Source organism: Providencia sp. PROV080, assembly GCF_033688105.1.
Classification (GTDB): Bacteria; Pseudomonadota; Gammaproteobacteria; order Enterobacterales; family Enterobacteriaceae; genus Providencia; species Providencia zhejiangensis.
Window position 1 is genome coordinate 1 of the sequence record NZ_CP096346.1, and the last position, 115,343, is coordinate 115,343.

General features: G+C 41.9%; 90 protein-coding genes, 2 tRNA genes, 3 rRNA genes and 1 pseudogene. 46 read left to right on the forward strand and 50 right to left on the reverse strand.

The features are described 5' to 3' along the window. Positions 1-347: 347 nt before the first annotated feature. The 5 genes from dnaA (at position 348) to M1F03_RS00025 (ending at position 8,195) form a co-directional block, all read left to right on the forward strand. Complete coding sequence (dnaA, locus tag M1F03_RS00005) at positions 348-1,739, forward strand: chromosomal replication initiator protein DnaA (RefSeq protein ID WP_163860443.1); 1,392 nt, start codon at positions 348-350, stop codon at positions 1,737-1,739. Between the two features lie 5 nt (positions 1,740-1,744). Next, on the forward strand, positions 1,745-2,845 hold the full coding sequence (dnaN, locus tag M1F03_RS00010) for a DNA polymerase III subunit beta (protein WP_154623501.1): 1,101 nt from the start codon (positions 1,745-1,747) through the stop codon (positions 2,843-2,845). 8 nt (positions 2,846-2,853) lie between these two features. Then, positions 2,854-3,948 carry a DNA replication/repair protein RecF gene (gene recF, locus M1F03_RS00015; protein ID WP_251464817.1) on the forward strand — a complete coding sequence of 365 codons (1,095 nt, stop codon included), beginning with the start codon at positions 2,854-2,856 and terminating at the stop codon, positions 3,946-3,948. An 18-nt stretch (positions 3,949-3,966) separates the two neighbouring features. Then, positions 3,967-6,381 (forward strand): DNA topoisomerase (ATP-hydrolyzing) subunit B, encoded by a 2,415-nt coding sequence (gyrB, locus tag M1F03_RS00020; protein WP_154623499.1) that lies wholly within the window; start codon positions 3,967-3,969, stop codon positions 6,379-6,381. 224 nt (positions 6,382-6,605) lie between these two features. Next, positions 6,606-8,195, forward strand: a complete 1,590-nt coding sequence (locus tag M1F03_RS00025; RefSeq protein ID WP_251464818.1) for a phosphoethanolamine transferase — start codon at positions 6,606-6,608, stop codon at positions 8,193-8,195. A gap of 42 nt (positions 8,196-8,237) precedes the next feature. On the opposite strand, the gene M1F03_RS00030 is transcribed toward M1F03_RS00025, so the two are convergent. Next, positions 8,238-8,693, reverse strand: coding sequence for a MarR family winged helix-turn-helix transcriptional regulator (locus M1F03_RS00030; RefSeq protein WP_154623497.1), 456 nt, complete (start codon positions 8,691-8,693; stop codon positions 8,238-8,240). A gap of 117 nt (positions 8,694-8,810) precedes the next feature. Between M1F03_RS00030 and M1F03_RS00035 the strand changes: the two genes are divergently transcribed. Further along, on the forward strand, positions 8,811-10,628 hold the full coding sequence (locus M1F03_RS00035) for an FUSC family protein (RefSeq protein WP_247047432.1): 1,818 nt from the start codon (positions 8,811-8,813) through the stop codon (positions 10,626-10,628). Positions 10,629-10,675: 47 nt separating this feature from the next. Here M1F03_RS00035 and asd read toward each other — a convergent pair whose 3' ends face one another. Then, positions 10,676-11,782, reverse strand: a complete 1,107-nt coding sequence (asd, locus tag M1F03_RS00040) for an aspartate-semialdehyde dehydrogenase (RefSeq protein ID WP_154623495.1) — start codon at positions 11,780-11,782, stop codon at positions 10,676-10,678. 420 nt (positions 11,783-12,202) lie between these two features. Between asd and M1F03_RS00045 the strand changes: the two genes are divergently transcribed. Further along, positions 12,203-13,393, forward strand: a complete 1,191-nt coding sequence (locus tag M1F03_RS00045) for an MdtL family multidrug efflux MFS transporter (protein ID WP_251464819.1) — start codon at positions 12,203-12,205, stop codon at positions 13,391-13,393. 193 nt (positions 13,394-13,586) lie between these two features. Here M1F03_RS00045 and ykgO read toward each other — a convergent pair whose 3' ends face one another. Together ykgO and M1F03_RS00055 are read right to left on the reverse strand one after the other, a co-directional pair. Beyond that, on the reverse strand, positions 13,587-13,727 hold the full coding sequence (gene ykgO / locus M1F03_RS00050) for a type B 50S ribosomal protein L36 (RefSeq protein ID WP_154623493.1): 141 nt from the start codon (positions 13,725-13,727) through the stop codon (positions 13,587-13,589). Between the two features lie 2 nt (positions 13,728-13,729). Then, positions 13,730-13,990: a type B 50S ribosomal protein L31 gene (locus tag M1F03_RS00055; RefSeq protein ID WP_154623492.1), complete on the reverse strand. Its 261-nt coding sequence runs from the start codon at positions 13,988-13,990 to the stop codon at positions 13,730-13,732. Positions 13,991-14,536: 546 nt separating this feature from the next. On the opposite strand from M1F03_RS00055, the gene nagK reads away from it, so the two are divergent. From nagK to M1F03_RS00095, 8 genes are all read left to right on the forward strand, one after another. Continuing rightward, on the forward strand, positions 14,537-15,448 hold the full coding sequence (gene nagK, locus M1F03_RS00060; protein ID WP_154623491.1) for an N-acetylglucosamine kinase: 912 nt from the start codon (positions 14,537-14,539) through the stop codon (positions 15,446-15,448). 1,048 nt (positions 15,449-16,496) lie between these two features. Next, complete coding sequence (locus tag M1F03_RS00065) at positions 16,497-17,570, forward strand: HBL/NHE enterotoxin family protein (RefSeq protein WP_230085790.1); 1,074 nt, start codon at positions 16,497-16,499, stop codon at positions 17,568-17,570. Positions 17,571-17,642: 72 nt separating this feature from the next. Continuing rightward, entirely contained in the window at positions 17,643-18,245 is a 603-nt protein-coding gene (locus M1F03_RS00070; protein ID WP_251464820.1) for a hypothetical protein, read from the forward strand. An 845-nt stretch (positions 18,246-19,090) separates the two neighbouring features. Continuing rightward, positions 19,091-19,729, forward strand: coding sequence for an OB-fold-containig protein (locus M1F03_RS00075; protein WP_251464821.1), 639 nt, complete (start codon positions 19,091-19,093; stop codon positions 19,727-19,729). A 59-nt stretch (positions 19,730-19,788) separates the two neighbouring features. Beyond that, complete coding sequence (locus tag M1F03_RS00080) at positions 19,789-21,987, forward strand: hypothetical protein (protein ID WP_154622058.1); 2,199 nt, start codon at positions 19,789-19,791, stop codon at positions 21,985-21,987. 201 nt (positions 21,988-22,188) lie between these two features. Then, entirely contained in the window at positions 22,189-27,126 is a 4,938-nt protein-coding gene (locus M1F03_RS00085; RefSeq protein ID WP_318840046.1) for a DNA repair ATPase, read from the forward strand. Between the two features lie 2 nt (positions 27,127-27,128). Beyond that, on the forward strand, positions 27,129-27,704 hold the full coding sequence (locus M1F03_RS00090) for a rhomboid family intramembrane serine protease (RefSeq protein ID WP_154622060.1): 576 nt from the start codon (positions 27,129-27,131) through the stop codon (positions 27,702-27,704). 166 nt (positions 27,705-27,870) lie between these two features. Then, a complete protein-coding gene (locus M1F03_RS00095; protein ID WP_375097481.1) occupies positions 27,871-30,387 on the forward strand; it encodes a penicillin acylase family protein in 2,517 nt (838 codons plus the stop codon). Between the two features lie 34 nt (positions 30,388-30,421). On the opposite strand, the gene M1F03_RS00100 is transcribed toward M1F03_RS00095, so the two are convergent. Then, complete coding sequence (locus M1F03_RS00100; RefSeq protein WP_154623586.1) at positions 30,422-31,084, reverse strand: helix-turn-helix transcriptional regulator; 663 nt, start codon at positions 31,082-31,084, stop codon at positions 30,422-30,424. A 74-nt stretch (positions 31,085-31,158) separates the two neighbouring features. On the opposite strand from M1F03_RS00100, the gene M1F03_RS00105 reads away from it, so the two are divergent. Then, positions 31,159-32,568, forward strand: a complete 1,410-nt coding sequence (locus M1F03_RS00105) for an MFS transporter (protein WP_163860452.1) — start codon at positions 31,159-31,161, stop codon at positions 32,566-32,568. Positions 32,569-32,674: 106 nt separating this feature from the next. Here M1F03_RS00105 and M1F03_RS00110 read toward each other — a convergent pair whose 3' ends face one another. Further along, positions 32,675-34,156 carry an MFS transporter gene (locus M1F03_RS00110; RefSeq protein WP_154623588.1) on the reverse strand — a complete coding sequence of 494 codons (1,482 nt, stop codon included), beginning with the start codon at positions 34,154-34,156 and terminating at the stop codon, positions 32,675-32,677. Positions 34,157-34,251: 95 nt separating this feature from the next. Between M1F03_RS00110 and M1F03_RS00115 the strand changes: the two genes are divergently transcribed. Then, a complete protein-coding gene (locus M1F03_RS00115) occupies positions 34,252-34,788 on the forward strand; it encodes a TetR/AcrR family transcriptional regulator (protein WP_154623589.1) in 537 nt (178 codons plus the stop codon). Between the two features lie 175 nt (positions 34,789-34,963). Here M1F03_RS00115 and glmS read toward each other — a convergent pair whose 3' ends face one another. The 15 genes from glmS to asnC all read right to left on the reverse strand — a co-directional run bounded on the left by glmS (position 34,964) and on the right by asnC (position 49,881). Next, positions 34,964-36,796, reverse strand: coding sequence for a glutamine--fructose-6-phosphate transaminase (isomerizing) (gene glmS / locus M1F03_RS00120; RefSeq protein ID WP_154623590.1), 1,833 nt, complete (start codon positions 36,794-36,796; stop codon positions 34,964-34,966). A 171-nt stretch (positions 36,797-36,967) separates the two neighbouring features. Continuing rightward, positions 36,968-38,338: a bifunctional UDP-N-acetylglucosamine diphosphorylase/glucosamine-1-phosphate N-acetyltransferase GlmU gene (gene glmU, locus M1F03_RS00125; RefSeq protein WP_154623591.1), complete on the reverse strand. Its 1,371-nt coding sequence runs from the start codon at positions 38,336-38,338 to the stop codon at positions 36,968-36,970. A gap of 126 nt (positions 38,339-38,464) precedes the next feature. Continuing rightward, positions 38,465-38,890: a F0F1 ATP synthase subunit epsilon gene (locus M1F03_RS00130; protein WP_154623592.1), complete on the reverse strand. Its 426-nt coding sequence runs from the start codon at positions 38,888-38,890 to the stop codon at positions 38,465-38,467. A 21-nt stretch (positions 38,891-38,911) separates the two neighbouring features. Further along, entirely contained in the window at positions 38,912-40,294 is a 1,383-nt protein-coding gene (atpD, locus tag M1F03_RS00135) for a F0F1 ATP synthase subunit beta (protein ID WP_154623593.1), read from the reverse strand. A gap of 34 nt (positions 40,295-40,328) precedes the next feature. Beyond that, positions 40,329-41,192: a F0F1 ATP synthase subunit gamma gene (atpG, locus tag M1F03_RS00140; protein WP_154623594.1), complete on the reverse strand. Its 864-nt coding sequence runs from the start codon at positions 41,190-41,192 to the stop codon at positions 40,329-40,331. 55 nt (positions 41,193-41,247) lie between these two features. After that, positions 41,248-42,789, reverse strand: a complete 1,542-nt coding sequence (gene atpA / locus M1F03_RS00145; RefSeq protein WP_154623595.1) for a F0F1 ATP synthase subunit alpha — start codon at positions 42,787-42,789, stop codon at positions 41,248-41,250. Positions 42,790-42,803: 14 nt separating this feature from the next. Next, positions 42,804-43,337, reverse strand: a complete 534-nt coding sequence (gene atpH, locus M1F03_RS00150) for a F0F1 ATP synthase subunit delta (protein ID WP_154623596.1) — start codon at positions 43,335-43,337, stop codon at positions 42,804-42,806. Between the two features lie 12 nt (positions 43,338-43,349). Next, positions 43,350-43,820, reverse strand: coding sequence for a F0F1 ATP synthase subunit B (gene atpF, locus M1F03_RS00155; RefSeq protein WP_163860454.1), 471 nt, complete (start codon positions 43,818-43,820; stop codon positions 43,350-43,352). A gap of 56 nt (positions 43,821-43,876) precedes the next feature. Beyond that, positions 43,877-44,116, reverse strand: coding sequence for a F0F1 ATP synthase subunit C (atpE, locus tag M1F03_RS00160; RefSeq protein WP_004393045.1), 240 nt, complete (start codon positions 44,114-44,116; stop codon positions 43,877-43,879). 45 nt (positions 44,117-44,161) lie between these two features. Beyond that, positions 44,162-44,980 carry a F0F1 ATP synthase subunit A gene (atpB, locus tag M1F03_RS00165; protein WP_163860455.1) on the reverse strand — a complete coding sequence of 273 codons (819 nt, stop codon included), beginning with the start codon at positions 44,978-44,980 and terminating at the stop codon, positions 44,162-44,164. Positions 44,981-45,013: 33 nt separating this feature from the next. After that, complete coding sequence (atpI, locus tag M1F03_RS00170) at positions 45,014-45,391, reverse strand: F0F1 ATP synthase subunit I (RefSeq protein WP_154623599.1); 378 nt, start codon at positions 45,389-45,391, stop codon at positions 45,014-45,016. A gap of 602 nt (positions 45,392-45,993) precedes the next feature. After that, positions 45,994-46,617 (reverse strand): 16S rRNA (guanine(527)-N(7))-methyltransferase RsmG, encoded by a 624-nt coding sequence (rsmG, locus tag M1F03_RS00175; RefSeq protein WP_251464823.1) that lies wholly within the window; start codon positions 46,615-46,617, stop codon positions 45,994-45,996. Between the two features lie 2 nt (positions 46,618-46,619). Beyond that, complete coding sequence (mnmG, locus tag M1F03_RS00180) at positions 46,620-48,509, reverse strand: tRNA uridine-5-carboxymethylaminomethyl(34) synthesis enzyme MnmG (RefSeq protein WP_154625031.1); 1,890 nt, start codon at positions 48,507-48,509, stop codon at positions 46,620-46,622. Between the two features lie 378 nt (positions 48,510-48,887). Continuing rightward, a complete protein-coding gene (mioC, locus tag M1F03_RS00185) occupies positions 48,888-49,328 on the reverse strand; it encodes an FMN-binding protein MioC (RefSeq protein ID WP_154625032.1) in 441 nt (146 codons plus the stop codon). Between the two features lie 91 nt (positions 49,329-49,419). Continuing rightward, positions 49,420-49,881, reverse strand: coding sequence for a transcriptional regulator AsnC (gene asnC / locus M1F03_RS00190; protein WP_154625033.1), 462 nt, complete (start codon positions 49,879-49,881; stop codon positions 49,420-49,422). A gap of 161 nt (positions 49,882-50,042) precedes the next feature. Here asnC and asnA point away from each other — a divergent pair, with 161 nt between their 5' ends. After that, positions 50,043-51,035, forward strand: a complete 993-nt coding sequence (gene asnA / locus M1F03_RS00195) for an aspartate--ammonia ligase (protein ID WP_154625034.1) — start codon at positions 50,043-50,045, stop codon at positions 51,033-51,035. On the opposite strand, the gene viaA is transcribed toward asnA, so the two are convergent. Both viaA and ravA read right to left on the reverse strand, forming a co-directional pair. After that, complete coding sequence (viaA, locus tag M1F03_RS00200; RefSeq protein WP_251464824.1) at positions 51,036-52,493, reverse strand: ATPase RavA stimulator ViaA; 1,458 nt, start codon at positions 52,491-52,493, stop codon at positions 51,036-51,038. A gap of 2 nt (positions 52,494-52,495) precedes the next feature. Next, complete coding sequence (gene ravA, locus M1F03_RS00205; RefSeq protein WP_251464825.1) at positions 52,496-54,010, reverse strand: ATPase RavA; 1,515 nt, start codon at positions 54,008-54,010, stop codon at positions 52,496-52,498. Between the two features lie 386 nt (positions 54,011-54,396). Between ravA and rbsD the strand changes: the two genes are divergently transcribed. The 6 genes from rbsD (at position 54,397) to rbsR (ending at position 60,231) form a co-directional block, all read left to right on the forward strand. Further along, the gene (rbsD, locus tag M1F03_RS00210; protein ID WP_154625037.1) at positions 54,397-54,816 is read left to right on the forward strand and encodes a D-ribose pyranase; all 420 of its coding nucleotides are present in this window, start codon (positions 54,397-54,399) and stop codon (positions 54,814-54,816) included. Positions 54,817-54,823: 7 nt separating this feature from the next. Continuing rightward, positions 54,824-56,338, forward strand: a complete 1,515-nt coding sequence (gene rbsA / locus M1F03_RS00215; RefSeq protein ID WP_196714145.1) for a ribose ABC transporter ATP-binding protein RbsA — start codon at positions 54,824-54,826, stop codon at positions 56,336-56,338. After that, on the forward strand, positions 56,335-57,297 hold the full coding sequence (rbsC, locus tag M1F03_RS00220; protein ID WP_154625039.1) for a ribose ABC transporter permease: 963 nt from the start codon (positions 56,335-56,337) through the stop codon (positions 57,295-57,297). Before rbsA ends, rbsC begins: the two co-directional genes overlap by 4 nt. A 24-nt stretch (positions 57,298-57,321) precedes the next feature. Next, positions 57,322-58,212, forward strand: a complete 891-nt coding sequence (gene rbsB, locus M1F03_RS00225; protein WP_154625043.1) for a ribose ABC transporter substrate-binding protein RbsB — start codon at positions 57,322-57,324, stop codon at positions 58,210-58,212. An 84-nt stretch (positions 58,213-58,296) separates the two neighbouring features. After that, positions 58,297-59,226, forward strand: a complete 930-nt coding sequence (gene rbsK / locus M1F03_RS00230) for a ribokinase (protein WP_154625040.1) — start codon at positions 58,297-58,299, stop codon at positions 59,224-59,226. A 3-nt stretch (positions 59,227-59,229) separates the two neighbouring features. Then, positions 59,230-60,231, forward strand: coding sequence for a ribose operon transcriptional repressor RbsR (gene rbsR / locus M1F03_RS00235; protein ID WP_167520906.1), 1,002 nt, complete (start codon positions 59,230-59,232; stop codon positions 60,229-60,231). Here rbsR and mdtD read toward each other — a convergent pair. Next, positions 60,228-61,634: a multidrug transporter subunit MdtD gene (gene mdtD, locus M1F03_RS00240; protein ID WP_154625041.1), complete on the reverse strand. Its 1,407-nt coding sequence runs from the start codon at positions 61,632-61,634 to the stop codon at positions 60,228-60,230. The two genes, rbsR and mdtD, sit on opposite strands and share 4 nt — an antisense overlap. A gap of 51 nt (positions 61,635-61,685) precedes the next feature. Further along, positions 61,686-62,384 (reverse strand): FadR/GntR family transcriptional regulator, encoded by a 699-nt coding sequence (locus M1F03_RS00245; protein WP_154625042.1) that lies wholly within the window; start codon positions 62,382-62,384, stop codon positions 61,686-61,688. Between the two features lie 512 nt (positions 62,385-62,896). On the opposite strand from M1F03_RS00245, the gene M1F03_RS00250 reads away from it, so the two are divergent. The 5 genes from M1F03_RS00250 (at position 62,897) to rrf (ending at position 68,432) form a co-directional block, all read left to right on the forward strand. Then, positions 62,897-64,436: ribosomal RNA gene (locus M1F03_RS00250) — 16S ribosomal RNA — on the forward strand. 66 nt (positions 64,437-64,502) lie between these two features. Further along, a tRNA-Ile gene (locus M1F03_RS00255) sits at positions 64,503-64,579 on the forward strand. Between the two features lie 132 nt (positions 64,580-64,711). Beyond that, positions 64,712-64,787: transfer RNA gene (locus M1F03_RS00260), tRNA-Ala, on the forward strand. Between the two features lie 324 nt (positions 64,788-65,111). Continuing rightward, positions 65,112-68,197: ribosomal RNA gene (locus tag M1F03_RS00265) — 23S ribosomal RNA — on the forward strand. Between the two features lie 119 nt (positions 68,198-68,316). Continuing rightward, positions 68,317-68,432 (forward strand): 5S ribosomal RNA (rrf, locus tag M1F03_RS00270). Together the 16S, 23S and 5S rRNA genes with 2 tRNA genes alongside form the textbook arrangement of a ribosomal RNA operon. 6 nt (positions 68,433-68,438) lie before the next feature. Here the strand turns inward: rrf and M1F03_RS00275 are convergent. Further along, positions 68,439-68,636 carry a hypothetical protein gene (locus M1F03_RS00275; RefSeq protein ID WP_251464826.1) on the reverse strand — a complete coding sequence of 66 codons (198 nt, stop codon included), beginning with the start codon at positions 68,634-68,636 and terminating at the stop codon, positions 68,439-68,441. A 657-nt stretch (positions 68,637-69,293) separates the two neighbouring features. Here M1F03_RS00275 and M1F03_RS00280 point away from each other — a divergent pair. Next, positions 69,294-69,722 carry a hypothetical protein gene (locus tag M1F03_RS00280; RefSeq protein WP_154635690.1) on the forward strand — a complete coding sequence of 143 codons (429 nt, stop codon included), beginning with the start codon at positions 69,294-69,296 and terminating at the stop codon, positions 69,720-69,722. A 120-nt stretch (positions 69,723-69,842) separates the two neighbouring features. Here the strand turns inward: M1F03_RS00280 and actP are convergent, their stop codons facing one another. The 3 genes from actP to acs form a co-directional block, all read right to left on the reverse strand. Then, a complete protein-coding gene (actP, locus tag M1F03_RS00285; protein WP_154621866.1) occupies positions 69,843-71,492 on the reverse strand; it encodes a cation/acetate symporter ActP in 1,650 nt (549 codons plus the stop codon). Beyond that, complete coding sequence (locus tag M1F03_RS00290) at positions 71,489-71,800, reverse strand: DUF485 domain-containing protein (protein ID WP_154621865.1); 312 nt, start codon at positions 71,798-71,800, stop codon at positions 71,489-71,491. The genes actP and M1F03_RS00290 overlap by 4 nt, the downstream gene beginning before the upstream one ends. A gap of 67 nt (positions 71,801-71,867) precedes the next feature. Continuing rightward, a complete protein-coding gene (acs, locus tag M1F03_RS00295; protein WP_154621864.1) occupies positions 71,868-73,823 on the reverse strand; it encodes an acetate--CoA ligase in 1,956 nt (651 codons plus the stop codon). Between the two features lie 423 nt (positions 73,824-74,246). On the opposite strand from acs, the gene sodA reads away from it, so the two are divergent. The 4 genes from sodA (at position 74,247) to yiiM (ending at position 79,023) form a co-directional block, all read left to right on the forward strand. Continuing rightward, the gene (sodA, locus tag M1F03_RS00300; RefSeq protein ID WP_154621863.1) at positions 74,247-74,873 is read left to right on the forward strand and encodes a superoxide dismutase [Mn]; all 627 of its coding nucleotides are present in this window, start codon (positions 74,247-74,249) and stop codon (positions 74,871-74,873) included. A gap of 235 nt (positions 74,874-75,108) precedes the next feature. After that, on the forward strand, positions 75,109-76,806 hold the full coding sequence (locus tag M1F03_RS00305) for an Hsp70 family protein (RefSeq protein ID WP_154621867.1): 1,698 nt from the start codon (positions 75,109-75,111) through the stop codon (positions 76,804-76,806). Further along, the gene (locus M1F03_RS00310; protein ID WP_251464827.1) at positions 76,806-78,275 is read left to right on the forward strand and encodes a DnaJ domain-containing protein; all 1,470 of its coding nucleotides are present in this window, start codon (positions 76,806-76,808) and stop codon (positions 78,273-78,275) included. Before M1F03_RS00305 ends, M1F03_RS00310 begins: the two co-directional genes overlap by 1 nt. A 67-nt stretch (positions 78,276-78,342) precedes the next feature. Continuing rightward, positions 78,343-79,023, forward strand: coding sequence for a 6-hydroxyaminopurine reductase (gene yiiM / locus M1F03_RS00315; protein WP_154621861.1), 681 nt, complete (start codon positions 78,343-78,345; stop codon positions 79,021-79,023). A gap of 5 nt (positions 79,024-79,028) precedes the next feature. On the opposite strand, the gene M1F03_RS00320 is transcribed toward yiiM, so the two are convergent. Both M1F03_RS00320 and M1F03_RS00325 read right to left on the reverse strand, forming a co-directional pair. Continuing rightward, positions 79,029-80,660 carry an ATP-binding cassette domain-containing protein gene (locus tag M1F03_RS00320; RefSeq protein ID WP_251464828.1) on the reverse strand — a complete coding sequence of 544 codons (1,632 nt, stop codon included), beginning with the start codon at positions 80,658-80,660 and terminating at the stop codon, positions 79,029-79,031. Continuing rightward, positions 80,657-82,339: an ABC transporter ATP-binding protein gene (locus M1F03_RS00325; RefSeq protein WP_251464829.1), complete on the reverse strand. Its 1,683-nt coding sequence runs from the start codon at positions 82,337-82,339 to the stop codon at positions 80,657-80,659. Before M1F03_RS00325 ends, M1F03_RS00320 begins: the two co-directional genes overlap by 4 nt. A gap of 186 nt (positions 82,340-82,525) precedes the next feature. Between M1F03_RS00325 and M1F03_RS00330 the strand changes: the two genes are divergently transcribed. Beyond that, positions 82,526-83,437 (forward strand): LysR substrate-binding domain-containing protein, encoded by a 912-nt coding sequence (locus M1F03_RS00330; RefSeq protein ID WP_196713946.1) that lies wholly within the window; start codon positions 82,526-82,528, stop codon positions 83,435-83,437. Positions 83,438-83,493: 56 nt separating this feature from the next. On the opposite strand, the gene M1F03_RS00335 is transcribed toward M1F03_RS00330, so the two are convergent. Beyond that, a complete protein-coding gene (locus M1F03_RS00335) occupies positions 83,494-84,363 on the reverse strand; it encodes a pirin family protein (protein ID WP_154621857.1) in 870 nt (289 codons plus the stop codon). A 266-nt stretch (positions 84,364-84,629) separates the two neighbouring features. Here M1F03_RS00335 and M1F03_RS00340 point away from each other — a divergent pair, with 266 nt between their 5' ends. The 3 genes from M1F03_RS00340 to M1F03_RS00350 all read left to right on the forward strand — a co-directional run bounded on the left by M1F03_RS00340 (position 84,630) and on the right by M1F03_RS00350 (position 87,200). Then, positions 84,630-85,307: a hydrolase gene (locus M1F03_RS00340; protein WP_004916074.1), complete on the forward strand. Its 678-nt coding sequence runs from the start codon at positions 84,630-84,632 to the stop codon at positions 85,305-85,307. A gap of 96 nt (positions 85,308-85,403) precedes the next feature. Next, on the forward strand, positions 85,404-85,970 hold the full coding sequence (locus M1F03_RS00345) for a YceI family protein (RefSeq protein WP_154621856.1): 567 nt from the start codon (positions 85,404-85,406) through the stop codon (positions 85,968-85,970). Between the two features lie 48 nt (positions 85,971-86,018). Beyond that, the gene (locus M1F03_RS00350; RefSeq protein WP_375097489.1) at positions 86,019-87,200 is read left to right on the forward strand and encodes a lactate oxidase; all 1,182 of its coding nucleotides are present in this window, start codon (positions 86,019-86,021) and stop codon (positions 87,198-87,200) included. Positions 87,201-87,257: 57 nt separating this feature from the next. Here the strand turns inward: M1F03_RS00350 and M1F03_RS00355 are convergent, their stop codons facing one another. The 12 genes from M1F03_RS00355 to pilM form a co-directional block, all read right to left on the reverse strand. Then, the gene (locus M1F03_RS00355) at positions 87,258-87,995 is read right to left on the reverse strand and encodes a 3-oxoacyl-ACP reductase family protein (RefSeq protein WP_318840047.1); all 738 of its coding nucleotides are present in this window, start codon (positions 87,993-87,995) and stop codon (positions 87,258-87,260) included. Positions 87,996-88,185: 190 nt separating this feature from the next. Beyond that, the gene (gene trpS / locus M1F03_RS00360) at positions 88,186-89,229 is read right to left on the reverse strand and encodes a tryptophan--tRNA ligase (RefSeq protein WP_196713943.1); all 1,044 of its coding nucleotides are present in this window, start codon (positions 89,227-89,229) and stop codon (positions 88,186-88,188) included. Between the two features lie 19 nt (positions 89,230-89,248). Continuing rightward, entirely contained in the window at positions 89,249-89,941 is a 693-nt protein-coding gene (locus M1F03_RS00365; protein ID WP_251464831.1) for a phosphoglycolate phosphatase, read from the reverse strand. Further along, entirely contained in the window at positions 89,938-90,612 is a 675-nt protein-coding gene (gene rpe / locus M1F03_RS00370) for a ribulose-phosphate 3-epimerase (RefSeq protein ID WP_154621851.1), read from the reverse strand. The genes M1F03_RS00365 and rpe overlap by 4 nt, the downstream gene beginning before the upstream one ends. A 34-nt stretch (positions 90,613-90,646) precedes the next feature. Then, entirely contained in the window at positions 90,647-91,531 is an 885-nt protein-coding gene (dam, locus tag M1F03_RS00375; protein WP_154621850.1) for an adenine-specific DNA-methyltransferase, read from the reverse strand. Positions 91,532-91,611: 80 nt separating this feature from the next. Continuing rightward, on the reverse strand, positions 91,612-92,520 hold the full coding sequence (locus M1F03_RS00380; protein WP_251464832.1) for an SPOR domain-containing protein: 909 nt from the start codon (positions 92,518-92,520) through the stop codon (positions 91,612-91,614). 327 nt (positions 92,521-92,847) lie between these two features. Beyond that, a complete protein-coding gene (aroB, locus tag M1F03_RS00385) occupies positions 92,848-93,936 on the reverse strand; it encodes a 3-dehydroquinate synthase (RefSeq protein ID WP_251464833.1) in 1,089 nt (362 codons plus the stop codon). A gap of 34 nt (positions 93,937-93,970) precedes the next feature. Further along, positions 93,971-94,492, reverse strand: a complete 522-nt coding sequence (gene aroK / locus M1F03_RS00390) for a shikimate kinase AroK (RefSeq protein WP_154621847.1) — start codon at positions 94,490-94,492, stop codon at positions 93,971-93,973. A gap of 503 nt (positions 94,493-94,995) precedes the next feature. After that, positions 94,996-96,036, reverse strand: coding sequence for a secretin N-terminal domain-containing protein (locus M1F03_RS00395; RefSeq protein ID WP_154621846.1), 1,041 nt, complete (start codon positions 96,034-96,036; stop codon positions 94,996-94,998). Further along, the gene (locus M1F03_RS00400) at positions 96,029-96,577 is read right to left on the reverse strand and encodes a hypothetical protein (protein ID WP_154621845.1); all 549 of its coding nucleotides are present in this window, start codon (positions 96,575-96,577) and stop codon (positions 96,029-96,031) included. The genes M1F03_RS00395 and M1F03_RS00400 overlap by 8 nt, the downstream gene beginning before the upstream one ends. Further along, on the reverse strand, positions 96,570-97,109 hold the full coding sequence (locus M1F03_RS00405) for a PilN domain-containing protein (RefSeq protein ID WP_251464834.1): 540 nt from the start codon (positions 97,107-97,109) through the stop codon (positions 96,570-96,572). The genes M1F03_RS00400 and M1F03_RS00405 overlap by 8 nt, the downstream gene beginning before the upstream one ends. Continuing rightward, a complete protein-coding gene (gene pilM / locus M1F03_RS00410; protein ID WP_163860472.1) occupies positions 97,096-97,938 on the reverse strand; it encodes a pilus assembly protein PilM in 843 nt (280 codons plus the stop codon). The genes M1F03_RS00405 and pilM overlap by 14 nt, the downstream gene beginning before the upstream one ends. A gap of 116 nt (positions 97,939-98,054) precedes the next feature. Between pilM and mrcA the strand changes: the two genes are divergently transcribed. After that, the gene (gene mrcA, locus M1F03_RS00415; protein WP_163860473.1) at positions 98,055-100,586 is read left to right on the forward strand and encodes a peptidoglycan glycosyltransferase/peptidoglycan DD-transpeptidase MrcA; all 2,532 of its coding nucleotides are present in this window, start codon (positions 98,055-98,057) and stop codon (positions 100,584-100,586) included. Positions 100,587-100,705: 119 nt separating this feature from the next. Here mrcA and nudE read toward each other — a convergent pair whose 3' ends face one another. Then, positions 100,706-101,257 carry an ADP compounds hydrolase NudE gene (gene nudE, locus M1F03_RS00420; RefSeq protein WP_154621841.1) on the reverse strand — a complete coding sequence of 184 codons (552 nt, stop codon included), beginning with the start codon at positions 101,255-101,257 and terminating at the stop codon, positions 100,706-100,708. 430 nt (positions 101,258-101,687) lie between these two features. On the opposite strand from nudE, the gene M1F03_RS00425 reads away from it, so the two are divergent. The 4 genes from M1F03_RS00425 to pckA all read left to right on the forward strand — a co-directional run bounded on the left by M1F03_RS00425 (position 101,688) and on the right by pckA (position 107,052). After that, positions 101,688-103,781, forward strand: a complete 2,094-nt coding sequence (locus tag M1F03_RS00425) for an IgaA/UmoB family intracellular growth attenuator (RefSeq protein WP_196713938.1) — start codon at positions 101,688-101,690, stop codon at positions 103,779-103,781. Between the two features lie 51 nt (positions 103,782-103,832). Further along, positions 103,833-104,243, forward strand: coding sequence for a ribosome-associated heat shock protein Hsp15 (hslR, locus tag M1F03_RS00430; protein WP_154622047.1), 411 nt, complete (start codon positions 103,833-103,835; stop codon positions 104,241-104,243). A gap of 112 nt (positions 104,244-104,355) precedes the next feature. After that, complete coding sequence (hslO, locus tag M1F03_RS00435) at positions 104,356-105,228, forward strand: Hsp33 family molecular chaperone HslO (RefSeq protein ID WP_163860476.1); 873 nt, start codon at positions 104,356-104,358, stop codon at positions 105,226-105,228. Positions 105,229-105,432: 204 nt separating this feature from the next. Next, positions 105,433-107,052: a phosphoenolpyruvate carboxykinase (ATP) gene (gene pckA, locus M1F03_RS00440; RefSeq protein ID WP_154622045.1), complete on the forward strand. Its 1,620-nt coding sequence runs from the start codon at positions 105,433-105,435 to the stop codon at positions 107,050-107,052. Between the two features lie 60 nt (positions 107,053-107,112). Here pckA and M1F03_RS00445 read toward each other — a convergent pair whose 3' ends face one another. Together M1F03_RS00445 and M1F03_RS00450 are read right to left on the reverse strand one after the other, a co-directional pair. After that, complete coding sequence (locus M1F03_RS00445) at positions 107,113-107,811, reverse strand: pirin family protein (RefSeq protein ID WP_154622044.1); 699 nt, start codon at positions 107,809-107,811, stop codon at positions 107,113-107,115. A 511-nt stretch (positions 107,812-108,322) separates the two neighbouring features. After that, entirely contained in the window at positions 108,323-109,522 is a 1,200-nt protein-coding gene (locus M1F03_RS00450) for an NAD(P)/FAD-dependent oxidoreductase (RefSeq protein WP_196713936.1), read from the reverse strand. 474 nt (positions 109,523-109,996) lie between these two features. On the opposite strand from M1F03_RS00450, the gene pitA reads away from it, so the two are divergent. Then, the gene (gene pitA / locus M1F03_RS00455; protein WP_154623235.1) at positions 109,997-111,484 is read left to right on the forward strand and encodes an inorganic phosphate transporter PitA; all 1,488 of its coding nucleotides are present in this window, start codon (positions 109,997-109,999) and stop codon (positions 111,482-111,484) included. A 127-nt stretch (positions 111,485-111,611) separates the two neighbouring features. Here pitA and uspB read toward each other — a convergent pair whose 3' ends face one another. Further along, positions 111,612-111,950: a universal stress protein UspB gene (gene uspB / locus M1F03_RS00460; protein ID WP_154623236.1), complete on the reverse strand. Its 339-nt coding sequence runs from the start codon at positions 111,948-111,950 to the stop codon at positions 111,612-111,614. 473 nt (positions 111,951-112,423) lie between these two features. Between uspB and uspA the strand changes: the two genes are divergently transcribed. Both uspA and gdhA read left to right on the forward strand, forming a co-directional pair. Next, complete coding sequence (uspA, locus tag M1F03_RS00465) at positions 112,424-112,858, forward strand: universal stress protein UspA (protein WP_047756456.1); 435 nt, start codon at positions 112,424-112,426, stop codon at positions 112,856-112,858. Between the two features lie 264 nt (positions 112,859-113,122). Next, a complete protein-coding gene (gdhA, locus tag M1F03_RS00470; protein ID WP_154624239.1) occupies positions 113,123-114,454 on the forward strand; it encodes an NADP-specific glutamate dehydrogenase in 1,332 nt (443 codons plus the stop codon). A 59-nt stretch (positions 114,455-114,513) separates the two neighbouring features. On the opposite strand, the pseudogene M1F03_RS00475 reads toward gdhA, so the two are convergent. After that, positions 114,514-114,657: pseudogene (locus M1F03_RS00475) on the reverse strand (class I SAM-dependent methyltransferase); the annotation flags it as partial. 24 nt (positions 114,658-114,681) lie between these two features. Next, positions 114,682-115,212, reverse strand: coding sequence for a serine hydrolase (locus M1F03_RS00480; RefSeq protein ID WP_251464835.1), 531 nt, complete (start codon positions 115,210-115,212; stop codon positions 114,682-114,684). Between the last annotated feature and the right edge of the window lie 131 nt (positions 115,213-115,343).

The window sequence follows — 115,343 nt, forward strand, 5'->3', positions numbered from 1 at the left end:
TTTTTGATCCTTAGAGAATATTTTCCATAAATCGTCTAAAGTTATCCCCAGCTTTGTGGAAAAAATGTCGCGGATCGAGATCAAAGTGCGCGTTACTCCTATAACCGCATTGTCTTACCACATTTACCTGTGGATAAAAAGCATAAAAACTGTGTAAAAGAATGAAGATCTCTTGCCAATTTTACGGTATGATCTCCGGTCACATTTCCGATCTGAGGATCGGGAAAATACGTTGAGTAAAAATGAATCACATGAGCTTCGCTGGGACTTGTATAAAGCGCCAGTAAAAATTCTTTGCTTAATCTGTACTTCTTTTGTTTCATTGATCTTGTTTAGGGGAGTCCACCGTGTCACTTTCGCTTTGGCAGCAATGTCTTGCCCGATTGCAGGATGAACTACCTGCCACAGAATTCAGTATGTGGATACGCCCTCTTCAAGCTGAATTAAACGATAATACACTGGCACTTTATGCCCCGAATCGTTTTGTCCTTGATTGGGTAAGAGATAAGTACATCAATAATATCAATGAATTATTGAATGACTTTTGTGGTACTGATGCACCAGTACTACGTTTTGAAGTGGGGAGCAAACCAATAACGACTCCTCCAGCGAGTACGCAATCTCGCCATGCTCATGAAGTGCCTGCGATTGCCATTCCATCGGCACCTGTGAAACCAAGTTGGGACAACTCAACCAAAGCACAGCCTGATGTCGCCTATCGCTCAAATGTGAATCCAAAACACACATTTGATAACTTTGTTGAGGGTAAATCAAACCAACTCGCTCGCGCTGCTGCGAGGCAAGTAGCTGAAAATCCCGGCGGAGCCTATAACCCTTTATTTCTTTATGGGGGAACGGGTTTAGGTAAAACGCACTTATTACACGCCGTTGGTAATAGCATCATGCAACACAAAGCAAATGCGCGCGTGGTGTATATGCATTCTGAACGTTTTGTTCAAGATATGGTCAAAGCTTTACAAAACAATGCGATTGAAGAGTTCAAACGCTATTACCGTTCTGTCGATGCATTGCTTATCGATGACATCCAATTTTTTGCGAACAAAGAGCGTTCTCAGGAAGAATTTTTCCATACCTTCAACGCATTACTAGAAGGTAATCAACAAATTATTTTAACTTCCGATCGCTACCCTAAAGAAATCAACGGGGTCGAAGATCGTTTAAAATCGCGTTTTGGCTGGGGGCTAACTGTCGCCATTGAGCCACCAGAGCTAGAAACTCGAGTCGCGATTTTGATGAAAAAAGCCGATGAGAATGAGATCCAACTTCCAGGAGAAGTGGCCTTTTTTATCGCTAAACGCTTACGTTCCAACGTTCGTGAGTTGGAAGGGGCGCTAAACCGTGTTATTGCAAATGCAAACTTTACAGGCCGCGCCATCACCATCGATTTTGTACGTGAAGCGCTGCGAGATTTACTAGCACTACAAGAAAAACTGGTAACTATTGATAACATTCAGAAAACTGTCGCTGAATATTACAAAATAAAGGTTGCAGATTTACTTTCTAAACGCCGTTCCCGTTCTGTCGCTCGCCCGCGTCAGATGGCAATGGCACTGGCGAAAGAACTGACGAATCATAGTTTGCCTGAAATCGGGGATGCCTTTGGTGGCCGTGATCATACAACGGTATTGCATGCTTGCCGTAAAATTGAACAATTACGGGAAGAAAGCCATGACATCAAAGAGGATTTTTCTAATTTAATCAGAACTTTATCATCTTAATTGCTATGAAATTTACTATTGAACGCGAGCAGTTATTAAAACCGTTACAACAGGTTAGTGGTCCATTAGGCGGGCGTCCAACGCTACCTATTTTGGGCAACCTTCTCTTACAAGTTAAAGAAGGTGCTTTGCTATTGACGGGAACCGACTTAGAAATGGAGATGATGGCCAATGTTCCTTTAACACAGGAACATGACGTTGGAGCAACAACCGTTCCAGCACGCAAGTTTTTTGATATCTGGCGTGGGCTACCTGAAGGTTCTGAAATTCGAGTCGAACTTGATGACGACAGATTGCTCGTTCGCTCTGGACGTAGCCGTTTTTCACTGTCAACCTTACCGGCGACCGATTTCCCAAATTTAGATGATTGGCAAAGTGAAGTTGAGTTTTCACTTCCACAGTCAATCCTTAAGCGCTTAATTGAAGCAACCCAGTTTTCAATGGCACACCAAGACGTTCGTTATTACCTCAACGGCATGCTATTTGAAACAGAAGGTCAACTTTTAAGAACCGTTTCTACCGATGGTCACCGCCTTGCTGTCTGTGCCATGGATATCGGACAAGACTTACCTTCTCATTCAGTCATTGTGCCGCGTAAAGGGGTGATTGAATTAATGCGCCTGTTAGATGGCGGTGATTCTCCGGTACAATTACAGATTGGTAGCAATAATATTCGCGCGCATGTCGGTGACTTTATTTTCACGTCAAAACTCGTTGATGGCCGGTTCCCTGATTATCGCCGTGTACTGCCGAAAAACCCAGACAAAACATTAGAAGCTCGCTGTGATTTACTCAAACAAGCGTTCTCACGTGCAGCGATTCTATCCAATGAAAAGTTCCGTGGTGTTCGCTTGTATTTCAGTGAAAATCAACTTCGCATTACCGCGAACAACCCTGAGCAGGAAGAAGCGGAAGAGATTGTTGATGTGAGCTATCAAGGCACAGAAATGGAAATCGGTTTTAACGTGAGCTACATCTTAGATGTTCTCAATGCGCTGAAAAGTGAAAATGTCACTCTGTTTTTAACCGATGCCGTGTCGAGTGTTCAAATTGAAGACTCCGCCAGCAACGCAGCGGTTTATGTCGTCATGCCAATGCGCTTGTAATTATTTTTATGATACTTTCGCGTTTATTGATCCGCGATTTTCGTAATATTGAAGATGCCGATCTCACTTTAGCTAATGGATTCAATTTTTTAATCGGTCCTAATGGCAGCGGTAAAACCAGTGTACTGGAAGCGATATACACGTTAGGCCATGGTCGTGCATTTCGCAGTATTCAAGCGAACCGCGTCATTCGTCATGAACAAGCGCAATTTATCCTACATGGGAAATTAGGCCATCTTGATGAATCACGCAAAGAGCTGTCACTCGGTTTAAGTAAAAATCGTGAAGGTGACAGCAAAGTCAGAATTGACGGGACAGATGGTCATAAAATTGCAGAGCTGGCAAAACTGCTGCCAATGCAATTAATTACCCCTGAAGGGTTTACGTTGCTAAATGGTGGACCTAAGTATCGGCGAGCCTTTATCGATTGGGGGTGTTTTCATAATGAACCCTTGTTTTTTTCCGTTTGGTCAGACTTAAAACGATTATTAAAACAACGTAATGCCGCTTTACGGCAAGTTAGCCATTATGAACAAATACGCCATTGGGATAAGCAGTTAGCTCCCCTTGCAGAGCAAATTAGCCGATGGCGGGATGAATATATTGCAGGTATTGCGGAGAATATTGAGCAAACTTGCCAACAGTTTTTGCCTGAATTTGTTTTATCGGTCTCTTTTCAACGCGGTTGGGATAAAGAAACCGATTATTCAGAGCTATTAGAGCGCCAATTTGAGCGCGATAAAGCGTTAACCTATACCGCGTCAGGGCCACATAAAGCAGATTTACGGATCAGGGCAAATGGAACCCCTGTGGAAGATATGCTTTCACGCGGTCAGATAAAACTTTTAATGTGCGCATTAAGGTTAGCGCAGGGTGAGTTTTTCACCCGACAGAACGGGCAAAGATGCCTGTATCTACTGGATGATTTTGCCTCGGAACTTGATTCGGGCCGTCGTCAATTATTAGCGGCTCGACTCAAGGCTACGCAAGCTCAGGTATTTGTTAGCGCAATAACACCTGAGCAAGTTAAAGACATGATTGATGTAAATAGCAAGATGTTTAGCGTAGAACGTGGCAAAATAGAAGTTAAACCACAGGAATAAATATAGCGGGAAACGTTGATGTCGAATACATATGACTCCTCAAGTATCAAGGTATTAAAAGGGCTGGATGCCGTGCGTAAGCGCCCAGGCATGTATATCGGTGATACCGACGATGGTACAGGTCTTCATCACATGGTCTTCGAGGTTGTCGACAACGCTATCGACGAAGCCCTCGCCGGCTTTTGTGACGACATCGTGATCACAATCCATGCTGATAACTCTGTCTCTGTTCAAGATGATGGTCGTGGTATTCCAACAGGTATCCATGAGGAAGAGGGAGTATCAGCAGCAGAAGTTATCATGACAGTTCTGCATGCAGGCGGGAAATTTGACGATAACTCCTATAAAGTCTCCGGCGGTCTGCACGGGGTTGGGGTTTCTGTTGTTAACGCCTTATCCGAAAAATTAGAGCTGACTATCCGCCGTGATGGTAAAGTTCACGAACAAACCTATAGCCATGGTGAGCCACAAGGCCCATTAACCGTGGTTGGTGAAACGGAGCAAACCGGAACACGTGTCCGTTTCTGGCCAAGTATGGATACCTTTAAAGGTGTCACTGAATTTGAATACGATGTTTTAGCGAAACGTCTGCGTGAGCTATCATTCTTAAACTCAGGTGTATCAATCAAACTCATTGATAAACGTGATGGCAAAGAAGATCATTTCCACTATGAAGGCGGTATCAAAGCTTTTGTTGAATATTTAAGCCGCAACAAAACCCCTATTCACCCATCCGTATTTTATTTCTCGACTGAAAAAGACGGCATTGGTGTTGAAATTGCCATGCAGTGGAATGATGGTTTCCAAGAGAATGTTTATTGCTACACCAACAACATTCCTCAGCGTGATGGTGGTACTCACCTTGCAGGCTTCCGTGCTTCAATGACACGTACGCTGAACAACTATATGGATAAAGAAGGCTATCAGAAAAAAGCCAAAGTCAGTGCAACGGGTGATGATGCTCGTGAAGGCTTGATCGCGGTTATCTCTGTAAAAGTGCCTGATCCTAAGTTCTCATCACAAACAAAAGAAAAACTCGTCTCTTCAGAAGTTAAAACCGCTGTTGAAACGATGATGAACGAACGTTTTGTCGAATATCTTTTGGAAAATCCAAATGATGCCAAAATCGTTGTGGGTAAAATCATTGATGCGGCCCGTGCTCGCGAAGCTGCTCGTAAAGCACGTGAAATGACTCGCCGTAAAGGCGCATTAGATTTAGCGGGTTTACCGGGTAAATTGGCAGACTGCCAAGAACGTGACCCTGCACTTTCTGAACTTTACCTTGTGGAAGGGGACTCAGCGGGCGGCTCTGCAAAACAAGGCCGTAACCGTAAGAACCAAGCGATTTTACCTCTGAAAGGTAAAATTCTGAACGTCGAAAAAGCGCGTTTTGATAAGATGTTGTCTTCACAAGAAGTGGCTACGCTAATCACTGCATTAGGTTGTGGTATTGGTCGTGACGAATACAACCCAGATAAACTACGCTATCACAGCATCATCATTATGACGGATGCTGACGTTGATGGTTCACACATACGTACCCTGTTATTAACCTTCTTCTATCGTCAAATGCCTGAGATTGTTGAACGCGGTCATGTTTATATCGCTCAGCCACCACTGTATAAAGTGAAGAAAGGCAAACAAGAGCAGTATATCAAAGACGATGAAGCGATGGATGAGTACCTGATTTCGATTGCGCTTGATGGTGCTGCTCTACATTTAAGTGCTGATGCACCGGCAATGAAGGGTGAAGAGCTAGAAAAACTGGTGGTTGAATACAATGCCGCGCATAAAATTATCCGCCGCCTTGAACGCCTCTATCCACAAGCTCTGCTGAATAGTTTGGTATATCACTCAACATTGACAGAAGATGCGCTGAAAAACAAAGAACAAGTTGAAGAGTGGGCGAAAACATTAGTTCAACGTTTAGAAGAAAATGAACAGCTTGGTAGTACTTATAGCTATTTCATTAAAGAAAATCGTGAACGCCAGTTGTTTGAACCGACTATTCGTATTCGCACCCACGGTGTCGATACCGACTATAATCTGGACTTTGACTTTGTTCATGGCAGTGAGTACCGTCGTATCACGCATTTAGGTGATATGATCGCCGATTTAGTAGAAGAAGGCGCTTACATCGAGCGTGGCGAACGTCGTCAGAATATCAACAACTTTGAAGAAGCATTAGCATGGTTGAGTCGTGAATCTCGCCGTGGACTTTCTGTACAGCGCTATAAAGGTCTTGGTGAGATGAACCCAGAGCAACTGTGGGAAACAACCATGGATCCAAATACACGCCGTATGATGCGTGTGACCGTAAAAGATGCGATTGCCACTGACTTGCTGTTTACCACATTAATGGGCGATGCTGTTGAGCCACGCCGTGCCTTTATCGAAGAGAATGCTCTGAAAGCGGCGAATATTGATATTTAATTACCGCCGATAAAAAATGTTATAAAACAGAAAACCTCGTGTAAAAACATGGGGTTTTCTTTTTTTATGACTTAACATAACGCTAGTTTACAGTTTTTTACCCCCTCAATATTAATTACACACGCATTTTTTATGTTATAAACGCTTAACACATACCTAATTAACTAAAAGTAATACCTATTGGAATTTTTATTAAGCAAGGTATCTAGAACACTATTATTATTATGCGTTTATTTATCATTTTAGTTTATTTTTTACTGATCTCCGCTATCCCTGCATTATTGAGTGGTGATATTAGTTTACTTTCCAAGCTAGCTATTACGGTAACTGGCACCCTAATTATGTTACTGTGCGCAGGGAACTATAAAACGCTAGTGGGTAAAATTGCCACCGTGTTTGTTGCCTTTTTATGGGCGCTCAATCTCTCGGTTTCTTTTTTCTTTTACCAAAAACATGACATCCGCTTTTCCTCATCAATAGCCGAAACCTTTATCAATACAAATAGCAGTGAAACAGTCGGTATGCTTTCCTACAATAAATACTACGTACTGTTTTATCTTGTTGTGTTTACTGTTTATTTTCTCAGTATTCATAAGTGTGCTAAATACCTTAATCGTAAGGTCACTTTAGCTAGTTTTGGCCTATTCTGCGTCTATCTTGCGGCAGTTCCCGCCTATTATTCTGCATTATTCGCAAAACAAGATAGCTACCTACTGTTAGGGGAGCAATACCTCTCCCATACGCCTTTTTATAACGCCTCGGCACTGATTAGGAATCTCTATGAAAATCGAGGTATTAGAAAAATATCTAGCCATGTCGTTAAATATCAATATGATAAAAAACAACCTGATGCCGATATTTATGTGCTCATCATTGGTGAATCAGTACGTCGTGACCACCTTAGCCTTTATGGTTATGAATACGACACCACGCCGAACCTCAATCGACGTAAACAACAAATGTTAGTGTTTCAACAAGCCTACTCCCCTGCACCAGTCACCATCTTATCGGTTCCTGTATCGCTTTCTAATATCAGTTTTTCGCAAATGCAAGATAAGCAACATTATGCAGATAACATTATTGCCTTAGCTAACCATGCTGGTTTTGAAACCTATTGGATTAGTAATCAAGGTAAGACAAATAAAAAAACCAGTGTCATTTCTTCCATTGCCAGTATGGCCAAACACAAAAAATGGAATGAATTCGTCGGTTACGATGAAGAAATTTTGGATTATGTTGAGCACGCGATAAACACTGAGCTGGATGATTCTAAAAAGAAAAAACTGATAGTACTACACACCTATGGTAGCCATGAGCCATCCTGTAACCGCTTCCCTGAAGAAGAATATCAGGCATTCAGTGAGCAAGAGGATGATAATTGTTATGACAGCTCTATCGCCTATACCGATAAATTTATCGATAAAATTCTACAGCAGCTGGAAGGAAAATCGGCTTCGGTGATGTATTTTTCTGACCACGCTTTACAACGGTTAGATAGCGATAATCAAATACACTATCACCATGGCGTCAATAGCCCGCGCAGAGAAGCTTATGAAATTCCGCTATTTATATGGTACAGCCCCAATGCCACTAGGCCTGAATTAAATGAGCAGGTTCTACATCAACCATACTCAACAGCGAATAATTATTGGCTAATGAGTGATTGGTTAGGCATACAACAAAAAGCGGCGAAAGCCTGTTTATCCCCCTTACGCCAATGCTACCAACCACAAAAAGAGATCAATATGATCGATGGAAATCGTAATCTATTGAATTTGAAAACATTACCATCTGAGTTATCCTCTCCACAATAAACATAAATCACTCCCTGTGATGTCATGGGGGAGTGATTGTGCTTAATCTTCACCGAATCGTTCGGGAAAATCTTTAACTGTCATTTCTACGGCATTCTTCGCTAGGCTGTCTAAAAAGCCAAATAACTGTTGTGCATTTTGCTCGGTTAAATCAGCCGCCAAGTAATCATTCCATTTGTTTAATTTGTGATTTAACTCATCGACCACTTTGTTTCCCAAAAGGGTCAACGAAATATGATACGCACGTTTATCAACATCACTATTTTTCTTTTCCACCCACTTTTGTTCGAGAAACTTGCTGATCCCTCGCGTGGTGACTGACTTATCAATCACCATCGCTCGCGATATTTGCTCAAGCGTAGATTCATCATATTGTTGAATATGAAGTAACATCAAACACTCGATGGCATTAAGCCCATAAGGCTCCCCCATCCATTTCATATAACGGTGAGCCGCACGACTGATGATCCCAAAAACACGAGCTTGGTCTGTACGCATAAACACCTCATTAGTTGATTTTGTCAACTATTTAGTTGATAATTCGCTATCCATTTAGTTGATATTATCAACTAATCTTATTGTTCACACGCAGATATTACTCATATTCAATACTTTATGTCACATAATAATGCCTTATTGCAGCGTTTAGGGTTTAGCCCAGATCGTTTACGTTTTGCCACAATTACGGCTTGTGCCTCCATTATTGCGCTATTTATCGCACAATATTTTCAGCTCGTTCATCCGCAGTGGGCGGCAATGACAGTATGGGCATCGGCGCAACCTTGGCGTGAAAACCTACTCGAAAAGAGTTGGTGGCGTTTTGCTGGCACCGTCAGTGGTGTACTCGCGGGCGTATTGCTTATTTATCTGCATATGCTTCATCCCCTCTTGTTTATCCTTGGCCTTGCCGTCTGGTTAGGCGTATGTAGTGGCATTGGCCAATTACAAAAAGGATTCGTTGCCTATGGTACGCTACTTGCAGGCTATTCAGCCGTCATGGTGAGTATGCTTAGCGTACATGATACCAATAATATTTTTATGGTCGCATGGGATAGATTTTGGACAATCCTGGTCGGTGTGCTATCTGCCGTTATTTTTAATTACCTGTTTACCCCTAAGCGAGATCAAGCACCAGCAACCGTGCTAAAAAATCAAATTGACCAACGATTTTATGCCGTTTTGCATCATGCATTAAATAAAAAAGAGTCGGTTAAACAAGAGGATATTGACACGTTATGGCAACAAATTGCCAGTTATGATGAGTTGCTTGAAGCAAATCGTATTGGTTGGCGTTACCATCGAAAACAGGTGGTTCAGGCTCGACAACGATTAATAGCACAAAGCCAAATATTACTTCATCTCGCCCAATTTAGATCCATTGCAGCATTCCCTTTTCCTGAACATGAGCCTTCAGAAAAAGAATGGAAACATTTACTGTTCCTTTGCCCTAACGGTCCATTAAAAAGTCTTTTAATCACGCTTTATTACGCCATTAAAGGCACATCCATCAAAAGAGTTAGCCGCATCGATAAGTTAAAACTACATCAAGACAAAATATCGGCATGGCATGCCTTCACGCGTTCATTTATCACCATTGGAGTGGTTGGGGTACTTTGGTCACTTACGCAATGGCAAACACTCGCTTATCTCACTCTAGGGCTCTCCGTGATGTTAACCATATTTGCCTCATTCGATTACCCTGATAGGTTTATGAAAAATGTCTTTATGGGGCAATTTTTAGGTGCTGTTGCGGCATTACTCTGTACTTGGTTCCTATGGCCCTTTGCAAATTCATCGTGGCAGATGGCCTTATTCATTATCCCTGTTATCGTTAGCGGTATTTTAGTTTTTGCTCACAGTCGACTGATTTTTATCGCTTTTGACTACATCATGGTGTCATTGATTTTACTGCAACCAAGCTACCCATTTTCTCTCTCGTTACCAACAAGTATCGGGAATGCAATAGCCATTGTTTGCGGCCCTCTGGTTGCTATGGCGGCGTTTATGTGGATCTACCCTACTAATCCGCAAAAACGATACCAGCACCTACTCAGGCTCGCACATCGGCAATTTAAGCAGGGTATTTTACAACTTGCTCAGGGTAATAAGCCGTCAACGACTCGAATAATGCACCGTTTATTAAATGGATTAGCACTCGCCAAAAAAAGTGAGTTTCCCTTTAAGTCGACCCTTGAGTTTTTCGAAATAAGACATGGCATTTGGTTAGTTTTATTAATGCTATATAAGCAGTTTTCACATAATCCATCGAAAAAACGCGCATTAAATGTATTAGTATTTCGTCTACAACACGACAAAATAACCCCATACAATATCGAACGCATTATGCAGCGATTACAACGCAACGAAAATTCAAATAGAGTGGTGTTGTTACACCGCTATTTAAATAAATTATCTGCGGAAAAGATAAGCTAGCTGCACCTCAACGCTGAGGTTTCAGGTGCAGCGATAATTGAATGCATTTACAGCAAAATATTTAACATACGACGCAGTGGCTCTGCTGCTCCCCACAATAGTTGGTCACCAACAGTGAAGGCTGACAGGTATTCAGGCCCCATATTCAATTTACGAAGACGACCAACAGGTGTACTTAATGTACCTGTTACCGCCGCTGGGGTAAGTTCACGCATAGTGATTTCACGATCATTAGGGACGACTTTGACCCACTCATTATGCGATGCCAGTAGCTGCTCAATCTCATTAAGTGCAATATCTTTTTTGAGTTTTAGTGTGAATGCTTGGCTATGGCAACGCAGTGCACCAACACGAACACAAAGCCCATCAACAGGAATAATATTGTTACCTGTCGCCAAAATTTTATTGGTTTCTGCTTGGCCTTTCCATTCTTCGCGGCTTTGGCCATTTTCGAGTGCTTTATCAATCCATGGGATCAAACTACCGGCTAAAGGTACCCCAAACGCATCGGCTGGCATCGCGCCGCTGCGTGTAAAGTCTGTCACTTTTTTCTCGATATCTAAGATAGCGGATGCTGGGTCTTGTAGCTCTTTAGCAACTTGAGTATGCAAAGCGCCCATTTGTATCAATAATTCGCGCATGTTACGTGCACCAGCACCTGACGCGGCTTGATAAGTTGCTACAGAAGCCCATTCAACTAAATTATGAGTAAATAAGCCGCCTAATGACATGAGCATTAGACTGACGGTACAGTTACCGCCAACAAAGGTTTTGATCCCTTTATTCAAACCGTCTTGGATATGTTGTTGGTTGACCGGATCAAGAATGATGATCGCATCATCTTTCATACGTAATGCTGAAGCAGCATCAATCCAATAGCCATCCCAACCTGCCGCGCGCAATTTAGGATAGATATCATTGGTATAATCACCGCCTTGACAACTAATAATGATATCTAACGCTTTTAATGCATCAATATCATTGGCATCTTGTAGTGTACCGCGATGACCGCCATACGCTGGAGCTTCTGCACCATGCTGAGAAGTGGTAAAAAATACAGGATGAATTGCGTTAAAATCACCTTCTTCTACCATTCTTTGCATTAAAACTGAACCGACCATGCCCCGCCAGCCGACAAATCCTACATTTTTCATTGTGTTCACCCTGTCCATTTAAACATTTTTACCCAAATAAATTTCGAGATCCCCTGTATCCCTTCTTTCTTTATTCACAGAAATTAGAAATTCATTAGGTACATTAAAGCTGACAAAATATGAACCAGTGTGCAAGTGAAATTATTCACTAATAATAAGAAGATTAGTAATATCGCTAATATACTTGCCATACGGCCAGGCTTAGAACGACTCACTAAACTCAATATTTGACTTACCTTCTACTTTACTGGCTCTAAATCGTTATCCATATGCCCGTCTGCTACCGAAAAAACCGGCTATTGAGTCGCCTTTTCTTTCCAAAACAACAATAAAAAATGCTTTTTTGTTATTAATTAATATCATGAATGATCACTTTTGATTAAAATCCCCACCTGCTTTTCTCAGGATACTCTTTGCCCTATGATCAAATATGTTCTTTTTAGTTTCTGGATAGTGTTAATTTATCCTTTAGGTGTCGACCTGCATCTAACAGGTATTCCGCTCATCGCCGCAGACCTACAAGCAACTGAAAGCCAGTTGCATATGGCCTTCTCTATTTATCTCGCGGGGATGGCATCAACAATGTTAATTGCTGGCTGGTGCGCCGATCATATTGGGCGTAAACCTGTTGTTCTGGTGGGTGCCATGATATTTGCGGCCTCATCCATCATGGCTGGCACATCCACTACCGCTAATTTCTTTTTGATTGCTCGTTTTTTACAGGGAATTGGGGCGGGATTCTGCTATGTAGTCACCTTCGCCATATTACGCGATGTATTATCGGCAAGAGTACGTACTAAGGTACTCGCGATGATGAATGGGATTACTTGCATTGCGCCAGTACTTGCCCCTGTTATCGGTTTTGCCATTTTACTCTTTTACCACTGGTCAGTGATGTTTTACTTTATGGCTGCCTACGCGGTCGTCAGTATTTTGTTTTGCCTTATCGGTATCAAAGAAACCAAACCGGTCATCAATAAAAATCAGCACAATGACACGCTAGCAACCTCCGCCACAGAGGAACGTTTTCTTAATAGCTTCTTTTTGACTCGCTTGATCATTTCCTGTTTCGGTATTGCGGTGATTTTAACCTATGTTAATGTCTCCCCAATCATTTTGATGGGTAACTTAGGCTTTACAACGGGGCAATTTTCTACGGCAATGACACTACTGGCGATGCTGAGCATGGCAACATCATTTTCCATGCCAAAGCTGATTTCTTTATTTAAGAGCCAATCTCTTATTTATACTGCCCTCAGTTTATTTTTAGTCAATGCGCTGATTTTGCTGTCCTACTTATCAGGCATTGAACATATTGCGCTGCTATTTGTTGTGTTTGGTTTTTGCGGTGTAGGCTTTTCAATGTTATTTGGCATTATTATGAGCCAAGCGCTCTCACCCTATTCAAGGAAAGCGGGTATCGCCAGTTCTATTCTCGGTATTTCACAACTGAGCTTTGCTTCTCTTTATATCTGGATTATGGGTTGGATTGGCGTACAGTCCATGCATATGCTGTTGATCATTTTATTAGCGGCAGGTCTTATCAGTATGATATTACTAAGAATATCAGCCCAATCAAGTTTGAAAACTGCAACGATAGAGTCAATATAGCCCCTTTAATCGATAAAAAATAACCATCGCGGCACAGGACTGCGCGATGGTTCAGGAAAACGGAAGCAAGTTCAATAGCCACTCACTGTTCTTCCATAAACACATTATTCAAATTTCCCATCGACTTTTACGCCAATTTATTAACGTATTGATGATTTATTCCGTTGTGAACATCCCTGGCATTTAAGGCAAATCAGCGTTTTTTCTTACAACCTTGGACAGCTTTAAAACGTGGGTTGGTTTTACAAATAACATAGACACGGCCACGTCGACGTACGATTTGACAATCAGGATGGCGCTGTTTCGCCGTTTTTAATGAACTCAACACCTTCATGATTATTTTTCCTCTTTTGACAAGAAGCGAGCAAAACGTTTTTGGAACTGTGCCGTTTTCCCTTCTTGTGAAATCATTTTTTGTTTACCTGTATAAAACGGATGTGATTGTGAAGAGACATCCAGCGTGACATAAGGATAGGTTTCTCCTTCAAATTCAATGACTTTTTCCGTTTTAATCGTCGAACCTACTTTAAAATAGGCATCAGCACTTGTGTCGTGAAATACAACAGTTCGATATTGTGGATGGATACCGTCTTTCATCTTAATACACCATTTGTTATGTTATAATATAACAATATTAAATTTAAAATGATGATGCAACCTTTTTGTGAAAAAGAAAACGCATCAACGAATCAACTACTTGTTTTCGTTAGAAAATAGCCACAGATAAACCGTCTTCTTTATTTTGCATATTGAGTATTTATCCTGTTAATGCAGCAGTGAGTTGCTTAATAGGGTTACCGACGGAGAATATGAAGTTATTCAGCTAACAACAAATAAAGTTCAATCGAGAGAAATCGTTCTTTTTGGCTTATTGGTGATGACGTATGTCCATACAAGAAGAACATCATTGATGGGTAAGCGAGAAAACGGCGGATTCGAACACGCCTCTTCCACATTCACCGTAGAGAAATGAGCATATCCATCGCACCTAGCATTTCAATCCCCGTAAAAAATAAAGATCAAAACGCTAATTCCCCCTATCAAGAACTTTTGTATAATTAGGCAAACACACACTATTCATTTATTATTTATCAAATAGATACAGTAGTATTAATGATGAATTAACCACAAAGGGATAACAAAATGTATTACGGCTTTGATATGGGCGGTACTAAAATTGAACTTGCTGTGTTTGATGAGTCACTCAATCCTATTTGGCAAAAACGTGTGCCGACACCTAAAGAAGATTATCAAGCTCTTTTACATGTCTTCCAAAGTCTTACTGAAGAGGCCGATGCAAAATTTGCTTGTCATGGAAAAATAGGCGTCGGCGTGCCAGGTATTGTGAATCATGCCAAAGGAACGGTGTTTACCACTAACGTTCCCGCAGCGCAGTACCAACCTTTGATACAGGACTTAGCGAATACCTTACAGCGCCCAGTCAAAGTCGAAAATGATGCTAACTGCTTTGCACTTTCAGAAGCTTGGGCCCCCGATTTCACTCGTTATCCTACCGTACTCGGCCTAATATTAGGCACCGGTGTTGGTGGTGGTTTCGTTACGCAAGGTAAAGTACTTTCAGGAAAAAATGGTATTGCAGGTGAAATTGGTCATATGAATATTTCACTGCAAGGCGCTCGACGCCTCGGTGATAGTGTTCCTGAAATAACTTGTGGTTGTGGAAAGAAGGCTTGCTTTGAAACCTATTTGTCCGGCCCAGGTTTTGAGCGAATTTATGCTTCTTTTACTGGTGAAAAAAAATCAGCCATCGAAATCATTCAGCTTTATCAGCAAGGTGATGTTGCCGCTAAACAGCATGTTGAACGTTATATTGATCTATTAGGTATGTTTTTAGGCCAAGTATTAACGGTTCTTGATCCTGATTTAGTCGTGATTGGTGGTGGCTTATCTCAATTTGATGGTATTTATCAGTTATTACCCGATGTACTTCCACAATACTTATATGGCATCGCTAATCTGCCTGCGATTGAAAAGGCGCGATATGGCGATTCAGGGGGAGCAAGAGGCGCTGCTTGTTTAAACTTACGCGATTAATGACATTCAAAAATAGACTATTTTTCTTATACTAAAAAAACTGAAGCAGCGCTAAATACATCGTGTCTCTTTTCGTTGTTTCAGTTTTTTAAATAGCGGGATCGGGAACCAGAATACCGTAAAACACCCCATTTTAATGTTCAAAAAGAGATTCACCCATTCACATTTGGCCTTGTTATTTTTAACAGCGCCTAGACAAATATTCCAAATCTATCAATAGATAGATTGATTAAATATTCATTAATGGCAATCTCATCTTCTTTATCAATTGATTATTGTCACCGTTAAAAATGATGTATTGGTTTTTAATTAAACCTCAAACATTAATGTTACATACTGTTTTTATTGGTGTTTTTTCGTTTTAATCCCAATAAATAAATTTAAATTAATGATTGAGTTCGTTGACGTTAATCCCTATGAATAACTTAAACATACAGTTAATTATAATATCGCCTCATTTTTAATCAGGCGAAATTTAGCTTAAATAATCAAATAACGCCATAAGTCATCGCCATTTAATAAATTGATAATAGTCCGTTATATTAATAAAAAAGAGGCGTTATCATCCACATATGAGGGAACAACCATTTAAAATGCCCTAACGATTAAACAATAAAACATGACTAACTACATCACTATTTTATTAATTGTTTGATTAGAACACACGACCGTCTCTTACTCATTTTGAATTATAAATAAAGCAAAATAACCATGAATAAATGATTGTTAAGTTTTTTGCCAACTTCATCACAAAAAAATAATTATAATTCATGATTAAATTAAATATGAACTATATGTTTATTATTGCTAGGGCTCATTAAAATTATTAGTGGCCTTAGCAGAACTTATCGGTTATCAGATAAACCAGTCCTTTTAATCTTTAAATACAGAACATCACTTATCATATATTTTCAAAATATCAATTGATTAGTGACTGTGATTATAATGGCAAAAGATAACGCCGATATTATTTAAATAAGCTTTCTGTTTCATCTGATTAATTAAATCATATGAAATAAAGCATCACATTTAATCAATGAGGTATATCATGAACTTTAGTCAATCACCTTTAGTCATCAATAATGCAAATAAAAAACAATCCAGCTCTGACTTGATTGTACAAAGTAGTTGCCGATCCGTTCTGCAACAGCCATTTGTTAATTTCACTAATAATCCATCATTAATTAACTTACAGCAAGATGTCAATTCTGCATTAGGCATAGCAAAAGAAAATTCAAATTATTATCTTGATACTATACAACCAATGATAATTAGTAATATTTCTAGCATTAGTGCTTACTATACCATGCATAATTCAATAGCAACCCAAGTTCCAGCGGGAACAAGTATTTCTGATTGGCTAAATATTTTAAGTGCGATTAGAGATCAATCAAAAACATATGCAAGTGAGGCGCATATCACTAGCACGCTTTTGTCACAATTTAGTCATAAGTTAGATAATAGTGTATCGAGCTTCTATAGTGTTGTTGATAAATTAAACGCCGCTATACTGGGTGATAACGGTGCGCTAGCTCAAAATAGAAATAAATTAATCGATATACAAACACAAATAGCTGTTGATGAGGTAGGTATAACACTTGGTGCGATAAGTATTGTGGGAGGGCTTATATCGATTGTTGTCGGGATTGCAAGTTCCTTTTTTACCGGAGGCGCAACAATTACCATGGTGATAGGCGGGGGAGTGGCAATAGCAACGGGTGTTGCTGGTATTACAGGTGCCACATTAAAACTTAAGGGTGACCTTAAATTAAAAGAGATCTTATTAGTTGAGGATGCTAATTTGAAAAATGAGGTTAGAGTCGCTCAAGCATGTTCAGCTGGAAATGCACAACTGGCAGTGTGTATATCACAAGCAGCTCAATCTTCACTTGATATGTCAAATGCATGGGGTTTTCTCTCTAATGATATAGAGAGCCTTATTAATGATCTAAATATGGGGATTATCAGTGGTGATAAGGTTAGAGAGTTATTCTTATCAAGTGCGAATAACCAAGTTAAGATCGTCTTAAAAGATACTGATATAATTAAATCACAAATGAGTGGTATTGAATATGTCATTAACCCCACAAAGTATACTTATGATTTAATTAATGTTAATTAAAAGTAAGCACTGAAAATAGCAGTGGAAGTTAATAACATGAAGTAAAATTAACTCAATCATATGGTGAAAAACATGAACATTTTAAGTTATAAAAGCCTAATGTTTAATTATCTAGGTATAATAGGCAAGTACAATAATGCACAATGGAACTTGCCCTTCTATGCCCAAAAAATAATTGTCTCAATTAATAACTCAATGCTTATATGTGAAAAAATTATTGAGCTTTCATCAGCTCAAATCCAAAATTGGATTAACGAACTTAAATCAATATCCAATTTTATAAATATGAATGACATATCGAGTTCTCGTGAATCATTATCTAAAATGCAACTTGATTCATCTAATGTCATTAATGGTCTATTGTTACAAATAAGTGTCCTGAAAGACTGTGTTCATACTCTAGAAGACATCATGTCAACACCTGAAGTTTTCTTTGGAGATCCTGAAATTAGCGAACTAAATGAATTTAAAAATGATGTGATTGGCTTTTTTAATATTGAAGTCAACTTTCAAGTCTATCTATTTGGATTATTGTCGGATTATAAAACGCTAAATAATATCTTTAGCATAAGTATACAACCATACAACTATGAACAATATAATTCGATGTCAGTTGTTAAAGTGCAAACCGAAGCATCATTTGTAAAAGTGAAGGAATTAAGATTGTCACTTTAAGATTTAGGGATCAACGGAGTTTATTGCAAAAGTGCATTAATGTGACGTTATTGCTCATTACTGAGGAGAATAACCATGTCACTGAATGATTTCAAATGGAAGTATTTTGCGCCCTCTATCACCTTTTGGTGTATACGTAACGATGATTCAATATCTCAGAGCTATACCGATGTTAGTGATATTTTGGCTGAACGAGGCGTTTTTTCATCGTTCAGCCATTTATCGCTATTTTATCAACGATACTCCGATAGAAGATGTCAGAGATATCAAGTAAGTCTGACCCAGTGATGACCTACTGATAGCGGCGTATAGGTAAACTATTTTCATAATACGAATTAAGTGAAAGATCGCCATCGGTCTATTGGCAAATTGTAGGTAAAAATAGCAATGCTTGATGTGAATTGGCGAACGTCTAGTTAACCATGAAAATGGATCGGCTTACTGGTTTTTTGAGTCCATAGCACACCGCTAATCTCACTTTTTTCCTTTTAATAATCATTTCATTGTTTATCGCTAGAAAAAATATAATCAAAAAAATAACATTATTGTATTAATTAATTTTTCAGACTCTTTTAATCTTACCGCTTCAATAAATTATAATATAATCTTACACATTGCTGTTATGATTCATTATCTTTTATTAACAATTAATGGCAAAATAACCGTTATCTAGCCTGTTTTTATCAGTCATTAATGAAATTGAAAATATTTCATGAATAACTCATAAAAATCAGCCAGATAATAAAGACTAGTCCTATATTGATAATCATTAAATCTAATATGATCAAATTAAAGGTTATAGTCATCACCAAGTTACAACTCTAAATATTATAGCGAGAACAACTATGAGTTTGTTTCTACAAAACTGTCTGGCCTTCCCCGCTGTTCTTTTTAGCGGGTTACTGATTATTGTCATGTTTTATTGGGTTTGTGCTGCTTTTGGGTTGTTAGATATTGATTTATTTAATGTCGATACATCGGTAGATAGCGGAGGTTTTGATGCCACAGGCTTTGCAGGATGGCTGACAAAATTAGGGCTAGCAGGCATTCCAGTCACCATTATTCTCACTCTATTTACACTATTTGGTTGGCTACTGAGCTATTTTAGTGTTCATTGGTTTATCCGATTTATTGATATTACCCTGCTACGCTACCTCGTGGGTTTCGTCGTGTTATTGGTCACGGCCTTTATTTCAATTCATCTTACTGCCTTATGTCTAAAACCATTACGTGAAAAATTAGCTAAATCCTCTTCCCCAAAAAGCGTAAGCCAATTGATAGGCAAGTTTGCAACAGTACGTTCCGGTGATGTAACTGAGCATCGAGGAGAGGCTATTTTAGAAGATGGTGGTGCCGGTTTGATCTTACAAATTCGCGCCGCTTCAACCGAAAACATAAAGCGCGGTGACCGCGTTGTCATTATTCGCTATGACGCTGAGTCACACACTTATGATGTGGTGACTGAAGAAGAATTCCGCCGCTAATAATCAACAATACTGTAATTAGTTAACGACGACATTATCGAAACCCATGGAGAGAAAATATGGAATTGGCTGAACTAATGCCCTTTTTGACCATTGTCGGGGGCATCATCGTAGTCATACTTGGATTTTTTGGGCTATTTAAAGCCTTCTATATCAAAGTTCCACAAGGAACAGCGCTGATTGTTAACGACATGTCGTCACAGCCAAAAGTTCACTTTACTGGTGCTTTAGTTTACCCCGTTATCTACAAAAAAGAGTTTATGAGAATATCTCTCTTAACTTTAGAAGTGGATCGCCGTGGGAAAGATGGCTTGATTTGCCAAGATAATTTACGTGCTGATATTACCGTTGCCTTTTATTTACGTGTAAATGAAACAACGGAAGATGTACTTAAAGTCGCTAAGGCGATTGGTGTTGACCGTGCTTCTGACCATCAAGCCGTAAGCACCTTATTTAGTGCTAAATTCTCAGAAGCACTCAAAACGGTTGGTAAGCAGTTTGAGCTGTCTAAACTTTTTGAAGATAGACAAAACTTCCGTGATCGTATTGTTGATGTTATCGGTAAAGATCTCAATGGCTATGCGCTTGAAGACGTTGCCATCGACTATTTAGAGCAAACACCAAAAGCAGCGCTCGATCCAAATAATATTTTCGACTCCGAAGGTATTCGTAAAATCACTGAAATTACCGCAATCCATAATATTGAAACGAACCAGAAAGAACGTGACCAAGAACTGGCAATTCAAAAGAAAAATGTGGAAACCCGCGAAGCTAGCTTAGCACTTGAGCGTCAACAAGCCGATGCAGAAGCCCGTCAAAAACGTGAAATTGAAAATATTCGAGCGCGTGAACAAGCTGAAACATTACGTGTACAAGAAGAAGAACGCTTAAAAGCAGAACAAGCACGGATTCAAACTCAACAAGAAATTGAAATCCGTGAAGAAAACCGTATGCGTGAAGTTGAAGTTGCTCAACAAAACCGTACCCGTGCTGTCACTATCGAAGAAGAGCGAGTCAAACGCGCTCGTGACCTCGAAATTGTTGCTCGCGAACGTGAAGTTGAACTACAACGCATTGAAAAAGAAAAAGCATTAGAAGAAGAACGCAAAAATATTTCTAATGTCATTCGCGAACGTGTGGTGGTAGAAAAAAGTGTTGCTCAAGAAGAAGAGCGTATTAAAGAAGTTCGTGAAATTTCAGAAGCCGATCGTTTAAGACAAGTCACTGTCATTAACGCTCAAGCAGAAGCGGAAGAATCCTTAGTACGTCAAGTGAAGAAAGCGGAAGCCGACGAGGCAAGTGCTAAACACAAAGCTGAAGAGATCAGTACCATGGCTCAAGCCGAGCTTGAAGCCTCAGCAAAACAAGCAGAAGCCAAAAAACGCTTAGCAGAAGGGATTGAAGCAGAACATGCAGCATTAGGCTTAGCCGAAGCACGAGTACGTCAAGCGGCGGCAGAAGCGGAAGAAAAAGAAGGGTTAGTACAAGCTAACATCACAGCAGAAAAACTCCTTGCCGAAGCGAGAGGCTTAAAAGAAAAAGGCTTAACAGAAGCGCAAGTGAGGGAGGCGATGGCGCTAGCAGAGCAACAACAGGGCTTTGCTGAAGCGAAAATCCTTGAAGAGAAATTAACAGCGCAAGCGCGTGGTGAAGAGCAACAAGCGAATGCGAAAGAGAAATTAGGTCTGGCGGATGCAAAAGTACTTGAAGAAAAACTGGCCGCACAAGCTCGCGGTGAAGGCCAATTAGGTGCTGCACAAGCCGAAGTCATTCGTCAGCGTCTAAAAGCAGAAGCTGATGGCTTGACGGATAAGTTCCAATCTATGGATCACCTCAGTGATACAGCTCGCGCCCACGAAGAATTCCGTATGCGTCTTGAGAAAGAGTTTGAACAATCTATGGCTTCAATTGCCGCAAATAAAGAAATTGCTCGCGAACAAGCCGATGTACTGGCAGCAGCCTTAACCAAGACAAATATCGAAATTGTTGGCGGAGATGGTAGCTTCTTTAATACCTTCTCTAAAGCACTTAGCTTAGGCAAAGCCGTTGATGGCTTTATGGATAAAAGCAGTTTTGCGAAGGAGAGTGTCGAAAAGCTGATCAACCGTAAAGACGATAAAAAAATCGACATCGCCGCTTTGCTAAAAAACCCAGAGGTTCAAGATCTGATTAATGGGTTTATGGCTGCAAAAGGTGCAGGTCAACAGGTAAAAACTGTCACAGCAAAACCTGAAAACCAAAGCGATAATCAACTCTAATTAAGATGATAATTCAAAGGCATATACTATATCCTTTAGGTAACAAGTCATGTTGTTGATGTCGATGTAAAAGATAGCCCAAGAACTTAGACATTTAAGTGACTTGGGCCACTAAATACAAATACATCAACCTTATATTGGCTTGAAGTATCACCTGTATATGTCTTGTGTTTTTGTTATAGCCAAGGAAATCAGCGATACATGTCAATTCAGGAAACAGATCACGAGCAGGAAATACTGGATAGCGCGGTTGCACAAGGTGGCGCATATGAAATATTACGCAAACGCCTCACCGAGCAAGGGCAACAGCTTCATCAAAAAGCAGTGCAGCTCAATGACAGTCGTTTGCAAGAGTTCGGCCAAAGCCAAATGGATATTATTGGTCGTATCCGTATTCGCACAGAAAACAATTGCCAAGCAAGGGATATTGTTCGTGTCGGTGAATGGCTTCTGTTTGGTTATAACGTCTTCTTAGGTCTCAAAAAAGAAACCCACATTGAAGATGTGTTTTCACTGTATCGGCTAATCGATAACCACGGTGAATTTGATGTTGAAGAAGCCCCTTATGAAGGGACATTCCTGAGTGATCCTCGCTTTACCCAAGACTTTACCGAGTTATATACCTACTACAAAAATACCCAACTGCTACAGCTCGTCGAGCGTGATGGAAAACTGTTAGCTAGTTTCCAAATTGGCGATCGTATCACCGATGTCAGGGTCTTCCGCTGGTCTATCTCCAGTGATAAAAGCAAAATCGACTATATCGATAACCGAGGTGAACGTGATATCGCACTACCTCCAGCCTATGATTTCGAATGGGTTAAAACCACGCGTGAAAATACGGTAAATGGCCGATTTCCACATATTAATATTTTAGATACCGTCTTCGTCGAAACTATCGGGGGTGATCTCACGATTAAGTGTGAAAATAACACGGAAGATGGTCTCGGAATTTATCGAGAAGCGGTTTTAGATAAAAACCAATCCCTCGATGATGCGCAGATTGAATATGCTCAAACTGGCAGCCTTATCTTATTAAAGATATTACCTTATCGGGAAGAAAGTTGGCGCTATCTCGTTTACAACACGCTCACTCAAACCGTTCAACGGATTGATGCTATTGGCCAAGCATGTGTGCAGTTACCTGAAGATCACGGCATTATTTTCCCTGGTGGCTATTATCTACAAAATGGTGAATACAAAACCTTTGACCAACCCATGGATGGCATGCGCTTTCGCCGTTTACGTCGCTCCCCCAATGGTGAAGATGTTCTCTATGTGTTCTATTCACCAAATCAAGGCCGCATTGCCTTATTTAACTACAACTTGATTGAGCGAAAACTGGCTATTCCGCTGATCGGGCATGGTTATGCCATGCTTGAAGATGGAAAAATGGTGTTATTTGAAGGTGAAGGAGATGAAGCCACTCGTGTTCATCCTATGCAAGTCTGGCAAACACCGTTTTATTCCGAAGAATTTGCAGATCAACAACCTCCACGTAGTGGCTTTTTTGGTCGCATTGGTAATGCTGACCTTGTGCGCGGTATTTCAGAAATCTTACATATCGCCAAAGAAATTGAAGGTAATCAAGTTTCCGTTACCCGTTACGAACAACTGAGCCAGCAGCCCAAAAACTTGCTGGATATCTATTATTGGTTCAATGACGAACCGTGTTTAGGTATTGGTAAATTACTCAAAGAGATCACGCAAACTAGCGAATTGGTCTTAGATGAGTATGAAAAAGTCGAGAGTATCCGCCAGCAATCAGCAAAATCGATGAGCGAAGCGGTTAGTCGACAAAAATCGTTGATTTCTTTAACCCTTCCTGAAAGCTGGAATGATATTCAACAGTTTGTTGATGGGTTAAATGCACTGAGTGCACAGCGTGGTCATCTGATTTCTCTACGCGAATTCCGTTATATGGATTTAGCAAAGCTCGCACAAATGGAAGAGGAAATCACCGAAGCGCAGCAATATGTTTCCCAATCGACAGCGACGTTCCTAGCCAGTGACAAAGCGCTACAACCGTTTAAAACGCAACTCGCTACGTTTGAAGAACAGGTGGAGAACGCCCAAAATAGCGCTCAGTTAGATATCCCAATGAATGGCATGGAAAAAATGTCTGCCGACTTGGATATGCTATCGAACTTAATGGCCTCTCTAAAATTTGACGATGTGACCCAGCAAACCCATATTATTGATGCTATTTCACAAATTTATGCTCAATTAAATCAGTCTCGCGCTCGCTTACAACAAAAACGTAAATCCCAAAGCAGTGTTGAAACGGTCGCCCAATTCGGCGCACAATTCCGCTTATTCAGCCAAGGTATTACCAACGCGCTCTCTCTTTCTACAGATCCTGAACGTTGTGATGACCAATTGTCACGATTATTAGTGCAGTTAGAGGAATTAGAAAGCCAATTCAGTCATCATGATCAATTTCTCGATGATATTCTCTCTAAACGCGAAGAGTTGTTAGAAACCTTTGAATCACACAAGCAAACGCTACTGGATGAACGCCAGCGCCGTTCACAAAATTTACAAACCGCAGCAGAGCGTTTATTAGAAAGTCTACAGCGTCGTACTTCACGCTTGCTGTCACAAGATGAACTCAATGCCTTTTTTGCTTCTGATCCATTAGCAGCAAAAACCCGCGAAATCATTGAAAAGCTGAGAGAAATCAACGATAACGTCAAGGCTGACGATATTGATGCTAAATTGAAGGCTGCACGTGACCAAGCAATTCGTACACTGAGAGATAAAACAGATATATTTGAAGATGGCGGTAATGTCATTAAATTAGGGCCTCGCCATCGCTTTAGCGTTAATACCCAAGAGCTTGATTTAACCATTTTACCTAAAGATAACCAGCTTTGGTTGTATCTCACAGGAACAGATTTCCAAGAACCGATAGATAATCCACAGTTATCCAAATTGCAGCCTTATTGGACTGCAATGCTTGAATCTGAATCGGATAATGTGTACAGAGCTGAATATCTTGCCTATTCAATTATCTATGCAGCAAGCAAACGCCAAGATGGACTCGACTATAATAGTCTCAAGTCAGCGTTATCTGTACCAGAGAAATTAGAAAAAATTGTCCGTGACTTCGCAGCTCCCCGCTATAAAGAAGGTTACGAAAAGGGAATTCATGATCATGACGCTATAGCGATTTTGAAAAAGTTAATTCCGGTTGGTGAAAGTGCCGATTTACTGCGTTATAACCCAACATCGCGAGCAATTGCGGCGATTTTCTGGGAAAAAATGCAATCTCATGATTACCCAGCACTGTGGCCAGAGCGTGCCAGAACAGCGATTAATATTCAGCAATTATTTCACAATGATGATGCGTTACTGGATTTACAAGCTGAAATTGAGGCTGATATTAGCCTCTTTCTACAAGAACACCCTATCGCATGTGAAAGCTATCAACAAACTCAGGCAGCAGAGTATCTCAGTTTTGCTTTAGCGCGCACCCCTATCGAGTTAGTTTACAGTAAATATGCACGTGACTTAGTCGTCGCCTTACAGAGTCGATTAGAAGAAGCACATATGTGGATCGATTTTAATCGTTCACAACAGAACCTTTCAGATCGCTATGCTCAGCGCTGGGCCTTGATTCAAAATTGGTTAAAAGGGTTATGCTCAAATTCAGAATTTGCCCATCTCACGCCTTATATTCCTGGCGCAATCGCCATTATTATCTTAGATAAAGTCGCTTCTGCACGTTATAGTGAAGCGGATCTCTATTTCAAAGTGAGTGGTTTGCTTGGCGAGCATCCAATGATTGAGAACCAAACGCTGTCATTGAGCTTAGATAACTATTTCAGTCGCATGCGTCAGCAGAGAAAGCAATTTATACCGGCATTCCGTGAGTACCAAGCCCTACGCCAACGCATTGTTATTGATGAACGTCGTCGTTTGAAGTTGCATGAATTCAAAGCACGCCCGTTAAGCTCTTTTGTACGCAATAAGCTCATTAATGATGTCTATTTACCCATTATCGGCGACAATATGGCAAAACAAATCGGTGCTCTCGGTGAGGGCAAACGTACCGACTTGATGGGCCTACTTTTAATGATCTCCCCGCCGGGCTACGGAAAAACGACACTCATGGAGTATGTTGCTGACCGTCTAGGCCTAATTTTCATGAAAATTAACGGCCCTGCATTAGGTCATGAAGTGTTATCGCTCGACCCTGAACAAGCTCCCAATGCAACCGCAAGACAAGAGCTAGAAAAACTCAATTTAGCCTTAGAAATGGGCAATAATGTCATGCTGTATGTTGATGATATTCAGCATACCCATCCAGAGTTCTTACAGAAATTTATTTCTTTGTGTGATGGCACAAGACGCATTGAAGGGGTTTGGAAAGGAAAAACCAAAACATATGATATGCGCGGGAAAAAATTCTGTGTTGTTATGGCGGGTAACCCCTATACAGAATCCGGTGAAGTGTTCCGCATACCTGATATGCTTGCAAACCGAGCTGATATCTATAATTTAGGGGAAGTCCTTGGTGGCATGGATGATGCCTTTGCATTAAGCTACATTGAAAACAGTTTAACTTCAAATTCAGTATTGGCTCCACTTGCCTTACGTGACCTGAATGATCTCTACCTGCTCGTAGATAAGGCTATGGGGAAATCAATCTCCACCAATGCGTTAAACTACCCTTATTCAGATGCAGAAATCAGTGAGATCGTTGCAGTGATTAAGCATCTAATCACCTTGCGGGATATCGTGCTTAAAGTAAATCAGCAATATATCGCGAGTGCTGCGCAATCCGATAAATATCGAACTGAACCCGCCTTCCGCCTACAAGGTAGCTATCGCAACATGAATAAATTAGCTGAAAAAGTTTCATCCGTTATGAATGAGGAAGAACTTGAGCGTTTATTAGATGATCACTACCTAGGTGAAGCGCAATTACTCACGACAGGGGCTGAAGAGAATTTACTCAAACTAGCCGAGATCAGAGGTAGGCTTACTGAACAAGAAGCTGCGCGTTGGCAACAAATCAAGAAAGACTTCATGCGCAATAAAGCACTTGGTGGAGATAATGCCGATGTTGGTGATCGAGTTGTTGCCCAACTCGCCGATCTGGTTGAAAGCGTACAAGCACTAGGCCAGCACTGATGATGAAGCAATGGCTAAGCCAGCGTTTAAAATTACTCGCTATTTTAGCTGGGCTATTGGTTATCATCCAAGTAATCAATAGCCTAACCGGTTATGCTCTCACGCGCTTCGGTATTATCCCGCGAGAGGTAAATAGTTTAATTCGTATTCCACTTGCCCCCTTTATTCATGGTAGTTGGGGGCATTTACTGAGTAACCTACCACCTTTACTGATCCTCAGTGCAATCCTTATGCATAGAACTATTCGTGAATATGTATATGCCTCATCATTTATTATTATTACCAGCGGATTAGCAGTTTGGCTGGTTGGTCGCTATGCCATCCATGTGGGTGCAAGTGGTTGGATTTTTGGGCTTTGGGGACTACTGATTGCTCAAGGCTTCTTTAGACGCCAACTTGTCGATATCCTCATTGCATTATTGGTACTCTTTTATTTTGGTGCCATGGCAGCAGGCTTACTCCCTATTCATCAATATATTTCGACTGAGTCACATATAGCTGGTGCAATATCCGGCATTTTCTATGCTTGGTGGATTAATCGCCGTAAAAAAAAGCCCCTTTCATCTACAGAACGCTAATTTACAGCTAATGTGATTAGATTCACTTTTAATATTTTTTTATTTTTTATGTATCCTTTTTTATCTACTTAGTTCACATATTAATAATTTAACCATTATTTAACCCTTCATTTACAAATTAGTGATTGTTAGTCTCGTAATACAATAAAAAATGGAGGCTCATCTGATGAAGAAAAATAATATATTATCTGCAATGGTTATTTTTGGATTCGCAACACTTGCATCCACCAGCTATGCTGAACCGAATAAAATAAAGATAGATCGTGATAGCTACGGTGTTCCACATATCTATGCAGATGATGTTTATAGTCTTTTTTATGGTTATGGCTATGCCGTCGCCCAAGATAGACTTTTCCAAATGGAAATGGCCAAACGCAGTACACAAGGCACTGTTTCGGAAGTACTAGGTAAAGATTTCATTGCTTTTGACAAAGATATCCGCAGTAATTACTGGCCAGATTCTATCCATCAACAGATAGACAACCTTCCCAAAAAAGAACAAGATATTCTACGAGGCTACGCCGATGGCATGAACGCGTGGATAAAACAAGTCAATACCACACCTGATAAACTCATGCCTAAACAGTTCATGGATTATGGTTTTACCCCCTCTCAATGGAACAGTTTTGATGTTGCTATGATTATGGTCGGTACCATGGCTAACCGTTTCTCTGATATGAATAGTGAAATCGATAATTTAGCCTTATTAACCGCCTTAAAAGATAAATATGGTGAACAAAAAGGGTTAGCGGTATTCAACCAAATAAATTGGCTGAATAATCCTAATGCCCCCACCACTATTGACGCTCAAGAATTCACTTATCTAGATACAAAAAATAAAAACAATCAATCACAGGTGAATCAAATAGGTGATTATCGCCTAATGCCGCCGATGTTTGAACGTCCTGCTAAAGATGCCTCTGGCAAATTAATCGCATTAACAACACAGCAAAATAGTCAATTGATAGCCAAACAATATGCGCAAAGTGGTGCAAATGGCTTAGCGGGTTATCCAACAACAAGTAATATCTGGGTTGTCGGGAAAGCAAAAGCTGATGGTGCCAATGCAATTTTGCTAAACGGCCCACAATTTGGTTGGTTTAATCCTGCTTATACCTACGGGATTGGTTTACATGGCGCTGGTTTCGACTTAGTGGGTAACACCCCCTTCGCCTATCCCGCCATATTATTTGGTCATAATGGCAATATCGCGTGGGGATCAACGGCTGGCTTTGGGGATGGCGTTGATATATTTGCAGAAAAATTGGACCCACAACGCCCTGATTATTATCAACACCAAGGCCAATGGAAAAAAATGCTCAGCCGCCAAGAGATAATTAATGTGAAAGATGCCCCGTCCGTTACATTAGATATTTATCGAACGGTGCACGGTAATGTCATGAAAACAGATGATAATGCCAATATCGCGTACAGCAAGGCACGTGCATGGGATGGAAAAGAGGTCTCCTCTTTAATGGCATGGGTAAAACAAGCACAAGCCAAAAATTGGCAACAATGGCAAAATCAGGCACAGAACCAAGCCTTAACCATTAATTGGTATTATGCAGATAAAGACGGCAATATTGGTTATATCCATACTGGGCATTATCCTGAACGCCAAGAAAATCATGACCCTCGACTCCCCGTTCCCGGCACTGGTGAATGGGACTGGAAAGGCATGCAGCCCTTTGCTAATAACCCGAAAGTGTACAACCCTAAATCGGGTTATATTGCTAACTGGAATAATTCCCCAGCAAAAAATTACCCCGCGAGTGACTTGTTTGCGTTTTTATGGGGATCTGCTGATCGCGTCACAGAAATCAATAAGCTAATAGAATCAAAGCATCTGTTAAATCAAGAGGACATGTGGGATATTCTAAAACAGACGAGTCGTGTTGACCTGAATCATCGCCTATTTACCCCTTATATTCTGCGTGCGACACGCGATTTACCTGCCGATGACGATGCCGTAAAACTTGCATCTATTCTTAACCAATGGAATGGAATTAATTATCTTTCAAAAGAGGGCAAACATTATATTCAACCAGGCTCAGCAATATTGGATATTTGGCTAAAAGAGATGCTAAAAGCCACGCTGGGCCAAACAGTCCCCGCTCCTTTTGATAAATGGTATTTAGCCAGTGGCTATGAAACAACACAAGAAGGTCCTACAGGCTCATTAAATATTAGTACAGGCGCAAAAATCTTATATGAATCATTATTAGGGCAACAATCTGCTATTCCACAAGCTATTGACCTATTTTCAGGGAAATCACAAGATGATGTTATTCGCCAAGCATTACGTACAACTTATCAGCAAATGACCCAGCAATATGGTCATCATCCTGCGAGTTGGCAAACGCCAGCGACAGCACTAACTTTTAGAGCCAATAATTTCTTCGGTGTTCCTCAAGCTAATAGCGCAGAAAGTCTACACCAAAATGAATATCATAATCGAGGAACCGAAAATGACTTGATTGTGTTTACCGACGATAAGGTGAAAGCTTGGGATGTTGTTGCTCCAGGACAAAGCGGTTTTATTTCACCGCAAGGAAAACCATCTCCTCATTATCAAGACCAATTATCCCTTTATGAACAGTTTGAAAAAAAACCATTGTGGCTCACTGCTGAAGAATTGGCTCCCCATATCGAAACCAGTGAATTGATTGAAGTTACAAAATAGTCTCTCAACATGGCCGAGAGCAAACTCTCGGCCTTTATTTTATTTTCTGAATACGGTAAACACAGCGCCCACCACCATTGAGTAAATACTGCTCTCGCTCAATCGTAACTTCATCGCCCATAATTTCACGAAATAATTGTAATTCGGAGCGACAAAAATTTTGGCAAACAGTCGCCGCAGCACAGATTGGGCAATGGTTTTCAATTAATAACCAACTGTCCCCCTCTTGTTCAATACGTGCCATATAACCCTCTTCACTACGAATATCAGCTAATGCCTGTAGTCGTTCAATAAAAGGTCGCTGTGCACAACGAGATAGATATTTGGTTTTAATTGCACTTTCTCTTTGGCTAATCAGTTTTTCTAGCCCTTCATTCCCAAAAATACTTTTTACTGAATCAATGAGCTGCAACGTAAGCTGTGCATGCGTATCTGGAAAACGCTGATGTCCTAATTCAGTCAGCACCCAATTCTGCCTCGGTCGACCAGCACCTGTTTGAGAAGTGCACTGCACCCCCTCAACTAAACCTAGTGATAGCAATTTTTGAAGATGTTGGCGGACAGCTTCCCCCGTCATGGCTAAGTCTTTTGCAATCACAGCGGTTGAGATAGGCGCTTTAGTTTTGATACAAAACAACACTTTATCAACCGCTTGGCTGAGATTTAAATTATCAAAGTAATTACTTGCATTAATCATGATGCCACTCTAATATCCAAGCTAATACTTGGATATTAACTTTTTTTTAACTCTCTCGTCTAGCAGGTTTCGCTATGAGCAATGATCCATCAACGACAAATCAAGCCAAATGGGCTGATTTACTCAGTGGCACTAATGCATTACTGACTATCGCCCTTACTGGTGGTGTCGCACTCCATGCGATCAACATTTATATCGTTACAACGATTCTTCCGAGCATTGTCAATGATATCGGTGGCCTAGAATATTATGCATGGAATACCACCATATTTGTTGCCACCTCTATTGTCGGCTCAACATTATCAAGCAAAATCCTCAACCAATTAGGACCTAAATTTGCTTATTTAACCGCCTTATTTTTATTTTCATTAGGGTCGATTTGGTGTGCCGCTTCCCCTTCAATGCTAACGTTACTTGTCGGACGTGCGCTTCAAGGGCTAGGGGGCGGTATTTTATTTGCCTTAAGCTATGCATTAATTCGCATTGTTTTTACCGAAAATCTCTGGTCACGTGCTATGGGGGTCGTTTCCGGTATGTGGGGAATTGCCACGCTCTGTGGGCCTGCAATTGGTGGGATATTTGCCCAAGGTGGACATTGGCGCTGGGCTTTTTGGTCATTATTGCCAGTTGCTGTTTTTCTTACTTTAATTGTTATTAATCAATTACCTAAAAAAACAAACCAACAACCACAAACCAGTAAATTGCCTTTTCTTGCTATTACATTATTAGTTGCTTCTGTGTTAGCGATTTCGATCGGAAGTTTATCTCAAGAACTCATATTTAATGTCGTGGGTCTGCTAGTTGGCATCACCATGCTGATTACCATTGCTCTCATTGATGGTAAGCAAGGTAAACGCTTACTCCCTACAGGCACTTATTCATTCAAAAATCCGCTTGCTATCATTTACTTAACGATGAGTTTACTGGTTGGTGGTATGACAACGGAAATTTATGTCCCTTATTTCTTACAAACTATCCATCAATTTTCTCCATTATCAGCAGGTTATCTCACCGCAATTATGGCCGCAGGTTGGACAATTGGCGCATTACTCAGTGCGAATAAAACGGGGCCACTCGTATTAAAAATACTTCGTTTAGGCCCAATTATTATATTTATCTCATTAATCTTACTGGCTATTTTAACGCCTAATACAAAATTAGTGGATTCAATACTTCTGTTTGCCATCTATTTAATTGCCATGATGGGAGTTGGTCTAGGAATTGGTATTTGCTGGCCACATCTTGTTTTAAAGGTTTTTAATGTCGCCCCTAACGGCGAAGAGAATCTTGCATCCTCATCAATTATTACCGTTCAACTGTACGCAACAGCACTATCAGCAGCCTTAGTTGGTGTAGTCGTCAATAATAGTGGACTTATTAGCCCTGGAGGGTTAGCTGGAGCCCAACAAGCTTCAATCTGGTTATTTGCGCTATTTGCTATTTGCCCCTTCTTTGGTGCATTACTCATCAGAAAGATTCAATAACCCTGTAGGCCAAGAAGCAAATATGCATTCATTGCAGAGATAAATAAGAGATTATTATCACAATAGGGAAGTGTTTTTGATGGCACTTCCCTTTAATTATTAGCCTTTATGTTTTGCGAAAAAAATGAGGAATAACTAATGAGCAAAGAATCAAAATAATAATTGTTGATATCATTACGCCACCAAATGCTTGATCGAAAGCAGTATGCGCTTGGTTAATCAAGATATTTGCACTCTCTTGTGGCAAATGCTCCGCGATAATAAAAGCTTCATCAATGCTATCATAAGCTTTCTCATCCACCGCTAAGTTGTCTGGTAACGATAGCTTCATTGTATAAATGGCGCTCATCAATCCCCCCATAAAAGTCACCCCCAACACACTACCGATTTCATAAGCGACTTCTTCAATTGACGCTGCCATACCCGCTTTTTGATCAGGTGCATTCAACATCACTGTGGTTGAGGCGGTAGTAAAAATCACACCAAGACCAAAGCCAATCAAAAATAAGTATGCCAATAATATGAAACCGGTAGCAGTTTGGTAAACATAATTAAGGCCGATGACACCGATCAAGGTACAGACGAAACCAAATATTGTTAACCGTCTCTCGCCAATTTTATGTAATAACATTCCAGCTAATGGGCCAGCCAATACCGAGGCGATAGGGATAGGAATAATATACAGAGCCGCTTGAAACGGTGTATATCCCATCACAAGCTGTAATCTTTGGCTTAACAGAAGCTCGACGCCAACAATGATGACCATCGATAATATTGCCATTAAGATACCCGCACTAAAGCGTGGGTTAGCAAATAGCTTAAAATCAATCATTGGCGAATCAGATGACATTTGTCTACGGCTAAAGATACACAAGAACCAAACACCTATGATGCCTGCAACAATAAACGCCCACCAATTCGTATAAGGCTTACCAAGCTCTTTTAGGGCATAAATAGTACCAACTAACCCAATAAGCACTAACACAGAGCCGATATAATCGATTTTTTGTGAACCTTCTCCGCCACATTTAGGAATTAAAAAGTAAGCGAAAGGCAATACGAATAATACTACCGGTACATTAATTAAAAATACTGAGCCCCACCAAAAATGGTTAAGCAATATACCGCCAACGAGTGGACCGATAGCAGCGCCACCTGACGCAACAGCCGACCAAATCCCTATCGCAAGAGCACGCTCTTTTGGATCTAAAAAAACATGCCTAACAATTGATAACGTTGCGGGCATGCTCATTGCAGCCCCTACGGCCAAAAAGCCTCTTGATAAAATCAAGCTCAATGCAGTTGGGGAAAATGCCGCGCACAAAGAGGCGATGGCAAATAAAGGTAACCCTAAAAGAAACATCACCTTATGACCTATACGGTCACTAAGCATCCCCGCTGCCGGTAATAATCCCGCGACAATTAACGGATATGCATTCATAATCCATAATTTTTCGGAGGATGTGGCGCCTAAATCATGTGTTAATCGAGGTAGAGCCGTGTATAACACCGTTACATCGATCACAATGAGAAACAGTACACTTGATACTAAAAGTAAAATAATCCAGCGTTTATAATCAGCTAGCATAAAATCATCTCAACAAGTTTATTTAATCATCATTTATTAATGATTGTGCTACAATATAAATCCATACGTATGTATTGAAAAGAGGTTTTTGTTAAATGGGACGTCAACGAACAATCGATCGAGATAAAGTGCTCGATGCTGCTGAAGAGATTGTGCTCACACAAGGAGCCGCCGCTCTAACCATTGATGCCGTGGCCAAATCCATGGGAATTTCTAAAGGTGGTGTGCAATATTGCTTTGGTAACAAAGATGCTCTCATCGATGCGATGTTTGAACGTTGGGGATATACCTATGAACAAATATTCAATCGTGAAATAGAAAAAGATAATTCACCTGAGAATCGAATTAATGCCCATCGGCTCGCGACGTATGAACACGATAAAGTCGCTATGGCGAAAGGGGCAGCATTGATGGCAGCTTTATTACAAACGCCAGAATACCTAGAAAGTACACGTCATTGGTATCGCGACAGATTGCGTCATTTAGACACCTCGACCGAACAAGGAAAACGCGCTCGATTGATGTTTCTTGCCACTGAAGGTGCTTTTATGTTGCGCTATTTTGGATTGATGGAAATTGATGAAGATGAGTGGCAATCCATGTTTAACGATATGTCACGATTATTAAGCTAATCATCTCACAACTCAATGACAGGCTGCTAACCGCTGAATTATCGTCATCAATAATATCATCCTCTCTGACTACCCCAGAAAACCCTCGGTTTGATAACATTAAATAATAAAAAACCCGACTATATAATTAACGATATAATCGGGTTTAAGCTATTCACGTCTTTATCTCACAGTATTATTCAACTGTCACTGATTTAGCTAAGTTACGAGGCTGATCAACATCGGTTCCTTTGATCAACGCCACATGATAAGACAATAGCTGTAGTGGCACAGTATAGAAAATCGGTGCGATAAGCTCTTCAACATGTGGCAGAGAAATAATTTTCATATTTTCACTCGCCTCAAAGCCCGCATCTTGATCCGCAAATACATATAACAAGCCACCACGTGCACGAACTTCTTCAATGTTAGATTTTAATTTTTCTAACAGTTCATTGTTCGGTGCAATGATAATCACTGGCATATCTGCATCAATCAGTGCCAATGGGCCATGTTTTAACTCACCAGCTGCATAGGCTTCAGCATGAATATAAGAGATTTCTTTGAGCTTCAACGCCCCTTCAACGGCTATTGGGAACTGCTCGCCACGGCCAAGGAATAAGGCATGGTTTTTATCCGAGAAATCTTCCGCCAGCGCCTCAATCACTTTATCGTGAGATAACATACTTTCAATGCGTGCTGGTAACGCGTGTAACGCATTCGCGATGTTCTCTTCTAACTCTGGATTCGCGCCTTTAATGCGCCCCATATACGCAACCAACATCAACAGTACCGTTAATTGAGTGGTAAACGCTTTCGTTGAAGCAACCCCAATTTCAGCACCCGCCTTAGTCATTAAAGCAAAATCAGATTCACGCACTAGCGACGAACCCGCTACGTTACAAACTGCTAAAGATGTTAAGTAACCTAATTCTTTCGATAAACGTAACGCTGCTAATGTATCCGCGGTTTCACCTGACTGAGAAAGCGTAATCATTAAGCTGCCTTTACGGTGAGCAGGCTTACGATAGCGGTATTCAGAGGCAATCTCTACATCACAAGGAATTCCTGCTAAAGATTCAAACCAGTAACGAGCCACCATTCCCGCATTATAAGAGGTTCCACAAGCAACAATTTGAATATGCTCAACTTGCGATAAAATCTCTTCTGCTTTAGGGCCTAATTCACTAAGGTCGATACCATTGTCTTTACTAAAACGCCCTTCAAGGGTGTTTTTGATCGCCATTGGCTGCTCATAGATTTCTTTTTGCATATAGTGGCGATAAATACCTTTATCACCTGCATCGTATTGAACATTTGACTCTATTTGTTCACGTTCAACTGGTTCACCTTGATGATTAAAGACACGTACTGTACGGCGAGTCACTTCCGCAATATCCCCTTCTTCGAGATAAATAAAACGACGTGTCACAGGTAATAATGCCAGTTGATCCGATGCTAAGAAGTTTTCGCCAACACCGAGGCCAATAACTAATGGGCTTCCCGAGCGAGCAGCGACTAATAATTCAGGAGTACGGCTATCCATGATCACGGTACCATAGGCACCACGTAACTGAGGGATAACACGTTGAACAACTTCAACTAAAGAACCACCTTTTTGTTGCTCATGATGAACAAGGTGAGCAATCACTTCAGTATCAGTTTCAGAACTAAAGACATAACCGAGCTGTTTCAGCTCTTCTTTTAATTCCAGATAATTTTCAATAATGCCATTATGTACAACAGCAATAAAACCAGAAGTATGCGGATGAGCATTACGTTCGCTTGGAACACCATGAGTAGCCCAACGCGTATGCGCTATACCTGTACCGCCAGATACTGGGTTTTTCTCTGCTTCTTCCGCCAGCATTTGAACTTTACCGACTTCACGTAAACGCTGAAGATGACCTTCATGATCAACAACAGCCATACCTGCCGAGTCATAACCACGGTATTCAAGACGACGAAGACCTTCAATGAGAATTTCTGCGATATCACGTTGTGCGACAGCACCTACAATTCCACACATATTTAATTTATTCCTAAACAAAGAGCCGTAGCCCTTACGATGTCGCTACCTGATTGTTATTACAGCTTTTGCTGTTTCCCCGAGCCTTGTAGAGAATGGGGTTATTATATTTTTATCTATTTAATACTAATAAATGGAGGAGAAACTTCGTCTCCTCCTTTAAAATTTATCTTATTTTTTCTTGACTGGACGTTGCCAGTTTTTAATGTGCACTTGTTTAACACGGCTAACCACTAACTCACCTTCATTAATATCACGAGTGACTGTCGTGCCTGCACCAATGGTTGCGCCATTTGCAACAGAAACTGGCGCGATTAGCTGGGTATCCGATCCAACAAACACATCATCGCCGATGACCGTTTTATATTTATTCGCGCCATCGTAGTTACACGTAATCGTTCCTGCGCCAATATTTACATTATCACCCACTTCTGCATCACCTAAATAGGTCAAGTGGCCAGCCTTGGAGCCGAGGCCTAATGATGCATTTTTCATTTCAACAAAGTTGCCAACATGGGCTTTAGATGCCAATTTAGCACCAGGACGCAAACGAGCAAAAGGACCTACCGTACATTCGGTAGATAATTCAGAGTTTTCTATCACTGAATAAGGGCTGATCACTGAGTTATCACCAATAACACAGTTTTTCAAAATACAGCCAGATTGAATATGTACGTTATGACCTAAAGTGACATTTCCTTCAATGATCACGTTAGTATCAATGATCACATCTCGACCATGGGTTAAGGTTCCGCGAATATCGAAACGTTCAGGATCAATTAGCATCACGCCGGCTAGGAGTAATTTCTCTGCCTGCTCTTTTTGATAAACACGCTCAAGAGCCGCTAATTGTAAACGGTTATTGACCCCTTCCATTTCGCTCAAACGGCTAGGATGAACAGTTTCTATCTTATTACCTTCTTTATGTGCCAATGCAATAACATCAGTAATATAGTATTCACCTTGGGCATTATTGTTATTCAGTTGAGCTAACCAACGTTTGAAGTCTTTACCACTCGCAACCATGATCCCAGTATTGATTTCTTGAACCTTAAGTTGTTCTTCTGTAGCATCTTTTTGCTCAACAATACCAACAACTTCACCCTGTTCACGAATAATACGGCCATAACCCGTTGGGTTATCTAAAATCACCGTTAATAAACCAATCCCCCCTTTAGGCTTAGCATCAACCAAGCGCTGTAGGGTATCTTGAGCGATCAATGGCACATCGCCATAAAGCATAATGATGTCTTCATCGTCTTGAAAATGAGGCGCTGCTTGTTGCATGGCATGCCCTGTTCCCAATTGCTCTGCCTGCAAGACCCAATTAAGGTTTTGTTCACCCAATTTCTTTTTCAGTAAATCGCCACCATGCCCATAAACGAGATGGATGTCTGATGCCCCAATTGATTTTGCAGTATCAATAACATGCTGAACCATTGGTTTGCCTGCCAATAAATGCAAGACTTTAGGCAATTCTGAATACATTCGAGTGCCCTTACCAGCAGCAAGAATGACGACACTTTTTCTTTGCACAGTCATAATTTCCTGAAACTCCAACTTTAGGGTGAAAGTAAACCTATTTCCTACGTAAAATACTACATATTTCGCACAAATAAAAAAGCCAGTCAGGGATTAACCGACTGGCTTTTCTTTATACTGCCTTCATTACATCAGCTTTTTAGTTAACTCGATAACTCGAAGTTTCGCTATTGCTTTCGCAAGTTCTGCCGATGCCTGAGCATAATCAACATCACCGTGAGCTTTACGGACATGTTCTTCCGCTCTGCGTTTAGATTCCAGCGCACGCGCCTCATCTAAATCTTTACCACGGATAGCTGTATCAGCCAGCACGATAACGCCATTTGGTTGAACTTCTAAAATACCTCCGGAGAGGTAAATTAACTCTTCTTCACCAAACTGCTTAGTAATACGTACCATGCCCGGTTTTATGGCAGTCAGCAGTGGGGTGTGCTGTGGGTAAATACCCAGTTCACCTTCACTACCTGTCACCTGAATTTTTTGTACCAGTCCGTCAAACATCTGTTTTTCAGCACTGACAACTGTCAGGTGGTATGTCATTGCAGCTACCATATCAACCTCCCGTCAGCCAGATTAAAGCTTTTTAGCTTTTTCCACAGCTTCTTCAATGGTACCAACCATGTAGAACGCTTGTTCTGGCAGGTGGTCGTAATCGCCGTTCAGAATGCCTTTGAAGCCACGGATAGTGTCTTTCAGGGATACGAACTTACCTGGTGAACCAGTAAAGACTTCCGCAACGAAGAATGGTTGAGACAGGAAGCGCTGGATCTTACGAGCACGAGCAACAACCAGTTTGTCTTCTTCAGACAACTCATCCATACCTAGAATTGCAATGATATCTTTCAGTTCTTGGTAGCGCTGAAGGATAGACTGAACGCCACGTGCAACATCATAGTGCTCTTGACCAACAATGAGTGGATCAAGCTGACGGCTGGTGGAATCCAGAGGGTCAACCGCAGGGTAAATACCCAGAGAAGCGATTTGACGGCTCAGAACCACGGTTGCGTCCAAGTGAGCAAAGGTTGTTGCTGGTGATGGGTCAGTCAAGTCATCCGCAGGTACGTAAACAGCCTGTACTGAGGTGATAGAGCCCGTCTTAGTAGAAGTGATACGTTCTTGAAGAACACCCATCTCTTCTGCCAGTGTTGGCTGATAACCTACAGCTGAAGGCATACGACCTAACAGAGCGGATACTTCAGTACCTGCCAGTGTATAACGGTAGATGTTATCCACGAACAACAGAACATCACGGCCTTCGTCACGGAATTTTTCAGCCATAGTCAAACCAGTCAGTGCAACACGCAGACGGTTTCCTGGTGGCTCATTCATCTGACCATAAACCAGTGATACTTTGTCAAGAACGTTAGAATCCGTCATTTCATGATAGAAGTCGTTACCTTCACGGGTACGCTCACCAACACCAGCGAATACTGAGTAACCTGAGTGCTCAATCGCGATGTTACGGATAAGTTCCATCATGTTTACTGTTTTACCAACACCCGCACCACCGAACAGACCTACTTTACCACCTTTAGCGAATGGACAAATCAAGTCCATGACTTTAATACCGGTTTCTAGCAGTTCTGTTGAACTTGATAGTTCTTCGTAGCTTGGCGCTGCACGGTGGATAGACCAACGCTCTTCTTCGCCGATGTCACCTTTCATATCAATAGGGTCACCTAGAACGTTCATGATACGTCCTAAAGTTGCTTTACCTACTGGTACTTCAATTGGGTGCTCTAAGTTTTTAACTTCTAAACCACGGCTTAGGCCATCTGATGTCCCCATTGCGATACAACGGACAACACCACCGCCTAACTGTTGCTGAACTTCCAGCACCAGTTTTTCTTTACCGTTAATAACCTCAAGAGCATCGTACACTTTTGGTACTTCATCTTGAGGGAACTCGACGTCCACAACGGCGCCGATTACCTGGATAATCTTTCCAGTAGCCATCTTGAATCCTCTACGTAATTCGTAAACCTAGCTGTTAAACCGCGGCAGCACCCGAAACAATTTCGGTAAGCTCCTGAGTAATGCTGGCCTGACGAGCTTTGTTGTAAACCAACTGCAACTCTTTGATCAGGTTTCCACCATTATCGGTAGCTGCTTTCATTGCTACCATTCGTGCGGCCTGCTCACTAGCCAGGTTTTCAACGACGCCCTGATAAACCTGCGACTCGATATAACGACGCAGCAGGGTATCCAGCAACGCCTTAGGATCGGGTTCATATAAATAATCCCAAGATTTTTTCTTCAAGGTTTCATCATTACTTTCAGGTAATGGAAGAAGTTGAAGAATAGTTGGCTCCTGAGACATTGTATTGATGAACTTATTGGTCACCACATACAGTTTATCCAAACGCCCTTCATCATAGGCTTGTAGCATAGAGTTAACTGGACCGATCAAATCAGAAAGCGTTGGGTTATCCCCCATTCCTGTAACCTGAGTGACGACATTGCCGCCGACAGATCCAAAGAATGAAACTGCTTTAGAACCGATCAAAGCCAAATCAACTTGAACGCCTTTTTCAGACCATGTTTTCATGTCTGATAGTAGTTTTTTGAACAGGTTAATGTTCAAACCACCACACAAACCACGGTCTGTAGAAACAACCAAATACCCAACACGCTTAACTTCACGCTCTTCAAGGTATGGGTGTTTATATTCCAGATTACCTAACGCAAGGTGACCAATCACACTGCGCATAGTTTCTGCATAAGGACGGCTGGCCGCCATGCGTTCCTGCGTTTTACGCATTTTGGACGCCGCGACCATTTCCATCGCTTTAGTGATCTTCTGCGTGTTTTGCACGCTGGCGATCTTGGAACGTATCTCTTTTGCGCCGGCCATTTCTGCTTCTCCTTATTAACCAGACGGCCCATTAAAATTCACGGGCCGAATAGTATTACCAGGACTGAGTTGCTTTAAATGATTCGAGCAGTTGTTTCAACTTACTTTCGATATCATCGTTATAGTTACCCGCCGGGCCGATTTGATTCATAAGGTCAGCATGCTCGCGCAATGCATAAGAAACTAATGCAGCTTCAAATGCACCAATTTTCGCTAACTCAACATCTTCCAAATATCCACGTTCTGCCGCAAACAGAGACAGTGCCTGCTCTGCAACTGACATTGGTGCATATTGTTTCTGTTTCAGCAATTCAGTTACTTTCTGACCATGGCTCAACTGCTTACGCGTAGCGTCATCAAGGTCTGAAGCAAACTGGGAGAATGCTGCCAGTTCACGATACTGAGCGAGTGCTGTACGGATACCACCAGACAGTTTCTTGATAATTTTTGTCTGAGCAGCACCACCAACACGCGAGACTGAAATACCTGGGTTAACCGCTGGACGAATACCAGAGTTAAACAGGTTAGATTCCAGGAAGATCTGACCATCTGTAATCGAAATTACGTTAGTCGGAACGAATGCAGAAACGTCACCAGCCTGAGTTTCAATGATAGGCAACGCTGTCAATGAACCCGTTTTACCTTTAACTTCGCCTTTTGTGAAGTTTTCAACATACTCAGCGTTAACACGAGCAGCACGCTCCAGCAAACGTGAATGCAGATAGAAAACATCACCAGGGTAAGCTTCACGTCCAGGTGGACGACGTAGCAACAGAGAAATCTGACGATACGCAACGGCTTGTTTAGACAGGTCATCATAAACAATCAGTGCATCTTCACCACGGTCACGGAAGTATTCACCCATCGCACAACCAGAGTATGGTGCTAAATATTGCAGAGCAGCTGATTCAGATGCCGTTGCAACAACAACGATGGTATTTGCCAGTGCGCCATGTTCTTCTAGTTTACGAACAACGTTAGAAATTGTTGACGCTTTCTGACCGATAGCGACGTAAACACATTTGATGCCTGAGTCGCGTTGGTTGATGATTGCATCGATTGCCAAAGCAGTTTTACCTGTTTGACGGTCACCGATAACAAGCTCACGCTGACCACGACCGATAGGAATCATCGCATCGACTGATTTATAACCAGTTTGTACAGGCTGATCAACCGATTGACGGTCGATAACACCTGGAGCAATGACTTCTACAGGAGAGAAACCATCGTGCTCAACAGGGCCTTTACCATCAATAGGCTCACCCAGTGTATTCACTACACGTCCTAGCAGGCCACGGCCAACTGGAACTTCAAGAATACGACCAGTACATTTTACTTTCATGCCTTCTGCTAAATCAGCATAAGGACCCATTACAACAGCACCAACGGAGTCGCGCTCCAAGTTCAATGCAATTGCATAACGGTTGCCAGGCAGTGCGATCATTTCACCCTGCATGACTTCGGCTAAACCGTGAATACGAATGATACCGTCACTAACGGATACAATCGTACCTTCGTTGTGAGCTTCACTCACAACATCGAACTGAGCAATACGCTGTTTGATCAGTTCGCTGATTTCGGTGGAATTCAGTTGCATATGCTCCAGTCCCCTTAAGACTGCAAGACGTCAGTTAAACGCTCTAAGCGACCGCGGACACTCCCGTCAATAACGAGGTCTCCAGCACGAATAATCACTCCAGCAATAACAGACTTATCAATTTTGCAATTCAGCTTAACTTTGCGTGACAGACGTTTTTCCATCGCTGCAGAAATTTTGGCTAACTGCTGTTCATTCAGTTCGTTGGCAGAAATTACATCAACTTCAATCGTTGATTCCATGGTATCACGCAATTGGATAAATTGAGTTAATACTTCTGGTAGCGTACTTAGACGCCCGTTTTCAGCCATAATACGAATCAGATTTTGAACATGCTCGTCAATTTCATCTCCACAAACAGAGATAAACGTTTTTGCTAATCTTTCTGGCGCAATAGAACCAGAAAGTAGCTCACCAACCTGTTCATTGCGCGTCACCTCAGAGGTGAAGGCCAGCATATTTTGCCATTTTTCAACAGACTGGTTTTCCACAGCAAAGTCAAAAGCTGCTTTGGCGTAGGGGCGAGCTACAGTAGCGATTTCAGACATGCCCCTCCCTCCTTACAGTTCAGCGACTAGTTTATCAACGATGTCGCTGTTAGCAGCTTCATCCACGGAACGTTCAATGATCTTCTCGGCACCTGCGACAGCAAGCATCGCAACCTGTTTACGTAGCTCTTCACGTGCACGTTTGCGCTCAGCATCAATTTCTGCTTGAGCTTGTGCGACGATTTTTGCACGTTCTGTTTCAGCTTCTGCTTTGGCTTCTTCAATCATCTGGCTGCGTTGTTTATTCGCTTGTTCGATGATGACCTGAGCTTCTGCTTTTGCTTTTTTCAGTCGGTCGGTTGCGTCGGTTTGCGCCAGTTCCAGGTTCTTTTTAGCACGTTCTGCGGAAGATAAACCGTCAGCAATTTCTTTTTGACGTTTTTCTATGGCCGCCATAATCGGTGGCCATACATACTTCATACAGAACCAAACAAACAGGACAAACGCGATAGCCTGGCCGAGGATTGTTGCATTTAGATTCACAGACAATACCTCTTGTTAATTAATAAGTTAACGTTCTAAGTGTTCTGTAACTAAAGTTAGGCAACAGCGAACATTACATACAGGCCCAGACCAACAGCAATCATCGGAATAGCATCGACAAGACCCATTACGATAAAGAACTGAGTACGCAGCAGAGGGATTAAATCTGGCTGACGAGCAGCACCTTCTAAAAATTTACCACCTAGGATGCCGATACCGATCGCAGCACCGATCGCCGCTAAACCCATCATAATAGCAGCAGCCATGTACAGCAGATCCATATTCAGGTTTTCCATGACAGTCTCCAGTTTGTTTCAGTTAAGACAATATTGATAGTTAAATTAATGCTCTTCAGATGCCATCGACAGATAGACAACAGTCAGAACCATAAAAATAAAGGCTTGTAGCGTAATAATCAGTATGTGGAAGATAGCCCAAGGCAGGCTTAGCAACCACTGTGACCACCACGGAAGCAGAGCCGCGATAAGAATAAAGATCAATTCACCTGCATACATGTTACCAAACAGTCGCAGACCGAGTGATACAGGTTTTGACAGCAGGCTTACCCCTTCAAGAATTAAGTTAATAGGAATAAAGACTGGATGATTGAAAGGTTGAAGAGTCAACTCTTTCGTAAATCCACCGATTCCTTTCATCTTAATGCTGTAGAAGAGGATCAGGATAAACACGCCAATCGCCATAGATAGAGTGACACTAACATCTGCGGTTGGTACTGCACGTAATGCAGGTAACCCGAGATAATGCTCAGCAATATACGGTAGGAAATCGATTGGGAGTAAATCCATCAGGTTCATTAAAAATACCCAGACGAACACAGTTAATGCCAAAGGAGCAATAACCTTGCTCTTACCGTGATACATATCACGGACTGAGTTATCAACGAAACCAATGATCAGTTCTATTGCAGTCTGTAACTTACCGGGTACGCCACTAGTCGCATTAACTGCAACTCTTCTAAATAGCCACAGGAACAAAGCCCCGAGAACTACTGAGAAAAAAAGCGAGTCAATGTTCAACGTCCAAAATGTTGGACTAGCGTGGGGATCGACCAACTTAAAGGTACTCAGGTCCAACTGAAGGTTTTTCAGGTGGTGGCCTATGTAATCCTCTGTAGTCATCACTTCTCCTGATGCAGACATGATGCCTCTTACCCTTTTGTAGTTTAAAAATACTTACCGCCTTAAAACGGCTGGTGCAACAATCTGAACAATTAGCACCGCTAAATAGGTCAAACCCAGTGGTGTCAATGACGCTTTAAACACACCGAAAGCAATGACTAACACAGTAATGGTTGTTACAACCTTTAGCCCTGCTCCTAATGCAAAGAACCAGGCAATGCGGACAGGTTCATCCTCTTCTTTTGCTTTCTGAAAATGGGCTAGCAGCATAAATACGATATTAGGTAACCAGCATGCTAAACCACCCGCAAGAGCAGAGGCCCCCCATTCTATACTATTTGCACAGAAAGCCCCACTGAGGATCACAAAAGTTATTAGCTGAAATGACAACTGCTTTACTGCATGCTTGTTGTCGTAAAGGGATACAGACATAACTTTTTGTACTCCCAGCTGTTCTCAGCCTCAGAAACGCTAAGTGTTGTATAAAACTGTCTTTGCTTAAATGTGTCAAGAGACAAAAACGAGCAAATTATACGGGCAGGCGAAATGAATTCAATCAGTAAGTAGCGAAAAGGTGAATAAATATTTAATTTTTTCGAGATAGCGCAGAAATGTGGCAATAATAATTAATAAATAGTTAATGACTCGACAATCAAAAACATTTTTCTGTGATACAAATCACATTTCATGTTAGTTACATTATTAACGGGGTCAAGGTTTCTAATTAAGAAAAAAAAGATTTAAGCTTTAAATCAAATAATTAAAAACGTTATTTTTCAATCGAAAAAAAGATGTAATAAATCAAATATTTCATTATTAATGATCTTAAACATCCAAGTGATTTATCTAAAATCTCTGTTTAGCGATATTTTTTAATGTCTAATGTGTATTTTTGATAGTTATTCGTTATTACCGTGTAAAAGTAACGTAAAATCCGAATTGGTAAAATCCCCCTAAAAATAAAAATAGCAGTAACATTGTAAATGTGACTGCTAAAGCTCTAAAAGATAAAATTTAATTGATAAAAAGCAACTTTATTTTAAAGATAAAATCACTAAATGACGTTGCTCATCAAGATCAGGGACTTTCAACTCAGTGATAGAGTCAATGGAAAATGGGTTAGGTAGGTCAGAAAGTTCATCCTCACGCACGACACCTTTCAATGCATAAAACTTCCCAGACGACTTAGGAAGATGGTGACACCAGTTCAACATATCGCTTAAAGAAGCAAATGCGCGGCTAATCACACCATCAAAACCGATTTCGGGTTGATACTCTTCGACACGAAATTGCACTGGCTCAATATTACTTAGCCCTAACTCATGTTGAACCTGTTTCAGGAAGCGAACTCGCTTCCCTAGGCTGTCAAGTAACACAAAATGTGAGTCAGGACGAACAATCGCAAGAGGAACTCCCGGTAAACCGGGTCCAGTTCCAACATCAATAAATGATGTCCCCTTTAGCTGACCGTTCACCACTATGCTATCCATAATGTGGCGAATAAGCATTTGTTGAGGATCACGAACAGAAGTCAGGTTATATGCCTTATTCCATTTATCAAGTAATTCCACATACCCAACTAACTGTTGTTTTTGTTTCTCCGTTAATTCGATATTCGCAAGTGTCGATAAACGCGTTAGGTGCGCTAATAAACTCATTTTTAAGCACTCCTACGTAGCATGCCTTGCTTTTTCAACCAAACAAGCAAAATGGAAATAGCCGCTGGGGTAATTCCTGAGATACGTGAAGCTTGGCCAATTGAAGTTGGTTTATGATCATTCAATTTTGCCATCACTTCATTTGACAGCCCTTTCACTTGCTTATAATCAAGGTCGACAGGGAGTAATGTATTTTCATTACGTAATTGTCGTTCTATCTCTTCTTGCTGACGAGCGATATAACCTTCATATTTAACTTGTATTTCAACTTGATCAGCAGCTTGAGGATCTGTGATCCCCGGCGCAAAACGGCTCAGTGACGTCAATAATTGGTAATCCATTTCTGGACGACGCAGTAAATCTTCACCATTGGCTTCTTTAGAAAGTGGTACTGACAATATTTGGTCTATTTCATCATGGCCTTCTGCTTTAGGATGAACCCAAATGTCTCTCAAGCGCTGACGCTCTTTTTCAATCAACTCCACTTTGTTATTAAAGTGAGCCCAACGTACATCATCAACGAGGCCTAATTCACGACCTTTTTCGGTTAAGCGAAGATCCGCGTTATCTTCACGTAGCATTAATCGATATTCTGCACGGGAAGTAAACATACGGTATGGTTCTTTGGTACCTAATGTACAAAGATCATCAACCAACACGCCCATATAAGCCTGATCGCGACGAGGGAACCAGCCTTCTCGATCAAAGGCATATTGAGCAGCATTCAGTCCAGCGAGTAAGCCTTGTGCTCCCGCTTCTTCATACCCTGTTGTACCATTGATCTGGCCAGCGAAAAATAAGCCATTAATAAACTTGCTTTCAAGGGTTTGTTTGAGATCTCGAGGGTCAAAGAAATCATATTCGATAGCATAACCTGGACGTATGATCCTCGCGTTTTCCATTCCTTTCATTGAGTGAACTATTTGCATTTGCACATCAAATGGAAGGCTGGTGGAGATACCATTTGGGTATATCTCATTACTTGTTAATCCTTCAGGCTCTAAAAAGATTTGGTGTGCATTGCGATCAGCAAAGCGCATCACTTTATCTTCGATAGAAGGACAATAACGAGGACCGATCCCTTCAATGATCCCTGCATACATAGGACTACGATCAAGGTTATTTCTGATCACATCATGCGTTTTTTCATTGGTATGAGTGATATAACAGGGTACCTGCTGTGGATGTTGATCTTGTGATCCTAAAAAGGAGAAAACAGGCATGGGATCATCACCAAGTTGCTGAGCTAATTGGCTAAAGTCAATTGTTCTAGCATCTATTCTCGGTGGGGTACCTGTTTTTAAGCGATTGACCCGTAAAGGCAGTTCTCTTAAACGCTGTGAAAGAGAAATAGAAGGTGGATCACCTGCTCGGCCACCGCTGTAGTTTTCTAAACCAATATGGATTTTTCCATCAAGGAAAGTTCCAACGGTTAGCACAACGGCTTTAGCTTTAAATTTTAGCCCCATACGGGTAATAGCACCCGTTACCGTATTGTTTTCAACAATTAAATCTTCAACAGGTTGTTGGAAGATCATTAAGTTAGGCTGGTTTTCTAAAGCGGTTCTGACGGCTTGACGATAAAGTACTCGGTCTGCTTGTGCACGTGTTGCACGAACAGCAGGTCCTTTACTGGCATTCAACGTTCTAAATTGAATACCCGCTTTGTCAGTTGCAGTGGCCATTAAGCCACCAAGGGCATCGATCTCTTTAACCAGATGTCCCTTACCGATCCCACCGATGGCTGGGTTGCAGGACATCTGGCCCAAAGTATCAATATTGTGAGTCAGTAATAGGGTTTGACGCCCCATACGTGCAGCTGCCATTGCTGCTTCAGTACCGGCATGACCACCACCAATTACGATGACGTCAAATTGCTCTGGATAAAACATGTGTGAACCTTAACGTTAGAAAAATGCTGACTGTTGCATTCGAGGAGAGAATTCTACTCAAGTTTTAAGGATAGACCAAGCTAAGTTGATCCGAGCCTTATAATATAAAGATCTTTTTATTTAAAGATCTCTTTATTAGATCTTTTATTAGGATCATCAGTATCTGTGGATAACTGAATATTCACTATAAAGATCATAAAACTGTAAAGGATCATATACTGTGAATGATCCGTGATCCTTTTGCGTATAAGCTGGGATCTAAAAGGGTAGTTATACACAGCCCATGGCGACATTAAAACTTATACTCTGGATAACTACCGGTTAATACCGAGATCTTACCAGAGTTATCCACATCTGATCGTTGTTATTTTGAACAAATCAGAGTTCGATCGCCCAAGTTTTAACCCATTCACCTGCTGGATCTTCAGGAATTTCATGTTGCTGAACATCAATTTCGAGTGGTTCGCCGATCCTTTTAGCACCATGATCGATTAATAAGGTGTTTAATTTATGAATTGCGCCACAAAAAGTGTCATATTCAGAACTGCCAATTCCTACACTGCCAAATTGAACCTGACTGAGATCAGGCGATTGACTTTCTATTTGTTCAGCGAGAGGTTGAATATTTTCAGGAAGATCACCCGCACCGTGCGTTGAACTCACCACCAGCCATAAACCTTCACGTGGTAGTGAATCTAGGTCTGGTCCATGTTGCACTTCGGTTTCATGGCCAAGTTCTTCTAAGATCTCTGCCATATGTTCTGCAACATACTCAGCACTCCCCATTGTGCTGCCGCTTATTAGGGTTACTTTTGTCATGGTGATTCCCGATCGCTACATTAGGGCGCTATTGTACGCTGTGAATGAGCTGGGATCTACCTGTGGATAATGTGGTTATAGAAATTTTTTTTTATGGGCTAATTGTTCTCATGATCGGGTTCTGTAGCGAGATCAGTGTTTCTGTGGACTGAATTTCATCTATCGTTTGAATTTTGTTGATAAGTACGTCTTGGAGGGCATCAATCGATCGGCACATCACTTTAATAAAAATGCTGTACTGCCCAGTCGTATAGTAGACCTCAACCACTTCTTCTAGGGCGTCTAATTTTTTGAGGGCGGTGTGATAATCTTTAGCACTTTTCAAAATAATGCCAATAAAGCAGCACACATCAAAACCGAGTTGTTTCGGGCTGATATCAATACGTGTTCCTGTAATGATTCCTGCCTGTTTCATTTTTTCTACACGCACATGAATTGTGCCTGGGCTGACAGAGAACTTTTTAGCCAGTTCTGCGTAAGCGGTACGTGCATTTCTCATTAATTCGTGAAGTATGTCACGGTCGAGATTATCGATCTGATAATTTTCAGGCATTATTACCTCCTTAATTTAACGAATTCTTATTTTTATACCCATTTTTTTAGATAAAATAAATGTGAAAGTGTTTTTTTAATGAAGTATATTGAATTCCACCCCTATTTTGTTGCTTAATCTACACATCGGCTAACGCAGCTAACAAATTATGGGTGAATACAATGGACAAATCATTTATCGAACAACAGCAACAAATCAGCTTTGTAAAATCTTATTTTTCACGTTTACTTGAAAAAGAACTTGGCTTGATTGAAGTTCAAGGTCCTATCTTAAGTCGTTTAGGTGATGGTACTCAGGACAACTTGTCTGGCCATGAAAAAGCGGTTCAAGTAAAAGTAAAATCAATTCCGGATGCAACCTTTGAAGTGGTTCACTCCTTGGCAAAATGGAAGCGTAAGACATTAGGTCGATTCGATTTTAAGCCAGGCCAAGGTCTCTACACTCATATGAAAGCGTTACGTCCAGATGAAGATCGCTTAACCCCAATTCACTCAGTCTATGTTGATCAGTGGGATTGGGAAAAAGTGATGGGTGATGAGGAACGTACTCTTCCTTATCTGAAGCAGACAGTGGGTAAAATCTATCAGGCAATAAAACAAACAGAAGCCGCCATTAGTAGCGAATTTGGACTGGCACCGTTCCTGCCAGAACAAATTCACTTTATCCACAGTGAAGAACTGCTACAACGTTATCCTGATTTAGATGCAAAAGGCCGTGAACGTGCAATTGCAAAAGAATTAGGTGCCGTTTTCCTTATCGGTATCGGTGGCAAACTTTCTAACGGTGAAGCGCATGATGTTCGTGCTCCAGACTATGATGATTGGACAACCGAAAACGAAGAGGGTTATAAAGGCTTAAACGGTGACATCATTGTGTGGAACCCAGTGTTGCAAGACGCATTTGAAATCTCGTCAATGGGGATCCGTGTTAGCCCTGAGTGCCTGACTCGTCAGCTAAGCTTAACAGGCGATGAAAAGCGCATGGAGCTAGAATGGCACCAAGCATTAGTCGAAGGCAAAATGCCACAGACTATCGGCGGCGGTATTGGTCAGTCACGTTTAGTGATGTTACTGCTCCAACGTCAGCACATTGGCCAAGTTCAATGTGGTGTTTGGTCTCCAGAAACTCGTGAATCTGTTGCGGGTATGCTGTAGTTAGCGACTAAAGCGGCGCAATAACCTGCTCTTTAACCCAGTGTCAAAGCGCCAGATATGATCAAATATCTTCATGATACTGGGTTTCCCATAATTTGAAACAGATACCGCATGGAAGCGGTATTTCCCTGCCTTTTGTAGTGATCTTATTTTTTGTATTAATTCGTCAGGTAAACGTTGCGCGACAAAGTCTGAAATAATCACAGTGTCAGCATCCACCCACGATGGTGATTCAAGTTGTTTGACGGTTTCTTGTAAGCAACTAGCCAAATCAGTTCCGCCACGAAATGTCTGATGCAAAAAGCGCATACATTGTTCTAACCCGTCTGCGGAGACTAAGTCATAGTGAACGATTTCAGTAGAAAATAACATGATATGACATGAACGGTTATCCGCCAGCGCAATTTTTAATAATGCGAGGCAAAAGGCTTTGGCACAACGTTCATTGATTCCCCCCATCGAACCTGACGTATCAATACAGACAATGAAAGGCCCTCTAGGCTGTTCTTCATGATGATGATGAGTGATAGGGCGAAGTACTCGCCTTTCTTGCCAACTTTCCCCCTGTAATCGATAGGTCATTAACTGTTTTTCAAGCAACTTACGATAGAATTCAAACTCAACGTCTTCTAATCCCAACATAGCTAATTCTGTGGGGAGTAAGCGTAAAATATCATCACTTTGATTAAGTCCGTTGACTTGCTCAGGTACCGTTTCTGGTACTTTTTCTAAGAGGGTCATCGGTTCGAGAAGTACGCTATTTTCAGGTAATGAACGCGCAGATTGGCTACGACCTAATAGTTGAGCTATTTTTTCCAATTCAGGCTGTTGGCGTAAAAAATCACTGTAGTGGTTCAATAACTTATCATTATAGACTGATGCGGTATTGAGTCCTTTGCTTAAATCCCATAGCCGGCCTGCTGCTCGTTCATTCTCACCGAGAATTTCTTCTAGATTACCACTTAGTGCAAGTCGCCTTTGTAATTCAGCTAATAATTGTTCTTTTTCTTGTTCTAACAACTCTTTATGTAATGTTGTGACTTGTAAGATTAAATTAATACGCCAACGCTGAATGAATAGACTTTGTCTCGCACTATAATTATCAATTTTACCCGTCGCTAGTTTGCGGGCTTCTGGATAAAAAGGTGAATCTAACTGCTCTAGTTTTGTGATTAAATCCGGTAATTGGTTAAAAAACAACTCAGTTGCCTGACCTAGAGCGCGTTGGTAAAGTTGAAACTCCTCAGCGAGTTGAGCAGGCACTAAGGCATCTTGCAGCTTTTGTTTAAGATCTTTTTTCCATTCCGATAAATCTTTTAATAGTGCTTTCTTGAGCCGAGGATGTTTTTCAAAGAAAACGGCTAATTGCGGTGTGGCGAGAAGCGATATAATGATCTCTTCGATTAATTGGCTTTCATTAACGGAAAGCAATAGGTCTAGCGTGGCTAAACTCAGCATGGTTAATCCACCACTTTACCTATGATTTGGTTACGTAAATGAGTTAATTTCTCCGTTAACTTAATAAAGCTCTCTTCTATGCCAGCCAGCCACTTTGATTCAATAAATAAATTGGGTTGTTGTTTTTCAAATTGGTAACGTGCCGATTGAATATCTTGTTGGATTTTATCTAGTTTTTCTAGCCATACTTGATTATCTGTTTTATCACTGCGGGTTGTTAACGCCTGTAGATAGAGGGTTGAAGCTTGATGGCTAACATCCAATAACTGAATTTGATTCATAGTGTTTATTTCAGCTGCAATTTCTTGTGCGAACCCAATACCATTAAGGTGAGCTGATAGGGTTGTGCCTTTAGTGAGAAAATGAGTGAGCGATTTTTTATCTGTAGTAATAAATGTCACTTTTATATCATGCAATTGCAGGGGCTTATGCAGAAACAGTGTTAAACGACCCTCTTTGATCTCTTCAGGCAACGTATAGGTAGGGCGGCGAGCAAACATCGCCGTGCTTTTAGTGACTTTAAAGGCATTTTGGTTATTTTGTTCTTGTGTTGATGATGTCCATTCTTGATAGAGCATTTCCATTTCACGAGTGTATTTTCTTTGCTGCCAACCATCTTCCTCTAATATTGATTTGATTAGCTGAGGCAATGTATTCATTGATTGCATGTCATGCCATAAACAATCTTTCAGTAGCACAATATCAAGAGGCGAAACTTCACTTCTACCATTAAAAAATGCGCTTGCTTGTAATAAATAAACGGCTTTTTTCCAACGCCTATCAGATACATAAAGCTGTTTATCCGTGACATCTAATTGTTGGCGAAGCTGATAAATGAGTTCAAAACAATGATCGGGCAGCGTTATTTTTGGTATGTGTTGCTGCCACTCAGCATATTCATCATCACTGATTTTTAAATGATCAGGTACGAGTGATTCCTCTTTTGGCGGTTTACCAGTTAATAGTGATCTAAAATTTTGTTTTTCTTGTACTTTATCGAGCCAGATACGAATAAGCATTCTATCAAATAAGGCTTCTAAGCTATTATCTGCATCGGGAAGTTCGTTAGATGCGGTCACTAATAAACGCATTGGAATAGCGCTTTCATCATCACCATTTCGAAACTTTCGCTCGTTGATTGCCGTTAAGAGCGTATTCAAAATAGCGGGGCCGGCTTTCCAAATCTCATCAAGAAAAACAACTTCAGAATCGGGTAAATAGCCTTTTGTCAGTCGTTGATAGCGCCCTTCATCCTTAAGAGCTTGTATGGATAATGGACCAAAAATTTCTTCAGGAGTCGAAAAACGCGTCATCAAATATTCGAATGCATTAGCATGACGAAAAGCATACTTCATACGGCGAGCTATCAAGCTTTTAGCGATACCTGGAGGACCTAAAAGAAAAACGCTCTCGCCACTTAATGTGGCCAATAAGCATAAACGTATCGTTTGCTGGCGTTCATACAGTCCACTTTCAAGATAGTTACTCAGTTGGGCAATTCGTTCCGCTAGCTGCATATTGGTTCCTTTATGATTACTTAGGCAACATCTCGTCATACTTCAAGTTATCGCTTTGTTAGCTGTTCGTATTATGCATAGAGAGTGAGCCACTCATTGACGAATTAACTGCTTCTCGAATTATTGAGAGTATATATTGTTAGGTTATCTATCCTGAGATAATTTGTGCAATGTCTTTTGTTATTTTTTCTTTGATTCCTAATAGTGAATCACAAAAACGATTCAGCTTTAACTAATTCAATAAGTTCACCTTTCTATCTGTTTTCCCTGTTAACGAAACGTTTCGATAGCGATCACAAATCTTAGTCAATAATGTTGAGTTGTTGACTTTCTTATCTATATTAGATTGAGCGAAACGTTTCGCTCAGACAGGAACAGTGGAAACAATGAAAAAAGGTATTTTGCTTAATTCCAATATTACGTCAGTCATCGCCAAGTTGGGCCATACTGATCATATTGCCATCGCTGATGCAGGGTTACCTATACCACAACAAGTTGAGCGTATTGATTTAGCCATCACACAAGGATTACCCGATTTTATGTCTGTACTGAGTGTTGTTACTCAGGAAATGCAGGTTGAAAAAGTGATTCTGGCTGAAGAAATTATGACGGTAAATCAAAAAATGGAGCAAGCCATATTAGCACACCTGAAAGCATTAGAGCTTACGCAAGGAAAGCCAATCGAAGTGGAATATTGTCGTCATGAACACTTTAAAAAAATGACGCACGATAGCAAAGCGGTGATTAGAACAGGAGAGTGTTCACCTTTTGCGAATGTGATCCTCTGTTCCGGTGTGACCTTCTGAGGTGTGTATGCAACCTTTATTAGAACTTATCGGTATTGAAAAATCTTTTCCGGGTGTAAAAGCGCTAAATGGTGCTTCACTTAATGTCTACCCAGGAAAAGTCATGGCGCTGGTTGGGGAAAATGGTGCCGGCAAATCAACCATGATGAAAGTACTCACAGGAATTTATAGTAAAGACGCAGGTGCTATTCGTTATTTAGGGAAAGAGGTTACATTTCATGGCCCTAAAAACTCTCAAGAAGCAGGGATTGGTATCATTCACCAAGAACTTAATCTGATACCTGAACTTTCTATTGCCGAAAATATTTTTCTTGGCCGCGAGTTTGTGAGTCGATTCGGTAAAATTGACTGGAAAACCCTATTTAGTGAGTCTGATAAGTTACTAAAACGTCTTAACCTTGATTATGACAGCCATCAATTGATTGCTGAATTATCAATTGGCGAACAACAAATGGTTGAGATAGCAAAAGTCTTAAGCTTTGAATCTAAAGTCATCATCATGGATGAACCGACCGATGCGCTTACTGATACAGAAACGGCATCACTCTTTCGCGTTATTGAAGAATTAAAAGCACAAGGGTGCGGGATTGTTTATATCTCTCACCGCTTAAAAGAAATTTTTGAAATTTGCGATGATGTAACTGTGTTTCGCGATGGGCAATTTATCGGCGAAAAAAGTGTAAAAACGTTAAAAGAAGAAACGCTCATAGAGATGATGGTGGGGCGTAAATTAGAAGATCAATACCCGCGTATTAGTGTGCCCGTTGGGGATGTACGTTTACAAGTTGAAAATCTATCAGGCCCAGGGGTCGATAATGCCAGTTTCTCATTAAGAAGTGGTGAAATTTTAGGCGTGTCGGGACTGATGGGGGCTGGTCGTACAGAACTAATGAAAATCATCTATGGTGCCGTAAAGAAAAAATCCGGTGAAGTACGCCTTGATGGCAAAAGTATCACATTAAAAACCCCACAAGACGGCTTAAATAACGGCATTGTCTATATTTCAGAAGATCGTAAGCGTGATGGTTTAGTACTAGGCATGTCCGTCAAAGAGAACATGTCGTTGACAGCACTTCGTTACTTTAGCCGTGCTGGCGGCAATCTTAAACATAAAGAAGAACAACAGACGGTCGGTGACTTTATTCGCTTATTTAATATCAAAACCCCTTCCATGGAGCAGATTATTGGCAACCTATCAGGAGGAAACCAGCAAAAAGTCGCGATTGCGCGTGGCTTGATGACAAGGCCTAAAGTCCTGATTTTAGATGAACCAACTCGAGGTGTGGATGTAGGGGCTAAAAAAGAGATCTATCAATTAATTAATCAATTCAAAAAAGAAGGGCTGAGTATCATTTTGGTCTCTTCTGAAATGCCAGAAGTGATTGGAATGAGTGACCGCATTCTGGTTATGCATGAAGGGCGTATTAGTGGTGAGTTTTCAGCTCAACAAGCCACCCAAGAAGTGTTAATGGCTGCCGCTGTTGGCAAAAATTACGGCTCAGTTCAGGAGTTATCCGTATGACATCGAATACCACAACCTCAAAACGTTGGTTCAGCAAAGCATGGCTAATGGAACAAAAGTCATTAATTGCGTTATTAGTATTAATAGCTATCGTTTCATCGCTTAGCCCGAATTTTTTCACCCTTAATAACCTGTTTAATATCCTGCAACAGACATCGGTTAACGCCATCATGGCGGTGGGGATGACGTTGGTGATCTTAACGTCCGGTATTGACCTATCTGTTGGTTCATTACTGGCCTTAACTGGGGCTGTTGCGGCATCGATGGTGGGGGCTGATGTGAATGCCTTCGTCGCCGTTGCGGGAGCATTAGCCCTTGGTGCTGCTATCGGTGCATGTACAGGTGTGATTGTGGCTAAAGGCAAAGTGCAAGCCTTCATTGCGACCTTGGTTATGATGCTATTACTGCGTGGAGTAACCCGTGTTTATACCGATGGCAGCCCAATCAATACTGGTTTTAGTGATAATGCGGATCTGTTCGGTTGGTTTGGTATCGGTCGACCATTTGGGGTTCCAACACCAATTTGGCTGATGATCATTGTCTTTGCTGCGGCATGGTATTTATTACATCACACACGTTTAGGCCGTTATATCTATGCACTAGGTGGGAATGAAGCGGCAACTCGACTATCGGGTATTAATGTTGACCGAATAAAAATTATTGTTTACGCCTTATGCGGGTTACTTGCTGCATTAGCAAGTGTGATTGAGGTTGCCCGCCTATCTTCCGCACAGCCGATGGCGGGTAATGGCTATGAACTAGATGCGATTGCTGCCGTTGTTCTCGGAGGAACAAGCCTTGCTGGTGGTAAAGGGCGTATTGTTGGCACGTTGATTGGTGCGCTGATCTTAGGTTTTCTTAACAATGGATTAAACTTATTAGGTATCTCGTCAAACTATCAAATGATTGTGAAAGCAGTCGTTATCTTATTAGCAGTGCTGGTTGATAATAAAAAGTAACCTATACCCTACAGGAATACGATGATGAAAATGAAAAAACTCGCAACTTTACTTTCAGCGGTCGCTTTGAGTGCCACCGTTAGTGTGAATGCAATGGCTAAAGAGAGTATTGCTCTGGTGATCTCTACCCTCAACAATCCATTCTTTGTGACGATGAAGGACAGCGCCCAAAAAGAAGCTGATAAATTAGGTTATGAACTCATTGTTCTGGACTCTCAAGATAATCCAGCTAAAGAGTTAGCCAATGTTCAGGACCTAACCGTTCGCGGTACTAAGCTAATGTTAATTAACCCAACAGATTCAGATGCTGTTGGTAATGCTATCGTTATGGCAAATAAAGCGAATATTCCAGTTATTACTCTTGACCGTGCGGCAAATAAAGGCGAGGTGGTCAGCCACGTTGCTTCAGATAACCGTATGGGAGGAAAAATGGCGGCCGACTTTATTGCTCAAAAAACAGGTAATGATGCCAAAGTTATCCAATTAGAAGGGATCACCGGAACTTCAGCGGCACGTGAGCGCGGTGAAGGTTTCAATACGGGAGCTAAAGAGCATAAATTTAATGTATTAGCGAGCCAACCTGCTGATTTTGATAGAACTAAAGGTTTAAACGTTATGCAAAACTTGCTAACAGCGCACCCTAGCGTACAAGCGGTTTTTGCACAAAACGATGAAATGGCTCTAGGGGCATTAAGAGCGTTACAAACCGCGGGGCGTGATGATGTGTTGGTTGTTGGCTTTGATGGTACTAATGATGGTATTAAAGCCGTTGAAGGTGGAAAATTAGGCGCAACAATCGCACAGCGTCCAGATCAAATTGGGATCGTTGGTGTACAAATCGCCGATAAAGTATTAAAAGGTGAAAAAGTTGAACCAACCGTACCTGTAGAGTTAGAACTGGTTGTTAAAAAATAATCGAAACTAAACCGCCGTTAATCATAACGGCGGTTTGCTTTATTTGCGAATATAAAGAAAAAAATGCAAAAGGAAATACATGTTATGGGCACAGCTAAACTGGTCGTTTTAGGTAGCATCAATGCTGATCATATTTTAAATATTGAGCAATTTCCGCAGCCTGGAGAAACAGTGAGAGGGAGTCACTATCAAGTTGCATTTGGTGGAAAAGGTGCAAACCAAGCGGTTGCTGCCGGACGAAGTGGTGCTGATATAACATTTATTGCTTGTGTAGGTAACGATAGCATTGGGCAAAACATTAAGACACAACTAAAAAATGATAATATTAATGTTGAATGCATTGATGCGATTGATAACGAAACAACGGGTGTTGCGTTGATTTTTGTTAATCAACAAGGTGAAAATGTGATTGGCATCCATGCTGGAGCAAACGCTCATTTAACAGAAGAAAGAGTTACACATTACCAACAAAAAATCATCGATGCTGACGCAGTATTGATGCAATTAGAATCCCCAATCGAAGCAGTCCAACTCGCGGCTGAAATTGCGCAAAAAAATAATACCAAAGTGATTTTAAACCCTGCCCCTGCTCAAGCACTTCCTGATTCATTACTTGCTTTGATTGATGTGATTACGCCAAATGAAACTGAGGCAGAACATTTAACTGGCATTGCAGTGAAAGATGAGCAAGGTGCTCAAGCGGCAGCTCAAATTTTACATGATAAAGGTATCAGTAAAGTGATGATTACCTTAGGTGCTAGAGGTGTCTGGTATAGTGAAAAAGGTTCAACAGGGACAATTATTGCTGGATTTAAAGTTAAAGCCGTCGATACAATTGCTGCCGGAGATACTTTTAATGGTGCCTATGTTACGGCTTTGCTCGAAGGTAAAAGTGATGCAGAAGCGATCATTTTTGCGCATGCCGCAGCAGCGATTGCTGTGACTAGACCGGGTGCTCAGCCCTCTGTACCGTGGCGAAATGAAATTGATGCATTTTTAACTCAACAGGAATAACTTGTGGCAACTATGAAAGATGTTGCGCGCCTAGCCGGTGTTTCAACATCCACCGTTTCTCATGTCATCAATCAAAATCGCTATGTCAGCGAAAGTGTGACATTACGAGTCAAAAATGCGATTGAACAACTCAACTATGCTCCATCAGCATTAGCACGTAGTTTGAAAATGAATCGCACCAATACAATTGGTATGTTATTGACGACCAGTAATAACCCTTTTTATGCGGAAGTCGTTCGTGGTGTTGAACGAAGCTGCTATGAACGTGGTTTTAGTTTAATCCTTTGTAATACAGAGGGTGATCTTCAGCGAATGAACCACAGTTTAGAAACGTTATTACAAAAGCGTGTTGATGGTTTATTAATCATGTGTACGGAAGTGCAAGGGCCATCAAAAGAGGTACTTTCTCGTTATCCAGCCGTTCCAACTGTGATGATGGATTGGTCTCCATTCGAATCAGGAGGCGACATTATTCAAGATAACTCTTTCCTTGGCGGTGAAATTGCCACACGTTATTTAATTGATGCTGGATTCACACAAATAGCCTGTATTGCTGGCCCTCAGGATAAATCTCCAGCTCGAGCGCGTTTCCAAGGGTTCATGCAAGCAATGAAACAAGCATCATTAAAGATTCCGGATGAATATATTATTTTCAGTGATTTTGAATTTGCTGGTGGTTTTAATTCAATGAATAAACTGTTGGCACTTGATAATCCCCCGAAAGCTATTTTTGCAGGGAATGACGCGATGGCCGTTGGGGCTTATCAAGCCATTTTTAGCAAAGGTCTTAAAGTCCCTGACGATATTTCAATTATTGGTTACGATGATATCGATCTATCACCTTATATGATCCCGCCATTGACGACGATTCACCAACCAAAGGATGAGTTAGGTAAATTAGCAGTCGATCAGCTTATTTTTCGGATGGATAATCCTGAAGCGGATGCTAATGTTTTAGTATTGACGCCCAAACTTGTTGAGCGCCAATCAGTGAGAAGTAACTAGTTCTTATCGGATGGTTGTGACTTATTCTTTATTAAGTTTTGACCATCGCTTTTTTTCAATAATAAGAACACAAATGCGGAAACCAAGGTAATGACACCAATAGTGATAAAGGTGTAATGAAAATTATCAACGATATTTCCATTTGGTAACCCTTCATAAAAACTCAATATGGCTGCACTCACGGCAATACCAAAACTAATAGAGAGCTGCTGAGTCACCGCAAGCATACTATTTCCCGCACTAGCATTATTATCGGTTAAATCAGCTAAGCAAATGGTATTCATTGCCGTAAATTGCGTTGACATAACCATGCCGAGTACAAATAAAGGTAACACCAATAAATAGATAGACATATTTGGCGTCTGAAGCGAAAACTGAGCGATCATGAAACTAATAATGACGGTGACGGTAAATAATGTTTTGCGATAGCCAAAGCCAGTTAATATTCGTGTTACTGCTGACTTAGCAATAATGGATCCTATTGCCATTGGTGCCATCATCATACCTGCGACGACGGCTTCATAGCCAAATCCAACTTGTAACATTAGTGGCATCAAAAAGGGAATGCTGCCGGTTCCTAACCGAGTGGCAATATTACCGCTAATACCAATACTAAAGGTGCGAGTCTTAAATAAGTTTAAAGGAATAATGGCATGTTTGATTCTTCTAGCGTGGAAGATATATAGGAATAAACAGAAGAACCCCCCTAAAACAATCGCTGCTGGGATATAGCTCGGTAAGGATTTATCACCAAATAAATCGAGACTGACAGATAACATTACAAGGCCAAAACCAAAGAGTATAAAACCAAGAACATCAAACTTACGTTTTGGCATTTTAAAGTCAGGCATCGATTTTAACGCGTATAAAATCCCTAAAACGCCAATAGGAATATTGATAATAAAAATCCAATGCCATGTCGCGTAAGTCACAAGTACCCCACCTAATAGTGGACCTAAAATTGGACCCACTAACCCAGGTATAGTGACAAAGTTTAAGATCGGAAGTAATTCACTACGTGGGTATGCGCGAATTAATGCTAAGCGAGCAACAGGCATCATCATTGCGCCACCAATACCTTGTATAACTCGCGAGATAACTAAAAAAGTTAATGAAGGTGATAAAGCACAGAGAAGGGAGCCAAAGGAAAACAGCGAAACGGCTATAATAAAAATGCGGCGAGTGCCAAATCTATCTGCAAACCAACCACTCACAGGAATAAGCAGTGCGACAGTTAATGTATAACTAACAATCGCTGATTGCATCGCTAGAGGTGAATGATGAAGACTTTTGGCGATATCCGGTAACGCCGTATTAAGAATAGTTGCATCAAGGGCTTGCATGAAAAATGCCATTGCGGCTATCCATGGAAGACCTGACATGCTTTTGGCTGTTTTTAACATCGGTAACCTATTAAAAAATAAAAGTTAAAGCAAACATAGAAAGTTATCGTGTTAGATATTTTTCCCTGTGATAGTTAATAACTTATAGCAGAGATCAAACGCTTTGGCGCTATTACCTTTTATTATGGCATTTGCCAGTTGTTGATGAGTTTCGACTTCAATAACGTCATTTTCAGTAATAGCATCAAAATAAAACTGATAAACAGAACGGAATAAATTGGCAAAAGAAATCAGAAATGGATTTGCACAAGCTTCATATATAGATAAGTGAAAGCGATGATCAACATCTATCCAACGTTGCCTATCAAATTGTTTCGCTAATAATTGCATTTCATTAGCCAATAATTTGAGTAATTTCGTTTGTTCACCTGTGGCATGTTGTGCAGCAAAGTAACAAGCCTGTGGTTCAATTGCGAGTCGCACTACATGGAAATGTTTTATCACAACGTCTTGTTCATCGCTGTTTATCCACCATTTTAGTAGATCTTGATCCAAAAAATTCCAATGAGAGGAAGGCATTACTCTTGTTCCTATCCTAGGGCGAGCAAGTAGCATGCCTTTTGCAGCGAGAATCTTAACGGCTTCTCTTATTGCAGTGCGACTGGCTTGGAATTTGTCAGATAACTCCGCTTCACTCGGTAGTATAGCGCTAGGTAAATACGTTCCTTTCAATATCTCTTGTCCTAGTTGTTCAGCAATGAGATAAGAAAGGTTCTTTTGCGAAGCTGTTTGCTGCTCACTAAATTCCATAATTGATTCCAATACATAACCTTAAGCGATTATATTACGTGAGTTAACGAATAATTGCTGCTGAAATAATCAATTCTACCGCTGTTTTAGTTGAATTTTCACCGTTTTGGTGAAAAAAAGCGCGAACGAAAAGAAAATGCAAAATAAGGGTTGCCAGAATTTTCTGACTCCCTATAATGCGCATCCGTTGTCACGACAAACCGCTTCGGTGGTCAGGTTGAAAAAGAAACCCTCGTGATGACTGAGGTGAAAAAGAGAGAAAAAGTTGAAAATAATCACTTGACTTTCTGACAGAAAAACGTAGTATACGACACCTCGCGACAACAACCTAAACGGTTAATATCGAAAGATAAAGTCGCAACGCTCTTTAACAATTTATCAGACAATCTGTGTGGGCACTCACAGGACACTATCAAAAAAATATTTGATTTTAAGTCTTGAAGAGTGACTAACACGTTAATTCATATATGAAAGAATGTAGTCAGTTTAATTCTTTGAGCATCAAACACTTTTAATTGAAGAGTTTGATCATGGCTCAGATTGAACGCTGGCGGCAGGCCTAACACATGCAAGTCGAGCGGTAACAGGGGAAGCTTGCTTCTCGCTGACGAGCGGCGGACGGGTGAGTAATGTATGGGGATCTGCCCGATAGAGGGGGATAACTACTGGAAACGGTGGCTAATACCGCATAATCTCTAAGGAGCAAAGCAGGGGACCTTCGGGCCTTGCGCTATCGGATGAACCCATATGGGATTAGCTAGTAGGTGGGGTAATGGCTCACCTAGGCGACGATCCCTAGCTGGTCTGAGAGGATGATCAGCCACACTGGGACTGAGACACGGCCCAGACTCCTACGGGAGGCAGCAGTGGGGAATATTGCACAATGGGCGCAAGCCTGATGCAGCCATGCCGCGTGTATGAAGAAGGCCCTAGGGTTGTAAAGTACTTTCAGTCGGGAGGAAGGCGTTGATGCTAATATCATCAACGATTGACGTTACCGACAGAAGAAGCACCGGCTAACTCCGTGCCAGCAGCCGCGGTAATACGGAGGGTGCAAGCGTTAATCGGAATTACTGGGCGTAAAGCGCACGCAGGCGGTTGATTAAGTTAGATGTGAAATCCCCGGGCTTAACCTGGGAATGGCATCTAAGACTGGTCAGCTAGAGTCTTGTAGAGGGGGGTAGAATTCCATGTGTAGCGGTGAAATGCGTAGAGATGTGGAGGAATACCGGTGGCGAAGGCGGCCCCCTGGACAAAGACTGACGCTCAGGTGCGAAAGCGTGGGGAGCAAACAGGATTAGATACCCTGGTAGTCCACGCTGTAAACGATGTCGATTTGGAGGTTGTGCCCTTGAGGTGTGGCTTCCGGAGCTAACGCGTTAAATCGACCGCCTGGGGAGTACGGCCGCAAGGTTAAAACTCAAATGAATTGACGGGGGCCCGCACAAGCGGTGGAGCATGTGGTTTAATTCGATGCAACGCGAAGAACCTTACCTACTCTTGACATCCAGAGAATTTAGCAGAGATGCTTTAGTGCCTTCGGGAACTCTGAGACAGGTGCTGCATGGCTGTCGTCAGCTCGTGTTGTGAAATGTTGGGTTAAGTCCCGCAACGAGCGCAACCCTTATCCTTTGTTGCCAGCGATTCGGTCGGGAACTCAAAGGAGACTGCCGGTGATAAACCGGAGGAAGGTGGGGATGACGTCAAGTCATCATGGCCCTTACGAGTAGGGCTACACACGTGCTACAATGGCGTATACAAAGAGAAGCGACCTCGCGAGAGCAAGCGGAACTCATAAAGTACGTCGTAGTCCGGATTGGAGTCTGCAACTCGACTCCATGAAGTCGGAATCGCTAGTAATCGTAGATCAGAATGCTACGGTGAATACGTTCCCGGGCCTTGTACACACCGCCCGTCACACCATGGGAGTGGGTTGCAAAAGAAGTAGGTAGCTTAACCTTCGGGAGGGCGCTTACCACTTTGTGATCCATGACTGGGGTGAAGTCGTAACAAGGTAACCGTAGGGGAACCTGCGGTTGGATCACCTCCTTACCATTGAAGTGTTCTTGTGAAGTGTTCACACAGATTGTCTGATGAAATAGAGTCAACGGTATCAATAGGCTTGTAGCTCAGGTGGTTAGAGCGCACCCCTGATAAGGGTGAGGTCGGTGGTTCAAGTCCACTCAGGCCTACCAAAATCGAATTAATACTGCGTTATAACTTAGCTCGTTTACCCACGTAAACGTCGCCAAGTTATGCCTTACCTAAATTCGATTTGGCTTTTAATTTCTTGATTAAAGAAAAGACGATACTGATAAACCTGTTATGGGGCTATAGCTCAGCTGGGAGAGCGCCTGCCTTGCACGCAGGAGGTCAGCGGTTCGATCCCGCTTAGCTCCACCATAATACTTTTGAATTATTCAGAATAGATTAGTTATAGTCTATTGCGAATAATTATGCTCTTTAACAATCTGGAACAAGCTGAAAATTGAAACAACGCACATTGTTTATCGCTTAAACAATGTGAGAGTCTCTCAAAATTTCAAACCTGAAGTTTTCGGTCATTCAAACGAGTGGCATGAGCGAGCAGTGTGAAATTCGCGGCGTAGGAGCGCAGTCAGCGCAGCGTACATGGGTACGTGAGCATGACGAGCACCGCGCAACAAAGAATTTCACCACGCACAGCCATGACAGTTAGGTGATCGTTGAAACAATTTCGGGTTGTGAGGTTAAGCGACTAAGCGTACACGGTGGATGCCTAGGCAATCAGAGGCGATGAAGGACGTGCTAATCTGCGAAAAGCGTCGGTAAGGTGATATGAACCGCTATAACCGACGATGTCCGAATGGGGAAACCCAGTGCAATTCGTTGCACTATCGTTTGATGAATCCATAGTCAAACGAGGCGAACCGAGGGAACTGAAACATCTCAGTACCTCGAGGAAAAGAAATCAACCGAGATTCCCCTAGTAGCGGCGAGCGAACGGGGAGCAGCCCAGAGTCTTAATCAGCATCAGCATCAGGAGAACGGTCTGGAAAGTCCGGCAGTAAAGGGTGATAGCCCCGTATCCGAAGGTGTTGGTGTTGTGAACTCGACGAGTAGGGCGGGACACGTGTTATCCTGTCTGAATATGGGGGGACCATCCTCCAAGGCTAAATACTCCTGATTGACCGATAGTGAACCAGTACCGTGAGGGAAAGGCGAAAAGAACCCCGGCGAGGGGAGTGAAATAGAACCTGAAACCGTGTACGTACAAGCAGTGGGAGCCCCATCACTCAAGTGCCTCGGCAATTGAGTGAGGGTTTAAACAACCACCACAAGAACAGCGCAGGATTTGCAAACAAGATTGGCTGATTTTTTCAAGCCGCAGCGCAGTGTACATAGAAGTACACGAGCAGCGGAAGTTAAAAAATCGGGCAAGATTGGCCGCAAAGACAAGCGGGACATTTGAGGATGGGGTGACTGCGTACCTTTTGTATAATGGGTCAGCGACTTATATTCTGTAGCAAGGTTAACCGTATAGGGGAGCCGTAGGGAAACCGAGTCTTAACTGGGCGATTAAGTTGCAGGGTATAGACCCGAAACCCGGTGATCTAGCCATGGGCAGGTTGAAGGTTGGGTAACACTAACTGGAGGACCGAACCGACTAATGTTGAAAAATTAGCGGATGACTTGTGGCTGGGGGTGAAAGGCCAATCAAACCGGGAGATAGCTGGTTCTCCCCGAAAGCTATTTAGGTAGCGCCTCGTGAACTCATCTTCGGGGGTAGAGCACTGTTTCGGCTAGGGGGTCATCCCGACTTACCAACCCGATGCAAACTACGAATACCGAAGAATGTTATCACGGGAGACACACGGCGGGTGCTAACGTTCGTCGTGAAGAGGGAAACAACCCAGACCGCCAGCTAAGGTCCCAAAGTCATGGTTAAGTGGGAAACGAAGTGGGAAGGCTCAGACAGCCAGGATGTTGGCTTAGAAGCAGCCATCATTTAAAGAAAGCGTAATAGCTCACTGGTCGAGTCGGCCTGCGCGGAAGATGTAACGGGGCTAAACCATGCACCGAAGCTGCGGCAGCGACATTTAGATGTTGTTGGGTAGGGGAGCGTTCTGTAAGCCTGTGAAGGTGTGCTGTGAGGCATGCTGGAGGTATCAGAAGTGCGAATGCTGACATAAGTAACGATAATGCGGGTGAAAAACCCGCACGCCGGAAGACCAAGGGTTCCTGTCCAACGTTAATCGGGGCAGGGTGAGTCGACCCCTAAGGCGAGGCAGAAATGCGTAGTCGATGGGAAACAGGTTAATATTCCTGTACTGGTGATAATTGCGATGGGGGGACGGAGAAGGCTAGGCTGGCCGGGCGACGGTTGTCCCGGTTTAAGGATGTAGGCAGGTGAATTAGGCAAATCCGGTTCACTCTATGCTGAGGTCTGATGACGAGTCACTACGGTGGCGAAGTAGCTCATGCCCCGCTTCCAGGAAAAGCCTCTAAGCTCTAGATTATCATTAATCGTACCCCAAACCGACACAGGTGGTCAGGTAGAGAATACTCAGGCGCTTGAGAGAACTCGGGTGAAGGAACTAGGCAAAATGGTGCCGTAACTTCGGGAGAAGGCACGCTGGCGCTAGGTGAAGTCCCTTGCGGATGGAGCTGAAGCCAGTCGCAGATACCAGCTGGCTGCAACTGTTTATTAAAAACACAGCACTGTGCAAACACGAAAGTGGACGTATACGGTGTGACGCCTGCCCGGTGCTGGAAGGTTAATTGATGGGGTTATCCGTAAGGAGAAGCTCTTGATCGAAGCCCCAGTAAACGGCGGCCGTAACTATAACGGTCCTAAGGTAGCGAAATTCCTTGTCGGGTAAGTTCCGACCTGCACGAATGGCGTAATGATGGCCAGGCTGTCTCCACCCGAGACTCAGTGAAATTGAACTCGCTGTGAAGATGCAGTGTACCCGCGGCAAGACGGAAAGACCCCGTGAACCTTTACTATAGCTTGACACTGAACATTGAGCCTTGATGTGTAGGATAGGTGGGAGGCTTTGAAGTGTGGACGCCAGTCTGCATGGAGCCAACCTTGAAATACCACCCTTTAATGTTTGATGTTCTAACGTGGCCCCATCATCTGGGGTGCGGACAGTGTCTGGTGGGTAGTTTGACTGGGGCGGTCTCCTCCCAAAGAGTAACGGAGGAGCACGAAGGTTGGCTAAGCATGGTCGGACATCATGCGGTTAGTGCAAAGGCATAAGCCAGCTTGACTGCGAGAGTGACGGCTCGAGCAGGTACGAAAGTAGGTCTTAGTGATCCGGTGGTTCTGAATGGAAGGGCCATCGCTCAACGGATAAAAGGTACTCCGGGGATAACAGGCTGATACCGCCCAAGAGTTCATATCGACGGCGGTGTTTGGCACCTCGATGTCGGCTCATCACATCCTGGGGCTGAAGTAGGTCCCAAGGGTATGGCTGTTCGCCATTTAAAGTGGTACGCGAGCTGGGTTTAGAACGTCGTGAGACAGTTCGGTCCCTATCTGCCGTGGGCGTTGGAAGATTGAAAGGGGCTGCTCCTAGTACGAGAGGACCGGAGTGGACGCACCACTGGTGTTCGGGTTGTCATGCCAATGGCACTGCCCGGTAGCTAAGTGCGGAAGAGATAACCGCTGAAAGCATCTAAGCGGGAAACTTGCCTTGAGATGAGTCTTCCCTGACTCTTTAAGGGTCCTAAAGGAACGTTTAAGACTAAGACGTTGATAGGCTGGGTGTGTAAGCGTAGCGATACGTTGAGCTAACCAGTACTAATGAACCGTGAGGCTTAACCTGACAACACCGAAGGTGTTTTAGAGAGAACGTTGTGAAGCGCACGCAGAGTGCGAGAAATTAGCTTGTTCAAGATTGCTGTTCTGGTTGGTGGAAGCCGACGGGAACGAAAACCGAATTTGTCTGGCGGCAATAGCGCGGTGGTCCCACCTGACCCCATGCCGAACTCAGCAGTGAAACGCCGTAGCGCCGATGGTAGTGTGGGGTCTCCCCATGTGAGAGTAGGGAACTGCCAGACATTAAATTAGTGAGAAAGCCACCCGATGGGTGGCTTTTTTGCGTTTGGGGGATGTGATACCGTTTTATCATCCTTCTGCCTTACTGTCACCACCAACCCCATCCCCGGCGCTTCCTTGCCAATCCTGCACCAGCGAACCGCATATTGATAGCCAACACATTGAGTAGAGATAAAGGAATGGCTCACTATTCGACTTATTTTCATGGTTGAGACCATTTTATAGGATGACTGGTGTTTATTTTTATGAATCGCAATCGGTATCGAAATAACATAATGGTTTAGATCGCTTTATCATACTGAGTACTCGATATCCATCTCATCAACTTATAGGTAAATAACTCGCTAGCTTATAAGCTCTGGCCTCAGAGGCTGTTAGGGGAGAGTCAAATAGCGGTAGAGATCATTGACGACCTTTAGCTCATTCTTGTTGAAGATGGTTTTTTATTATTCTGACCATAATAGAAGGAAACGAATATTTATTGAGTATCGATAATAATTTAGCGATCTATAAGTAAGTTTTAACACTTTAACAATTAAATTTTTGAAAATTAATTAATTTAAAGAATGAATCAGTCGTTTAAAGCGTTTTTTTCTTCATCTTTTATTAAAATACGACAACTAATAATATCAATAAAATCAACTCATAAAGTAAAAGTCATTCAGTTTATTGATCTTATGCCATTTCTGCTTACTGCTCTTATTCTTTCTTTAATTTAAAGATAATACCCTATAAAAATAGATAACTAATGTTAAATTGATGTTGCAAAAAGTTAAATATATACTACTAATAAGTAACTTAACTCGGTGTTACGAAAGATTTTTACTACGCACAATATGTTCTCATTTGTTAAGGTGGGAAAAATGAAAAATATAAGATCAGCCAATAGCCAGATATTCAGCCATATTGTGGCTGTTAGTAAGCAAAAAGAGCATGAGTTTAATAATGGGCAGGATGGTGCAGTTATTCTATCTTTACTTGTTATGTTTTTTACGCCCTTTTTGTTGCTCAATGAACTACGTAAATTGCTACACATTGATTATAGTTTAGTCTCTATAGTTGGAATTTTGGCTATCAGCGCTGCTTTGGCAGCTATGTTGTATAAGACGTTTAAGATTGGCCGTAAATTTGCTAATAAAAAAACCGTATTAGGTAATTTATTATCAATGTATATTCCGAATAATAAAAATGAGTTTGAAAATTTAAAAATAGAATCAAAAAATAACCCTGCTAATTTTCTTGAACAAGTGAGTGAATGGGTTCAAATAGAAAAAGCCACTTATTCTAAGTAACTAATTATTTTTAACGACAATACGCCACGTTATAAAATTTAGCTAGCTGATAAAAAAGCGGCTCATTATGAGCCGCTTTGCTTATTGTCTATCTTTCTAGGGTATTGGGTTTCTATATCGTTAGTGTGATTTACCTTGTTCGATACCTAAACCAATTTGTGAACGAACAAATTGCTCTCTGAAACGTTCTTTTTCCATTTTTCCTTGTTCTGAGTTATCAGTTACAGAGAATAGCCATGAAGCGACAAATGCAACGATCATAGAGAAAAATGCAGGGTATTCATAAGGATAAACTGGTTTTTCATGATGTAGGATGCTGACCCAAATTGTCGGCCCTAAAATCATCAATATAACCGCTGTCAGTAGGCCAAGCCATCCACCCGCTAAGGCTCCACGTGTCGTTAAGTTTTTCCAATACATGGAGAGTAGAATTATAGGGAAATTACAGCTTGCCGCGATAGAGAATGCGAGTCCTACCATGAAGGCGATATTTTGATTTTCGAATAAAATACCTAAGCCGATAGCGACAAACCCTAAAATGACGACAGTGATTTTAGAGACACGTAGCTCATCTTTTTCATTCGCTTTACCATTTTTTATTGCCATTGCGTAAAGGTCATGTGAAACGGCAGAGGCGCCAGCAAGAGTTAATCCTGCTACAACGGCTAATATGGTGGCAAATGCGACGGCGGAAATAAAGCCGAGAAAGAAGTTTCCTCCAACAGCGTTTGCAAGGTGTACTGCTGCCATATTGGTGCCGCCGATCAGTTTACCTGCTGCATCTTTAAATTCAGGGTTTGCACTGACAAGTACAATCGCACCGAAGCCGATAATAAAGGTTAAAATATAGAAGTAACCAATAAAACCAGTAGCATAGAAAACACTCTTACGTGCTTCTTTTGCATCGCTGACCGTAAAGAAACGCATGATGATATGAGGAAGGCCCGCTGTACCGAACATCAATGCTAAGCCAAGTGATAACGCAGATATAGGATCAGAGACTAATCCCCCTGGGCTCATAATAGAAAGGCCATTGCCATGTATTTCTACCGCTTCTTTAAATAGCGTGTTGAAATTAAAGCCAACATGTTTCATAACCATGATAGCCATGAATGTTGCGCCTGATAATAATAGGATTGCCTTGATAATTTGCACCCATGTTGTGGCGAGCATCCCGCCAAACAGAACGTATAGCACCATCAAGATCCCGACAATAACGACGGCAATGTGGTAATTCAAACCAAACAATAGTTCAATCAGTTTTCCTGCACCAACCATCTGAGCAATAAGGTAAAGTGCAACAACGACCAGTGAACCGACAGCAGATAAAATCCGTATTGGTCTTTGTTTTAGTCGATATGAGGCTACGTCAGCAAAAGTATAACGACCGAGGTTACGTAAGCGCTCAGCAATGAGAAACAGAATAATTGGCCAACCGATTAAGAAACCGATGGAATAGATTAATCCATCATAGCCTGAGGTATACACAAGCGCAGAAATGCCTAAGAAGGATGCGGCGGACATAAAGTCACCCGCGATAGCCATACCATTTTGGAAACCGGTAATTTTACCGCCAGCAGTATAGTAATCCGAACGAGAGCGAGTTCTTTTTGATGCCCAATAAGTGATATAGAGGGTGAATCCAACGAATAACAAGAACATGATAATGGCTTGGATATTCACAGGCTGTCGCTCAACATCGCCTGTCAGCGCATCTGAGAATGCGGCTGAAGAGGCAAAAAGTAGGATAAGGGGAATAATTTTTATCATTTTTGCACCTCTTTTAGGATTTCAGCCGTTAAGCGGTCATATTCACCATTTGCCCGAATAACATATAGGCCAGTTAACAGGAAAGAGATGACGATGAGCCCTACACCAACAGGTATACCTCGCGTGATATAAGAGCCTTCGGTGATAGGTGTTCCAAGCCAACTTGGGTTAAAAGCAATAAGAAAGATAAAACCGACATACAATATTAGTGTGATAGCTGACAACAACCATGAAAATCGACCACGTTTCCTTACCAATTCTTTAAAACGAGGGTTATTCTCTACCTCTTGATAAGCAGTAGCATTCATCAGAGTTCTCCTCTGTTATCGTCTTATTGGAATGTATGTAAGGTCGCCATAAAGGCGACCCTCAGGCTTATGACATACTCATTGATTGTTTTTCTTCGAGTAGTTTTTCGACAACACCTGGATCTGCCAGTGTGGAGGTATCTCCTAAGTTACTGGTATCACCGGATGCGATTTTACGTAGGATACGGCGCATGATCTTACCGGAGCGGGTTTTCGGAAGCGAATCCGTCCAGTGTAGAACATCTGGCGTCGCGATTGGGCCGATTTCTTTACGTACCCAGTTACGGACTTCGGTATACAGCTCTGGTGAAGGTTCTTCCCCTGAAATTAAGGTGACATAAGCGTAGATCGCTTGCCCCTTAATGTTATGTGGGATGCCGACAACGGCAGCTTCTGCAATTTTCGGGTGTGCGACTAATGCCGATTCAATTTCAGCGGTACCTAAGCGGTGACCAGAAATATTCAATACATCATCTACACGACCGGTGATCCAGAAATAGCCGTCTTCATCTCGACGAGCCCCATCACCACTAAAATACATACCTTTAAACGTTGAAAAATAGGTTTGTTCAAAGCGCTCATGGTCACCATATAAGGTACGAGCCTGACCAGGCCATGAGTCAACAATAACTAGGTTACCTTCTGTCGCACCTTCTAGCGGTTCTCCTAGGTTATCGACAAGAGCAGGACGAACACCAAAGAATGGTAATGTTGCTGAGCCAGGTTTTAGCATTGTTGCACCCGGAAGCGGAGTGATCATAAAGCCACCCGTTTCGGTCTGCCACCATGTATCAACGATTGGACAGCGGCTATCACCAATTTTCTTATAGAACCATTCCCAAGCTTCTGGGTTGATAGGTTCGCCTACAGAGCCAAGGATACGCAATGAACGACGATGAGTGCCTTCAATAGCTTTATCGCCTTCAGCCATGAGAGCACGGATAGCGGTTGGAGCAGTATAAAGAATATTAACGCTATGTTTATCAACTACTTGGCTCATACGGTTTACAGCAGGGTAGTTAGGTACACCTTCAAACATCAAGGTTTTTGCACCATTAGATAATGGACCATATAGCAGGTAGCTATGGCCTGTTACCCAACCTACATCGGCAGTACACCAATAAACCTCACCAGGGTGATAGTCGAAAGTATATTTAAACGTCAGTGTTGCATAGACTAAATAGCCGCCTGTTGTATGCAGAACCCCTTTAGGTTTACCTGTTGAACCCGAGGTATACAGAATAAATAGCGGGTCTTCGGCATTCATTTCTTCAGGTGGACAGTCTGCACTGACACCTTTCGTTACGTCATGCCACCATAGATCACGCCCTTCTACCCAACTCGGTACATTTCCGGTACGACGGTAGACAATCACGTTTTCAACGGTTGTGACGTTTGGATTGGTTAATGCATCGTCAACGTTTTTCTTCAGCGGTATAGCGCGACCAGCACGTAAGCCTTCATCCGCTGTAATGATGAGTTTTGCCTTACAGTCGATAACACGGCCTGATACCGCTTCTGGGGAGAAGCCTGCAAAAATAACCGTATGAATTGCACCAATGCGAGCACAAGCGAGCATGGCGACTGCGGCTTCAACGACCATCGGCATGTAAATCGCGACCACATCGCCTTTACGAATACCTTGCTGTTTCAACACATTAGCGAACTGACTTACATCATGATGCAGTTCTCGATAAGTGATATTTTTTGATTGGGAGGGGTCATCACCCTCCCAAATGATGGCGGTCTGATCGCCTTTATCTGCCAGATGGCGATCTAAACAGTTAGCGCTTAAGTTAAGGGTGCCATCTTCAAACCAGCGAATGCTGATATGGCCAGGATCGAAGGAGGTGTTTTTTACTCGGGTATACGGCTTAATCCAATCAACAACCTTCCCTTTCTCTCCCCAAAACTTTTCTGGGTCTTGAATAGAGAGTTGATACTCATTGTTGTACTGTTGCTCGTTTATCAGGGCATTTTCTGCAATTTCAGCAGGAACGGGATGCTTAGTTATTTGAGTCATATTTTTATCTCCTTGCAGATGTTAATACTATGTCAAAAAATGGTTAACTAAAGCAGGAAATATAAATTTGTTTTTCTTTTGAGTGGGAGATCACGTATTAATTGTAATGAATTTAACAGGATTATCATTTGATGCGAAATCGCCAATTGGATTAATCATCTAATTATATGTGAAAAGGTAAAATTAAAGAAAAACAAAGTAGGGTGATATTGGTATTAGTTGCTAAATAAATCACCAATGATAGTTGATGAGAAAGACCATATAAATATCATGGGTTTGATAATGATTTTCATTAACAGTAAAATAACTATAATTAAGATTGATTCACAAGGTGTGAAGTTTATGAAGTGTATACCCTATGTGTCTTGGTACTGAGTGAGAGATATAGAGGTATATGTCAACAAGTCACTGGAGACAAATACAATGAGCTATACATTACCTGCTTTACCTTATGCTTATGATGCGTTGGAACCACATTTTGATAAGCAAACCATGGAAATCCATCATACTAAGCATCATCAAACGTATGTGAACAACACTAATGCTGCGTTAGAAAAATTACCGGAACTCGCTAACTTAGACATCGACGATCTGATCCAACAATTGGATAAAGTTCCTGCTGATCAACGTACTTTTGTTCGCAACAATGCTGGTGGGCACTCAAACCATACTTTGTTCTGGAAAGGCCTGAAATTAGGTACTGAGCTTGGTGGCGAGCTGAAAGCGGCTATTGAGCGTGATTTTGGTAGTGTTGATGCATTCAAAGAGCAGTTTGAAAAAGCAGCTGCTTCTCGTTTCGGTTCCGGTTGGGCATGGCTAGTACTGAAAGATGACGGCAAACTGGCTATCGTTTCTACCGCTAACCAAGATAGCCCTCTGATGGGTGAAGCCATTTCTGGTACTTCAGGCTACCCAATCATTGGTCTGGATGTATGGGAACACGCTTATTACCTGAAATTCCAAAACCGTCGCCCTGACTACATCAAAGCATTTTGGTCTGTAGTGAACTGGGATGAAGCGGCTAAACGCTTCGCTGAGAAAACCAAATAATTTACTTATTTGATTCATGACTTATCTGGCGTAGCTCTTTATTTTAAGGGCTGCGCCTTTTTGTTTTTTAGCCTCTTCTTTTCCCTACCAATCTCAGTATTGTCTCGTTTTAATTTTTTTTGTTTTATTCATAATCAGTCTCATCAATACGGCTAATATATTGATATTCTATTTCATCTGGTGTCTATAAAGTGAATGGCGGATAATGATAAATAAAGAACATAAAGGAAATGAAATGGCGAATGATATGGTAATGGGAATAGACCTCGGTACGAGTAATAGTGCTGTCAGTTTGTGGATTGAGGGAAGAGCCGTTTTAATACCGAATAAGCAAGGCGATGTTTTGACTCCGTCAGTTATCGGCCTTGATGATAATGAACAGATATTGGTCGGTAAATCAGCTCAGAAACGTTTGCAAAGCCATCCCCATCTCACTCAAGCCAGTTTTAAACGCTTTATGGGCACTAACGCGGAATTATCACTAGGCACTCAAACTTTTCGAGCCGAAGAGCTCTCTGCATTATTGCTACGTCAATTAAAAGAAGATGTTGAAGCCTGGCTTGGCTATGCCGTTAAGGATGCGGTGATTACGGTTCCTGCCTATTTTAATGATGTGCAACGACGTGCAGTGAAAACAGCAGGACAATTGGCTGGGCTCAATGTTTTAAGGTTATTGAATGAGCCTACTGCGGCATCCCTTGCTTTTGGTCTTCTTGAAAATAAAGAACATAAATATCTCACATTTGACCTCGGTGGTGGCACGTTTGATGTTTCAATCATTGATATGTTTGAAGGTGTGATTGAAGTCTGTGCGAGTAGTGGTGATGTTCGACTAGGCGGAGATGATTTCAGTGAAGAAATTTATCAATGGATGTTAAAACAGCATCCCGCCCTTAAAGAAGTCCAAGCTGAGATACGCGCTCCCTTACTTGAACAAGCCGAAGCATTAAAAATAGCGCTGAGCAAAGGCGGAGAAGCCTCCGTCTCTTTACGTTGGAATGAACAAGATTGGCATTGGACGATGACGGAGCAAATGCTAACGACATGTTGTCAGTCATTATTAACTCGTTTACAGCAACCTATCTTACAAGCCTTGCATGATTCACGTTTCACCCTTAATGACCTCGATGATATTTTGCTCGTGGGAGGTGCAACCCGCATGCCTCTGATCCGACAAACTGTCGCTCGTCTATTTGGTCGTTTTCCTCGTCATGACCTCAATCCTGATGAAGCAGTTGCGTTGGGGGCGGGAGTTCAAGCAGGTATGGTGATGGCTGATACCGCTCTTGATGATGTTATTTTAACCGATGTGATGCCATTTTCTTTGGGTATTGAAACGTCAAAAAGAAATGGAGCCTATTATGAGTCAGGTTATTTTTTACCTTTAATTGAGCGAAATACCTTCTTACCTGTGAGCAAGATGCAAACCGTTAGCACGGTTGAAGATAACCAAAAAATTATTCTATTAAAGATTTATCAAGGGGAAGCGCGTCGTGTCCAAGATAACGTCTTTTTGGGTGAAATGACGATTGATATCCCTCAGAAGCCTGCCGGAGAAGTGGATATTGATGTCCGATTTACCTATACCGTTGATGGATTACTCGAAGTTGAGTGTCGTTATCAAGGTAACCCCGAGGTATTTCGGTTATTGATAGAGAAAGTGCCGGGGCAAATGAGTGAACAACAAATCGAACAAAGCTTATTAAAAATCGCAGATTTAAAACAGCACCCACGAGATAGAAAAGAGAATCGCATACTATTGTCACGCTGTGCTCGGTTGTATGAATTTTTGCTGGGTGAAGATCGTTATTGGATGGATCAAGTAACGACGGAGTTTGAAAGGGCTCTTGATAGCCAAGATTTACGCCGTATCGCCGCTATTCGTCAGCAAGTGGAACAATTTTTGAGTCGTTATGAGGGAGACTCGCATTAATGAGTATTTGGCAAACATTGGGGATTGAGCAAACAAACGATGAAAAGGAAATTCGTCGTGCTTATGCACGGCAGGTAAAGAAATATCGACCCGATAGCCACCCTGAAGAGTATCAACAATTACGTGAAGCTTTTGAGGAGGCAAAAAGATATGCCGCTTACGCTATTGATGATGAATCTATCGCTGATGAATATGCGAAAGAGCAGGCGAATATAGACATTGATGTGCCTCATTTAGAAAGCCTCTTATATCAAGAATCAGTTAATGAAGACGCGGTTAATGATGATGAACAACAACTGCTAGAACAGCCTGAAATTCGGATGACTTATCCATTTTCAGATAGATTGTTAGATGACGATCAACCATCGGTCAATGAATTACCTGTTGTTGAAATACCTTATACCCAAGAGTTAATTGATTGGCTTGCGAAGCTGTTTATTATTGATGAAAAAGCCGCAAAACGTGAATTAGTCGAATTGTGGGAAAATGTCTCTCAAAAAGGCAGTTTGCAAACACAGCAGCGATTTCATCAAGATTTTGCATGGGCATTATCAGCGCAAGAAGGTTTAACCGAAGCCATTGTGGAACATGTTTCGTCTCTATTAGGCTGGCGGCTGGATGAATATAACTCAGAGCAAATTATTCCGTTTTATATTCAAAACGCATTAACTGAACAGCTACGCCAAACCGAGGTGGCTCGGGCATGGAAACAGTGTCAGGTTGATGCTGTTCATGGCGATTATGTGGTTGCCGAATCCATGCGTATACTGACGAGTCAAAGTGAGAAAGTCTCTTTTAAAGTCCGTTTGATACCCGAGCTCATTCCGCAGATAGAGCAGCAGGTGTCTCAGCTGACGAATGAGTATCCTGAGTTAAAAGAAAAGTTTAATCCCGCGGTATTATCATTTATTAAACAACGGCGAATAGCGCTCAATTGGCGTGGTATCTTTTTATGTGTATTTTGGGGGCTACTATTAAATGTGATAGGCGCTAAACCCGACGTGAGTGTAGGCATCACGCTCGCAGTCACTGTGGTCATGATATATTACTTATTTTTTAGTGATTATATTATGTTTTGGTTTCATGCGAGATCAAAAAAGGGATTTACTCTCTTCCTCATGAGTGACTTTTTGATTAGCTTGGGGGTGCTAGCCATCTTTGTTATCACCTTCTTTGGTATTGCTCGCGAATTGATAGTTGGTTTAAATATAGGGCCTGCACAAGGTGCGCAAGCCATGGTCATTTTTATCCTTATGGGGCTTTTATGGTATGCATGGCCGAGAGATCAGCCCGCTTTACGCAGACCAAGTATGATGATGTATCGTCTATTGGTTAGCCCATGGTCACTGCTACAGTGGTTTAAGTTTTCATGGTTTTCATTGGTTTGGTTAGTGGTTCTCTATATTATTTGTTATAAAACAATGTTTGAGATATTGGCGTTCTATACTGAGTTTTTCAAGGTAGGGTAACAGCCTATATCTCGCCTAATAATTGTTGTTCTACTGAATTTAAAGCCATTATTAAGGTGTGATATCGATGCAAATTCATCCTCAAGTCTATATTGGCGAAGTCAAAGCGACACGAGAGTGTGGTCAGAGTGCTATCCATAAGCGTCAAGTGGATGGTTTGTTATCCTTGGGGCAATTAGGGCTTGAGGGGGATGAGCAAGCTGAAAAACGCTTTCATGGTGGCCCTGATCGCGCACTATGTCATTATCCGGCAGAGCACTACCCATTTTGGACTAATGCTTACCCTGAGCTAGAGTCTCTTTTCACTCCGCCAGCGTTTGGTGAAAATATTTCAACCCAAGGAATGACGGAAGAGAATGTCTTTATTGGCGATATTTATGCTTGGGGTGATGCTCGTATTCAAGTGACGCAACCTCGATCGCCATGTTACAAGCTTAACGGTCTTACCGGCGTTGAAAATTTTGCTCAAAGAATGCAAGAAAATGGTCGTTGTGGTTGGTTGTACCGAGTGATAAAAACGGGATCAATCAGTACCGCAACACCAATAACGCTCTTAAGTCGTAACAGCGATGTTTCTGTTCAAGAAGCGATTATGATCGCTTTTCATGCCCCCTTTGATGAAGAGCTATATCAGCGTTTGCTTGGCGCCGCAGGGTTGTCTGCAAGTTGGAGTCTGACGATGCAAAATAGGCTTGAGCATCGTCGAATTGAGGCATTTAGCCATCGCTTATTTGGCAAGCGTGGCTAATATGCTTAGAGGTGGCCGCCGATAAATTGTTGATACCAAGGCTCACGGGCGAATAATTCCGCGTGTGTTCCTTGGTCAATGATTTCACCAGAAGCCATCACAACAATATGATCCGCTTGGCTGGCTAGCATCGGTTGGTGAGTGACCACAATACGTGTCTGTTGTTTGGCTCTGAGTAGCTGCTCAATCACAGAAGCCGTATTGATGTAATCAAGGCTGGCGGTTGGCTCATCCATCAAAATAATATCAGGACGACTTAATAGTAGCCTCGCAATGCATAAACGCTGTCGTTGCCCACCAGAGAATCGTTGTCCTCCTGCACCGACATCCGCATCGAGTAAAGCGTGGTCTGCATCGATATTGAGTTGTTGAAGCATCGCAATCATTGATGTGTCATCAATCTCGTCTGAATGAACCGCTAAATTTTGTCGTAAGCTGCCTTTAAATAATCGGTTATCTTGAAATAATATTCCTCGCTTACGACAAAGTGCTTCTTGTGATAGTAGCGCTATATTTTGATTACCATACCGGACTTCGCCTTGTGAAGGGTCTTGCAAGCGCGCCAAAAGATGCAACAAAGTACTTTTTCCTGCACCAGATGCCCCTACAATAGCCGTAAATGTATTGGCTTTTAACGTTAAATCTAGCGGCTTTAATCGCGTTTTACCCTCCGCTGTGCGCTGAGACAAGGCATGACAACTCACGCTATTGTCAGTTGGTATTGGTGATGAACGCACAAAATGAAGCTCAGGTGTTTCCAATGCTTGAGCAATCTGATTGAGGGATTTTTTAGCTTGGCGTAAGGCTTGGTCTAAATGGGAAAGCAACCAGAGTGGCTCAATAAAACGCGCTAATAACAACATGGCAGCTAACCACATAGAGAGTGTGAGTGTTCCATGATTGACAGCCAATAAGCCTAATGCGAATAAACCGATAAAGGACACCTGAATAGCGAATGAAAACAGTAAATGAAAAGGCAAGCTACGACGCTGAAGTTCTTTTTGTGTCTGATATTGCTGAGCCAAACTCAGTTCTAGACTCTGTTGTTGCTGTTGGCTGATACCTGCTCTACGAAACAACGGTTGGTGTGTGGCAAAGTGATCTAATTTATCAATGACATTCTGCTGTGAGACAGATACTTGCTTTTCAGAGAATGACACCTGTTTGGCAGAAAAACGTAAAACAATGAATAGCATAAAGCCGATCATTAACAGGATGCCCCCTAGCCAAAAATTCAGAATCCATGCCCCCAAGATCACGGTCAAAGGGGTAACAATTCCGCTAATGATAGGATGTAATAAGTGGGCAGGGATGGACATTGCATGGGAGACTGGCCCAGAAACTAAACTTGTTGCACTCGGAATTGGTTTTAATGAGACAGGTAGATGGCGTATTAAAGCAGAGGTAAGCGAGCGCATAACGATGCCACCCGCAAGGTAGCCTTTCTGAGTGGCGATAAAAACAACGGTTAATGAGGCTAAGCTACTGACCAAAAGCCAAACCAGCGCACGGATATCACCGGATCCCCAATTGATGATCACAGGAACGAGTAGCAGTCCGCTAATACCGTCTAAGATAGCAGCGAATACCATCCATAATAGCGCACTGCGGACGGTATTTAAGAACATACGGATCATGCTGTTTCCTCCAATGCATGTAGTAGCTGTTGATATTGGGGAGTATGTTCAGAGAGTTGTTGATGTGTGCCTTGAGCAATAATTTGCCCTTCTTCCAATAAGATCACCGTATCTGCATGACATAAGGAGGCCAGATCATGAGTGATCAAGATGCGAGTACGCGGGTCTTGGCTTAATAGCTGGAAAAAGAGTTCGGCATTTTGCGGATCTAATGCCGATGTTGGCTCATCAAACAACAGAATAGGGGCTTTAGAGAGCAGCACACGAGCAATGGCTAAACGTTGAGCTTCACCGCCTGATAAGGTGATATCATGACCAACTAAACTGTCTAGCCCCTTTGGTAATTGCTGAAACCGCGTTAGCAGATTTAATTTTTCAAGGTAGTCAGTGATTTCTACGTCTGTTGCATCGGGCGAAAATAACTGTAGATTTTCTTTGAGCGAATACGGCATCGGTTGAGTATTTTGCATCACGATAGATACTTGCTGGTTTAACCCCGCTAATGAGAATTGAGGGAGAGGCGTTGTATCAAAGTATAATTCGCCACGAGTTGGGTCGAGGAATCGCGCCATCAATTGTAAAAGTGTACTTTTCCCTGCTCCCGATGCACCTACAATAGCGATAAGCTGACCCGGCTGAATGGTCAAGTTAAGGTTAGAGAGTAACGTTTTATTCTGTACACAATAATCAACATCGTGAATATAGATGGAACAAGGCACTCCTTGCAGTGATTTATCACCATACTGCATGTCTGGTTGCTCAAGAAAATGGCGAATACGCTCTGAAGCTGCGACCGCATGGTTGAGGGCATCGGCACCATGACCCATGGCTGCAATTGGCGCAGTAATGCTATGCATCAAAAGAATAAATAACACCATTTGCGGCAGTGATACCGATGTCGGCACGACAAACGCGCCAATAATCACCCATAACGTCAGTAATGTGGTGCTCATGCCTATTTGGGTTAGCGAACTGAATGCACCGATTTTGTTGACCCAGTGGTTAAAAGCTATTAGAAAGGCGGAAAGCGTTTGTGTCACCGCCCGTTGAATGGCGCGGTTTGGATACTGCCTGGCAAGTAATGGGTTGTCGGCAAACTCCGCATATTGAGCATATAAATCCCCCATCGTTTGGTTACGAGCTGTGAATAGCGATTGATAACGTGGTGAGCGTAGCTGGCGGAACAGGTAAATGGTGATGATTAAAGGAAGTAGGCAGAAAATCATTAATGCCCAATTGGTCCATAATAAGACCAGTGTTGCTGTTATTGGCACCACCAACAATTGAGCCGAATCGGCCGGCGCGTGGGCGGTGAGTTGATGAAGCAAGCGCACATCGCGATCCACCATTTTTTGGATCCCTTCTTTGCCTGAATACACGAATTCACTTAAAGGAAGTCGATGAAGTTTATCCAGTATTTTTAGCCTCAATTGATAGCATAATTGGTTATCCGTTTGATGGGTTAGGTATAAGGCAACTGTTTGACAAACGAGCCATAAAATCCCACTAATCAATGCGATAATGACCCAAGTATTTCTTTGTTCAACAGGGGATAAGGCAACTTGGCTAATTGCAAGCCAAGGGATCAGGGAGCTAATACCTGCGATGGCCTGTAAAATGAGAGCAAATGTTAGAGTGAAACGATAAGGGCGTAGCAATGCCCAAAGTGCGCGGTACATAGAAACCTCCATTGCTAATTCGCTACTTTAATGGATTTCTTTGTTTAACAGGTGATGAGTTGTTTCGATGCCGAGACTATTTGTTTGGATAACGGGCTTTATCGAGAAGAAAAGGTGATTAAATTCAGCAGACTTATTCGCGTTTTTCAGTAAGATAAATAGGACTGGAATAAAAAGGGAATGGCAATGCGGTATGATTTAAATGACCTCTATTATTATGTCAAAGTGATAGAACACGGTGGATTCTCTCAAGCAGGCCTCGCATTGGGTATCCCAAAATCCAAGCTTAGCCGCCGTATTGCTGAGCTTGAGAAAAAACTCAATGTTTCCTTAATTTACCGTTCCACTCGTCAGTTCCATGTGACTGAAATCGGCCAAACCTTTTATCAGCAATGTAAAAATGTGGTCGATGAAGCGAAAATCGCTGAGGAGCTGATTTGCTCTGTCCAAACCGACCCAAAAGGGATCATTAAGTTGTCTTGTCCTGTGGCCTTACTACAAGTGTATCTGCAAGATCTATTAGTTGATTTTATGGTGAAGTATCCGGATATCGATGTACAGATCTTAGCGGTTAATCGACCTGTTGATGTGATCAGTGAAGGACTAGATGTCGCGCTGCGTGTGCGTTCGTTGCCATTAGATGATTCGGGTTTAATGATGAAAGTACTCGGTTATTCACGACGTATTTTGGTTGCTAGCCCATTGTTATTTAAGGGTGAAGAGCCTCTGCAACAACCCGAAGAGTTAGTGAATTATCCAATATTGGCAAATTCTGAGCATTCGCAAAATTATACGATGACTCTGAAAAACAGTGATGATTTAAGCTTTACGCAGCATTTTATCCCCAAATTAGCGACAACAGATATTTTGACCTTGTATAAAGCTGCATTAAAGGGAATTGGTATTGCTCGATTGCCTTATGGCGTGGTGGAAAAAGACCTAAGTTCAGGAGCATTGATTGAGATCTTACCTGAATGGCGTTTTCCTGAAGATATTATTCATGCAGTTTATCCATCAAGAAAAGGTTTATTGCCATCTGTTCAACTGTTATTAAATTATTTGGCTGAGAATATTTCACCTACGGTGAAATCGTCATAATTCATTATGGTAAAAAAGAACTCCCCAATAGTGATGCCATTGGGGAGTGATAAACGTTATTGATGTATACGCCCAAATTTACCATTATTAAAGTCATTAACTGCTTCAATGATCTCTTTATCGCTATTCATCACAAATGGGCCATAGCCAACAACCGGCTCATCAATAGGTTCACCGCTTAAGAAGAGCACCACCGCTTCTTCAGTGGCTTCCATGATAATATTGCTATCACTATCATCGAGGATAATTAGCTCCCCTTCGTTTAAACTTGTGTGGCCATCAATAATGAGTGAACCATGCAACATAACTAGGCCAACATGACGGCCTGTTTTGGTTTGTAGTCCGAAGGTTTTGCCTTTTTTCAGCGTCAAATCCCAAACATCCAGAGGAGTAAACGTGCGAGCAGAACCTTGATTCCCTAAATAATCACCGGCAATAACACGTAAGATACCGGCATCATTAGGTAAAACAATATTGGGAATATGGCTACTTTTTAACAGCTGGTATCCTGGGGTCGCCAATTTATCTTTAGCCGGTAAATTGACCCACAGCTGCACCATATCTAGGGTGCCCCCATTTTTCATAAAATCATCGGATTGGTACTCTTGGTGCAAAATACCAGATGCCGCTGTCATCCACTGCACGTCTCCAGGACCAATCACTCCCCCTTCACCTGTCGAGTCATGATGTGCAACCTCACCATCATAGACGATAGTCACCGTTTCGAAACCCTTGTGTGGATGTTCTCCAACACCACGGTTTTCAGCATCTGAACTTGGAAATGTAAAAGGTCCTGCTCTATCAAGTAAAAGAAATGGGTTGAGATATTTCCCGTGATTGTTATAGCTAAACAATGAACGAACGGGGAAGCCATCTCCAACCCAATGGCTGCGCGGTGCGTTATAAATACCAATGATCTTTTTCATGGTCATACTCCTAAAATAGATTCTGATGTATTTATCATAGGGGCACGATTTCGTGATCAGTAGTGGTAAAAGTAGGTTTCATTGTTTCATTATTAGAACAATAAATCAGACTTTTATTATCCTATTTTTAGAACAGTGTTTACTAAAAACCGGACTACTCAACAAAAAACCGATGAATTAATGTAAATAACAAGAGAGCGGGGCAGCGATTGTTCTATTTCTCGTTTAAAAGCATTTCATTATTTTATTGATTAAGAGGTTTCATTATGAGTAATCCAGCAAACTTCAATGGGCAGCGTCCTGTTATTAATCCAGATGATGCCGTGATGTTATTGATAGATCACCAAAGCGGTTTATTCCAAACCGTTGGTGATATGCCAATGACAGAGCTGCGTGCACGCGCTGCTGTTCTTGCAAAAATAGCCTCATTAGCAAAAATGCCTGTCATCACAACAGCTTCTGTCCCACAAGGTCCTAATGGCCCTCTGATCCCTGAAATTCACCAAAATGCGCCGCACGCACAATATATTGCTCGTCGCGGTGAAATTAACGCATGGGATAACCCTGAATTTGTTGAAGCAGTGAAAGCAACGGGTAAAAAACAGCTGATTATCGCGGGCACGATAACCAGTGTTTGCATGGCTTTCCCAGCGATTAGTGCAGTGGCAGATGGTTACCAAGTGTTTGTCGTCATTGATGCATCTGGTACTTATAGCAAAATGGCACAAGAAATTACTTTAGCACGCATGGTTCAAGCTGGTGTTGTCCCTATGGATACAGCCGCAGTTGCATCTGAAATTCAGAAAACGTGGAATCGCGAAGATGCGGCAGAATGGGCACAAGCTTACACGCAAATTTTTCCTGCATATCAATTGCTCATTGAAAGCTATATGAAAGCTCAAGACGTTTTGAAAAACAATGAACAATTAGATTCAGAACGCTAAGCCGAGTTTCTCACTCGAATGCTCAGTAGCCTTTACGAAAGTAGAGGCTACCTATCTTTATTAATTCAAATAAAACGAATAATTAGGATGTACTCAATGAAAAAATGTGTATTGCCATTACTGGCTTCACTATTTGTCGTAGGCACTGCTCAGGCAGCAAATTATCAGTTAGATCCAACCCATACTAAAGCCGTTTTTTATATTGATCACTTTAATACATCCACGAATAGCGGTGGTTTCTACAACATTAGTGGTGATATGAGCTATTCCCCAGAAAAAAACATGGGAAGCATTAATGTCAAAATTCCAACGGAGACATTAAATACCGGTCTAACAGCGTTTGATAACCATATTAAGAGCGCTGATATGTTAGAAGTAGAGAAATACCCAACCATCGAGTTTAAATCAACTAGATGGAACTTTGCGGATAATAAACCGGTTTCGATTGATGGCATTTTAACCATGAAAGGACAGTCTCATCCCGTTCAATTGAAAACCACCAAATTCGGTTGTTATTTCAGTCCTATTTTTAAAGCAGATGTTTGTGGTGGTGACTTTGAAACGACCATTGACCGTACAAAATGGGGAGTCGATTTCCTTGCAAAAGAGGGAATGGCAAAAGAGGTGGTGATAAAAATACAAGCGGAAGCCATCAAACAATAAATTGAAAGGTGGAGTATGTTACAGAGAGTAAAAAAACACCCCATCGCGATGATGTCATCGGCGATAGTGGCTTTGGCTTTATCCGTTGGCGCTGCACAAGCTGTGGATTATCAAGCGAGTATTAAAGAAGGCCCGATTAAAATTATCAACTTAGATGAGTTAGAAGACCAAGTTGCAAAAAACATGGAAAAAGGGGCTTTTGGCTATATTCGAGGTGGTGCGGAAGATGAGCTGAATCTGGATAAAAATACCCGTAGCTTTGATAGAAAGTATATCATGCCAAGAGTAATGCAAGGTATTGAAATCAAAGATATTGACTTATCAACCCAATTTTTAGGAATTGATTTAAAAACGCCGATTATCCAAGCCCCGATGGCCGCTCAAGGTTTAGCTCATCAAGATGGTGAAATTGCGACTGCCAGAGGGATGGCGCAAGCAGGGTCAATTTTTTCACTAAGTACTTATGGTAATAAAACTATTGAAGAAGTTGCCGAAGTTTCAGGAGAAAGCCCCTTTTTCTTCCAACTTTATATGAGCAAGAATAATGCGTTTAATGAATTTACCTTGAAACGTGCGAAAGAGAGTGGTGCCAAAGCGATTATTTTAACGGTGGATTCGCCTGTTGGTGGGTATCGCGAAGATGATATTCGCAATAACTTCCAATTTCCACTTGGCTTTGCCAACTTAGAGCTGTTTGCTAAACAAAATGATGATGGTTCGAAAACAGGTAAAGGGGCAGGGATCAGCGAAATTTATGCTCAAGCGAAACAAGCCTTTACGCCAGCAGATATTGCTTATGTGAAAAAACTATCTGGCTTACCTGTTATAGTGAAAGGGATCCAGTCACCTGAAGATGCAGATAGAGTGATTAAGGCGGGGGCAGATGCGATTTGGGTATCCAATCATGGTGGACGACAACTAGATAGTGGCCCTGCTTCTTTTGATGTTCTACCTTCCATTGCAAAAGTGGTAAACAAACGTGTTCCTATCGTTTTTGATAGTGGTGTTCGCCGTGGTTCCCATGTGTTTAAAGCGTTAGCAAGTGGTGCTGATGTTGTCGCGATTGGTCGCCCAATTTTATATGGGTTAAATTTAGGCGGTGCAGAAGGGGTGAATTCCGTTATTCAGCAACTGAATAAAGAGTTATCCATTAATATGATGTTGGGTGGTACGAAAAATATTGAAAGTGTAAAAGCAACGACGCTTTATACCGATAAAGATTTTCAATAAAATTCATTAAGTAACAAGACGGGAGATAACCCCCGTCTTTTTATACAGTGAAGACCATTAGATGCTAAATCCACCATCAATATTTAAGTTTGCCCCCGTGATATAAGCCGCAGCTGGGCTGGCTAAATAGGTGACAAAACTTGCGATTTCGTCGGCGCTGGCATAACGTTTTAACGCCATGATCTGTTTTAGACTCTCTGCAAACTCCCCTTGTTCGGGATTCATGTCTGTGTTGACAGGACCTGGCTGGATATTATTCACAGTAATACCTCGACTAGCGACATCACGCGCCATCCCTTTAGTCAGTCCTACGATAGCTGCTTTACTCATTGCATAAGCACTACCGCCTTCAAAGGGCATCCTTTGTGCGTTAATGCTACCAATATGAATGATACGCCCATTATTATTCATCACTTCTAATGCTGCTTGGCTAGCAATAAACAGGCTACGAACATTGAGATAATAGGAACGATCGAACGCTTCTAATGACAAACTATCCAACGTGCCGAGTTCTAAAATACCAACGTTGTTAACTAAGATATCAAGGCTACCAAAAGTGCTGGCAGCTTGTGTGATGGCGGCTTTTATTTCTTTTTCATGAGCACTATTTGCTTTGATTGCCAACACATTACCTGAAAAGTGTTCAATCTCGGCCACTAAAGCTTCAGCTTTATCAGCAGAAGAGGCGTAGGTAAAAGCGACACTGGCACCCGCTTGAGCAAATTGTTTGACGATAGCAGCACCGATACCTCTCGACCCACCTTGAACAAAAGCAAATTTATTTTTGAATAACATAGACTCACCTTAACGTAATCACATATTCATGAATGAGGTATTTGACTGAGAAAAGCAGCAAGATACCAGAGTGATAAATCGATGAAGTTATTGAAAATAATTGAAGGTGAAGGTGAAGGTGAAGGTGAAGGGGAGAATGAATGCTTAAATGAAAAGCCCTTACCTTAGAAAAGGCAAGGGCATATTTTTATTACAGTTGAGGGCGTTTTACAAAACCAATCGCTTGATACACTTTATCCAATGTTTCTTGGGCACGTGCTGCTGCTTTGGTTGCACCTTCATCCATAATTTTGTTGAGCAAAGCTTCATCATTACGGAAGTGGTGGTAACGCTCTTGCAGGGTTGTCAACATACCTGCTACCGCTTCAGCAACCGCACCTTTTAGATGACCGTACATCTGGCCGGCAAATTCAGTTTCAAGTTCAGGAATACTTTTACCTGTAATGCCTGACAGAATATCTAGCAGGTTTGAGACCCCAGGTTTATTTTCGATATCATAAATAACACGAGGTGGCTCTTCTGAATCGGTCATTGCGCGCTTAATTTTCTTCGCAGCACCTTTTGGATCTTCGAGTAGAGCGATCAGGTTATTGCGGTTTTCATCCGACTTAGACATTTTCTTCGTTGGATCTTGTAATGCCATTACTCGAGCGCCGCCACCTGTTGGAATAAACGGATCTGGAACAGTGAAGATATCACCATAAATCGCGTTAAAACGCTGAGCGACATCGCGGCTCAATTCAAGATGCTGTTTTTGGTCAATCCCAACAGGAACCTTGTTGGTTTGATATAGCAGGATATCGGCCACCATTAATACTGGGTAATCAAACAGACCCGCATTGATGTTCTCTGAATGGCGCGCTGATTTGTCTTTAAACTGAGTCATACGGCTTAATTCGCCGAAATAGGTGTAGCAGTTCAGTGCCCAGCTGAGTTGTGCATGTTGTGGAACATGAGATTGGACAAAAATAGTGCTTTTTTGATGGTCGATGCCGCAAGCAAGATAGAGTGCTAATGTATCGAGTGTTCTTTTACGGAGCTCGTCTGGATCTTGGCGTACTGTAATGGCATGTTGGTCAACGATACAATAGATGCAGTCGTAATCATCTTGCATTTGTACCCACTGACGTAGCGCACCCATGTAGTTACCGATGGTCAATTCACCGGAAGGCTGCGCGCCGCTGAATACGATAGGTTTTTGGGTTTGCTTTTGTTTTTCAGTGGGTTCACTCATTGCTTGTTATATCCTTTAATTATTTTGTGTCAGATAAACCGATAGTAGGCAGGATATCTGAAAAGTGTGTTAATACACAGTCAGGTTCGCTCAGTGCGATGGATTCACCGTAGTTATAACCATAAGTTAAGCCAACGCTAGGGCATTGTGCGCTTTTTGCGGCAATAATATCATTACGGGAATCACCGACAAAAAGCAATTCCTCTTTACGTAAACCCAGCTTGCCCATGGTCAGGTACAGTGGAGCTGGGTGTGGTTTTTTTTCTTTCACATCATCACCGCCAAGAACCAGAGAAAAATAGCTATCAATGGCTAACTTCTTCAGTAAAGGGGCGATAAATGGGGTTGGTTTATTGGTCACAATAGCCATCGGTAAGCCGTGCTGAGCGAGTTTTTCCAGTGTTGCTTTGACTTCAGGAAATAACTCGCTGCCTGTTGTGACAGAAGTTGCATAGAATTTATCGAAGCTTTCGCGAGTGGCGCGGTGGAGCTTGGGAGTTATCGTTGCTCCCGCCCAGGTTAAGGCGCGGTCAATCATGATGTCAGCACCGTTACCTACCCAAATTGAAACACGCTCTTTTCCAGCGGGTGGAAAGCCTTGTTCTTCTAGGGCGCGGTCTAACGCTTCTGACAGCCCAGCAGCGCTGTCAACGAGAGTACCATCTAAATCAAACGCGATGGCTTTGATATTTTCTAAACGCGGTTGTGTCATTGAGATACCTTTTGTAATTCCTTACGCATTTGATCAATGACGGCTTTGTAATCGGGTTGACCAAAAATTGCAGAGCCTGCAACAAAGGTGTCGGCACCCGCAGCAGCAATTTCGGCAATATTATCAATTTTCACGCCACCATCGATTTCCAAGCGAATATCATAACCGCTTTCATCAATCATTTTACGGACTTGGCGCAATTTAGTTAGTGTATGAGGGATAAAAGATTGGCCACCAAATCCTGGGTTTACCGACATGAGTAGGATCATGTCTACTTTATCCATCACATACTCTAGGTGGCTCAATGGTGTTGCTGGGTTGAAAACCAAGCCCGCGGTACAACCGTGCTCTTTAATCAGTTGCAGTGTTCTATCGACGTGCTCACTGGCTTCCACATGAAAACTGATGTGGTTTGCGCCAGCTTTGGCAAAATCAGGAATAATTCTGTCGACAGGTTTAACCATCAAGTGAACATCAATCGGAGCGGTGATACCGTAATCACGCAGAGCTTTACAAATCGGTGCGCCGAAAGTGAGGTTAGGAACATAGTGGTTATCCATAACATCAAAGTGCACAATATCTGCACCAGCTGCCAGTACTTTTGCGGTATCTTCGCCTAAACGGGCAAAATCTGCAGATAAAATAGATGGGGCAATGAGAAAATCTTTCATTATTGTCTCCGATTATTTAAATGTTACCCGAGAGTCATTCCACGCCGGACGAAAGGCGTTTGGTGCTTGTCTTATCCGTTTTTTTTGGCAATTTTAGTGCGGGTTCTTCATTATATAATGCCAATAGTTCATTGACTTTATTACGATTAAGTATGTTTCGACTGATTGTTCGACGCACTTTGACTATATGTAATTTAGCCTGATGATACCACTCTCTGGTTGCTGGCGTGTCATGATTTGAAATCAGAACCGGAATTTTGCGATCTGAAGACAAATAATGCGCTAGGCGAGCAAGATTTTGTTGTTCTTGCGCACTGAATGCATTGGTGTGGTATGCCGTAAAGTTTGCCGTTTCAGACAATGGGGCATACGGTGGGTCACAGTAAACCACGGAACCTGATGGTGCCGACAAGAGTGTACTTTCGTAGTGTTGAGTGACAAAGGTGGCTTTTTGAGCCTTTTCGGCAAACCATAGTAGCTCTTCTTCTGGAAAGTAAGGCTTTTTATAACGGCCAAATGGAACGTTAAATTCACCACGTGAATTGTAACGGCATAGACCATTGTAGCAATGACGATTCAGATATAAAAATAATACACTACGTTTGATAGGGTCTGTAGATTGGTTAAATTCTTCACGCTTCAGATAGTACTGCTCAGCAGTATTAAATTCAGGCGTAAAGATCTGACGAACTTCCCCGATAAAAGAGTCAGTCCGGTATTTTACCGTATTGTAGAGATTAATTAGGTCACTGTTGATATCCGCTAGGACATAAGCGTCATAGCTGGTGTTTAGAAAAACAGAGCCTGCCCCTACAAAGGGCTCGATCAAGCAATCACCCTGTGGAAGATGTTTTTTAATATCTTCCACTAGAGGGTATTTACCGCCAGCCCATTTCAAAAAAGCGCGTGTTTTTTTCATGCCGTCTTATTATTACAAACGTTTAGAGTCGTATTAGGTACTCTGTCAGGACAGCATAATGCGCCCGCGATAAAACGTTGTTATTTTTGATCCTGTTGAACTTGCTTCATATTTCTAACCCATGGTTTTTTCGCTTGAACTTCTGCTGGTAAAGTCGCAATAGCGCTTTTAGCTTCATTAACAGAACGATAGTTTCCGTGGATCAGAACATACCAAGTTTGCCCATTACGGATTGTTTTATAAACTTTATAGTTATTGAGTTTATGTTGTTTAGCGAAAGCTTCTAATGTATCTGAGCGGCTTGCACTGCTTAACTGTAATGTATAGTTACCTGCTGGAGCAGACATTAAATTACCACTTTGAGCGTTATTTGCTGTTGTGGTTTTTGCTGGCTGCTTAGTCTGAACAGGTTGTTTGGTTTCTACAGGTTTTGTCTGTGGTTTCTCAGGTTTCACCGGTGTAGTTTGTGGTTTTGATGCAGGTGGCGTCTGAACCACTGGTGGTGGTGCGATATTCTGTGCAGGTGTATTTTGGGCGCCTTGATTAAGTGTTTGTCCTTGATTCAAAGCATCGGCAACATCATCTGGGATCTCAATTCGTTCACCATAACCATTTTGTGGTTGCTGCTGAGTACCCTGTGTTGGGGTTGGGTTCACAGAGGGGACATTAATTTCTTGTGTTTGTCCTTGTTGACCCTGATTAGCACTGAGCGACGAGGAACCTGATAAATCGATGTTACGCTCATTCGATGAGGACGTCGTCGCTTGCTGTCTTTCATGCTCCGTTGGCGCCTTTAAGGCTGAGCTAATGGCGATAATCAGTAATAACAAAACTAAAACACCAACACCGATCATGATGTGCTGACGTGATAGTGTTAATTTGGGTTTTGCTGCTGGTGATGGGCGGCTACGACCAGTTGGACGGTCGGATGCATCAGGCCGCAGATCATTCTGTGCTTGAGGCTGATTATCTGGTTTAAATTCGTCCATTTTGCCCTCCCGAATAAAAATTGCCTTGTGATCGAGATAAAATTTCTCTTTTCATTACGGCCTCTTAACGAGTAAATAGTGTATACCCGCAATGTTGCAAAGGATAGTTTTATACTTGCCATATCGTTTGCATACGATAAATACGACATGGACATGACATGTCTAAAAGTCTAAGTGTTTAAGTGAATGTTGTAACCTGAAACTTTAGACATAGCGTATAATTTAACGACTTTAAGACATATCTGCCAGAAACATTTTAAAACCTCAGGTTATCTGGCTGGTTTTAAAATGCTTCTGGTTGATAATTGCTCAAAGGCGATTCAGGTTTTAGGGTAAACAGGAAGATATTGCATCTTGAACGACTTGTGTTTCAACATCTGAACGCATTTCTGCATGTCCGATAGTGGTTGGTAAGATCAAATGCAATTTTCCGCCCATGACTTTTTTATCTCTTAGCATGTGAGGTAAATAGTCATCGGGTTGCATTTGCTCTGGGCCGGTAACGGGTAATTGTGCACGTTCTAACAGCGTAATGATGCGCTGTGTTTGTTGCGCTGTGAATGTTCCTATGCGTTCTGCTGTTTTCGCTGCCATGACCATACCCGCAGCAACGGCTTCACCATGCAGCCAGACACCATAGCCCATATGTGCTTCAATGGCGTGGCCAAAAGTATGACCGAGGTTAAGTAATGCTCTTAACCCGCTGGTTTCTTTTTCATCAGCAGCGACCACTTGCGCTTTTAATTCACAACAACGACGAATGCAGTAAGCCATTGTTTGGTTATCTAATGCCATCAAGGCATCGATATTTTCTTCTAACCAGCTAAAAAACTCACCATCAAGAATGATGCCATATTTGATGACCTCGGCGAGACCAGAGGCAAACTCTCTCTTTGGTAGCGTTTTTAAACAATCAAGGTCAATGATGACAGAGGCGGGTTGATAAAATGCCCCGATCATATTTTTACCTAATGGATGGTTAACCGCAGTCTTACCACCAACGGAAGAGTCAACTTGTGACAGTAACGTCGTGGGGACTTGAATAAAGCGTACACCACGCTGATAGCTTGCCGCAGCGAAACCTGTTAGGTCACCGATAACTCCCCCACCAAGAGCAATGAGGGTGGTATCGCGATTATGGTGTTTTTCAAGTAATGCTGTGAATACATCGTTCATAATGAACAACGATTTGTATTGTTCACCATCAGGTAGAACGATGGAATCGACTGTTACTCCTATTGCTTTAAGGGCTTGCGTGAATTTATCGAGATAGATGGGCGCAAGTGTTTCGTTGGTCACGACCATGGCTCGTTGACCTGCTTTAAGAGGCCAAAAAGCATCTGGTTGGTTGTAAAGACCAGGGGCAATAGTGATTGGATAACTACGTTCATCCAACGTAACAGTGATTTTTTCCATCTTGCTTTACCTTGTAGCCATTACGGGTGTTAAGTTAGTTTTTTTCTAACAGCTCGATGATTTGGCTCGCCACAACTTTGGCACTTTGCTCATCAGTATGAATAGTGATATCAGCGATCTCTTCATACATTGGGTTGCGTTCAGATGCCAGTTTTTCGAGAACCTCACGTGCAGGTTCGTCTACCTGTAATAGTGGACGTTTTTTATCACGTTGAGTTCGAGACAACTGCTTCTCGATAGTGGTTTCGAGATACACAACAACACCACGAGCGGATAGGCGATTGCGAGTTTCTTTCGATTTTACTGAACCGCCACCTGTTGCGAGCACGATGCCTTGTTTTTCGGTAAGCTCATTGATGATTTTTTCTTCGCGATCGCGGAAGCCTTCCTCGCCTTCTAGGTCAAAGACCCAGCTTACATCTGCGCCTGTACGTTTTTCAATCTCGTGATCAGAGTCAAAAAACTCCATATTAAGCTGTTGAGCCAATTGACGACCAATAGTACTTTTGCCGGCACCCATCGGTCCAACCAGAAAGATATTGCGTTTCTCTGCCATGTTTTTTGGTATTACTACGATTATTCGTTAATGATAACCCGCCCCGCCAATCGAATTAGCGACGGGACCTAAACTGAAACCTCATGAATGATAAGTGAGATCAGATAAGAAAATTATCTCAATACATCAACCTGAATTGCAACTATATAAATGTGGCACTGAGCGAACAAAGTGCCACACTTGTGTTACTGGTTTCTTTTACTACGCCGTCTATTTTGCCTAACGTATTGTTCAAAATGAGTTTTAACAGCATTACCGCCGCATAAAAGAAACAGCGGACCTGTTAATTTATAGAGCAAATTGATTGCGGCTATTTTATCAGCGGCTGATAGCTTGTTCTTTAATCTACGGATAGTTAGAACACTCAATGGATAACCTTGTATGCTAAAACGGCGTCAGCGTCAAATTTATCCGGCAGGTTTATGGCATAAAAAATAATTTTCTCGACTGACATTTCCTTTATATTTGTTCAACTACTTGAAGTATCAATGTTATTTTTTTATCTAGATACTGATAAGCTTTGGTGTGATAAAAACCACAAGAATTCTACGGTCAATATGTTTACCCGTACTAGTAAATAATTTTCCTAGAAGAGGGATGTCTGATAAAAAAGGGAAACCTGTTTCTGTTTTCTCTTGCTTCTGTTGGAAAATCCCACCAAGTATGAGTGTTTCATTATTGCGGATCGTGACGGATGTAGCGATTTCTTGTTTGTTGATCGCTAAATAGTTGCTTTCACTTGTTGTAAGGGCGGTATCCGGCGAGTTATGACTAATTTTCAGTAATAATTCAACCTGATCACCGCGTGAAAGGGTGGGGGTGACCTCCATTCCCAAAACGGCATCTTTGAATTGTACGTTAGTTGTCTTTTCAGTACTGGTCACATAGGGGATCTCTGTGCCTTGCTGAATACTCGCTGGATGCTTATGTGATGCCATCAAACGAGGACTCGCAATAATAGAAAGTAAATTTTCTTTTTCCAATGCGTTCAGCTTTAGCTCTAACAAACCTTCACCCAGTCGCAGTAGGTTAAAGTTGAATTGTCCCTGAGTTGAATCATATCGGTTATAACGTTGATAGCGTTTATTATTAGGACTTCCTGACAGCATTCCCCACTCTAAACCGAGTTCTTGCAGAGCTGTTCGGCTACTGCTGATGATATGTGCCGTGATTTGAACTTGTTGCTTAGGGACATCTAATTGCTTTAGCCAGTCTTCAATCAATTTTAGGCGTATTGCCGTGTCTTTGATCACTAAGCTATTGGTAATAGAATGGCTGGTTGCGAAGCCTTCATTTGATAATAAAGCGGTGTGCGTCTGCTGTAACTGTTGCAGGGCTGTATCTGCACTGACCGAGGTTAACGTAAAAATTTTTTCGACAAGTGGTGCCGCAATTTTTTGCGGTGTACTTTTTGCTGAGATTAATACCGTTTCATTGCCATTCGCTTCTTTTAAGAGAGGGATAAAGGGGTCGCGCATCTCTTGTGCTGTAACCTTCAATGAAATCAAAAGAATGGTGACCACAAAAAGCAATTTATTATTCATTAATAATATCATCCTTGATAAATGTAATAGTTAATATTGCGGTTAATTGACCGTTTTTAGACTGAAAGTTTACCTCAGAAACTCCCCCTGTTTGGTGGGATAACGTTGATATAAGATTATCAATAAAATGATAGATTTCAGGGTAATTACCTTGAACTTCAATGAAATAGCGTTGTTCATTATTCTCCCTATTTGTTGATGGGTGTAAGCGTTTAAGTGCGACATTGGTGTGAGTGACAATTTGCTGCAAATAGGTGATAAATTGTGCTGAATCTTGCTTCGCTAATGCAAATTTCTGTTCTAGTTCGATAAGTTGTTGGTCAAGTTGTTGTAGCGATGGAAGCTGTCGCCGTATTTTTTCCTTTTGTTGTGACTGAACGGCAAGGTGCTGAGTTTCATTTTTCAGTTCGGTCAGTTGATATTCGATTTCTTGCCAATAAAACTGAAAATAGGCCAGCAAAATTAGGCTCATTACTGCCCAAAAAGGGATGGATTGTTGCCAAAACGGGCGATACCAAAATGCTGAAGTGCTCTCATTCATCTGTACCTTCCAAATAGTTCGCGCTCAAATGTAGGTAATTAATTTTTTCTGACCTCTCCATTTTTATGAGCTGTATTTTTTGTAGTAATGGGCTGTTTTCTAATCGCGTGATTAACTGGTGAATATCATGAGGATCATAACTCCTTGCCGCTATCTCGAAATGTTTGTCTGTGAGTGAAAAATGCGCTAACCAGCTTTTGGGTGGCGTGAGTTCTGGCAGTTTATGCAAGATACTTAGCCTTAATGAGTTACGTTGTGCTTGTCGAGCTAAGCTCTCTTGATAGCGTTGCCACTTGGTGAGCTGTATGTGTTTTTCTGTAACCAGTTGAATATGTTGCTGATTGTGTGTGACCTGCTGGGTAAGTTGTGTCTTAGTGATTTGTCGTTGTCGCAGTTCCAACTGCTGTTGCGCTGAAAAATAAATCATGCACACGATGACGAAAAAACTTTGAAAGAGGCATAACACCACACAATAGCGTTTTTTAGCTGCCATTTTTTGTTGTCGCCAAGGTAAAAAATTAACTTGATACATGTTCATTATCCTTATGGCGTAGTGCTAACCCTGCTGCGATAACAAACTCCCCCAGCTGGTGAGGGATTTTAGCGGTATGATGATGGAAAGCCTGTAATAAGTTCCATGATTGTATTGTCTGAGCTTGGTGGTGATCACCGATATAATAGAAAGGGAGCTTCAGCGCGGTATTTTCTTCTTGGAGTTGAGAAATCATTTGTGAGAGTGTTGAACGCTCATTCTCTTGAATTTGGTTATAACTCGCGGGTTGACTGACAGGGCCTGACCATAGCCACTCCCCTTGCCGATAATGTAATAGCCAGCTTTCATCCGGTATCCCAGCATGTCGCGCAATATAACGTAAAACACAAGGCGCAACATCGATAGCGGCCAGTAAAAAACCACTTTCATGCAACAAGTTTTGCCAAAAAATGATTTCAGACTTACGAACACCATTTAAATAAGCACAGTTGTTAATCACTCGATAGTCGATAACTAACTCTTCTGAATTAAGCGGAAAAAGTTTTTCAGCACGGGTTTGTAGATACCAACCTAACTCAGGTTGCTTTAATGTGACTTGCGCAGGTAGGGGAACTTGCTGTTTGAGTGTCCGTAAGGAGGAAAAAGCGATTGAGACATGACAATTTTTAGGTAATTTCCGACGCCATTGTATTAAAATTTCTTGTAGGATATCACGTTTGTCATTTTCAGATTGGCCGCTGATTTCGTTCGGGATATTTTGTTGCCAACATTCACATAAGTACCAGCGTTTGCGGGTTTGCTTTGCGGCAACAAGCCGGATCGTTGTTTGAAAAAGGTCGATGCCGATGTTCCATTTTTGTGAATACATAGATAATTTCCTTATCATCAACAAATAAATTACGATTTCTATTGAGCTGTATAAGCTTTATACTACGCGCCAGCTATATCTAAACCCTCCTGTCTGTTGAGTATGGGAATTATCCGGTGAAGTTCGTAAAATATTTTTTTATTATTGTTATTTGTTGCATTTTTTTGGGAACCGCTTCGATTTTTGGCATGTACAAATATGTCGAAGATGAGTTACCTGACGTCGCAACAATGAAAGACATCCGCTTACAAACGCCGATGCAAGTCTTCAGTGCTGATGGTGAATTAATTGCACAATATGGTGAAAAGCGCCGTATTCCGTTGCCATTAGCTGATATTCCTCCCCTCATGGTCAATGCCTTTATTGCAACGGAAGATAGCCGTTTTTATGAACACCATGGTATCGACCCTGTCGGTATTTTCCGAGCGGTTACGGTGATGGCATCATCGGGTCATGCTTCTCAAGGGGCGAGTACCATCACTCAGCAATTAGCTAGAAATTTTTACTTAAGCCCAGAAAAAACGTTGATGCGTAAGGTAAAAGAAGCGTTTCTGGCCGTAAGAATCGAGCAGTTATTTACCAAGGATGAGATCATGGAGCTGTATCTCAATAAAATTTACCTTGGTAACCGTGCTTATGGCGTGGGCGCAGCAGCCTATGTGTATTTTGGTAAAACAGTCAATGAGTTGACGCTGAGTGAAATCGCGATGATTGCGGGTTTACCAAAGGCGCCTTCAACTTCAAATCCTTTATTCTCTTATGAAAAAGCGATCAGCCGTCGTAACGTCGTTCTGGGGCGTATGTTAGAAGAGAAATACATCACCCAAGCAGAATATGAACAGGCAAAAAGTGAGCCAATTGAGGCATCTTATCACGCACCCAAAATCGATTTCTCAGCGCCTTACCTCGCTGAAATGGCGCGTCAGACATTGTATGAGCAACATGGTGAAGATGCGTATACTGACGGTTACAAGGTCTACACAACGGTTATACGTAAAGACCAACTCGCAGCCACTGATGCGGTACGAAATAATTTAATTGATTATGATGTTCGTCATGGTTATCGCGGGCCCGCTGAAGTGTTGTGGACAGCAGGAGAGCCAGCTTGGTCGACAGAACAAATCATCGAAAAACTTAAAAAATCCCCTGTTTATGGCCCACTATTACCGGCTGTTGTGCTTTCCTCTACGGCCAGTGAAGCCACGGTACAATTGGCGGACGGGTCAACAGAAACCATCACGCTGGCAGGAGTGCGTTGGGCTCGTAAGTTTATTTCAGATACTCAGCAAGGCGGAACACCCAGCAAAGTTAACTCTGTGATCAACGCGGGTGAGCAAATTTGGATCCGTAAGGTGAAGGATATTTGGTGGTTGGGGCAAGTTCCTGAGGTAAATGGGGCTTTTGTTGCGCTAAATCCAAATAACGGTGCCATCATTGCATTGGTGGGAGGCTTTGACTTTAACATGAGTGAATTTAACCGTGTTACTCAGTCATTGCGCCAAGTTGGTTCAAATATAAAGCCTTTCTTATATACAGCTGCAATGGATAAAGGTTTAACGCTGGCCTCACTGTTAAATGATGTGCCTATCAGCCGTTGGGATGCAGGGGCAGGCTCAGACTGGCGACCTAAAAATTCACCGCCGCGTTATGCAGGCCCTATTCGCTTAAGACAAGGGTTAGGTGAGTCGAAGAACGTAGTGATGGTGCGCGCCATGAGAGCCATGGGCGTTGACTATGCGGCCGATTATCTGACACGCTTTGGCTTCCCTGCCGAGAATATCAATCGAACTGAAGCCTTAGCGCTAGGTGCACCTTCATTTACGCCAATGCAGATGGTGCGAGGCTATGCGGTGATGGTGAATGGTGGCTATCTGATTGATCCTTACTATATTCAAAAAATTGAGAATGCAGAGGGTGAGGTACTTTTTGAAGCGAAACCAAGAATAGCCTGCCCTGATTGTACGGATATTCCAGTTGTGTATGGCAATACTGAGCGGACGATAGCACTTAAAGGTATTGATGATGAGTCTACTGAAGAAGTCACTCAGTCGGATGATAAACTTGCTGCACAAGAGCCAACAATGGATGTGCCAGCAGCGAGCCCTGAAGAGGCCACGACTGAAAATCAGTATGCACCTCATGTGATTAGTACGCCGTTAGCTTTCTTAATTAGGGATGCGATGATGACCAACATTTACGGGGAACCCGGTTGGTTAGGTACGGGTTGGCGCGCAGCAAGAGATTTAGGTGGGCGTCGTGATATTGGCGGCAAAACAGGAACGACAAACAGCTCGAAAGATGCGTGGTTCTCTGGTTATGGCCCCGATGTTGTTGCGTCAGCTTGGATTGGTTTTGACGATAACAAACGTACTTTAGGCCGTACAGCTATCAGTGGCGGTGAGGCTGGTGCGAAGAGCGCTCAGCCAATATGGGATGATTTCATGAAATCTATCTTAGAAGGCGTTCCTGTTACGATGATGAAACCACCGAAAGGGATTATTGCGGTGTCTATCGATAGCCGCACAGGTAAGCTAGGTAGTTCTCGTAAAGAGTACTTTATTGAGGGAACTGAGCCGAAAGAGCATGCCATTCAGGAAGTCGGTACCACCATTATTGAAGAGAGTGGTGAAAGCCAAGAGTTGTTCTAATGTGCTGCTTCACCTTGTAATCGGTGAAGAGGTGGTTATAAAATGATCGTTAAATAGGAAAATCGTTATATTGATTTTCCTATTTATTTTTAAGCGATTATTTAAAGTTCGATGTGACGCTAGCTACGATTTTTTAAGAAGCGTTCAAGGTAAAATAGTGCGCTGATATTACGGGCCTCATTGAAGTCCGGATGCTCAAGCAACTCCATCATGCGGGCAATTGGCCATCTAACTTGTTGTAAAGGTTCTGGTTCATCACCTTCCAGCTTTTCGTTATACAGGTCACTCGCGATAAGTATATTCATCTTACTCGAAAAGTAAGATGGTGACATGGTGAGCTTGGCAACTTGTGTGATCTGGTTTGCACCGAAACCAATTTCTTCTTTTAGCTCGCGTTGTGCAGCTTCAATTGGTGTTTCGCCCGGATCGATAGCGCCTTTAGGGAACCCTAGCTCGTAATCTTCAATACCGACGGCATACTCTCGGATTAAGATTAAGCTGTCATTTATGAGAGGAACGATGAGAACAGCTTCACGTTTTCCTGGGCGCATTCTTTCATAGATACGTTTTTCACCGTTGCTAAACTCGAGGTCAACAGATTGGATGCTGAATAATTTGGAATGAGCAACATCCTGAATATTCAAAATTTTTGGCTTTTTAAGCTCTGTCATAATGGTTCTCGAATAGGGTGAATGAATAAAAAAATAGGCGATTGATGAAACATCGCTTTTACACGGTTATTAACTATGGCTTATATCAAAAAAAATTAATAGAGATTATCGGGTTGATAAAATGCTGTTAGTATAGCCAACACGCTTCAAGTTATAGGACTGGTGTGGTAAATAGAGTACAGTGTTCAAAGGTTCAAGTCACCTAAGTTCCTATATCAAATAGTGTGAGTTGAGCGTGTGCCAACATACAGATTGAATTATTTTATGTATATATCAGCGTATAAAAATAGCACAGATTAATAAATAAAAATTTTTAATTACAACATATTGTAAATTAACATAAAAATTAAAAAGAGAATAGGAATTGGCTTATATAGCGGCAGCGTAGTGATTGCTATGCTTTTCTTGATATTATTTCATTGGGGAAAAAATGCTTAATTACGTCATTATAACGGCTATTGTAATAATTAGCCTAACTATAATGGCTTCCTTTCTGTATTTCAGGCGGGGGCGGAATTCTGGCGTCTATCAGATCCCTTCTCAGGCTGAACCCTCTTTTCGCAAGATGATCGACTCTGATTATCAGATTATCTCACAGTACTTACGCACCAATCTTTTTTCTCCCCAAGGCTCTGAGCAAAATCCGTGGCAATTGAAGAAAAATGCCGTGATTGCCACCGTCTGTAATTCGGTGACTCGCTTTAATTTACGGCAAGAACAGACGAATGGCTGGCGTTATTTTATTGATACCATTGAGGTTAAACTTCCCGAGCAGCTTGAGCCTTATTTACAGCAAAAAAATGTCATGGAGTTAGTGGAAACTAACCATTTGCCATTAATTATTTCGCTAAATGGCTTTTCGCTAAAAGATTTTAATTATGAATGGTCTTCAGAAGAAGCGACTGAAGTCACGACGCCAGAGGCGGCTATTCATGAAAGAGGGGAGCCTAATGTCCAGCTATTGCGTGTACGCAAGGAGACACTAGAAGAACATCAGCTAAATCATTCTTCAGGTTGGTTTGGCGCTATTTTGATCTGCCTCAGTTTCTTACTTGGGTATTTAGCGTTAGTGGCAATTCCTGTTGTGCAGTCGTGGGGATTTGTAGGCGCTTTTCTCTGCTTTGTTATTGGGTTGCTGGCGCTATTTCGGTTTCGTGTTTTTCCTAAAAAATTTCAAGATGTTCAATGTGTTTTTGGGCAACCGAAGCGATGGGAACTGTATGGTGAATTAGATAAAAGACAATCATCAACGGTATCTATTGGTGGTACAGATCTTTATTATCCACCCCATTGGGAGCCGTATATCCATCATGAATTGGATAAAGCGACAAATATCGATATGTATGCCTCAGGGCAAGTTCTACGGCATGGACAATACCTGTCATTGCATGAAGAGGAACGCTATTACCCCTATCGTCGATATAAAAAAAATCTACTGGTACTCGCAACGGGGCTATTGGTTCTAATTTTGATGTTTTCCTATCAATCCATGTGCTTACCCGTAAAACTTGGCGTCGCATGGCTTGAAGGCTCGGAGAAAGTGAAAGTCACCAATGTGGCTGAATTGGAAACCCGCAAGTTGAAGATTGGTGATAGTCTTGTCGCGAAAGGGGTTGGAATGTGCTATCGCCCCCCCAATTTATCTGACTCGAACCATGCCCAGTTTGCGCCTTTTGATTGTTCAGGTGTTTATTGGAACAATATGAATTTAGCGCCGGATCCAGAATCAGAAATTGTAGAGCGGGCCATTCGATTGTTAAATACGGTGCAAAGCCAATTGCATCCTGATAAAAACAGTGTTGGCGTTAACCCCCGATTACAACGTGACATTATGAAATCAGGGATGAATATTATTTTTGATTTTTCTGAAATAATATTGAGAACGAATGAATTATGTTACGAAGAGAATGCGTGCTCCAAACTGAAAAACGCCCTCATAAACCTAGGCAGCACAGATGATTGGGGAACGTTAGTGGTCAAAGCGTCCACCGGTAAATTAAGCGGTGCGCATGTTTTATTACGCGCAGGAAGCGCCGAGGCCTTGGAAAACCTTGTTGAAGTCACCACATATGAGTTTATCAAAGGCGAAGTGGAAAAAGAGGCCGCAAAACTTAATAGCCCCCCACCTGGTGGTGTGCTGTTAATTAGCGATGAAAATAAGGCATTAGTCGATTTTATCGTGGGAAGCACGTTTAATGATATGACTCCTCTGCAACGTTGGATGGAACTGAAACGAATAGCAGGCTTGCTTATTAATACGCCATTCGATATTGAAGGTATCATCACCAATTTATCGACCGATGCGAATGGGACATTGCATATCACGCTTCATAGTAAACCTGATGAACAAGTATTGTCTCGGTATGTCAGTAGCTCCTTATTTGCGCTTTTTCTCGCTGCTTGTGTGATACTAAATGGCACTTTAGTGATAATCCGTATCATGAATAACAAAAAGCGCTTACGTAATATTCAACAGTATTATGATAAGTGCTTTGAGGCAGACAATCTCTCCCATCAAAGATAACGTCTAAATGATGGAGGCCTCATTTTAAAGATTGGCATTGAGGATAACATCATGAAACAACCACCAACAGAACAGGTTCGCCTTGATAAATGGTTATGGGCAGCGCGTTTTTATAAAACACGTTCTATCGCTCGCGATATGATTGATGGTGGAAAAGTTCACTATAATGGGCAAAGAACGAAGCCGGGCAAAATAGTCGAACTAAACGCGCTGATCAGGCTAAGGCAAGGGAATGATGAACGAACGGTTGAGGTTTTAGAGATAAGTAGCCAGCGCCGAGGAGCACCGGAGGCGCAATTGCTTTATCGTGAAACGCAAGAAAGTCTCGAACAGCGCGAAAAAGTCCAGCAAGCACGAAAGATGAATGCGTTAACGATGCCTCATCCTGAACGACGCCCAGATAAAAAAGAACGTCGTACCTTACTAAAATTTAAACAATCGAACTCCCACGGTTCATCCTAAGGGCGGTTGACGCGGAAGGGTCAATTTTATTCGATTTAAACGTGTTTTAATCAAGAGAGGTTGTCGCTTAGTCCTCTAGGCAAAAACCCCTTATCAGTAATAGAGAGAAATTATGGCTAAACAAGACCTACTCCACCGTTTCCTGTTTGAACAACATGCTGTACGTGGGGAAATGATCAATGTTGACGAGACATTTCAGCAAATCCTGAATAATCATGATTACCCTGATGCCGTTAAAGGATTATTAGGTGAATTGCTTGTTGCAACGAGTCTGCTGACTGCAACCTTAAAGTTTGATGGTGATATTACTGTTCAAATTCAAGGCGATGGCCCTGTGAACTTGGCGGTGATTAATGGCAATAACTTACAACAAATGCGTGGCGTTGCTCGTATCAATGGTCCTGTTGTGGCAGGAAGCACCTTAAAGCAGATGATTGGTAATGGTTATATGGTCATTACGATCACGCCAAATCAAGGTGAACGTTATCAGGGGATTGTTGCGATTGAAGGTGAAACGCTGGAAGAGTGTATTGATGCTTATTTCATGCAGTCAGAGCAGTTACCTACTCGTTTATTTATCCGCGTAGGTGAGTCAGAGGGTAAGGCCATTGCTGGTGGTATGTTACTGCAAGTTTTACCGGCTGCCGATGAAGATAGCCATGATATTTTCGATCACTTAGTGCAACTCACGGCAACGATTAAAGGTGAAGAGCTGAGCGCACTGGATGTCAAAGAAGTGCTACACCGCCTTTATCATGAAGAAGATGTGACTTTGTATGACCCGCAATCGGTCGAGTTTCGCTGTACTTGCTCACGCGAGCGTTGTGAAAGTACCTTAATGACGTTACCTGAAGAAGATGTTATCGATATATTGCAAAAAGATGGAAAAATTGATATGGAGTGTGAATATTGTGGCTCACACTACGTATTTATTGAATCCGATATTCAAGGGTTAAAAAATGTTCAAAATCAGCAACTTCACTGATACGATTTAGCAACCTAATTATGTGACGAGGGTGCAATTTTGCACCCTTTTTTTATAATTTTAAAGGCTTATTACGTGCTCTAAGTCTCATAATGAATTAAAAAAAATTATACATTTTCAATTCTTTGATAGCTATCGCTGTTAATTAGTCGTAAAGAATTATGATCATCTGTAGATTAGTTATGATTACCAGGAGCAATAATAATGAGCGCTAAAAGTATTACCCCTAAGGAACTCGAACAGTACGGCATTCACGATGTAGCTGACGTTGTTTACAACCCGAGTTATGAGCTGTTGTTCAAGGAAGAAACTAAACCTGGATTAGAAGGCTATGAGCGTGGAACGGTGACCACACTAGGTGCTGTCGCTGTTGATACCGGTATTTTTACAGGTCGTTCTCCAAAGGATAAGTATATTGTACGTGATGATGTGACCCGTGATACCGTTTGGTGGGCAGACCAAGGTAAAGGTAAAAACGATAACAAACCAATGACCCAAGAAGTTTGGAGTCATTTAAAGCATTTGGTCACTGAACAACTGTCAGGTAAGCGCCTGTTTGTTGTTGATGCATTCTGTGGTGCGAACGCAGACACTCGCTTAAAAGTACGTTTTATCACGGAAGTGGCTTGGCAAGCGCATTTCGTAAAAAATATGTTCATTCGTCCAACTGACGCTGAACTGGTTGGTTTTGAACCAGACTTTATTGTGATGAATGGTGCAAAATGCACTAACCCAAATTGGAAAGAACAAGGTCTGAATTCAGAAAACTTTGTTGCTTTCAACTTAACTGAACGTATGCAGCTAATTGGTGGCTCTTGGTACGGCGGTGAAATGAAGAAAGGTATGTTCTCAATGATGAACTACCTGCTTCCACTGAAAGGCATTGCGTCCATGCACTGCTCTGCTAACGTTGGTGAAGAGGGCGATGTGGCGATCTTCTTCGGTCTGTCTGGTACAGGTAAAACGACGCTGTCTACAGATCCAAAACGTAAGTTGATTGGTGATGATGAGCATGGTTGGGATGATGATGGCGTGTTCAACTTTGAAGGGGGTTGCTATGCGAAAACTATCCACCTATCTAAAGAAGCTGAGCCGGACATCTACGGTGCTATCAAGCGTGATGCATTATTAGAAAACGTCACAGTGCTGGCCGATGGCAGTGTTGACTTTGATGATGGTTCAAAAACAGAAAACACCCGTGTTTCTTACCCTATTTACCACATCGAAAATATTGTTAAACCTATCTCTAAAGCGGGTCACGCCACTAAAGTTATCTTCTTAACGGCGGATGCATTTGGGGTATTACCTCCTGTTTCACGTTTGACGCCAGAACAAACTCAGTACCACTTCCTATCTGGCTTCACTGCGAAATTAGCCGGTACTGAACGTGGCGTAACAGAGCCTACACCAACGTTCTCTGCCTGTTTTGGTGCAGCATTCCTGTCCTTGCACCCAACACAATATGCAGAAGTATTAGTTAAACGTATGGAAGCTGCGGGTGCGAAAGCCTACTTAGTGAATACAGGCTGGAATGGTACGGGCAAGCGTATCTCTATTAAAGATACTCGTGCCATCATTGACGCTATCTTAAGCGGTGATATCGAGAAAGCAGATACCATTAAACTGCCTATCTTTGATCTGGAAGTGCCAACAGCATTACCGGGCGTAGATACCAACATTCTTGACCCACGTAATACTTACGCTGACAAAGCACAATGGGATGAGAAAGCGAAAGATTTAGCTGACCGTTTCGTGAAAAACTTCGATAAGTATACAGATACCCCAGCGGGTGAGGCTCTGGTTAAAGCAGGTCCTAAACTGTAATAACGTGTTGAGTTTTAAAAGATAAGGCCCTCAATTGAGGGCCTTTTTGACATTGAAACATTATTCAGCGGCAGGTAAATCGAACAGTAAGATTTCGCTATCTTCACTTGCCTTAATCGTCAGTTGGTTTTCTTGCCAAATGGCTAAACCATCGCTGGTTGTTGCGGTTTGGCCATTCACCTCAACAGTGCCTTTAACCACTTGGATCCAAACAACTCGCTTATCTGCAAGCGTATAGGTGTGTGTCTCGTCTTGGGGTAATGCCCAACGCCATAATGTCATGTCTTGATAGACTTTTAACGAACCTTCTCTTGCATCTGGCGAGAGGACTAATTGCTTGCCATCCGCAGAATCAAAGCGTTTTTGCTCATAACGAGGCTCGATACCCGCCTTTTCAGGTAAAATCCAAATTTGGTACAAGTGAAGACGATTTTTATCATCTGGATTGTACTCTGAATGACGTATGCCTGTACCGGCGCTCATGATTTGAAATTCACCCGCTGGGATCTGCTCCATGTTACCCATGCTGTCTTTATGTTCCACCGTACCTTCAAGAACATAAGTTAAGATCTCCATGTCTTTATGGGGATGAGTGCCAAAACCTTGACCAGCATCGATAAAATCTTCGTTGATGACACGGAGCGCGGAGAAACCCATAAACTGTTCATCATAATAGTTAGCAAATGAAAAGGTATGCCAACTGTCTAGCCAACCATGATTAGCATGGCCGCGTTCATTCGCTTTACGTACATAGATCATTGTGTCATCTCCTTAAAAGCGCCCCTATTTGTGCTGAGGTGCGCTAAATGTATTGCTGACAGTTTAGCTAACTTGGCAAAAGAGAGAAGTAGACAGGTTTGACTTTAGGATCCAAAAAATTTGAATGAGATGAATAGATAAAAAAATAGCCAGCACTAAGCTGGCTAAACTAAACACTGGAAGCAATGTGAGCAATGTCGTACTGCCAAGACAGTTGCTGTATAAGCTATGTCGAGGAAGTGATTTGATGATAATAGTTATCACTATCGTTTGTAAAGCGTTTTTTTTAATCAAAATCAGATAAATTATAATAAAATCTGCAATTATATGATTTCTATAAAAATTAAAAATATCCATTATTTTTCAATGGATTAAATTTTTTTGTTAAAACGAGATTTTTGAACGAGACACACTAAGAGTAAGGGTATTATGCGTCTGCAAAGCGTAAATCGCCTTTGTCGAATTATGGGGAAACGCCCTACAATTTATCGTAGGGCGTCTACTATTTCGTTTATTTTGCGTTAAAGGGGAGGCTTTCAGCGCAAGCAGACGCGGAGCTCCATGCCCATTGGAAATTGTAGCCACCGAGCCAACCTGTAACATCGACCACTTCGCCAATAAAATACAACCCTTTTATTTTGAGGGATTCCATGGTTTTCGATGAGAGTTCCCGTGTATCCACCCCACCTAAAGTCACCTCTGCGGTTCGATAACCTTCGGTACCATTGGGTTGGACTTGCCATTGATGCAAATTATGATGCAATGCTTCGATTTGTGGATGATTAAGTTGTTTCAGTGCGCAATCAGGGATTTGCCCCTGAGCCTGTAAGACTTCAATTAATCGCTTAGGTAACAGTTTACTGAGCGTTGTTTTGAGTGATTGGTTTGGGTGATTCTGTTTCTCTTCACTCAAATAGTCGGTGAGATCGTGCTCAGGAAGTAAGTTAATACTTACATATTCACCTGGGTTCCAATAGCTTGAAATCTGCAAAATAGCAGGACCAGATAGTCCACGATGGGTGAATAGAATATTTTCTTTAAACAGAGTGCCGTTAGCGGCGGTCACGGTGGCGGCGACTGACACCCCAGAGAGAACTTGTAAGGCTTCTAATAGCGGCTTATGTAGCGTAAAAGGAACGAGGGCAGCACGAGTCGGTAAAATAGGGTGACCGAATTGCTCAGCGAGTCGATAGCCAAATGGTGTTGCTCCAAGGCCTGGCATCGACAGCCCCCCTGTCGCCACAACAAGTGAGTGTGTACTTACTTCATTTCCGTTTGCAGTAACAATAAAACCATCATCGGTTTTCTCAACATGGGTTACTTCGCTGCGTAATTTTACGGTGATATTGGGTGAACGGCACTCAGCTTCTAACATGTCGACAATATCTTGTGCGCTATTGTCACAAAATAACTGACCGAGTGTTTTTTCGTGATAGGGAATATTGTATTTATTAACTAACGCAATAAAATCCCACTGTGTATAGCGAGCAAGTGCTGACTTACAAAAGTGAGGATTTGCGGATAGGTAATTGCTGTGATCGGCATAAATATTGGTAAAGTTACAACGCCCGCCACCTGACATGAGAATTTTTCTACCGAGTTTCTTTCCGTTATCCAATACAAGTGTATTTAGCCCTCGTTTTCCTGCTAATGATGCACAAAACAGTCCCGCAGCACCTGCACCAAGGATAATGACGTCATAATTTTTCACAATACAAAATTCTCTATCTAGTTGATGTTAAACACGTTTACGCAGTAAGTGATCGTATCAAATTATATTTCAATGGTTATCATGTGGCTCGTTATACAACAACTAATGAAAAGTCTTGAATACATATTATAATTAGGTTCTGCTGAACTTTTGGGCTTACTTTGTTGCTTATGATTAAGCCTTTAGCTTGCGCTAAAAATCGATTTATGGCGCATCTAAAAAATCAGTAGGTTGTTAGATATTCGCCAAAAAAGATGAATTCACTCTAATTTGGGTGAAATTCTAACGAAAAAGTTTAAAAAAATCAGAATAAAAACAAATTGTGTAATATACTGATAAATATAGGGTAATGACCATGTTGTACTTTTTTTCACAGTAGCGAAATCAAAAAAAGGTTAGATTTTGCTTCCACCGCTAGCGTTTGTCACTGATAATGCGCCGCGTTCATGACCAACATAAAATGGCTTAACGTCTATGCTACATCTTTTTACAGGTTTGGAATTTTACACAGGCCTATTGTTAGTACTGGCACTGTTATTTGTGCTGTTCTATGAGGCAATAAATGGCTTCCATGATACCGCGAATGCGGTAGCAACGGTTATCTATACCCGTGCAATGCGAGCGCAATTTGCGGTTGTTATGGCGGGTGTATTTAACTTTTTTGGTGTTCTGCTCGGAGGTTTGAGCGTTGCGTATGCGATTGTTCACTTGCTGCCGACAGACCTTTTGCTTAATGTGAGCTCAGCTCACGGCCTCGCAATGGTCTTTTCATTGCTACTGGCTGCAATTATCTGGAACCTTGGAACCTGGTATTTTGGTATCCCCGCATCAAGTTCTCATACATTGATTGGGGCGATCATTGGTGTTGGTTTAACCAACGCAATCGTGACTGATTCATCCATCGTAGATGCGTTGAATATACCTAAAATGATCAGTATTTTCATGTCCCTTATCCTTTCTCCTGCTATTGGTTTTGTGATCGCTGGATTGATGATTTTTGTTTTGCGCCGTTATTGGAGTGGAACCAAAAAGCGTCGCCGTATTCACTTAACACCAGCAGAACGTGAGAAAAAAGATGGTAAGCGCAAGCCACCATTTTGGACGCGTACTGCATTGATCCTATCAGCAGTTGGCGTGAGTTTCTCTCATGGTGCAAACGATGGGCAAAAAGGCATCGGTCTTATCATGCTGGTATTGATTGGTGTTGCACCCGCGGGCTTTGTCGTCAATATGAACTCAAGTGGTTATGAGATCGCAAGAACTCATGATGCCGTTGTACATTTACAACAATACTATGAGACACATAAACCAGCCTTAAACCATGCGATTGAAAATACGCCGACGGTTACGGGTACTGATGAGATTGGTGAAGAGTTCCATTGCGATAGCTCACGTACACCTATCGTTCTAAATCAAGCACAACAATTGCTGAATGGTATTCAAAGCTACGATGAGTTAACACCAGAGCAGCGCAACCATATGCGCCGTTTACTCATGTGTATCTCAGATACAGCGAATGCCGTTGCTAAGCTGCCAGAAACCAGCTCACAAGATGCTAGTTTACTGAAAAAGCTAAGCAATGACCTATTGTATACCGTTGAATATGCACCATTGTGGATCATCATTTCCGTTGCGTTAGCGCTGTCTATCGGAACAATGTTTGGCTGGAAACGTGTTGCTGTGACGATTGGTGAAAAAATCGGTAAGAAAGGCATGACCTATGCACAAGGTGTGTCCGCACAGGTTACCGCCGCGGTTTCAATCGGTGTTGCAAGTTATACGGGAATGCCTGTTTCTACCACCCAAGTTCTATCTTCGGCAGTGGCTGGAACCATGGTCGTTGATGGCGGTGGTGTACAGAGCAAAACAATTAAGAGCATTGCTTTGGCATGGTTATTGACACTACCTGTTTCTATCGGCTTGTCCGGTGGATTATACTGGATTGCATTGATGATCATTTAGTACAGAGTAAGCGTTTTCTACTGTATAGCTGACAAAATGAATAACGATAATAGTGATGAGCTAATAAGTTCATCACTATTTTTTTGCTTTAAAAAATGTTGGGTAATTAGTGAGTTTTGCTTGGCTGTTACGCGGCAAAGAAAAGCAGATAAATTAAACTGACAGCGACTAAGATGCTAAGTTGACTGATCTGTAAAAATTGCTTACGAATCCTATCGCATCGCAATATAACTTCAGGGTCAAAATGGTCGAGATAGTGTTTATTGTTGATATAACGAACGAGCTTTAATTGCTTGTTTAATTGACCATGAGTGGTGAAAAACCCATTGCCATCAACGGACTGATAAAGTAAGGGATCAGTATCGCGTAGGATATAAAGCAAAACGCGAATAGAAGAAAAATAGCGTATCATATTGATGATACATAAGATGCATAAGGCCCAAAACAAGGCAACCATACTGAACATACTCACCTCCTTAGGTATATCAGCTTGCGCTGTTGTTACAAAGGAAATAAAGCAAACACAGTGTAAACCAATTTATTATCCATTGTAGGATAATGCGCGGACTAAAAAAAGTACAAATAGAAGTATTTTTGAGCGATCTTTATTGCTATTTGAGTGAAAAAGAAAGTGAAATTGGGTGGAAAAGCGTAATGTTAGGATGAATGGCTAAGAATTTAGTTATTACTTGTTTATATTGAAAAATATCACACATCATTCTTGTTTATATATTAATATTGGATAGATGATGTTATTGTTTTCTAAAATATTATGTGATGAAAGATTAACGCGTCTAATCTGCACAGATGTGATCAAAACGACACTCATGTGCCATAGTATGCGGGTATAGTATTTATAAGCGATTGGTGAGTTAAGAGGCTAAACTCGCATAGGCTCTTAACTTATCACAAAATCAGCATTCGGAAGGAGTTGACTTTATGGCGTACAAACATATTCTCGTAGCGGTAGATTTATCACCTGAAAGTAAAGTATTACTGGATAAAGCCGTATCAATGGCAAAACCTTACGGGGCTAAAGTATCCATGATCCATGTTGATGTGAATTACTCAGATCTTTACACCGGTTTAATCGATGTGAATTTGGGCGACATGCAGCAACGTATTACGGACGAGACTCGTAACGCTTTAAAAGATCTTTCTGCTGGTGCAGGTTATGAGATCCAAGAAACATTGAGCGGTAGCGGTGATTTAGGCCAAGTTTTGGTTGATGCAATCAAAAAATACGATATGGACTTAGTCGTGTGTGGTCATCACCAAGATTTCTGGAGTAAGTTGATGTCTTCGGCTCGCCAGTTGATCAATACAGTTCATGTTGATATGTTGATTGTGCCACTGAATGACGATGAAGAATAATCGATTCAGTTAAAAATGAAAAATTATTCGCTAAAAACGCTTGCTTATGCAGGCGTTTTTTTTGCTAAAAAAAATTTAAATTAAGTTAACTATTGTAGGGTCAAGAAATTTTTTTGCGTTAGAGTAAAAAAAAAGCTTGAAACTTGAATACAAACTAATGATATATTCAATAAGCAAATGCACATCAACCTCACATTTCCTAAAAAATTATCACAAGAAAGAGTGAGGAATATCACAACAAAAAATTTAAAAAGGAAGGCGCCGATGAGTTCATTATCATCATTTCTGGAGTCTGTACAAAAAAGAGATCCTCAGCAACCTGAATTCCTACAAGCTGTCCGTGAAGTGTTTACCTCGCTTTGGCCATTCTTAGAAAATAACCCTAAATATCGTGAGCAAGCACTACTTGAACGTTTCGTAGAACCGGAAAGAGTGATCCAATTCCGTGTCTGTTGGGTGGATGATCAAGGCAAAGTACAGGTAAATAGAGCTTGGCGTGTGCAATATAGCTCTGCAATCGGCCCATTCAAAGGCGGTATGCGTTTTCACCCTTCAGTTAACCTCTCCATTCTAAAATTTCTTGGCTTTGAACAAACATTGAAAAATGCATTGACGACATTGCCAATGGGGGGAGGTAAGGGAGGTTCTGACTTTGATCCAAAAGGAAAAAGTTATGGTGAAGTCATGCGTTTCTGCCAATCATTAATGACCGAATTATATCGCCATTTAGGGGCGGATACTGACGTACCTGCTGGTGATATCGGTGTTGGTGGCCGTGAAGTTGGCTTTATGGCAGGCATGATGAAAAAGCTTTCTAATGACACCTCATGTGTCTTTACTGGCAAGGGACTTTCTTTCGGTGGAAGCTTAATTCGCCCAGAAGCAACCGGTTACGGCCTTGTCTATTTCACAAATGCGATGCTAAAACGTCATGGGTTAGGTTTTGAAGGAATGCGTGTTGCGGTATCGGGTTCTGGTAACGTCGCTCAATATACCATTGAAAAGTGCATGGAACTGGGAGCAAAAGTTGTTACTGCTTCTGACTCAAACGGTACGGTGGTCGATGAAGCTGGCTTTACACCAGAAAAGCTTGCTCGTTTAGAAGAAATCAAAAATAGCTATGGTCGTGTTGAGGCCTATGCAAAAGAGTTTGGTTTAACTTATTTGGCTGGTAAGCAACCATGGTGTGTACCTGTTGATATTGCTCTACCGTGTGCGACTCAAAATGAGTTAGATCTTGAAGCGGCAGAGCTACTAATCAAAAATGGTGTTAAAGCCGTTGCTGAAGGGGCAAATATGCCAACAACCATCCCAGCTACAGAGCTTTTCCTTGAAGCGGGTGTATTGTTTGCGCCAGGTAAAGCGGCGAATGCCGGTGGTGTTGCAACGTCAGGTTTAGAAATGGCGCAAAATGCGGCTCGTATGGGATGGAAAGCCGAAAAAGTGGACGCGCGTTTACACCATATTATGCTGGATATCCACAATCACTGTGTCGAGTTTGGTGGTGAGGCAAAACAAACTAACTATGTACAAGGTGCAAACATTGCGGGCTTTGTTAAAGTCGCAGATGCAATGCTCGCACAGGGTATTTTGTAATTATTTAGTTTAAACATACGCGAAAGGGCGGAGATAACAGTAATATACGCCCTTCGTCGTTATGTTTTAATACAGGGATAAATATCGAATCGATGATTTTTGGTTATGACCGCGGAAGGGGCTTTTTGACTAGCAAGGGGCTCAGCATAATCAGGTCGCTTCACCACGACACGACGTTTAGCTAAGGCTAAAGCGGGAGCAATTTTTGTTGACCACTGCACTCATTATTAATCATGGTCGTCATGGAATTCCGTAGATTGAGTCAAAATGATATCGGTAATCTCATAAGCCATCTTTTGCGTGTCGAAATCTTCAATATTTGCCAAAACAGCAACAGTTAAGCCTAAATCAGGTAAACGTAAAAAATAGGTAGCCCAGCCAGCCCAGCCTCCTGAATGCTCGAAATGTGTGATGCCGAAGTGTTGTGAAATAATAATGCCATAAGCATATTTCTGATGGTGTTCAATGGCTTTACCTATCCTATTTCTAGCCGGTAATGCCTGAAGCATTTTCTCGACTAGTGCTTTGCCTCCGACTTTACCACTGGTGTCATTTTCACCCCATTTCATTGAATCTAAAACATTTGAATGAACAGCACTATCACCGGTTTGAGTCCAAAGACTTTCACTTAATTGATAGCCACATGCATTGTTTTCACGGTACCCACGAGCAATTGTGGTGTGGACGGGGTACGATCCCACTATAAAGGTATTATCTATTTGTAATGGTTTGAAAATAGCCCGTATTACAATAATCAAATTGTGTCCCAACAGGGAAAAGAGGGTTGGGATAAGCAATGAAGTCCGCTAAGCTTTCCGCTGGTAGAGATCGACTTGCCGCTTGAATTGGAATCGGTGTTTATTGTTCAAGCATGGCACCCACGGTTAGA

What these genes read in the sequence shown, in the direction of transcription:
- M1F03_RS00445 (WP_154622044.1), bottom strand. Translation starts at nt 107,811, where the DNA reads ATGATCTATGTACGTAAAGCGAATGAACGCGGCCATGCTAATCATGGT.
- atpG (WP_154623594.1), bottom strand. Translation starts at nt 41,192, where the DNA reads ATGGCCGGCGCAAAAGAGATACGTTCCAAGATCGCCAGCGTGCAAAAC.
- gdhA (WP_154624239.1), top strand. Translation starts at nt 113,123, where the DNA reads ATGAGTTCATTATCATCATTTCTGGAGTCTGTACAAAAAAGAGATCCT.
- pilM (WP_163860472.1), bottom strand. Translation starts at nt 97,938, where the DNA reads ATGTATTCACAAAAATGGAACATCGGCATCGACCTTTTTCAAACAACG.
- trpS (WP_196713943.1), bottom strand. Translation starts at nt 89,229, where the DNA reads ATGAGTGAACCCACTGAAAAACAAAAGCAAACCCAAAAACCTATCGTA.
- glmU (WP_154623591.1), bottom strand. Translation starts at nt 38,338, where the DNA reads ATGACTGTGCAAAGAAAAAGTGTCGTCATTCTTGCTGCTGGTAAGGGC.
- viaA (WP_251464824.1), bottom strand. Translation starts at nt 52,493, where the DNA reads ATGCTGAGTTTAGCCACGCTAGACCTATTGCTTTCCGTTAATGAAAGC.
- M1F03_RS00045 (WP_251464819.1), top strand. Translation starts at nt 12,203, where the DNA reads ATGATCAAATATGTTCTTTTTAGTTTCTGGATAGTGTTAATTTATCCT.
- pckA (WP_154622045.1), top strand. Translation starts at nt 105,433, where the DNA reads ATGAGCGCTAAAAGTATTACCCCTAAGGAACTCGAACAGTACGGCATT.
- M1F03_RS00030 (WP_154623497.1), bottom strand. Translation starts at nt 8,693, where the DNA reads ATGCGTACAGACCAAGCTCGTGTTTTTGGGATCATCAGTCGTGCGGCT.
- rbsC (WP_154625039.1), top strand. Translation starts at nt 56,335, where the DNA reads ATGACATCGAATACCACAACCTCAAAACGTTGGTTCAGCAAAGCATGG.
- M1F03_RS00395 (WP_154621846.1), bottom strand. Translation starts at nt 96,036, where the DNA reads ATGAATAATAAATTGCTTTTTGTGGTCACCATTCTTTTGATTTCATTG.
- M1F03_RS00350 (WP_375097489.1), top strand. Translation starts at nt 86,019, where the DNA reads ATGATGTCATCGGCGATAGTGGCTTTGGCTTTATCCGTTGGCGCTGCA.
- M1F03_RS00325 (WP_251464829.1), bottom strand. Translation starts at nt 82,339, where the DNA reads ATGTACCGCGCACTTTGGGCATTGCTACGCCCTTATCGTTTCACTCTA.
- M1F03_RS00055 (WP_154623492.1), bottom strand. Translation starts at nt 13,990, where the DNA reads ATGAAAGACGGTATCCATCCACAATATCGAACTGTTGTATTTCACGAC.
- M1F03_RS00090 (WP_154622060.1), top strand. Translation starts at nt 27,129, where the DNA reads ATGAAGCAATGGCTAAGCCAGCGTTTAAAATTACTCGCTATTTTAGCT.
- atpI (WP_154623599.1), bottom strand. Translation starts at nt 45,391, where the DNA reads ATGTCTGTATCCCTTTACGACAACAAGCATGCAGTAAAGCAGTTGTCA.
- M1F03_RS00380 (WP_251464832.1), bottom strand. Translation starts at nt 92,520, where the DNA reads ATGGACGAATTTAAACCAGATAATCAGCCTCAAGCACAGAATGATCTG.
- hslR (WP_154622047.1), top strand. Translation starts at nt 103,833, where the DNA reads ATGAAACAACCACCAACAGAACAGGTTCGCCTTGATAAATGGTTATGG.
- M1F03_RS00275 (WP_251464826.1), bottom strand. Translation starts at nt 68,636, where the DNA reads ATGAAAATAAGTCGAATAGTGAGCCATTCCTTTATCTCTACTCAATGT.
- atpB (WP_163860455.1), bottom strand. Translation starts at nt 44,980, where the DNA reads ATGTCTGCATCAGGAGAAGTGATGACTACAGAGGATTACATAGGCCAC.
- M1F03_RS00245 (WP_154625042.1), bottom strand. Translation starts at nt 62,384, where the DNA reads ATGGAATTTAGTGAGCAGCAAACAGCTTCGCAAAAGAACCTTTCTTAT.
- M1F03_RS00080 (WP_154622058.1), top strand. Translation starts at nt 19,789, where the DNA reads ATGGAATTGGCTGAACTAATGCCCTTTTTGACCATTGTCGGGGGCATC.
- asnA (WP_154625034.1), top strand. Translation starts at nt 50,043, where the DNA reads ATGGACAAATCATTTATCGAACAACAGCAACAAATCAGCTTTGTAAAA.
- M1F03_RS00070 (WP_251464820.1), top strand. Translation starts at nt 17,643, where the DNA reads ATGAACATTTTAAGTTATAAAAGCCTAATGTTTAATTATCTAGGTATA.
- dam (WP_154621850.1), bottom strand. Translation starts at nt 91,531, where the DNA reads ATGAAAAAAACACGCGCTTTTTTGAAATGGGCTGGCGGTAAATACCCT.
- rpe (WP_154621851.1), bottom strand. Translation starts at nt 90,612, where the DNA reads ATGAAAGATTTTCTCATTGCCCCATCTATTTTATCTGCAGATTTTGCC.
- actP (WP_154621866.1), bottom strand. Translation starts at nt 71,492, where the DNA reads ATGATAAAAATTATTCCCCTTATCCTACTTTTTGCCTCTTCAGCCGCA.
- mioC (WP_154625032.1), bottom strand. Translation starts at nt 49,328, where the DNA reads ATGACAAAAGTAACCCTAATAAGCGGCAGCACAATGGGGAGTGCTGAG.
- rbsK (WP_154625040.1), top strand. Translation starts at nt 58,297, where the DNA reads ATGGGCACAGCTAAACTGGTCGTTTTAGGTAGCATCAATGCTGATCAT.
- aroK (WP_154621847.1), bottom strand. Translation starts at nt 94,492, where the DNA reads ATGGCAGAGAAACGCAATATCTTTCTGGTTGGACCGATGGGTGCCGGC.
- uspA (WP_047756456.1), top strand. Translation starts at nt 112,424, where the DNA reads ATGGCGTACAAACATATTCTCGTAGCGGTAGATTTATCACCTGAAAGT.
- ykgO (WP_154623493.1), bottom strand. Translation starts at nt 13,727, where the DNA reads ATGAAGGTGTTGAGTTCATTAAAAACGGCGAAACAGCGCCATCCTGAT.
- M1F03_RS00105 (WP_163860452.1), top strand. Translation starts at nt 31,159, where the DNA reads ATGAGCAATGATCCATCAACGACAAATCAAGCCAAATGGGCTGATTTA.
- pitA (WP_154623235.1), top strand. Translation starts at nt 109,997, where the DNA reads ATGCTACATCTTTTTACAGGTTTGGAATTTTACACAGGCCTATTGTTA.
- M1F03_RS00305 (WP_154621867.1), top strand. Translation starts at nt 75,109, where the DNA reads ATGGCGAATGATATGGTAATGGGAATAGACCTCGGTACGAGTAATAGT.
- aroB (WP_251464833.1), bottom strand. Translation starts at nt 93,936, where the DNA reads ATGGAAAAAATCACTGTTACGTTGGATGAACGTAGTTATCCAATCACT.
- nagK (WP_154623491.1), top strand. Translation starts at nt 14,537, where the DNA reads ATGTATTACGGCTTTGATATGGGCGGTACTAAAATTGAACTTGCTGTG.
- sodA (WP_154621863.1), top strand. Translation starts at nt 74,247, where the DNA reads ATGAGCTATACATTACCTGCTTTACCTTATGCTTATGATGCGTTGGAA.
- atpH (WP_154623596.1), bottom strand. Translation starts at nt 43,337, where the DNA reads ATGTCTGAAATCGCTACTGTAGCTCGCCCCTACGCCAAAGCAGCTTTT.
- asd (WP_154623495.1), bottom strand. Translation starts at nt 11,782, where the DNA reads ATGAAAAATGTAGGATTTGTCGGCTGGCGGGGCATGGTCGGTTCAGTT.
- recF (WP_251464817.1), top strand. Translation starts at nt 2,854, where the DNA reads ATGATACTTTCGCGTTTATTGATCCGCGATTTTCGTAATATTGAAGAT.
- M1F03_RS00335 (WP_154621857.1), bottom strand. Translation starts at nt 84,363, where the DNA reads ATGAAAAAGATCATTGGTATTTATAACGCACCGCGCAGCCATTGGGTT.
- M1F03_RS00115 (WP_154623589.1), top strand. Translation starts at nt 34,252, where the DNA reads ATGGGACGTCAACGAACAATCGATCGAGATAAAGTGCTCGATGCTGCT.
- M1F03_RS00075 (WP_251464821.1), top strand. Translation starts at nt 19,091, where the DNA reads ATGAGTTTGTTTCTACAAAACTGTCTGGCCTTCCCCGCTGTTCTTTTT.
- glmS (WP_154623590.1), bottom strand. Translation starts at nt 36,796, where the DNA reads ATGTGTGGAATTGTAGGTGCTGTCGCACAACGTGATATCGCAGAAATT.
- acs (WP_154621864.1), bottom strand. Translation starts at nt 73,823, where the DNA reads ATGACTCAAATAACTAAGCATCCCGTTCCTGCTGAAATTGCAGAAAAT.
- M1F03_RS00320 (WP_251464828.1), bottom strand. Translation starts at nt 80,660, where the DNA reads ATGATCCGTATGTTCTTAAATACCGTCCGCAGTGCGCTATTATGGATG.
- M1F03_RS00130 (WP_154623592.1), bottom strand. Translation starts at nt 38,890, where the DNA reads ATGGTAGCTGCAATGACATACCACCTGACAGTTGTCAGTGCTGAAAAA.
- atpD (WP_154623593.1), bottom strand. Translation starts at nt 40,294, where the DNA reads ATGGCTACTGGAAAGATTATCCAGGTAATCGGCGCCGTTGTGGACGTC.
- M1F03_RS00290 (WP_154621865.1), bottom strand. Translation starts at nt 71,800, where the DNA reads ATGAATGCTACTGCTTATCAAGAGGTAGAGAATAACCCTCGTTTTAAA.
- hslO (WP_163860476.1), top strand. Translation starts at nt 104,356, where the DNA reads ATGGCTAAACAAGACCTACTCCACCGTTTCCTGTTTGAACAACATGCT.
- atpA (WP_154623595.1), bottom strand. Translation starts at nt 42,789, where the DNA reads ATGCAACTGAATTCCACCGAAATCAGCGAACTGATCAAACAGCGTATT.
- M1F03_RS00110 (WP_154623588.1), bottom strand. Translation starts at nt 34,156, where the DNA reads ATGCTAGCTGATTATAAACGCTGGATTATTTTACTTTTAGTATCAAGT.
- M1F03_RS00330 (WP_196713946.1), top strand. Translation starts at nt 82,526, where the DNA reads ATGCGGTATGATTTAAATGACCTCTATTATTATGTCAAAGTGATAGAA.
- M1F03_RS00280 (WP_154635690.1), top strand. Translation starts at nt 69,294, where the DNA reads ATGAAAAATATAAGATCAGCCAATAGCCAGATATTCAGCCATATTGTG.
- mnmG (WP_154625031.1), bottom strand. Translation starts at nt 48,509, where the DNA reads ATGTTTTATCCAGAGCAATTTGACGTCATCGTAATTGGTGGTGGTCAT.
- M1F03_RS00405 (WP_251464834.1), bottom strand. Translation starts at nt 97,109, where the DNA reads ATGTATCAAGTTAATTTTTTACCTTGGCGACAACAAAAAATGGCAGCT.
- asnC (WP_154625033.1), bottom strand. Translation starts at nt 49,881, where the DNA reads ATGCCTGAAAATTATCAGATCGATAATCTCGACCGTGACATACTTCAC.
- M1F03_RS00400 (WP_154621845.1), bottom strand. Translation starts at nt 96,577, where the DNA reads ATGAATGAGAGCACTTCAGCATTTTGGTATCGCCCGTTTTGGCAACAA.
- uspB (WP_154623236.1), bottom strand. Translation starts at nt 111,950, where the DNA reads ATGTTCAGTATGGTTGCCTTGTTTTGGGCCTTATGCATCTTATGTATC.
- M1F03_RS00340 (WP_004916074.1), top strand. Translation starts at nt 84,630, where the DNA reads ATGAGTAATCCAGCAAACTTCAATGGGCAGCGTCCTGTTATTAATCCA.
- rsmG (WP_251464823.1), bottom strand. Translation starts at nt 46,617, where the DNA reads ATGAGTTTATTAGCGCACCTAACGCGTTTATCGACACTTGCGAATATC.
- M1F03_RS00345 (WP_154621856.1), top strand. Translation starts at nt 85,404, where the DNA reads ATGAAAAAATGTGTATTGCCATTACTGGCTTCACTATTTGTCGTAGGC.
- dnaN (WP_154623501.1), top strand. Translation starts at nt 1,745, where the DNA reads ATGAAATTTACTATTGAACGCGAGCAGTTATTAAAACCGTTACAACAG.
- rbsD (WP_154625037.1), top strand. Translation starts at nt 54,397, where the DNA reads ATGAAAAAAGGTATTTTGCTTAATTCCAATATTACGTCAGTCATCGCC.
- gyrB (WP_154623499.1), top strand. Translation starts at nt 3,967, where the DNA reads ATGTCGAATACATATGACTCCTCAAGTATCAAGGTATTAAAAGGGCTG.
- M1F03_RS00025 (WP_251464818.1), top strand. Translation starts at nt 6,606, where the DNA reads ATGCGTTTATTTATCATTTTAGTTTATTTTTTACTGATCTCCGCTATC.
- M1F03_RS00035 (WP_247047432.1), top strand. Translation starts at nt 8,811, where the DNA reads ATGTCACATAATAATGCCTTATTGCAGCGTTTAGGGTTTAGCCCAGAT.
- yiiM (WP_154621861.1), top strand. Translation starts at nt 78,343, where the DNA reads ATGCAAATTCATCCTCAAGTCTATATTGGCGAAGTCAAAGCGACACGA.
- M1F03_RS00310 (WP_251464827.1), top strand. Translation starts at nt 76,806, where the DNA reads ATGAGTATTTGGCAAACATTGGGGATTGAGCAAACAAACGATGAAAAG.
- ravA (WP_251464825.1), bottom strand. Translation starts at nt 54,010, where the DNA reads ATGCAGCTAGCGGAACGAATTGCCCAACTGAGTAACTATCTTGAAAGT.
- M1F03_RS00085 (WP_318840046.1), top strand. Translation starts at nt 22,189, where the DNA reads ATGTCAATTCAGGAAACAGATCACGAGCAGGAAATACTGGATAGCGCG.
- nudE (WP_154621841.1), bottom strand. Translation starts at nt 101,257, where the DNA reads ATGACAGAGCTTAAAAAGCCAAAAATTTTGAATATTCAGGATGTTGCT.
- rbsA (WP_196714145.1), top strand. Translation starts at nt 54,824, where the DNA reads ATGCAACCTTTATTAGAACTTATCGGTATTGAAAAATCTTTTCCGGGT.
- atpE (WP_004393045.1), bottom strand. Translation starts at nt 44,116, where the DNA reads ATGGAAAACCTGAATATGGATCTGCTGTACATGGCTGCTGCTATTATG.
- M1F03_RS00425 (WP_196713938.1), top strand. Translation starts at nt 101,688, where the DNA reads ATGCTTAATTACGTCATTATAACGGCTATTGTAATAATTAGCCTAACT.
- M1F03_RS00095 (WP_375097481.1), top strand. Translation starts at nt 27,871, where the DNA reads ATGAAGAAAAATAATATATTATCTGCAATGGTTATTTTTGGATTCGCA.
- rbsB (WP_154625043.1), top strand. Translation starts at nt 57,322, where the DNA reads ATGAAAATGAAAAAACTCGCAACTTTACTTTCAGCGGTCGCTTTGAGT.
- M1F03_RS00365 (WP_251464831.1), bottom strand. Translation starts at nt 89,941, where the DNA reads ATGACACAACCGCGTTTAGAAAATATCAAAGCCATCGCGTTTGATTTA.
- M1F03_RS00100 (WP_154623586.1), bottom strand. Translation starts at nt 31,084, where the DNA reads ATGATTAATGCAAGTAATTACTTTGATAATTTAAATCTCAGCCAAGCG.
- M1F03_RS00065 (WP_230085790.1), top strand. Translation starts at nt 16,497, where the DNA reads ATGAACTTTAGTCAATCACCTTTAGTCATCAATAATGCAAATAAAAAA.
- mdtD (WP_154625041.1), bottom strand. Translation starts at nt 61,634, where the DNA reads ATGTTAAAAACAGCCAAAAGCATGTCAGGTCTTCCATGGATAGCCGCA.
- M1F03_RS00355 (WP_318840047.1), bottom strand. Translation starts at nt 87,995, where the DNA reads ATGTTATTCAAAAATAAATTTGCTTTTGTTCAAGGTGGGTCGAGAGGT.